The 92,871-nt window shown below is 42.3% G+C and carries 103 protein-coding genes, 2 pseudogenes and 1 other annotated feature (1 of these 106 only partly in view); of the genes and pseudogenes, 91 read left to right on the forward strand and 14 right to left on the reverse strand.

Annotated elements, in window-relative coordinates:
- The 17 genes from cymR to mtnN all read left to right on the forward strand — a co-directional run.
- Nucleotides 1–241, forward strand: the 3' portion of a protein-coding gene (gene cymR, locus AWH49_RS03235) for a cysteine metabolism transcriptional regulator CymR (protein WP_018394019.1). Its footprint begins 179 nt before the window's first position; the window shows 241 of its 420 coding nt (coding positions 180–420); its start codon lies beyond the left edge, outside the window; the stop codon is at nt 239–241.
- Nucleotides 242–253: 12 nt separating this feature from the next.
- Nucleotides 254–1,387: a cysteine desulfurase family protein gene (locus AWH49_RS03240; protein WP_034286187.1), complete on the forward strand. Its 1,134-nt coding sequence runs from the start codon at nt 254–256 to the stop codon at nt 1,385–1,387.
- A gap of 15 nt (nt 1,388–1,402) precedes the next feature.
- On the forward strand, nt 1,403–2,515 hold the full coding sequence (gene mnmA / locus AWH49_RS03245) for a tRNA 2-thiouridine(34) synthase MnmA (RefSeq protein WP_063964618.1): 1,113 nt from the start codon (nt 1,403–1,405) through the stop codon (nt 2,513–2,515).
- A gap of 141 nt (nt 2,516–2,656) precedes the next feature.
- Entirely contained in the window at nt 2,657–3,313 is a 657-nt protein-coding gene (locus AWH49_RS03250; protein ID WP_063964619.1) for a tetratricopeptide repeat protein, read from the forward strand.
- Between the two features lie 8 nt (nt 3,314–3,321).
- A complete protein-coding gene (recD2, locus tag AWH49_RS03255; RefSeq protein WP_063964620.1) occupies nt 3,322–5,709 on the forward strand; it encodes an SF1B family DNA helicase RecD2 in 2,388 nt (795 codons plus the stop codon).
- Between the two features lie 50 nt (nt 5,710–5,759).
- Nucleotides 5,760–5,924, forward strand: coding sequence for a hypothetical protein (locus AWH49_RS19850; protein WP_018394014.1), 165 nt, complete (start codon nt 5,760–5,762; stop codon nt 5,922–5,924).
- 341 nt (nt 5,925–6,265) lie between these two features.
- Nucleotides 6,266–8,896: an alanine--tRNA ligase gene (alaS, locus tag AWH49_RS03260; RefSeq protein WP_063964621.1), complete on the forward strand. Its 2,631-nt coding sequence runs from the start codon at nt 6,266–6,268 to the stop codon at nt 8,894–8,896.
- 82 nt (nt 8,897–8,978) lie between these two features.
- Nucleotides 8,979–9,254 (forward strand): IreB family regulatory phosphoprotein, encoded by a 276-nt coding sequence (locus AWH49_RS03265; protein ID WP_063964622.1) that lies wholly within the window; start codon nt 8,979–8,981, stop codon nt 9,252–9,254.
- Entirely contained in the window at nt 9,251–9,667 is a 417-nt protein-coding gene (gene ruvX, locus AWH49_RS03270) for a Holliday junction resolvase RuvX (RefSeq protein WP_018394011.1), read from the forward strand. The genes AWH49_RS03265 and ruvX overlap by 4 nt, the downstream gene beginning before the upstream one ends.
- 14 nt (nt 9,668–9,681) lie before the next feature.
- Complete coding sequence (locus AWH49_RS03275) at nt 9,682–9,969, forward strand: DUF1292 domain-containing protein (RefSeq protein WP_018394010.1); 288 nt, start codon at nt 9,682–9,684, stop codon at nt 9,967–9,969.
- A 102-nt stretch (nt 9,970–10,071) separates the two neighbouring features.
- The gene (mltG, locus tag AWH49_RS03280; RefSeq protein ID WP_063964623.1) at nt 10,072–11,175 is read left to right on the forward strand and encodes an endolytic transglycosylase MltG; all 1,104 of its coding nucleotides are present in this window, start codon (nt 10,072–10,074) and stop codon (nt 11,173–11,175) included.
- Nucleotides 11,176–11,285: 110 nt separating this feature from the next.
- The gene (locus AWH49_RS03285; RefSeq protein WP_063964624.1) at nt 11,286–11,933 is read left to right on the forward strand and encodes an O-methyltransferase; all 648 of its coding nucleotides are present in this window, start codon (nt 11,286–11,288) and stop codon (nt 11,931–11,933) included.
- On the forward strand, nt 11,930–12,859 hold the full coding sequence (locus AWH49_RS03290) for a peptidase U32 family protein (RefSeq protein WP_063964625.1): 930 nt from the start codon (nt 11,930–11,932) through the stop codon (nt 12,857–12,859). Before AWH49_RS03285 ends, AWH49_RS03290 begins: the two co-directional genes overlap by 4 nt.
- A 17-nt stretch (nt 12,860–12,876) precedes the next feature.
- Nucleotides 12,877–14,148: a peptidase U32 family protein gene (locus AWH49_RS03295; protein ID WP_063964626.1), complete on the forward strand. Its 1,272-nt coding sequence runs from the start codon at nt 12,877–12,879 to the stop codon at nt 14,146–14,148.
- Between the two features lie 220 nt (nt 14,149–14,368).
- Nucleotides 14,369–14,845 (forward strand): transcription elongation factor GreA, encoded by a 477-nt coding sequence (greA, locus tag AWH49_RS03300; RefSeq protein WP_018394005.1) that lies wholly within the window; start codon nt 14,369–14,371, stop codon nt 14,843–14,845.
- A gap of 107 nt (nt 14,846–14,952) precedes the next feature.
- Nucleotides 14,953–15,585, forward strand: a complete 633-nt coding sequence (locus AWH49_RS03305; protein ID WP_063964627.1) for a DUF1510 family protein — start codon at nt 14,953–14,955, stop codon at nt 15,583–15,585.
- Between the two features lie 63 nt (nt 15,586–15,648).
- Complete coding sequence (mtnN, locus tag AWH49_RS03310; RefSeq protein WP_018394003.1) at nt 15,649–16,350, forward strand: 5'-methylthioadenosine/S-adenosylhomocysteine nucleosidase; 702 nt, start codon at nt 15,649–15,651, stop codon at nt 16,348–16,350.
- 139 nt (nt 16,351–16,489) lie between these two features.
- On the opposite strand, the gene sigK is transcribed toward mtnN, so the two are convergent.
- Together sigK and AWH49_RS03320 are read right to left on the reverse strand one after the other, a co-directional pair.
- Nucleotides 16,490–17,254: an RNA polymerase sporulation sigma factor SigK gene (gene sigK / locus AWH49_RS03315; RefSeq protein WP_034286175.1), complete on the reverse strand. Its 765-nt coding sequence runs from the start codon at nt 17,252–17,254 to the stop codon at nt 16,490–16,492.
- A 47-nt stretch (nt 17,255–17,301) separates the two neighbouring features.
- Entirely contained in the window at nt 17,302–17,445 is a 144-nt protein-coding gene (locus AWH49_RS03320; RefSeq protein WP_018394001.1) for a sporulation histidine kinase inhibitor Sda, read from the reverse strand.
- Nucleotides 17,446–17,732: 287 nt separating this feature from the next.
- On the opposite strand from AWH49_RS03320, the gene AWH49_RS03325 reads away from it, so the two are divergent.
- From AWH49_RS03325 to AWH49_RS03360, 8 genes are read left to right on the forward strand one after another with little or no spacing between them, the layout of a single operon-like run.
- Nucleotides 17,733–18,254 carry a YqeG family HAD IIIA-type phosphatase gene (locus AWH49_RS03325; protein ID WP_063964628.1) on the forward strand — a complete coding sequence of 174 codons (522 nt, stop codon included), beginning with the start codon at nt 17,733–17,735 and terminating at the stop codon, nt 18,252–18,254.
- Nucleotides 18,251–19,351 carry a ribosome biogenesis GTPase YqeH gene (gene yqeH / locus AWH49_RS03330; protein ID WP_063964629.1) on the forward strand — a complete coding sequence of 367 codons (1,101 nt, stop codon included), beginning with the start codon at nt 18,251–18,253 and terminating at the stop codon, nt 19,349–19,351. The genes AWH49_RS03325 and yqeH overlap by 4 nt, the downstream gene beginning before the upstream one ends.
- Before the next feature lie 16 nt (nt 19,352–19,367).
- Nucleotides 19,368–20,201, forward strand: coding sequence for a shikimate dehydrogenase (gene aroE / locus AWH49_RS03335; protein WP_063964630.1), 834 nt, complete (start codon nt 19,368–19,370; stop codon nt 20,199–20,201).
- 2 nt (nt 20,202–20,203) lie between these two features.
- Nucleotides 20,204–20,497 carry a ribosome assembly RNA-binding protein YhbY gene (gene yhbY / locus AWH49_RS03340; protein ID WP_018393997.1) on the forward strand — a complete coding sequence of 98 codons (294 nt, stop codon included), beginning with the start codon at nt 20,204–20,206 and terminating at the stop codon, nt 20,495–20,497.
- Nucleotides 20,498–20,511: 14 nt separating this feature from the next.
- A complete protein-coding gene (locus AWH49_RS03345; protein ID WP_280512811.1) occupies nt 20,512–21,066 on the forward strand; it encodes a nicotinate-nucleotide adenylyltransferase in 555 nt (184 codons plus the stop codon).
- A complete protein-coding gene (gene yqeK, locus AWH49_RS03350) occupies nt 21,053–21,622 on the forward strand; it encodes a bis(5'-nucleosyl)-tetraphosphatase (symmetrical) YqeK (RefSeq protein ID WP_034286171.1) in 570 nt (189 codons plus the stop codon). Before AWH49_RS03345 ends, yqeK begins: the two co-directional genes overlap by 14 nt.
- 15 nt (nt 21,623–21,637) lie before the next feature.
- Nucleotides 21,638–21,973: a ribosome silencing factor gene (gene rsfS, locus AWH49_RS03355; RefSeq protein ID WP_034286792.1), complete on the forward strand. Its 336-nt coding sequence runs from the start codon at nt 21,638–21,640 to the stop codon at nt 21,971–21,973.
- A complete protein-coding gene (locus tag AWH49_RS03360) occupies nt 21,970–22,701 on the forward strand; it encodes a class I SAM-dependent DNA methyltransferase (protein ID WP_063964633.1) in 732 nt (243 codons plus the stop codon). Before rsfS ends, AWH49_RS03360 begins: the two co-directional genes overlap by 4 nt.
- A 53-nt stretch (nt 22,702–22,754) precedes the next feature.
- On the opposite strand, the gene AWH49_RS03365 is transcribed toward AWH49_RS03360, so the two are convergent.
- Complete coding sequence (locus tag AWH49_RS03365) at nt 22,755–23,597, reverse strand: pyrroline-5-carboxylate reductase dimerization domain-containing protein (protein WP_034286169.1); 843 nt, start codon at nt 23,595–23,597, stop codon at nt 22,755–22,757.
- 87 nt (nt 23,598–23,684) lie between these two features.
- On the opposite strand from AWH49_RS03365, the gene AWH49_RS03370 reads away from it, so the two are divergent.
- From AWH49_RS03370 to AWH49_RS03380, 3 genes are all read left to right on the forward strand, one after another.
- Nucleotides 23,685–24,323: a helix-hairpin-helix domain-containing protein gene (locus AWH49_RS03370; RefSeq protein WP_063964634.1), complete on the forward strand. Its 639-nt coding sequence runs from the start codon at nt 23,685–23,687 to the stop codon at nt 24,321–24,323.
- Nucleotides 24,324–24,414: 91 nt separating this feature from the next.
- The gene (locus AWH49_RS03375) at nt 24,415–24,834 is read left to right on the forward strand and encodes a deoxycytidylate deaminase (protein WP_034286166.1); all 420 of its coding nucleotides are present in this window, start codon (nt 24,415–24,417) and stop codon (nt 24,832–24,834) included.
- A gap of 13 nt (nt 24,835–24,847) precedes the next feature.
- Nucleotides 24,848–27,139 (forward strand): DNA internalization-related competence protein ComEC/Rec2, encoded by a 2,292-nt coding sequence (locus AWH49_RS03380; RefSeq protein WP_063964635.1) that lies wholly within the window; start codon nt 24,848–24,850, stop codon nt 27,137–27,139.
- Nucleotides 27,140–27,178: 39 nt separating this feature from the next.
- Here AWH49_RS03380 and AWH49_RS18920 read toward each other — a convergent pair whose 3' ends face one another.
- Nucleotides 27,179–27,310, reverse strand: a complete 132-nt coding sequence (locus AWH49_RS18920) for a YqzM family protein (RefSeq protein ID WP_018393988.1) — start codon at nt 27,308–27,310, stop codon at nt 27,179–27,181.
- Between the two features lie 215 nt (nt 27,311–27,525).
- Between AWH49_RS18920 and holA the strand changes: the two genes are divergently transcribed.
- Nucleotides 27,526–28,545, forward strand: a complete 1,020-nt coding sequence (holA, locus tag AWH49_RS03385; protein ID WP_018393987.1) for a DNA polymerase III subunit delta — start codon at nt 27,526–27,528, stop codon at nt 28,543–28,545.
- Between the two features lie 30 nt (nt 28,546–28,575).
- On the opposite strand, the gene rpsT is transcribed toward holA, so the two are convergent.
- Entirely contained in the window at nt 28,576–28,830 is a 255-nt protein-coding gene (gene rpsT, locus AWH49_RS03390; protein WP_018393986.1) for a 30S ribosomal protein S20, read from the reverse strand.
- A 181-nt stretch (nt 28,831–29,011) separates the two neighbouring features.
- On the opposite strand from rpsT, the gene gpr reads away from it, so the two are divergent.
- The 36 genes and pseudogenes from gpr to AWH49_RS03565 all read left to right on the forward strand — a co-directional run bounded on the left by gpr (nt 29,012) and on the right by AWH49_RS03565 (nt 62,414).
- On the forward strand, nt 29,012–30,013 hold the full coding sequence (gene gpr / locus AWH49_RS03395) for a GPR endopeptidase (RefSeq protein ID WP_018393985.1): 1,002 nt from the start codon (nt 29,012–29,014) through the stop codon (nt 30,011–30,013).
- Complete coding sequence (gene spoIIP, locus AWH49_RS03400) at nt 29,970–31,157, forward strand: stage II sporulation protein P (RefSeq protein WP_082862651.1); 1,188 nt, start codon at nt 29,970–29,972, stop codon at nt 31,155–31,157. Before gpr ends, spoIIP begins: the two co-directional genes overlap by 44 nt.
- A gap of 91 nt (nt 31,158–31,248) precedes the next feature.
- The gene (gene lepA / locus AWH49_RS03405) at nt 31,249–33,078 is read left to right on the forward strand and encodes a translation elongation factor 4 (RefSeq protein WP_018393983.1); all 1,830 of its coding nucleotides are present in this window, start codon (nt 31,249–31,251) and stop codon (nt 33,076–33,078) included.
- 59 nt (nt 33,079–33,137) lie between these two features.
- Complete coding sequence (gene hemW, locus AWH49_RS03410; RefSeq protein ID WP_063964636.1) at nt 33,138–34,274, forward strand: radical SAM family heme chaperone HemW; 1,137 nt, start codon at nt 33,138–33,140, stop codon at nt 34,272–34,274.
- 90 nt (nt 34,275–34,364) lie between these two features.
- A complete protein-coding gene (gene hrcA / locus AWH49_RS03415; protein WP_018393981.1) occupies nt 34,365–35,399 on the forward strand; it encodes a heat-inducible transcriptional repressor HrcA in 1,035 nt (344 codons plus the stop codon).
- A gap of 31 nt (nt 35,400–35,430) precedes the next feature.
- Entirely contained in the window at nt 35,431–35,997 is a 567-nt protein-coding gene (grpE, locus tag AWH49_RS03420; protein WP_063964637.1) for a nucleotide exchange factor GrpE, read from the forward strand.
- Between the two features lie 38 nt (nt 35,998–36,035).
- Nucleotides 36,036–37,868, forward strand: a complete 1,833-nt coding sequence (gene dnaK / locus AWH49_RS03425) for a molecular chaperone DnaK (protein ID WP_063964638.1) — start codon at nt 36,036–36,038, stop codon at nt 37,866–37,868.
- 130 nt (nt 37,869–37,998) lie between these two features.
- Nucleotides 37,999–39,123, forward strand: coding sequence for a molecular chaperone DnaJ (gene dnaJ, locus AWH49_RS03430; protein WP_063964639.1), 1,125 nt, complete (start codon nt 37,999–38,001; stop codon nt 39,121–39,123).
- Nucleotides 39,124–39,146: 23 nt separating this feature from the next.
- Nucleotides 39,147–40,091: a 50S ribosomal protein L11 methyltransferase gene (gene prmA / locus AWH49_RS03435; protein WP_034286157.1), complete on the forward strand. Its 945-nt coding sequence runs from the start codon at nt 39,147–39,149 to the stop codon at nt 40,089–40,091.
- Between the two features lie 18 nt (nt 40,092–40,109).
- Nucleotides 40,110–40,859, forward strand: a complete 750-nt coding sequence (locus AWH49_RS03440; protein WP_063964640.1) for a 16S rRNA (uracil(1498)-N(3))-methyltransferase — start codon at nt 40,110–40,112, stop codon at nt 40,857–40,859.
- A gap of 4 nt (nt 40,860–40,863) precedes the next feature.
- Entirely contained in the window at nt 40,864–42,195 is a 1,332-nt protein-coding gene (gene mtaB, locus AWH49_RS03445) for a tRNA (N(6)-L-threonylcarbamoyladenosine(37)-C(2))-methylthiotransferase MtaB (RefSeq protein ID WP_063964641.1), read from the forward strand.
- A gap of 104 nt (nt 42,196–42,299) precedes the next feature.
- Complete coding sequence (gene deoC, locus AWH49_RS03450; protein WP_425305692.1) at nt 42,300–42,983, forward strand: deoxyribose-phosphate aldolase; 684 nt, start codon at nt 42,300–42,302, stop codon at nt 42,981–42,983.
- A 109-nt stretch (nt 42,984–43,092) separates the two neighbouring features.
- Nucleotides 43,093–43,266: a 30S ribosomal protein S21 gene (gene rpsU / locus AWH49_RS03455; protein ID WP_018393973.1), complete on the forward strand. Its 174-nt coding sequence runs from the start codon at nt 43,093–43,095 to the stop codon at nt 43,264–43,266.
- A 14-nt stretch (nt 43,267–43,280) separates the two neighbouring features.
- Nucleotides 43,281–43,730, forward strand: coding sequence for a GatB/YqeY domain-containing protein (locus AWH49_RS03460; protein WP_034286152.1), 450 nt, complete (start codon nt 43,281–43,283; stop codon nt 43,728–43,730).
- A gap of 113 nt (nt 43,731–43,843) precedes the next feature.
- A pseudogene (locus AWH49_RS21430) lies at nt 43,844–44,281 on the forward strand (hypothetical protein); the annotation flags it as partial.
- 36 nt (nt 44,282–44,317) lie between these two features.
- Nucleotides 44,318–44,560: pseudogene (locus AWH49_RS21435) on the forward strand (NfeD family protein); the annotation flags it as partial.
- A gap of 16 nt (nt 44,561–44,576) precedes the next feature.
- Nucleotides 44,577–45,572, forward strand: a complete 996-nt coding sequence (gene floA, locus AWH49_RS03470) for a flotillin-like protein FloA (RefSeq protein WP_018393970.1) — start codon at nt 44,577–44,579, stop codon at nt 45,570–45,572.
- A 14-nt stretch (nt 45,573–45,586) separates the two neighbouring features.
- Nucleotides 45,587–45,934 (forward strand): hypothetical protein, encoded by a 348-nt coding sequence (locus AWH49_RS03475; protein ID WP_063964642.1) that lies wholly within the window; start codon nt 45,587–45,589, stop codon nt 45,932–45,934.
- Between the two features lie 54 nt (nt 45,935–45,988).
- Nucleotides 45,989–46,282: a YabP/YqfC family sporulation protein gene (locus tag AWH49_RS03480; protein WP_063964643.1), complete on the forward strand. Its 294-nt coding sequence runs from the start codon at nt 45,989–45,991 to the stop codon at nt 46,280–46,282.
- Entirely contained in the window at nt 46,275–47,402 is a 1,128-nt protein-coding gene (locus tag AWH49_RS03485) for a sporulation protein YqfD (protein WP_063964644.1), read from the forward strand. Before AWH49_RS03480 ends, AWH49_RS03485 begins: the two co-directional genes overlap by 8 nt.
- A 24-nt stretch (nt 47,403–47,426) precedes the next feature.
- Nucleotides 47,427–48,416: a PhoH family protein gene (locus AWH49_RS03490; protein ID WP_018393966.1), complete on the forward strand. Its 990-nt coding sequence runs from the start codon at nt 47,427–47,429 to the stop codon at nt 48,414–48,416.
- Nucleotides 48,400–48,870 (forward strand): rRNA maturation RNase YbeY, encoded by a 471-nt coding sequence (gene ybeY, locus AWH49_RS03495; protein WP_063964645.1) that lies wholly within the window; start codon nt 48,400–48,402, stop codon nt 48,868–48,870. Before AWH49_RS03490 ends, ybeY begins: the two co-directional genes overlap by 17 nt.
- Nucleotides 48,848–49,225: a diacylglycerol kinase family protein gene (locus tag AWH49_RS03500; protein WP_063964646.1), complete on the forward strand. Its 378-nt coding sequence runs from the start codon at nt 48,848–48,850 to the stop codon at nt 49,223–49,225. The genes ybeY and AWH49_RS03500 overlap by 23 nt, the downstream gene beginning before the upstream one ends.
- Nucleotides 49,226–49,239: 14 nt before the next feature.
- Complete coding sequence (locus AWH49_RS03505) at nt 49,240–49,638, forward strand: cytidine deaminase (protein WP_063964647.1); 399 nt, start codon at nt 49,240–49,242, stop codon at nt 49,636–49,638.
- On the forward strand, nt 49,631–50,539 hold the full coding sequence (gene era / locus AWH49_RS03510) for a GTPase Era (RefSeq protein WP_018393962.1): 909 nt from the start codon (nt 49,631–49,633) through the stop codon (nt 50,537–50,539). The genes AWH49_RS03505 and era overlap by 8 nt, the downstream gene beginning before the upstream one ends.
- Before the next feature lie 27 nt (nt 50,540–50,566).
- Nucleotides 50,567–51,346, forward strand: coding sequence for a DNA repair protein RecO (recO, locus tag AWH49_RS03515; protein WP_034286141.1), 780 nt, complete (start codon nt 50,567–50,569; stop codon nt 51,344–51,346).
- A 45-nt stretch (nt 51,347–51,391) separates the two neighbouring features.
- Nucleotides 51,392–51,570, forward strand: a binding site (T-box leader).
- A gap of 61 nt (nt 51,571–51,631) precedes the next feature.
- Entirely contained in the window at nt 51,632–52,522 is an 891-nt protein-coding gene (glyQ, locus tag AWH49_RS03520; protein WP_034286140.1) for a glycine--tRNA ligase subunit alpha, read from the forward strand.
- The gene (gene glyS, locus AWH49_RS03525; RefSeq protein ID WP_034286139.1) at nt 52,515–54,587 is read left to right on the forward strand and encodes a glycine--tRNA ligase subunit beta; all 2,073 of its coding nucleotides are present in this window, start codon (nt 52,515–52,517) and stop codon (nt 54,585–54,587) included. The genes glyQ and glyS overlap by 8 nt, the downstream gene beginning before the upstream one ends.
- 92 nt (nt 54,588–54,679) lie before the next feature.
- Nucleotides 54,680–55,318 (forward strand): transcriptional regulator CcpN, encoded by a 639-nt coding sequence (ccpN, locus tag AWH49_RS03530; protein ID WP_063964648.1) that lies wholly within the window; start codon nt 54,680–54,682, stop codon nt 55,316–55,318.
- 21 nt (nt 55,319–55,339) lie between these two features.
- Nucleotides 55,340–56,149: a pyruvate, water dikinase regulatory protein gene (locus tag AWH49_RS03535; protein ID WP_034286137.1), complete on the forward strand. Its 810-nt coding sequence runs from the start codon at nt 55,340–55,342 to the stop codon at nt 56,147–56,149.
- Nucleotides 56,150–56,393: 244 nt separating this feature from the next.
- Nucleotides 56,394–58,211, forward strand: a complete 1,818-nt coding sequence (gene dnaG / locus AWH49_RS03540) for a DNA primase (protein ID WP_034286136.1) — start codon at nt 56,394–56,396, stop codon at nt 58,209–58,211.
- 35 nt (nt 58,212–58,246) lie between these two features.
- A complete protein-coding gene (gene rpoD, locus AWH49_RS03545; protein WP_018393955.1) occupies nt 58,247–59,368 on the forward strand; it encodes an RNA polymerase sigma factor RpoD in 1,122 nt (373 codons plus the stop codon).
- Nucleotides 59,369–59,476: 108 nt separating this feature from the next.
- The gene (locus tag AWH49_RS03550; protein WP_018393954.1) at nt 59,477–60,001 is read left to right on the forward strand and encodes a hypothetical protein; all 525 of its coding nucleotides are present in this window, start codon (nt 59,477–59,479) and stop codon (nt 59,999–60,001) included.
- Nucleotides 60,002–60,130: 129 nt separating this feature from the next.
- Complete coding sequence (gene cccA, locus AWH49_RS03555; protein WP_063964649.1) at nt 60,131–60,502, forward strand: cytochrome c550; 372 nt, start codon at nt 60,131–60,133, stop codon at nt 60,500–60,502.
- Nucleotides 60,503–60,601: 99 nt separating this feature from the next.
- The gene (locus AWH49_RS03560) at nt 60,602–61,318 is read left to right on the forward strand and encodes a tRNA (adenine(22)-N(1))-methyltransferase (RefSeq protein WP_063964650.1); all 717 of its coding nucleotides are present in this window, start codon (nt 60,602–60,604) and stop codon (nt 61,316–61,318) included.
- Nucleotides 61,296–62,414 (forward strand): Nif3-like dinuclear metal center hexameric protein, encoded by a 1,119-nt coding sequence (locus AWH49_RS03565; RefSeq protein ID WP_063964651.1) that lies wholly within the window; start codon nt 61,296–61,298, stop codon nt 62,412–62,414. The genes AWH49_RS03560 and AWH49_RS03565 overlap by 23 nt, the downstream gene beginning before the upstream one ends.
- 35 nt (nt 62,415–62,449) lie before the next feature.
- Here the strand turns inward: AWH49_RS03565 and AWH49_RS03570 are convergent, their stop codons facing one another.
- Both AWH49_RS03570 and vrrA read right to left on the reverse strand, forming a co-directional pair.
- Nucleotides 62,450–63,406: a 4-hydroxy-3-methylbut-2-enyl diphosphate reductase gene (locus AWH49_RS03570; protein ID WP_018393950.1), complete on the reverse strand. Its 957-nt coding sequence runs from the start codon at nt 63,404–63,406 to the stop codon at nt 62,450–62,452.
- Nucleotides 63,407–63,470: 64 nt separating this feature from the next.
- Nucleotides 63,471–63,833 carry a VrrA/YqfQ family protein gene (gene vrrA / locus AWH49_RS03575; RefSeq protein ID WP_063964652.1) on the reverse strand — a complete coding sequence of 121 codons (363 nt, stop codon included), beginning with the start codon at nt 63,831–63,833 and terminating at the stop codon, nt 63,471–63,473.
- Nucleotides 63,834–63,973: 140 nt separating this feature from the next.
- Here vrrA and AWH49_RS03580 point away from each other — a divergent pair, with 140 nt between their 5' ends.
- Complete coding sequence (locus AWH49_RS03580) at nt 63,974–65,284, forward strand: DEAD/DEAH box helicase (RefSeq protein WP_082862653.1); 1,311 nt, start codon at nt 63,974–63,976, stop codon at nt 65,282–65,284.
- A 15-nt stretch (nt 65,285–65,299) separates the two neighbouring features.
- Nucleotides 65,300–66,199, forward strand: coding sequence for a deoxyribonuclease IV (locus AWH49_RS03585; RefSeq protein WP_082862654.1), 900 nt, complete (start codon nt 65,300–65,302; stop codon nt 66,197–66,199).
- Here AWH49_RS03585 and AWH49_RS03590 read toward each other — a convergent pair.
- Complete coding sequence (locus AWH49_RS03590) at nt 66,189–66,455, reverse strand: DUF2624 family protein (protein ID WP_018393946.1); 267 nt, start codon at nt 66,453–66,455, stop codon at nt 66,189–66,191. The genes AWH49_RS03585 and AWH49_RS03590 overlap by 11 nt on opposite strands.
- Nucleotides 66,456–66,565: 110 nt before the next feature.
- On the opposite strand from AWH49_RS03590, the gene AWH49_RS03595 reads away from it, so the two are divergent.
- From AWH49_RS03595 to AWH49_RS03605, 3 genes are read left to right on the forward strand one after another with little or no spacing between them, the layout of a single operon-like run.
- Entirely contained in the window at nt 66,566–67,330 is a 765-nt protein-coding gene (locus AWH49_RS03595) for a metal ABC transporter ATP-binding protein (protein WP_063964654.1), read from the forward strand.
- A 13-nt stretch (nt 67,331–67,343) separates the two neighbouring features.
- Nucleotides 67,344–68,174 (forward strand): metal ABC transporter permease, encoded by an 831-nt coding sequence (locus AWH49_RS03600; protein ID WP_018393944.1) that lies wholly within the window; start codon nt 67,344–67,346, stop codon nt 68,172–68,174.
- A 20-nt stretch (nt 68,175–68,194) separates the two neighbouring features.
- Entirely contained in the window at nt 68,195–68,611 is a 417-nt protein-coding gene (locus AWH49_RS03605) for a Fur family transcriptional regulator (RefSeq protein WP_034286124.1), read from the forward strand.
- Nucleotides 68,612–68,637: 26 nt separating this feature from the next.
- Here AWH49_RS03605 and AWH49_RS03610 read toward each other — a convergent pair whose 3' ends face one another.
- From AWH49_RS03610 to AWH49_RS03620, 3 genes are all read right to left on the reverse strand, one after another.
- Nucleotides 68,638–69,243 carry a hypothetical protein gene (locus AWH49_RS03610; protein WP_018393942.1) on the reverse strand — a complete coding sequence of 202 codons (606 nt, stop codon included), beginning with the start codon at nt 69,241–69,243 and terminating at the stop codon, nt 68,638–68,640.
- The gene (gene ispG / locus AWH49_RS03615) at nt 69,240–70,334 is read right to left on the reverse strand and encodes a flavodoxin-dependent (E)-4-hydroxy-3-methylbut-2-enyl-diphosphate synthase (RefSeq protein WP_211268374.1); all 1,095 of its coding nucleotides are present in this window, start codon (nt 70,332–70,334) and stop codon (nt 69,240–69,242) included. The genes AWH49_RS03610 and ispG overlap by 4 nt, the downstream gene beginning before the upstream one ends.
- Nucleotides 70,335–70,430: 96 nt before the next feature.
- Nucleotides 70,431–70,967: a DUF1189 family protein gene (locus tag AWH49_RS03620; protein WP_018393940.1), complete on the reverse strand. Its 537-nt coding sequence runs from the start codon at nt 70,965–70,967 to the stop codon at nt 70,431–70,433.
- Nucleotides 70,968–71,223: 256 nt separating this feature from the next.
- Between AWH49_RS03620 and AWH49_RS03625 the strand changes: the two genes are divergently transcribed.
- From AWH49_RS03625 to pstB, 6 genes are all read left to right on the forward strand, one after another.
- Nucleotides 71,224–71,832 (forward strand): superoxide dismutase, encoded by a 609-nt coding sequence (locus tag AWH49_RS03625; RefSeq protein WP_063964656.1) that lies wholly within the window; start codon nt 71,224–71,226, stop codon nt 71,830–71,832.
- A 164-nt stretch (nt 71,833–71,996) separates the two neighbouring features.
- Nucleotides 71,997–74,090, forward strand: a complete 2,094-nt coding sequence (locus tag AWH49_RS03630; RefSeq protein WP_082862659.1) for a peptidoglycan D,D-transpeptidase FtsI family protein — start codon at nt 71,997–71,999, stop codon at nt 74,088–74,090.
- Nucleotides 74,091–74,364: 274 nt separating this feature from the next.
- Nucleotides 74,365–75,345 carry a PstS family phosphate ABC transporter substrate-binding protein gene (locus AWH49_RS03635; protein WP_063964658.1) on the forward strand — a complete coding sequence of 327 codons (981 nt, stop codon included), beginning with the start codon at nt 74,365–74,367 and terminating at the stop codon, nt 75,343–75,345.
- A gap of 101 nt (nt 75,346–75,446) precedes the next feature.
- Complete coding sequence (gene pstC / locus AWH49_RS03640; RefSeq protein WP_094777134.1) at nt 75,447–76,391, forward strand: phosphate ABC transporter permease subunit PstC; 945 nt, start codon at nt 75,447–75,449, stop codon at nt 76,389–76,391.
- Complete coding sequence (gene pstA, locus AWH49_RS03645) at nt 76,391–77,275, forward strand: phosphate ABC transporter permease PstA (RefSeq protein ID WP_034286117.1); 885 nt, start codon at nt 76,391–76,393, stop codon at nt 77,273–77,275. Before pstC ends, pstA begins: the two co-directional genes overlap by 1 nt.
- Nucleotides 77,276–77,319: 44 nt before the next feature.
- On the forward strand, nt 77,320–78,129 hold the full coding sequence (gene pstB / locus AWH49_RS03650) for a phosphate ABC transporter ATP-binding protein PstB (RefSeq protein ID WP_063964659.1): 810 nt from the start codon (nt 77,320–77,322) through the stop codon (nt 78,127–78,129).
- An 82-nt stretch (nt 78,130–78,211) separates the two neighbouring features.
- Here the strand turns inward: pstB and AWH49_RS03655 are convergent, their stop codons facing one another.
- Nucleotides 78,212–78,676: an endolytic transglycosylase MltG gene (locus tag AWH49_RS03655; protein ID WP_063964660.1), complete on the reverse strand. Its 465-nt coding sequence runs from the start codon at nt 78,674–78,676 to the stop codon at nt 78,212–78,214.
- A complete protein-coding gene (locus AWH49_RS03660) occupies nt 78,673–79,041 on the reverse strand; it encodes a helix-turn-helix domain-containing protein (RefSeq protein ID WP_063964661.1) in 369 nt (122 codons plus the stop codon). Before AWH49_RS03660 ends, AWH49_RS03655 begins: the two co-directional genes overlap by 4 nt.
- A 152-nt stretch (nt 79,042–79,193) precedes the next feature.
- On the opposite strand from AWH49_RS03660, the gene AWH49_RS03665 reads away from it, so the two are divergent.
- From AWH49_RS03665 to AWH49_RS03705, 9 genes are all read left to right on the forward strand, one after another.
- Nucleotides 79,194–79,760 (forward strand): DUF4912 domain-containing protein, encoded by a 567-nt coding sequence (locus AWH49_RS03665; RefSeq protein WP_063964662.1) that lies wholly within the window; start codon nt 79,194–79,196, stop codon nt 79,758–79,760.
- A gap of 34 nt (nt 79,761–79,794) precedes the next feature.
- A complete protein-coding gene (locus tag AWH49_RS18925) occupies nt 79,795–82,068 on the forward strand; it encodes a glycosyltransferase family 4 protein (RefSeq protein WP_169815965.1) in 2,274 nt (757 codons plus the stop codon).
- Entirely contained in the window at nt 82,065–82,925 is an 861-nt protein-coding gene (locus AWH49_RS03675) for a nucleotidyltransferase family protein (protein ID WP_018393929.1), read from the forward strand. The genes AWH49_RS18925 and AWH49_RS03675 overlap by 4 nt, the downstream gene beginning before the upstream one ends.
- 51 nt (nt 82,926–82,976) lie before the next feature.
- Nucleotides 82,977–83,126, forward strand: coding sequence for a 50S ribosomal protein L33 (gene rpmG, locus AWH49_RS03680; RefSeq protein WP_018393928.1), 150 nt, complete (start codon nt 82,977–82,979; stop codon nt 83,124–83,126).
- Nucleotides 83,127–83,168: 42 nt separating this feature from the next.
- A complete protein-coding gene (locus AWH49_RS03685) occupies nt 83,169–83,735 on the forward strand; it encodes a 5-formyltetrahydrofolate cyclo-ligase (RefSeq protein WP_063964663.1) in 567 nt (188 codons plus the stop codon).
- 51 nt (nt 83,736–83,786) lie between these two features.
- Nucleotides 83,787–85,349, forward strand: coding sequence for a rhomboid family intramembrane serine protease (locus AWH49_RS03690; protein ID WP_082862656.1), 1,563 nt, complete (start codon nt 83,787–83,789; stop codon nt 85,347–85,349).
- A 2-nt stretch (nt 85,350–85,351) separates the two neighbouring features.
- A complete protein-coding gene (locus AWH49_RS03695; RefSeq protein WP_063964664.1) occupies nt 85,352–85,561 on the forward strand; it encodes a YqgQ family protein in 210 nt (69 codons plus the stop codon).
- Between the two features lie 2 nt (nt 85,562–85,563).
- On the forward strand, nt 85,564–86,493 hold the full coding sequence (locus AWH49_RS03700; protein ID WP_063964665.1) for an ROK family glucokinase: 930 nt from the start codon (nt 85,564–85,566) through the stop codon (nt 86,491–86,493).
- Nucleotides 86,494–86,854: 361 nt separating this feature from the next.
- Nucleotides 86,855–88,726, forward strand: coding sequence for an LTA synthase family protein (locus tag AWH49_RS03705; protein WP_063964666.1), 1,872 nt, complete (start codon nt 86,855–86,857; stop codon nt 88,724–88,726).
- A gap of 69 nt (nt 88,727–88,795) precedes the next feature.
- Here the strand turns inward: AWH49_RS03705 and AWH49_RS18785 are convergent, their stop codons facing one another.
- Nucleotides 88,796–88,972: a DUF2759 domain-containing protein gene (locus AWH49_RS18785; protein WP_018393922.1), complete on the reverse strand. Its 177-nt coding sequence runs from the start codon at nt 88,970–88,972 to the stop codon at nt 88,796–88,798.
- Between the two features lie 176 nt (nt 88,973–89,148).
- On the opposite strand from AWH49_RS18785, the gene AWH49_RS03710 reads away from it, so the two are divergent.
- From AWH49_RS03710 to comGB, 6 genes are all read left to right on the forward strand, one after another.
- Nucleotides 89,149–89,778, forward strand: coding sequence for an MBL fold metallo-hydrolase (locus tag AWH49_RS03710; protein WP_034286110.1), 630 nt, complete (start codon nt 89,149–89,151; stop codon nt 89,776–89,778).
- Nucleotides 89,768–89,905 carry a hypothetical protein gene (locus AWH49_RS20270; protein WP_169815966.1) on the forward strand — a complete coding sequence of 46 codons (138 nt, stop codon included), beginning with the start codon at nt 89,768–89,770 and terminating at the stop codon, nt 89,903–89,905. The genes AWH49_RS03710 and AWH49_RS20270 overlap by 11 nt, the downstream gene beginning before the upstream one ends.
- The gene (locus tag AWH49_RS19855; RefSeq protein ID WP_157723659.1) at nt 89,877–90,044 is read left to right on the forward strand and encodes a hypothetical protein; all 168 of its coding nucleotides are present in this window, start codon (nt 89,877–89,879) and stop codon (nt 90,042–90,044) included. The genes AWH49_RS20270 and AWH49_RS19855 overlap by 29 nt, the downstream gene beginning before the upstream one ends.
- Nucleotides 90,045–90,318: 274 nt before the next feature.
- Nucleotides 90,319–90,543 carry a DUF2626 domain-containing protein gene (locus tag AWH49_RS03720; protein WP_018393919.1) on the forward strand — a complete coding sequence of 75 codons (225 nt, stop codon included), beginning with the start codon at nt 90,319–90,321 and terminating at the stop codon, nt 90,541–90,543.
- A gap of 153 nt (nt 90,544–90,696) precedes the next feature.
- Complete coding sequence (gene comGA, locus AWH49_RS03725; protein WP_063964668.1) at nt 90,697–91,776, forward strand: competence type IV pilus ATPase ComGA; 1,080 nt, start codon at nt 90,697–90,699, stop codon at nt 91,774–91,776.
- Nucleotides 91,703–92,770, forward strand: a complete 1,068-nt coding sequence (gene comGB, locus AWH49_RS03730; RefSeq protein WP_169815967.1) for a competence type IV pilus assembly protein ComGB — start codon at nt 91,703–91,705, stop codon at nt 92,768–92,770. Before comGA ends, comGB begins: the two co-directional genes overlap by 74 nt.
- Nucleotides 92,771–92,871: the final 101 nt, after the last annotated feature.

Below are 92,871 nucleotides of genomic sequence, written 5' to 3' on the forward strand. Positions count from 1 at the left end.
TGCGTACGGCGGTTACGTGCTCGGTCATGAACCGGAAACGATTACAGCGGGCGACATTATTCGTGTGCTCGAAGGACCGATTACGCTCGTTGAAGGAATTGAAGAAGAAGAGCCGGCGAAACGAGAGCTTTGGATTCGGATTAGTGACGCCATTAAAAATGTGCTTGAAAATACAACGCTTGATGACCTGGCGAACCATACGACAACCGGCGAATCCGATGCGTACATGTTTTATATTTAACGGGGTGTAAAAATGGACCGAATTTATTTAGATCACGCTGCCACGTCTCCCATTCACCCGGATGTTGCAAAAGCGATGCTCGATGTGTTATCCGGCACGCATGGCAATCCATCAAGCATTCATTCTTTCGGACGCGACGCCCGCCGTATTGTGGACGAAGCGCGGACGATGATTGCAAGCACAATACATGCAGGACATAATGATATTATATTCACCGGAAGCGGCACAGAAGCAGACAACTTAGCTATTTTTGGCACAGCCCGTTTGAAAAAAGCAGGTCATATCATTACAACAGCGATAGAACATCATGCTGTCCTGCACGCGTGCGAAGCACTTGAAAAAGAAGGATTTGACATGACGTATTTGCCAGTAGATGAATCAGGTGTTGTCAGCGTTCAGGACGTAGAAAAAGCACTCCGAGAGGATACAATTCTTGTTTCAATTATGTATGGAAACAATGAAACAGGTGCCATTCAGCCTGTGAAAGAAATTGGAGAACTACTCCGTGACCATTCGGCAGTATTCCACGTGGATGCCGTTCAAGCGTATGGTGTTTTACCCATTAACGTTCAGGAATTAAATGTTGATTTTCTAGCCATCTCGGGCCATAAAATTAACGGGCCAAAAGGAATCGGTGTCTTGTATGCAAAGGCAGGCTTGCCGCTATCACCTCTTTTATACGGCGGTGAGCAAGAGCGGAAACGTCGGGCCGGAACAGAAAATGTCGCGTCCATTGCTGGAATGGCTGCGGCAGCATCCATTGCGATCCAATCGATGGAAAAACGAACGGACCAATACAAAGAGTTAAAATCGATTTTCATTGAAACATTAGAGAAACAGGACATCGACTTTTCTGTAAACAGTAAAGTTGAACAGTCACTTGTACATGTGCTAAACTTATTTTTTCCAAGGGTGGATGTCGAAGCTTTTCTTGTTAATCTTGACATGGAAGGAATTGCGGCATCAAGCGGTTCGGCTTGTACAGCAGGATCCATCGAGCCATCTCACGTATTAACGGCGATGTTCGGTACAGATTCTGATAAATTACGCTCATCGATCCGGTTCAGCTTTGGATTAAACAATACAAAAGAACAAATTGAGCGAGCTGCGGTAAAAACGGCTGAAATCGTCAAGCGGCTATCATAGAAAGAGAGTGAAGAAATGAAAGCACCGAAAGATACACGAGTTGTAGTCGGCATGTCCGGTGGTGTCGATTCTTCGGTTGCGGCTCTGCTACTCAAAGAGCAGGGGTACGACGTCATCGGCATCTTCATGAAAAACTGGGATGATACAGATGAATTTGGCGTCTGCACGGCGACGGAAGATTATGATGATGTCATCCGCGTCTGCAATCAAATTGACATTCCATATTATGCAGTCAATTTTGAAAAGCAGTACTGGGACAAAGTATTTACGTACTTTTTAGATGAATATAAAGCAGGACGTACGCCGAATCCGGACGTCATGTGTAATAAAGAAATTAAGTTTAAAGCCTTTTTAGACCACGCTATGAAGCTAGGTGCTGATTATCTTGCAACAGGTCATTATGCAAGAATTGACCGCAGCGGCGGCGAAGTCAAAATGCTGCGCGGTATTGATAGCAATAAAGACCAAACGTATTTTTTAAATCAATTATCGCAAAGTCAGCTTGATAAAGTCATGTTCCCGATTGGTGAGCTTGAGAAAAAACGCGTCCGTGAAATCGCGGCTGAAGCAGGACTTGCGACTGCTGCGAAAAAAGATTCAACGGGCATTTGTTTTATCGGTGAACGCAATTTTAAAGAATTTTTAGGTCAGTATTTGCCGGCGCAACCGGGTAATATGGTGACCTTTGCTGGTGCCAAAATGGGCCATCACGACGGGTTAATGTACTACACAATCGGTCAGCGCCACGGTCTTGGCATCGGCGGCTCCGGTGATCCTTGGTTTGTCGGCGGAAAAGATCTTGAGAAAAATGAATTGTACGTTGTGCAAGGATTTGATCATGAAAAGTTATACTCCGATTCATTGAATGCTGTAAATGTCGGCTTCACAACAGAGAGGGATATGCCGGATACATTTCGATGCACGGCAAAATTTCGCTACCGCCAGGCAGATACAGGCGTGACGGTTAAGTTGATCGGCAACGGCCAGGCGAGTGTTGCATTTGACGAACCGGTACGCGCCATCACACCGGGCCAGGCTGTCGTCTTTTACGACGGAGATATCTGTCTTGGCGGCGGTACGATTGATGAAGTATTTAAAGAAGGAAAACAGCTTGATTATGTAGGATAAAGTAATCCCGCCACTTATGTTGGCGGGATTTATCGATTTCATGGCGAGATAACGAATCTGTCATCCTAAAGTATTTTTGGGACATTTACTTGTCTTTGTTATAATGAAAGAAACAACTAACAACTTTTTTCGGAGGATACGATGGACAAAAACCAGCAAGGTATTGAATTTTTACAAGAAGGAAAATGGGAAGAAGCACTAAAATTATTTACAGAACAAATTGAAGAAGAACCGAATGATCCGGCCGCGTACATTAATTTCGGTCATGTATTAGCTGAAATGGGTGACTACGCGCGCGCAGTGAAATTTTATGAAAAAGCAGTAGAAGTGGATCCGGCTGCTGGAGCTGCTCATTATGCACTTGGTTCTTTTTATTTCAGTCAGGAGCAGTTTGAAGAAGCGGCAAAATCATTTGAAAAAGCAACCCGAAATGGCATGGACGAAGCCGATGCATTTTTTATGCTAGGGCTGTCGTTTGTACAGCTTGAACAGACCGTTATGGCGCTTCCCTTTTTAATGCGGGCGGTTGAATTGAATGAAGAAGATACAGAAGCACGTTTTCAATTTGCGCTGTCACTTGCCAAAACGGAGCAATATGCAGAAGCGAAAAGTCAGCTTGAAACCGTTATCGAACAGGATCCAGATCATGCGGATGCGTATTATAATCTTGGCGTCCTATTTGCGGGACACTATGAAAATGCAGAAAGAGCATATGAATGTTTCGACCATGCACTGGAGATTCAGCCGGATCATATGCTCGCTGGATATGGAAAAAAACTGCTTGAAAAAGCAGAATAACGGAGTGGATGTACGTGGCGCAGGATAAAAGGGATTTATTCACAGAAGATGAACAGTTTCTTAAAGGCCGGCATATTGTGACGGTTTTCCGAAATGCTGAAAATTTTTACACTGTTCTTCGTGTCCGCGTCACGGAAACGGACGGGAATTACGAAGAAAAAGAAGCGGTCGTGACCGGCTATTTTCCCGCTGTTCATGAGCACGAAATGTATATGTTTCACGGTCAATTTAAAGATCATCCGCGGTTCGGCCGCCAGTTTATTGCCCGGACGGCACAAAAAGAAATGCCACAGACGAAACAGGGTGTGATTACGTATTTATCCGGCGATCTGTTTAAAGGAATCGGCAAAAAAACAGCGGAAACGATTGTCGAAACACTCGGTGAACAAGCCATTTCGAAAATTATCGCAGATCGGACCTGTTTAAAGGAAGTACCGCGGCTTCCCGCAGAAAAAGCCGACATGTTATACGACACGTTAATGAAACACCAGGGACTAGAGCAAATTATGATGACGCTGAATGATTTTGGCTTCGGCCCGCAACTATCGATGAAAATTTATCAAATGTATTTCGATGAATCGTTAAACATCATACGTGAAAATCCGTATCGTCTCGTGGAAGATATCGAAGGGATCGGCTTTATAAGAGCGGATGAAATTGGTGCGAAAATTGGCATTAGCGGAGAGCACCCCGATCGGTTGAAAGCTGCCATTTTATACATGCTTGAACAGCAATGTCTTCAGGAAGGACATTGTTACGTTGAAGCAGAAGCCCTTTTACATACAGTAAAAGAACTGCTTGATAGAAGTGCAAATGGGACAGGAGAGTTTGATGCAATTGCAAAGCGTCTGATCGAACTTGAAGAAGAAGGAAAAGTATCAGGCGAAGACAAACGGGTATATATGCCGTCTCTTTATTTTTCTGAAAAAGGACTCGTCACAAACGTGCAGCGTGTACTCGATCAGGACCTGAATTCCTTTCCAGAATCCGAATTTTTACTAGCGCTCGGTGAACTTGAAGATCGTACCGGCATGTCATACGCTCCTTCGCAAAAGCGTGCGATTCAAACGGCACTGGCGTCTCCGTTAATGATTTTAACAGGAGGGCCAGGTACCGGAAAAACAACCGTTATTAAAGGAATCGTCGAATTATACGGCGAATTGCACGGATTGTCACTTGATCCGAAGCGCTATGATAAGGAAGAGCCATTTCCCATTAAATTGTGCGCGCCGACTGGACGTGCGGCCAAACGGATGATGGAATCGACCGGTCTGCCTGCGGTCACCATTCATCGGCTGCTCGGCTTTAATGGACAGGAAGAGCCAGAAGAAGAAGGAAAAGAAATTGCAGGAAGGCTGCTTATTGTCGATGAAATGTCAATGGTTGATATTTGGCTTGCGCATCAATTGTTTAAAGCAGTGCCGGACGATATGCAAATTGTACTCGTCGGTGATGAAGATCAGCTGCCGTCGGTCGGTCCTGGACAAGTGTTAAAAGATATGCTGGCATCACAGGTGATTCCGTCTGTCCGCTTAACGGATGTTTATCGTCAGGAAGAAGGCTCGTCTATTATTAGCCTGGCACATAGCATAAAAGATGGGCGTGTGCCGGATACGCTTACGCAGCCACAAAAAGACCGGTCATTCCTTCGCTGTCGGACCGAGCAAATTCCGGAAGTCATTGAAAAAGTAGTCAAAAATGCAGCTGGAAAAGGATACGAACCGCGCGATATTCAAGTGCTCGCGCCGATGTATAAAGGACCTGCGGGCATTGATAAATTAAATGAAGTGCTGCAAAATGTACTGAATCCAAATGTAGATGGCCGTCGGAAAGAACTGCCATTTGGTTCCATCAAATACCGGATAGGCGATAAAGTACTACAGCTCGTCAACCAGCCGGAACAAAATGTCTTTAACGGTGATATTGGCGAAATTATTTCAATCTTTTTCGCAAAAGAAAATACGGAAAAAGAAGACATGGTCATTGTCTCATATGAAGGTAATGAAGTAACGTATACGCGTAATGACTTAAATCAAATAACGCACGCATTTTGCTGCTCGATTCATAAATCGCAGGGAAGTGAGTTTCCAATCGTCATTTTACCGGTTGTTAAAAGCTATTACCGGATGCTGCGGCGCAATTTGCTTTACACAGCGATTACGCGAAGCAAACAATTTCTTATTTTATGTGGGGAAGAAGAGGCCTTTAACATAGGTATCGCAAGAAACGACGACCTCATTCGAAAAACGGCGCTGGCAGAGCGGCTTACAGAAGAGGAACCTTCCTCTGTGCTGCCTGCTGCCGGGAAGTTAACGGAAGAGACATGGATGAATGTCGACCCGATGATCGGCATGGATCATGTCACACCATACGATTTTTTGCAGCTTGAAGCATAAAAACGCGTCGTTCGGACATACTGCATTTAAAAGAAGTAGGAGTGAACAGTATGATATCTTGTCCGAACTGCGGCAGCCGGGAAGTTGGGAGAATTGGGGCTGGCCAGTTTTATTGCCACGACTGTTGTGTAGAAATGTCTGAACTAGAAGGTGGTCTCGTTATTCATCAAGTGGAAGAAGACGGTTCGCTTAGTCCAATTGACGAATGGTCGTGAGTTTCATTGACAAATGGCGCAATCCTTTTTATAATTCGATTATCAATCTATTTTGACAAATCGGAGAAGGACAAAAGTACATCATAGCCCATTCGACTAGAGAAGAGTTCCCTAGGCTGAAAGGAATTCTGAATGAAGAATGATGGAAAGCTAGGTCTCGAGTGCAGGAATTACTGTCGTATGCCGCGTTAAGGCGTTTGAGAGGCGAGTCGTAAAGTTGATTCGCAATCAGGGTGGTACCGCGAAGAAGCCTTCGTCCCTGTTAGGGGATGGGGCTTTTTTTGCTGTCTTTTCGTTCTTTTCCGGGAATTATGTATACATATTTTGAGGAGGAATTTTTAATGAAAACATTAACTGGCGCAGATATTCGCCGCCTGTATTTAGAATTTTTCCAGGAGAAAGGTCATCGCGTGGAACCAAGCGCACCGCTCGTTCCAATTGACGATGCGAGCCTGCTCTGGATCAATAGTGGAGTGGCGACATTAAAGAAATATTTTGACGGACGAATTATTCCTGATAATCCACGCATCACCAATGCTCAAAAATCGATTCGTACGAACGATATTGAAAACGTCGGAAAAACAGCCCGACACCATACATTTTTTGAAATGCTAGGTAACTTTTCAATCGGAGAATATTTCAAAAAAGAAGCCATTTACTGGGCTTGGGAGTTCCTTACAGATGAAAAGTGGATTGGCTTTGAAGCAGATAAGTTATCTGTGACGATTCATCCGGAAGATGAAGAAGCATATTTAATCTGGAAAAATGAAGTTGGTGTGCCGGATGAACGCATCATTCGCCTTGAAGGAAACTTCTGGGATATCGGAGAAGGTCCAAGTGGCCCAAATACGGAAATCTTCTACGATCGAGGCGAAGAATATGGTGCGGATGAAAATGATCCCGAATTGTATCCTGGAGGCGAAAATGATCGTTATTTAGAAGTATGGAATCTCGTGTTTTCTGAGTTTAACCATAATCCAGACGGTACATACACACCGCTTCCGAAGAAGAATATTGATACAGGGATGGGTCTTGAGCGAATGGCATCGGTCGTTCAAAACGTGCCAACAAACTTTGATACGGATTTATTTATACCGATCATCCGTGCGACAGAACGTATTTCCGGCGAAAAATATCACGTAGATGCAGAAAAAGACACAGCGTTTAAAGTGATTGCCGACCATATTCGTACGGTTGCTTTTGCCATCGGCGACGGTGCGCTTCCATCGAATGAAGGGCGCGGCTATGTCCTTCGCCGCTTACTTCGCCGTGCGGTGCGTTATGCAAAACAAATTGGCATTAACCGTCCGTTCATGTATGAACTTGTGCCGGTTGTTGGCGACATAATGAACGATTATTATCCCGAGGTCACGGAAAAATCGGCGTTCATTCAAAAAGTGATTAAAAATGAAGAAGTAAGATTCCACGAAACGCTGAATGAAGGGCTTGCAATTTTGTCGTCTGTCATTGAAAAAGCGAAAGCATCCGGATCTGATACTATTGCCGGTGCAGATATATTCCGTTTATATGATACGTATGGTTTCCCGGTTGAGTTGACAGAAGAATATGCGGAAGAAGAAGGCATGAAAGCCGATCACGCGGGATTTGAACAAGAAATGAAGCAGCAGCGTGACCGCGCCCGTGCAGCTCGTCAAGATACTGATTCGATGCAAGTTCAAGGCGGAATTTTATCAACAATTACGACGGAAAGCACGTTCACATATGATCGTCTTACTGTTGACACGACAGTCGCTGTCATCATGAAAGACGGTGTGATGATTGATGAAGCACATGAAGGCGATGAAATTCAATTTATTTTGAAGGAAACACCGTTTTATGCTGAAAGCGGCGGACAAATTGCTGATAAAGGTGTGCTTGAATCTGATGAAGTACGCGTTGCGGTGAAAGATGTGCAAAAAGCACCAAATGGTCAAAATGTGCATAATGCAGTTGTAGAAAGCGGCATATTAACAGCAGACAGCCGTGTTACAGCGAAAGTCGACGTATTGTCACGCGGGAAAATTGTTAAAAACCATACAGCGACACATTTAATGCATCAAGCGTTAAAAGATGTACTTGGCACACATGTGAATCAGGCAGGATCACTCGTTGATCCAGACCGTCTCCGTTTTGACTTCTCGCATTTCGGACAAGTAACAGCGGAGGAACTCGCGCAGGTCGAAACAATCGTCAACGAAAAAATTTGGCAAGGAATTGCAGTGGAAATAGCCTTTAAACCAATTGCAGAAGCGAAAGCAATGGGCGCGATGGCATTGTTCGGTGAAAAATACGGAGATATTGTCCGTGTTGTATCTATAGGCGATTACAGCTTAGAGTTGTGCGGCGGCTGCCATGTCGTCAATACAGCAGAAATTGGTCTATTTAAAGTGTTATCTGAAAGTGGTATTGGCGCAGGTACACGCCGTATTGAAGCGGTGACAGGTGAAGGGGCGTTCCTTTATTTGAACAACCAGGCACAAGTGTTGAAAGAAGCAGCAATGAAACTAAAATCAAACACGAAAGATATTTTAGTAAAAGTGGAGAGCATTCAGACAGAGTTAAAAGAATTGCAACGTGAAAATGAATCACTTTCAAAAAAGTTGTCAAACATAGAAGCAGGAAGTTTAACAGATCAAATTCAAACGATTAACGGTGTCCAACTGCTTGCGGTAAGTGTACAGTCCCCGGATATGAATACATTGCGTACAATGGCGGATGAACTGAAGCAAAAAGTGACTCCTGGTATCATCGTGCTTGTTGCTGAAGCAGATGGCAAAGTGAATGTCGTGACCGCTGTTACTGGCGATTTAACAGAAAAAGGATACCATGCCGGTAAACTTGTGAAAGAAGTAGCAGGACGTCTTGGCGGTGGAGGAGGAGGGCGTGCAGATATGGCGCAGGCCGGTGGAAAAGATCCGTCAAAAATGGACGAAGCATTAAAATGTGCTGAGGAATGGGTTAAATCCATTTGAATATATCGTCATTTGTTGTACAATGAACATAACGTACAGGAAGCGGGCTAAATTCACCCCCGCATGAAGTGAGGTGCTGACAGTGAGTTCTTTTGACAAGACAATGCGGTTTAACTTTCCTGAAGAACCGTATGAAGAAAATGTAAAAGAAGTATTATTTAAAGTGCATAGTGCGCTTGAAGAAAAAGGCTACAATCCGATCAACCAAATTGTCGGATATTTGCTTTCCGGTGACCCGGCCTACATTCCGCGCCATAATGATGCGCGTAACTTAATCCGGCGTCTGGAACGGGATGAAATCATTGAAGAACTTGTCAAAACGTACTTGAAAGAACAGCAGGAGGATCCGACATCATGAGAACGATGGGCCTTGATTCCGGCACGAAAACAGTAGGCATCGCGATTAGTGATGCCTTTGGCTGGACAGCGCAGGGCATTGAAACAATAAAGATCAACGAAGAAGCCGGTGAATTTGGCATTGAGCGGATCGGCGAACTTGTATGCGCGCATGACGTGAGCAAATTTGTCGTCGGCTTTCCAAAAAACATGAATAATACAGTTGGTCCCCGTGGAGAAGCAGCGCAGCGCTTTGCGGCTCTGCTTGAAGAAACATTCGGGTTTCCTGTCATTCTTTGGGATGAACGATTAACTACAATGGCAGCGGAACGTGTATTATTAGAAGCGGATGTCAGCCGGAAAAAACGTAAAAAAGTGATCGATAAAATGGCAGCGATGATGATTCTGCAAGGATATCTCGACAGCCAAAAATAATGAGGTGACCATTAATGGAACATGGCGAAAAACACATTACAGTAATTGATGAAAACGGTAACGAGCAGCTTTGCGAAGTGCTTTTCACTTTTAATTCAGATGAATTTGAAAAATCGTACGTTCTTTATTTCCCTGTAGGCGCAGAGGAAGATGATAATGAAGAAATCGAAATACATGCATCATCGTTCCTTCCAAAAGAAGACGGAGAAGACGGAGAACTTGAACCGATCGAATCGGATGAAGAGTGGGAAATGATTGAAGAGATGCTCAACACATTCCTTGATGATGAAGAGCAGGAATAATTTTTAGAGGAACAGGCAGCTATTAAGCACCTGTTCTTTTTCTTTTGATCACATTCTTGTATAATAAGAAAAAATGCAAGATGTTGTCGAAAGGGGATTTTTATGTCGAATAAGCTATATCCGCCAGCCGGTCGAAAAAAAAAGCGGCTGAAACGGGCTGTATTATTTGTGCTTGTTTTTTTCCTTCTGATCATGGTAGGAGGAGCAGCGGGTGCGTATTATGTATGGCAAAGTGCCGCTAAACCGGCCGATGAAATAAGCGAGGAAGAAGTAGCAGTATCCATTCCGCTAGGATCAAGTTTATCATCAATATCACAGAAACTTGAAGAAAGCGGAGTCGTTAAAAATGCGACTCTCTTTAAATATTATGTGAAGTATATAGGAGAAGGCGATTTTCAGGCAGGTGAATATATACTGTCTCCTTCGATGACGCCTGAAGAAATTATCGCAGCGTTAAAAGAGGGCAAAGTGACGGGTTTAGCAGATGGAAAGATCTCGATTCCAGAAGGTTATCAATTGACACAAATAGCTGAGATCATAGCTTCTGCAACCGACCATGATCCGGAAGATGTGATGAAGTCACTTAATGATGATGCATTCGTCAAAAAAATGATGGCAACTTATCCAGCTGTCGTCACAGAAGCAGTACTCAATGAAAATATTCGCTATCCGCTTGAAGGCTATCTATACCCGGCAACATATGAAGTGACGCCCGGGGCGCAATCTGTCGAAGAACTTGCGGAAGAAATGATCGCGAAGACGGATGAAGTTGTCAAAAGCTATACAGATCAAATTAAAGTATCCGGCATGAAGATTCATGAATTTTTAACAATTGCTTCGCTCGTTGAGGAAGAAGCAACTGGCAAAACAGACCGTAAAAAAATCGCCAGCGTCTTTTTCAACCGAATGAAAAGAGATATGCCATTGCAAACAGACCCTACCATTTTATACGCAAAAGGTGCACATCAGGATCGCGTTTTATATAAAGATCTTGAAGTTAATTCACCCTATAACACGTATCAGGTAAAAGGGCTAACACCGGGACCGATCGGTAACAGCGGAAGGGACTCAATGGAAGCAGTTCTAGAACCGGCACAGACGGATTATTTATATTTCCTCGCTTCACCTGCAGGGGATGTATATTATTCAAAAACATTGGATGAACATAATGCATTGAAACAAAAATACATTACAAATAATCAATAAGAAACGTGCATGGATTTTCTTTCTTTTCTATGATAGAATAATCCGGGCACAGAAGACTCGGGAAAGCTAATACAGCTTTCTCTTTTTCTTAGAAAAGAGGTCATATTTTCATGAAAGACGAGATACACCGCTACATTGAATCGCTGCTGCCGGCACGCGTGAAATTGTTTGCGGAAATGGAACAGTACGCACTAAAACACCGCGTACCTATCATGGAACCTGTTGGTATGGAGACATTAATTGCAATGTTAAAGCTTCAAAAACCTGAACGTATGCTCGAAATCGGAACAGCGATTGGTTACTCAGCGCTCAGGATGGCAGATGCTGTACCTAACCTTCATATTACGACAATGGAGAGGGACAGTGAACGGCATGAGCAGGCACTCCAAAACATCGGCCGCTCAAATGATGAGGAACGCATACACGTATTGTTTGGCGATGCGCTTGAACTGGCAGAAGAAGCGGAAAAGTATGGACCGTTTGATGCGATTTTTATTGATGCAGCAAAAGGACAATACCGACGCTTTTTTGATTTATATGCACCGATGCTTGCACCGAACGGCGTCATTTATTCCGATAATGTATTATTTAAAGGATATGCTGCAGGAATAGAAACACCGTCGAAACGAATAGAGAAAATGGTACAAAAAATTATGGATTATAATGAATGGCTGATGACACATCCCGATTTCCAGACAATGATTTTGCCGTCTGGTGATGGGATTGCTGTCAGCATAAAACGGAGTGAAGAAAAGTGACAAAGCCAGAATTACTAGTGACACCGGGCAGTGTCAGCGAGATGAACCGACAAATTGAAGCGGGTGCTGATGCTTTTGTCCTAGGTGAGCAGCGGTATGGTCTTCGCCTTGCTGGGGAATTTGGCCGTATGCAAATACAAGAAGCCGTTACATTGGCACATGCATACGGGAAAAAAGTATACGTCGCAGTGAATGCGATTTTTCATAATAAAATTGCTGATGAACTGGATGAATACGTACAATTCGTCAAAGAATCAGGAGCTGACGCCATCGTGTTTGGCGATCCGGCGGTCTTAATGGCAGTTCGCGCATCTGCACCAGACTTTCCCCTTCACTGGAGTCCTGAGACTATTGCGACAAACTGGTATACAGCGAACTACTGGGGGAAACGTGGTTCTGTCCGTGCGGTGCTTGCACGCGAACTCAGCATGGATGCGATCATTGAAACGAAAGAAAATGCTGAAGTCGCGATTGAAGTGCAAGTGCATGGCATGACATGCATGTTCCAATCAAAACGGCCGCTTCTTGGTCATTATTTTGAATATATGGGCAAAAAGATGGAAATCAAAAAGCGGCAAGGTGCGCAAAATATGCTTTTGCATGACGAAGAACGAAGCAATAAGTACCCTATTTATGAAGATGAAAATGGTACGCATATTATGAGTCCAAATGATATGTGCATTATTGATGAGCTGCAGGAGATGATTGAAGCAGGCATCGATTCATTTAAAATTGACGGCGTTCTTCAAACAGAAGACTATCGTGTTTCGGTGACAAAATTGTATCGAAAAGCAATCGATTTATGTGTTGAAAACCCGGATCAATATGAAGATGAAAAAGAAGAATTGCTTGAAGAAGCTGAAGCACTCCAGCAAGATCATCGGCCGTTGGACACGGGCTTTTTCTTTAAAGAAACGGTTTATTAAAGAAGGAGGATACAATGATGGCAGCACTCAAAAACGGCAGCATTTCAACGATTGTCGATGGTAAACGAGTCATTGTGAAAAAGCCGGAACTGCTCGCACCGGCCGGAACACTTGAAAAATTGAAAATTGCTGTCCGCTATGGAGCAGATGCGGTGTATATCGGTGGTCAGGAATACAGTCTCCGTTCCAATGCAGGTAACTTTACATTTGACGATATGAAAGAAGGCGTCGCATTTGCACGACGTTACGGAGCAAAAGTATATGTGACAACGAATATTTTTGCACACAATGAAAATATTGACGGTCTTGAAGAATATTTGCGTGGTCTTGGAGAAGTAGGTATAGCAGGCATTATCGTTGCGGATCCACTTATTATCGAAACGTGTCGCCGCGTTGCACCAAATGTGGAAGTACATTTAAGCACACAGCAGTCGCTGTCTAACTGGCGAGCGGTTCAATATTGGAAAGAAGAAGGGCTGGACCGTGTTGTTTTAGCGCGTGAGACGACAGGGGAAGAAATGCGTCTCATGAAAGAAAAAGTCGATATTGAAATCGAAACGTTTGTTCATGGTGCTATGTGTATCGCGTATTCAGGGCGTTGTGTGCTAAGCAATCACATGACAGCGCGCGATTCAAATCGCGGGGGCTGCTGTCAGTCATGTCGTTGGGATTACAATCTTGTTGAGATGGAAGATGGCGAAGAAATGGCCTTGACAACAGAAGGTGATTCACCATTTGCGATGAGCCCGAAAGATTTACGATTGCTTCAGTCGATCCCCGGGCTTGTTGAACTAGGCATTGACAGCTTAAAAATTGAAGGACGAATGAAATCGATTCATTACATTGCAACAGTTGTCAGTGTATACAGGAAAGTTATTGATGCTTATTGCGCGGACCCGGAAAACTTCACCATTCAGCCTGAATGGTTAGAAGAACTTGAGAAGTGTGCAAATCGTCCAGCAGCACCAGCGTTCTTTGAAGGTACACCGGGTGCAGATGAGCAGTTGTTTGGTGTTCATGGTAAAAAAGCGTCTCATGACTTTACCGGTCTTGTCGTAGATTATGATAAAGACACACAAATCGTCACGTTGCAGCAACGTAACTTTTTTCGTCCGGGCGATACAGTAGAATTTTTTGGTCCGGACATGGACGCCTTTACTCAAGTTGTTGGAACCGTCGTCGATGAAGATGGCAATGAGCTCGACGCTGCCCGTCATCCACTTCAAATCGTTCAATTTAAAGTGGATCATCCTGTATCAAAAGATGATATGATGCGGAAAGGGCTGTGACATTCATTTGTGCACCATAATGAATAGTAAGTTGTTCGTAAATACGGATGCTGATCTCTAGTTTATTACGTGCAAAAATACAAACAAATCTTGAACAAAAAGATATTTTATAGTATGTTTTTATGAAACAGGCATATAATTTGGAAAACGCGCGCCCTCTTTAAGAGGGTGCGCGCTCATATTTCAATGCCTTTTTTGAACATTAAAGGAGTGGAAAAAGTTGTCGAACGAAAAAGTATACATGATGACACTGGAAGGTAAAGAAAAATTAGAACAAGAACTGGAACACTTAAAATCAGTAAAGCGTAAAGAAGTAGTCGAGCGTATTAAAATTGCCCGCAGCTTCGGCGACCTGTCTGAAAACTCCGAATATGATTCGGCAAAAGAAGAGCAGGCGTTTGTAGAGGGACGGATTGGTACGATTGAAACAATGATCCGTAACGCGAAAATTATTGAAGAAAATTCGGTGAATTCCGACGAGGTTTCACTTGGCAAGACTGTTACATTCATTGAGTTGCCGGACGGTGAAGAGGAAAGTTATACAATTGTTGGCAGTGCAGAGGCGGATCCATTTGAAGGGAAAATTTCAAATGATTCACCGATTGCGAAAAGCTTGATTGGCAGACGTGTCGGCGATAAAGTGATCGTTCAAACGCCAGCTGGCGAAATGAATGTGAAAATTGTTTCGATCGGTTAAATGAAAAAGCGCTTAAGGCTTGAGCCTTTTGCGTTTTTTTTATGTAAATTCATTTATCCTGTAAAGAAGACGTGTTAAAATGGAGGCGTAACGAGGAGGAGAAAAAAATGGAACAAACGTCGCGTGCAGAACGCAAAACAAAGCGGAGAAAAACAAACCGTATTTTAAATACAGCTATTGCGGTTGTCGCGCTGCTTATCATTATTGTCGGATTTACGATTTTTGCGGGTGGAAATAATGAAGAACCGGCCGCTCTGGAAGAAACAAAAACGACACAAGAGCAGACAGCTGCTGTAACAGATGAGGATGAAAAGAAAGAAGAGGAACCAGAATCAGTTGGAACAAAAGAACCTGTTAAAGAAGAGCCTGTTAAAGAAGAAGAACAGACTGAGAAAGTTATTGTAACAGAAGGCTCGGAGTCAAATGTAGAACAGGATATAGTTGATCCGAATTGGGAAGGTGTTGGCACATCTCAAGCAGGCACTCATACATCTTCATTTGAAATGGACTCAACAGACTGGCAGGAAAAAGTGAAGGCACTCTCCTATGCAACAGGTATCGCTTCTGATGACATGACAGTATGGTACATAAGTGGAAATGGACCTAAAGGAGCGATCGGTACCGTTTCGCCTAAAGCAGATCAAAATGATGCGTACCGAGTTTACATTGAATGGATAGAGGGACAGGGATGGAAACCGGTCAAAGTGCAGAAGCTAGAGCAAAACGATAAAGGACGTTAATAAAGGGCCCCGCTTTGACGGCGGGTTTTTTTGCGGGAGAAAGAGAAGAGGGGGCGGTTTATAATGAAAATAGCCATTATTGGTGCTATGGAAGAAGAAGTATTGATTTTACGTGAAGCGATGGAAAATAAAGAAGTAAAGACAATTGCAGGCAGCGAGTTTACAACAGGTACGTTACGTGGTGTTGATGTCATCTTGCTTCGTTCGGGAATTGGAAAAGTAAACGCGGCGATGACAACATCTGTACTTATTCACGAATTCCAACCGAATGTTATCATTAATACGGGATCTGCAGGTGGACTCTCTCCAGAATTACAGGTTGGGGATATTGTTATTTCTTCTGAAGTGCGTCATCATGATGTTGATGTGACAGCATTTGGATATGAATACGGCCAGGTGCCACAGCTGCCGGCGGCGTTTATAGCAGACGCGCGTCTCGTTCAAATCGCTGCTGCTTGTGCAGAAGTCGATCAAAAAGTGAAAACAGTGAAAGGATTAATTGCGACAGGAGATTCATTTATGAATGATCCGGTGCGTGTACAGGCTATTGCTGAAAAATTTACGAATTTGCAGGCGGTTGAAATGGAAGCAGCAGCGATCGCACAAGTGGCCCATCAATTTAATGTTCCATTTGTCATCATTCGTGCGCTTTCTGATATTGCGGGAAAAGAGTCGGATATTTCATTTGAACAGTTCTTGCCAAAAGCAGGTCTTCATTCGGCGAATCTCGTCATGAAAATGACAGAAGAACTCGGAAAAGAGTAAGAAAACGATAACAAAACAGTCATTTTATGATAAAGTAATAGAAATGATAGAAGTGGATTTGAAAAGGAGTGTTGCAAGAATGGTTATGATGATTTTAGGATTGTTGCTGGCGACTGTAACAGGTGTTATGATTTCTGCATCAATCGACTGATGGCAGACGAGTGGAAGGGTGCTCCGAAAGAGTTTCTTTGGGGCCTCTTTTTTGTTTTGTCGAAAGTTTCTTGAACTCCTGCATCATTTTGGCAAGTGCCCGCTTTTCGATTCGTGACACATAGCTGCGCGAAATATTCATCTCGGCGGCAATTTCACGCTGTGTTTTATCATTGCCGCTGCCAATCCCGTAACGTGCAGCGATGACTGCTGTTTCCCGCGCATCTAAAACAGAAAGACAGGTTTTCATCTGTTCGATATCCATCTCAAGCGACAGACGTGCAGCGATGTCTTCATCTTCTGTTTTTAATAGATCGAGTAAGCTGATTTCATTTCCTTCTTTATCACGTCCAACTGGGTCGTATAAAGAGATGTCCTTTTTCGTTTTCTTTAATGTGCGAAAATACATGAGAATTTCATTTTCAATACATCGTGCTGCGTAGGTCGCCAGTTTCGTTCCTTTTTTGCCAGAGTAGCTTTCAATGCCTTTAATTAGCCCGATTGTGCCGATAGAAATCAAATCTTCTGTGTCTTCATTTGTCTTTTCGAATTTTTTGACAATGTGAGCTACGAGTCGCAAGTTATGCTCAATCAGCTTTGTCCGGGCATGGCGGTCTCCCTGCTCATGTAGCGCCAGATATTTCTTTTCGTCTTCGGCAGAAAGTGGATGTGGAAAAGCATTATGTTTCACGTACGAAACGAAAAAAACCGCTTCTTTCAATAAAAAAGAGAGAGCGGCGGCCAGTTCAATCATGAAGATCCCCCCTTTATCGATTATCGTATGCGGGAGATCAGGTTATATTACTTTTTAGGTTGTTTTTCTTGTTGATGAACAACGCGGCGTTTCATTTCTTGTTCCATTAAAGCAATGAATTCGTCATTCAATTTAAGCTCTGTTGCTTTTTTGTAGGAAAAAAGAAGTAAATGATCGGACAGTGTACGCATAGATACTCATCTCCAAAAAAGTAATAGTGAAGCTTTGTTCTAGTGTACCAAAAAAACAATTATAGAACAATCGTTCTTTTTTCCACAGGTAGGCGTGGATAAGTAATGGCAAGCTGTATAATAAGTGGAAAAAGCCTATATATATAAGCTGTTGATTTGTGCATAACGTTATCCACAGAACGGGAATAAGAAAATTGTCGAAACATTTTTGGACTTATTATTGTTTTGTCACATATGAAAAAATCAGCTATGATAGGATGGTAAGACTGAGATTAGAGGTGTAAATTGTGCTAAAATTATTTTTGCCAAATGAGCAAGTGAATAGTATTCTGGAAATAAAATCGGAACATCTGGTGCAACAAGGGATTAAAGCGATTATTACGGATCTAGATAACACGCTTGTAGCATGGGATCGTCCAGATGCAACACCGGAATTATTAGACTGGTTTAATAAAATGCGCGATGCAGGCATTAAAGTGCTCATCGTTTCCAATAATAATCGAAACCGGGTCAGCTCGTTTTCAACGCCGCTCGAGTTGCCCTATATTTTTGAAGCGCGAAAACCGCTGGGGCGTGCATTCAGAAAAGCAATCAAGTTGTTGAATGTACAAAAAAGTGAAACGGTTATGATCGGTGACCAGCTGCTAACCGATGTATTCGGTGGCAATCGGAGCGGGATTCACACAATTTTGGTTATTCCTATTGCGGCAACGGACGGTTTCTGGACACGAATTAACCGGAAAATTGAACGTCAGTTAATGAACTTTTTTCGGCGTAAAGGAATGATTCAATGGGAGGAAAGACAGTGAGCAATGAACAAATAACGTGTGATGGATGTGGCGTTACCATTCAAACGACAAATCCGGATGATCTTGGTTATGCACCTGCATCAGCACTTGAAAAAGAAATTGTCGTCTGCAAACGTTGCTTTAGACTGAAACATTACAATGAAGTGCAAGATGTCGCTCTTACAGACGATGACTTTTTAAAGATTTTAAATACGGTTGGCGATACAGAATCACTAATCGTGAAAATTGTTGATATTTTTGACTTTAACGGAAGCTGGCTGCCAGGTCTGCATCGTTTCGCTGGGAAAAATCCGGTGCTTTTAATCGGGAATAAATCTGATTTACTGCCGAAATCTGTGAAACGGGAAAAACTGATTCATTGGATGCGCTATGAAGCGAGTCAACTCGGTTTAAAACCAGTAGATGTACTTCTAATTAGTGCGTCGCAAGGAAAAGCAGTTCGCGATGCAGCGGATGCCATTGAGCATTACCGGAACGGAAAAGATGCATACGTTGTCGGTTGTACAAATGTTGGGAAATCAACGTTTATTAACCGTATTATTAAAGAGATTACTGGCGAAGGCGATATTATTACAACGTCTCATTTTCCGGGTACGACGCTTGATATGATTGAAATTCCGCTTTCGGATGGCCATGTACTTGTTGATACACCAGGTATCATTAACCATCATCAAATGGCACATTTCGTTGACAAAGAAGAGTTGAAAGTGCTTTTGCCGAAAAAAGAAATTAAGCCGAAAGTCTTTCAATTAAATGAAGGACAGACGCTGTTTTTCGGCGGTCTTGCCCGGTTTGACTATATAAGCGGCGGAAGACGTTCATTTATCTGCCATTTGTCTAATGACATTGACATACACCGGACGAAAATAGATAAAGCTGATGAGTTGTATGAGAACCATGCAGGTGAGCTGTTAAAACCGGCTGGAAAAGGTGGAAAAGCACTTGAATTTGTGCGGCAGGAATGGACAATTAAAGAAGCAAAAACCGATATTGTATTCTCAGGTCTCGGTTGGATTACAGTGAATGAATCAGGATCAAAAGTGGCTGCGTACGTGCCAAAAGGAGCGGCGGTTACACTTCGCAAGTCCTTAATTTAAAGGTGGAGAAAGTCAGATGGAAAAATTGTATGGAATAATCGGGGATCCAATTGGGCATTCAATGTCGCCGGTGATGCAAAATGATGCCTTTACATCACTTGGAATGGATGCACATTATCAGCCATTTCACATTATGAGAGAAAATTTGCCAACAGCCATCAAAGGCATGAAGGTGCTCGGTGTTGCGGGATTTAACGTAACCGTGCCGCACAAAACAGCAATTATACCCCTTCTGGACGAAGTAGATCCGCTGGCCGCTGCGATTGGCGCCGTCAATACAGTCGTGAATATAGAAGGACGCTTTATTGGCTATAATACAGACGGTGAAGGGTTTATTCGTGGTTTGCATGAAGAGTATGGCCAGTCTGTTTTGGATAAACGCATTTTAATTATTGGTGCAGGCGGCGCAGCGCGAGCTATTTATTACACACTCGGACAGCAGGGTGCTAAACAAGTTGATATTGCGAATCGTACGCTTGATAATGCGCTTCAGCTAAAAGAGCGCTGTCCATACTTGGTTGAAACAGCTGCTTTTACAATAGAAGAAGCAGAAAAGAACTTAGCTAATTACGATATAATTATTCAAACAACGTCTATTGGCATGTCTCCGAAAGTAAACGCGTCACCGATTCAATTAACGAACATTCGCTCGGCTGCTTTTTTATCAGACATTATTTATAATCCTGCGGAAACATTGATTATGAAAGAGGCTAGAGAGCATGGTGCGCGTGTACAAAATGGTATGAAAATGTTTGCATACCAAGGAGCGCTTGCGTTTGAAAAATGGACAGGCACATTTGCAGATCCGAAACGGATGATGAAAATAGTGCAAGAAAGACTTGGAGGATAAACATGTTAACAGGAAAACAAAAACGATTTTTGCGTGCAGAAGCGCATCATATTACACCTATTTTTCAAGTAGGCAAAGGCGGCGTGAATGATAACATGACGGCGCAAATTGCGGAAGCACTTGAAGTACGCGAACTAATTAAAATTAGCATTTTACAAAACAATGAAGACGATAAACATGACGTTGCAAAAGCACTTGCAAAGGGCGCAAAAGCAGAGCTCGTTCAATTAATTGGCCATACGGTCGTCCTGTATAAAGAATCAAAAGAAAACAAAAAAATCGTCTTGCCGCGATGAGAAAAGTCGGGATAATGGGCGGAACATTTAATCCGCCTCATATCGGACATTTAGTGATAGCAAACGAAGTGCTGCATGCGTTAGATCTTGATGAAGTGCGGTTTATGCCGAACTCGGTACCGCCGCATAAAAAGTTAGACGGTCATGTAAGCGATGAAGAAAGGCTCCGGATGACAGAACTGGCGATAAAAGGAAATGAGCTTTTTCGGTTGGAAACAGTTGAAATAAACCGTGCCGGTGTTTCGTATACAATTGATACGATGAGGGAATTAATGATGAAAGAACCGGATGCGTCATTTTATTTTATTATTGGCGCAGACATGATCGAATATTTGCCGAATTGGCAAGAGATTGATGAATTAGTCCAAATGATCAATTTTGTCGGTGTGAAGCGTCCAGGCTATTCGACAGAGACCCCATACAGGGTTACTCTTATTGAGACGCCAGAAATTCATCTGTCATCCACTATTCTGCGTAAAAGAGCAGCAAATGGAGACTCGCTTTTGTATTTACTACCAGATGGTGTCATTCGCTATATAGAGGAGAATGGTCTTTATGGAGCAGAGTAAAGCGCTTGAACTTGTCAAAGCACAGTTGACAGATAAAAGGTATGAACACACACTCGGTGTAATGGAAACAGCGGTCCAGCTTGCTCAAACATATGGAGCAGACATGAAAAAAGCGGAACTAGCGGCTATTTTTCATGATTACGCGAAATTCCGTCCGAAAGAAGAAATGAAGCAGTTATTAATCGAGGAAAAGATGGATGAACGATTGCTGCGCTTTCATCATGAATTGTGGCATGCACCGGTGGGAGCATTTCTTGTTCAAAAAGAAGTGGGTATCATGGACGAAGAGGTATTATCAGCAATTCGCTGGCATACGACTGGACGCCCAGGTATGACGCAATTAGAGAAAATCGTTTATCTTGCTGATTACATTGAGCCGGGCCGCCGCTTTCCGGGAGTAGATGATGTTCGTGCTTTGGCTGCTCTTCATTTAGATAAGGCAGTCCTTGCCGCTGTGAAAAATTCAATCTTTTTTTTAATAAGCAAACAACAACCGGTATTCCCGGTGACAATGGATACGTACAATGAACTTATTCAGAATGGAGACGATGTTTAATTGACAGAACAACAAATGATTTTACATGCAGTGATAAAAGCAGCAGATGATAAGCGGGCGGAAAACATTACCGCACTGGATATGGAGGGAATCTCGCCAGTTGCTGATTACTTCGTTATTTGCCATGGTAATTCCGACAAGCAAGTGCAGGCCATTGCCCGTGAAGTAAAAGAAAAAGCAGAAGAATTTGGCGTAGGCATTAAACGTATGGAAGGGTTTGACGAAGCACGCTGGGTATTAATTGATATTGGCGATGTCGTCGTTCATGTTTTTCACCGTGATGAGCGCGTGTATTACAATTTGGAACGTCTATGGGGCGATGCACCGCACATTGATGTTTTAACGTCATGAGTTACAATCGGTTTGCGTCTGTCTATGATTCGCTTATGCAGGACGCACCGTACGATGAGTGGACAGCAATGCTATGTTCAGAAGCACAGGCAGGACGCCTGCTCGATATTGGCTGCGGGACAGGGGAACTGTCTATCCGTTTTGTGCAAGCAGGATTTGATGTGACAGGTATTGATTTATCTGACGATATGTTAGCGATCGCCCGTGAAAAAGCAGATGAACAAAAGCTGTCTATTCCACTATATCAACAAGATATGAGAGAACTTCACGGTATCGGCCTATTTCAAACGGCGGTTATTTTTTGCGATTCGCTTAATTATTTAGAGACAGAAGATGATGTGAAAAAAACATTTCAATCCGTGCATAATCATCTTGAAAAGGGCGGATTGTTTTTATTTGATGTGCATTCTACACATAAAATCAATCACGTATTTCAATCACAGACATTTGCGGATGCGGCGGAAGATATTTCGTTTATATGGAATGCTTTTCCCGGAGAAGCATCAAATAGTGTTGAACATGAATTAACATTTTTCGTACAAACAGAAAACGGCTTATATGAGCGATTTGATGAGCTTCATCAGCAGCGTACATTCCCGCCTGACTTGTATAAAAAGTGGCTGAATGAAGCGGGTTTTACGATCGAAGCAGTCACCGCTGATTTTACAAATGATGCACCAACAAATAAATCAGAAAGAATTTTTTTCAAAGCGAAAAAGAGCAGCTAAACAGCCGCTCTTTTTTTGCTTTGTAAAGAATTTGTAAAGAAGAAGGACATGAGTTAATCTTGTCGAATTGATGTATCAATGCCAAAAGTGGCAGATGCCTCTTTTCTGTCTTCAGCGGCTTTTTGCTGCGTCATTTTGCATAGCGATGAAAACAGGTCGCCCGCAAACTCTTCGATGACCAGAATTCCGCGCCCTGTCACACCGCCTTTAGCGGCAGTCCGCTCTGTCAGCATCTCCAATGACCAATTTTTCTTTTTTAACAACTCTCCAAGACCAATCATCATATGCACCGACATTTTTTCTGCCTCTTCATCTGTGAGCCCATATTTCATTGCCTCTTTTGCGTACATGTTTGCCATTTTAGAAAAGAAAGCAGGCCCGCAACCCGTTAAATCAGATGCCGCTCGGATCATCTCATCGTTCGTTTCAAATGAAGCACCAGCCAAATTATTTAATAAACGGATGATTTTTTTCTGCCAGTCTATTCCACACGAGTCGCCAAATGAATAAAGGATGCCACCGGCTGAAACGGTGTTCGTGACCGCAGGAATGACACGTGCACACGAGCAAGGAAGAACGGATTCCATCTGTGCTGTTGAGACCGCACTTGCAGTAGAGATGAGGCAGTGATCTGCTGTGACGTATGGAGCAATAGATTCAAGAAGAGGCTTTAAATCCGGCTGGCGAACTGAAATGAATAACAGCTGTGTCTGTTCAGCTACTTGTTTTACGTTTTGGCAAACGTGAATACCTGGAAAAGATTTTTGTAGTCGGTATGCTTTTTCAATTGAACGATTGTACACGTAAAGAGATTCAGGTGGAATGGTATGGGATGTAATGAATGATTCAGTCAGTACTGTACCGATACTTCCTGTTCCGATAATGCCAATGTTCATGACGTAATCTCCTTCCTAGTTCATCTTTTAACTATACGTACGAAAAAAATGATTTATTCCAGTTGAAAAGGAGGGTCAAACAAGGTAATGAAGCAGCTTATTCACAAGTACAAAATCCCAGCAGCAGGGGGTCTAGCTGTTCTTATGTTTTGGCTGTACGGTTTAATGGAAGAAGAAACGGTACCTCCTGAGCCTGCGCTAGTTGAAGAAGCACCTGTAGAAGTGGTACCAGAAGAAATATCAACTGAAGAAGCGGTACCGGTTGAAGTAGCGATTGATGTAAAAGGAGCAGTCACAATGCCTGGCATTTATATGATGACGAGTGATCAAAGGGTGAATGACGCGATTAATAAAGCAGGTGGGTTGATGGAAACAGCGGATGCTGCAGCGGTAAATTTAGCACAAAAAGTGCAGGACGAGATGGTCATTTATGTACCGACAAAAGGGGAAGGTGTGCCGCCAGTCATCGCTTCATCTACCCCGGGAGGAAACGGTGCAGCATCCGCAAAAAGTAGTGAGTCAGCAGAAGGTACTCTCATTAATATTAATGAGGCAGATTCATCCGGTTTACAAAAACTTCCGGGTGTAGGGGAAGCGAAAGCACAAGCGATAATCGATTACAGGGAAACGGAAGGTCCGTTTGCGGCCGCGGAAGAATTGAAAAACGTGTCGGGAATTGGAGACAAAACATTTGAAAAGCTAGAGCCGCTCATTACGGTGCAATAAGCAAACATGAATTTGACGGAACTCAGGATTTGTCGCTAAACTAAAAGCAGAAACCGGTCAAGATCGGAAAAGACAGAAAAGAGGGTTTTTTATGGAAAGAAAAAGCTGGGATGAATATTTTTTAACGATTGCAGAGGCCGTTGCCACACGTTCTACATGCAACCGGTTAAATGTCGGATGCGTCATTGTCAAAGATAAACATATCGTATCGACTGGATATAACGGCTCGATTCACGGGCATGAACACTGCGATGAAGCAGGATGCTTATTGTCTGAGCAAGGACGGTGTATCCGCTGCCTGCACGCCGAATTAAATGCGGTGCTGCATGCGGAGCGTGACAAGTTAAAAGGGGCTTCAGCTTATGTTACTCATGAACCTTGTGAGAATTGCGCGAAAACACTTGCGCAGGCTGGTATTGAGCGAATTGTGTACCGGAATGCGTATCCAAACAAATGGAACAGTCATTTTTTAAAAGATATTGACGTTTTACACGTACCTTCGATGAATTGAAAGGATGATGTGAATGACGTTTCTTCGGATCGGCGTGGCAGCGCTTTGTTCGGTTTTATACGCGCTTCATGCACCGGGCTTCATTATCTTTTTTTTCTTTATATTATCCGTTACACTTTGGATCGGGGCGGGTCGCCGCGATCGTCTTTTGATGACGGCCGGGCTCCTTCTTTTGTATGGAACCTCTCTGCTTCATGAAGCGCGTCACATATCACAATTTACGGGTAAAGAAGCGGAATGGACTGTTGTTTTTACGGATGCTGTACGGATTGACGGCGACCGGTTAAATGCTGGCGTGAAAGATGTACAGACCGGTGAGCCATTCCGTCTTTCCTATCGAATTGAATCGGAAGAAGATAAACAGCATATTGCGGCTGTCCTATCTCCCGGTTTGACATGCCGTATGAAGGCAGAAGCTAAAAAGCCAAATGAAGCACGGAATGCCGGTGAGTTTAATTACCGGGCCTATTTATCCACTAACCATACCTATTTTATTTTAACTCCGGATTCGATCTCCACGGATCAATGTATCATGAATGATTCCATACGTTATGCGCCGGCTAGATGGCGCACTGCCGCACTTGAACGAATTCATAATCAGTTTCCAGAACCACTTAACGCGACCGCTGCAGCGCTTTTATTCGGCGACCGCTTGTCGAGTAGCGAAGATGCCAATGAAGATTACGAACGGCTTGGCATCGTTCATATTTTATCGATTTCGGGCTTGCATGTTACGTTACTGTCAGGAATGCTATTTTACGGGCTTATTCGCATGGGTATTACACGTGAGCGGGCGAGGATGATCATTTTAATGGCATTGCCGCTTTATGCGCTTTTAACCGGAGCCTCGCCGCCTGTCGTTCGCGCCTGCTTTATGACGGGAGCGATTTTAGCTGCGACATCTTCACATGTACGTCTGAAGCCGGCATCAGCGCTTGGAGGGGTGTTTATCGCTATGATAGTGCTGGATCCTTATCAAGTGTTTCAAGCGGGGTTTCAACTATCCTATACGGTTACATGGGCACTCGTTTTATGCACAGGTGCCATTTTAAAACGGTGCCGGAATGCAGTTGAATTGTCAGTGGCCGTCTCGATTTTGTCACAAATGGCTGCCCTTCCTTTTTTAATTTACCACTTTTCTGAGCTTTCGATTATTGCACCAGCGGCCAACTTATTATTTGTACCGTTTTATTCGTTTGTGATGTTGCCGGCACTTTTTGTTGCATTTGCTCTTTCTTTTCTAATGCCTATGCGGACGATAACGGATCCTTTAAATGTGTTGCTGAAAATGATGGATAGCTTGGCCGCGGAAATGGCGGATCTTCCGTTTGCGGTTCTCGTCACTGGACAGCCGGATGTACAATGGACCATGTATACTGCTATTGTGGTTATTGCATCATTTTTATTGTGGGAAAAGATGAATACGGTCCGGTACAGCTTGTTGATTTGTGGCTTGCTCCTTAGTATCGTGATCGGAATGAGCCGGTTTTCTTCTGAAGGAGAAGTGACCTTTATTGATGTCGGACAGGGGGACAGTATCTTTATTAAGCTGCCGTATGGAAAAGGCACCTATTTAATTGATACGGGCGGGCGTTTGCCTTTTGAAAAAGAACAGTGGACAGAGCGAACACATGGGTTTTCTGTTGGAAAAGATACCGTTGTGCCTTTTTTAAAACGAAAAGGGGTAACCCGACTGGACAAACTTATTTTAACGCATGCAGATTTCGATCATGCGGGTGCAGCAGCTGAAGTGCTATCAGCGATACCTGCAGATGAGATCATTATTTCACCTGGTTCAGGCAGCGTAGATGTCATGGAATCGATATTGGTGACGATTTCGAATGGAAAGATGAATGTGCGTGAAGGGCTGGAAGGAGAAAGGTGGACGAAAGGAGATGCGGTCTTTCAGTTTTTATCACCTGATGACCGAGAATATGAAGGGAATAACGATTCACTTGTATTATATGCGGAAATCGGCGGAAAAAAGTGGCTGTTCACGGGTGATTATGAAGAAGCAGGTGAAAAAGAATTTCTGAAAAAATATGATGTCGATGTCGATTGGTTGAAAGTCGGCCATCACGGAAGCCGCTCGTCGACATCCGCTCGTTTTGTGGAAGCAATCCGGCCCAAATATGCTGTTATTTCTGCTGGAGTAGATAATCGATATGGACATCCGCATAAAGAAGTACTTGAAAATTTGTCGAATGCTGGTGTGAAGGTGTTTAGAACGGATCTGCATGGCGGCATTTCGTATATATTTAAAGGGGACAGAGGAACGATTTCAAGTGCACTTGCGCCAGAATAAAAAATCCGCCTGAATGTAGGCGGATTTTCCGTGCGATAATCAGCTAATAAGCTGAATAACAGCGGCAAGGACAAACATTGCAGAGAAGAAGACGAATGAGACAGCAAAGCCTACTCCGGAGTCAACTGCGTCGTTGCGTGTAGATTGTACATTTTTTTCGAATTCGTTCACAATTACCCCTCCTATTTCAATATAAGTATAGACAAATAACTAAGAAAAATCCAGACTCTGTTATGTATTTCAGCAAGTGTAGACAAAAAATGTACACATTTGTCCTGCACCTTGCGAAATAGGTTTTGTTTTTCTAAAATAAAGAAAGATAAAGTGAAAGAAGACTTAGTGGGGATTTGCCCGTTAATGCGGGATAAATGAATGGAGACGAGTGAATGGATGTATTAAAGGAATTGAAAAGCAGCCGGTTTCGTTCATTGTATTTATGGTATGGACCGGAGCAATATTTTATTGAAGAAGCAAGAAAGCTATTAATTAAAAATGCGTTGGACAGCGATGATGCAGATTTGAATGCCATCTCATTTGATATGACAGAAGTTCCTATTGATCTGGCCATTGAAGAAGCGGAAACGCTGCCATTTTTAGGAGAACGAAAAGTTGTATTTGTTCAAAATCCGATTTTTTTCACTGCTGAAAAATCAAAAATTGAACATGATTTAAAAAAACTGGAGCACTATTTAAATGATCCGTCTCCGTTTACGATTCTCGTCTTTCAGGCTCGTTTTGAAAAACTGGATGAGCGAAAAAAAATAACGAAATTAATAAAAAAACAGGCAGGTGTGTTAGAAGCAAAGCGGCCGGCAGAACGGGAATTGTCAGGCTGGATTAAAAGCAAAGCCGCTGAAGAAGGAGCCATCATAAATGAGGCGGCGATCAATCAGCTATTAAACATTGCAGGATTTCATTTGTCCGTATTGGCAACGGAGATTTCGAAACTAGCGCTGTATGCAGGTGATGAAGGAGAAATTACAGAAGAAGCGGTCACGAAGTTAACAGCACGAACACTTGAAAGTGATATTTTTCGCCTCGTGGATCAGATTGTATCGGGCAAACTGCAGGAGGCATTTCGTATTTATTATGATTTGATTCGTTTAAATGAAGAGCCGTTGAAAATTTTAGCAGTAATTGCTGGTCAGTTCCGGCTCATTTACCAGGTAAAAGAATTATCAAAAAGAGGGTATGGACAGCAGCAAATTGCTGGTCATTTGAAAGTACATCCATTTCGAGTGAAAATTGCATCTGGGCAAAGCCATTCTTTTTCTGAAACGCAGCTTGCATCCATTATACAGTTACTCGCTGAAAGTGATTATGATATGAAAAGCAGTGGAATGGAGAAGAAAATGATTATTGAAATGTTTTTCTTCCGGCTGCAGACAATGATGAAAGCAAAATAAAAAAAGTGTCCATGACGGACACCTTTTTTATTAGTTAGCCAATTTCTTCATAAGACGGCTTTTTTGGCGGTTCGCAGCATTTTTGTGGATAAGACCTTTTGCAGCTGCTTTATCAACTTTGCTGACTGCTTCTACAAGCAGTTCTTTTACGTTATCATCGTTATTAGCAACGGCTGTTTCGAACTTTTTCACTGCACTGCGCATTGTAGATTTAGCATGTGCGTTGCGAGCTGTACGAGTTTGAGCCGTTTTTGTGCGTTTGATGGCAGATTTAATATTTGGCATTCCTGTCACCTCCTAAAGTGGATCGAAGTTTTATTCGTACCCGATTATCATTCATTTATTGAAGTAAACAACAAGAGATATTTTAACAAAGGAATGAGAGAATTGCAATAGGAATCATGTGTAAAGGAATAAACTATTACACTCAGGGCCATACTGATTTAAAAAAAGAGAGGTGCGCAGTATGGAAGAATGGTCAATAAGAACGGATCTGGCGTTGGAATCAGCACTTATAGCTGAGGAAAAGCATGGCAGCAAATTAGATGGAATTATGTCAAAAGAAGAACAGCGGGAAAATACGCTTGTGACAACCGTAACGATCAATGAAGAAGGAGAGAGAATCACAGGGAAACGGCCGGGGCTTTATATAACCGTCGAATCGGAGGACTTACGCGGTTCTGATTCATCACGTCATGCCGCTATTAGCCGTGTATTGGCTGAGGAAATCAAAGTGTTTATTGAATCTGCGGGGCTGAGCCGGGATGCATCGTGTTTAATTGCAGGTCTTGGAAATGATCACGTCACACCGGATTCACTAGGGCCACGCGTCACCGATCGGCTTATTGTGACAAATCACTTATTTAAACTGCACCCGGAACATGTGCAGGAAGGATACCGCCCGGTCAGTACGATTTCCCCTGGTGTAATGGGCATGACCGGCATCGAAACAGGTGATATTTTGCTTGGACTAATAGAGCGTGAAAAACCTGACTTTTTAATTGTCGTCGATGCGCTGGCGTCCCGTTCGATTGAACGCTTAAATGCGACAATACAAATGACAGATTCGGGTATTCAGCCAGGTGCTGGCATTGGCAATAGGCGAAAAGAAATTAGTCGCCAAACAGCAGGTATTCCTGTTATTGCGATTGGGATTCCAACTGTTATTGACGCTGCGACAGTCACACGTGACGCAGTTGAACTTGTTATGAAGCATCTTGAAGAGAAAAGTGGACATGATGATGAAAACTGGAAGCAGGCTTTTTTGGGGAATATTGGATTGCTTGATGAAGATGAAAAGCGACAGCTAATCAGTGATGTTCTCACACCAGCAGGGTTAAACATGATCGTCACACCAAAAGAAGCCGATCTATTTATTCATGGAGCGGCGGCTGTTATTGCAAGCGCATTGAACGAAGCGCTCCATGACAGGCCACCAGAAGAAACGCGTTCTTTTTTTGCAGGCTGAAATTCGGTCTGCTTTTTTCTTTTCTGCATATGTATATAGGACAAGACGTGAAAAGGGGTTGGCACGTATCCTTCTGCAAAAAAAATCAAACGCAGCGATCTGGATCGCCCCAGCATGTGCGGCGCTTATTGTGATGCCTTTTTGGACAGCGGGTTTGTTTACTGTGATGCCTTTTTCGTATCATATTTCTTCCGAATCGATGAGCAGGGCGGCGGCAGAACTTCCGGTCTCTTCTTTTTACCGGCTGCTTACATTTGAAAACAAATCATTTAAAACATCAAAGATGGAGCAGGTGGACACGATTCAATGGGTGGATGCGGCTTTTCATGCGGCATCGAGCATTAGCCTGCGTGATCCACGGACGTTTCTCGGAAAAGAACTGCCGGGATTTTCGATTTATGATGGGCATATTTTAATTGCCGGTGAAGGGACAAACTACACGAATATGCCGATAGAATCGGCGGAGCCAGATCCGAAATCAATTTCGCAGCCACCGGTGAAAGAAGGTCCGGGACAGGCGCCAGCTGCATATGAGAAAAAAATACTTCTTTATTTTACGCATACGTCTGAAGACTTTAGGCCTGCAAATGGACAAGCTCCCATGCATATTGTTGAAGTGGGGGAAATGATTGCGAAAAAAATAGAAGAGAGAAAAATCGGTGTTTCGGTCAATGAAACGGATATCGGCGCGCTTTTAAATAAAAAAGGAAAGAAATACAGCGCCTCATATGAAGAATCGAGAACGGTTGTCGCTTCTGCACAAAAACAGCTGCCGTCACTTGACTATTTGATTGATATTCACCGTGACTCGCAGCTGAAAGACGTGACAACGGCTACAATTAACGGACAGGCAATGGCGAAAACGGTGTTTATCGTCGGCGGTGAACACCCGGGATATGAAGAGAATGCCCGTTTCGCATCAGCGCTTCATGAATTATTTGAAAAATATTATCCTGGACTGTCGCGCGGTGTCATTGTGAAATCGGGAAGCCAAACGAATGGGAAATTTAATCAAGATTTATCCAAAAGAGCGATGTTGATTGAAATGGGTGGCGTGGAAAATACGAGGGAAGAATTGGAACGAAGTGCGGCGGCATTTGCGGATATTTTATCCCGATTTGTAAAATCGGAACAAAATGAATAAATGTCACGTTCAATGTTCGTTGTCAATTGTATAGTGCGCTGATATAATCACATTAGTATACATGTGCCGATAACAGGAGTGAACTATAACAATGAATGATAACGGAAGATTAGAACGGCAGGAGCGAATCCGAAATTTCTCGATTATTGCCCATATTGATCATGGAAAGTCGACGCTCGCAGACCGTATTTTAGAAAAAACAAATGCGCTCACTGCGCGTGAAATGAAAAGCCAGCTCCTTGATTCAATGGATCTTGAACGGGAACGAGGCATTACAATTAAATTAAATGCTGTCGAGCTTACTTATACAGCAAAAGACGGAATTGAATACATTTTCCATCTTATTGATACGCCAGGACACGTCGACTTCACATACGAAGTATCACGCAGTCTGGCAGCATGTGAAGGAGCGATTCTCGTCGTTGATGCTGCACAGGGCATTGAAGCGCAAACACTTGCGAATGTGTATCTTGCTCTTGACAATAACTTGGAAATTATGACGGTCATTAATAAAATTGATTTGCCAGCAGCAGAGCCCGAGCGCGTGCGCCAGGAAGTGGAAGATGTGATTGGACTAGATGCATCGGATGCAGTGCTCGCATCTGCGAAAGCGGGTATAGGTATTGAAGAAATTTTAGAGCAGGTTGTTGAAAAAGTACCGGCACCAACAGGCGATCCGAGAGCGCCGCTTACAGCGCTTATTTTCGACTCGCTGTACGATCCATACCGCGGTGTTATTGCTTATATTCGCGTGGTCAATGGAACAATTAAAGTCGGTGATAAAATTAAAATGATGGCGACAGGCAAGGAGTTTGACGTCACAGAAATCGGCGTATTCACACCGAAAACGACGCCTCGTGATGAACTGACAGTCGGAGATGTTGGGTATTTAGCTGCCGCGATTAAAAATGTCGGTGATACGCAGGTTGGTGATACGATCACATCGGCAAAAAATGGGGCAACCGAAGCACTGGCAGGCTACCGGAAATTAAATCCAATGGTATACTGTGGTCTTTATCCGATTGATGCTTCTAAATACAATGATTTACGTGACGCACTTGAAAAGCTTGAATTAAACGATTCAGCCCTTCAGTATGAACCGGAAACATCACAGGCGCTTGGCTTTGGCTTCCGCTGTGGATTTCTCGGTTTACTTCATATGGAAATTATTCAAGAGCGGATTGAACGTGAATTTAAAATTGATTTGATCACAACAGCACCGAGCGTTATTTATCAGGTGACGATGACAGATGGAGAAGAACTTCGCATTGATAACCCATCTGACATGCCGGATCCGCAAAAAATCGCTCACGTGGAAGAACCATATGTTAAATCATCTATCATAGTCCCTAATGATTTTGTTGGTACCGTGATGGAACTGGCGCAAGGTAAACGTGGTATTTTTATCGATATGCAGTACCTTGATACGAACCGTGTTAGCGTTGTTTATGAAATGCCGCTGTCTGAAATTGTTTATGATTTCTTTGATCAGCTGAAATCAGGCACGAAAGGCTATGCATCATTTGATTATGAGTTAATCGGCTATAAAGAGTCGAAACTTGTAAAAATGGATATTTTACTGAATACGGAAACAGTCGATGCACTCAGTTTTATCGTGCACCGTGATTTTGCATATGAACGAGGAAAAATCATCGTTGAAAAATTAAAAGAACTCATTCCGCGTCAGCAATTTGAAGTGCCTATTCAAGCAGCCATTGGAAATAAAATTGTCGCTCGTTCGACGATTAAAGCTATGCGTAAAAACGTCCTTGCCAAATGTTATGGCGGTGACATTTCCCGGAAACGGAAGCTTCTCGAAAAGCAAAAAGAAGGGAAAAAGCGTATGAAGCAAGTGGGATCGGTTGAAGTGCCTCAAGAAGCATTTATGGCCGTTCTCAAAATGGACGATCAATCGAAATAAAAAGACAAGGTGTCCGTATTTCGGGCACCTTCCTTTATGTACAGAAAGGCGTGAACAGCATGATAAACGCAGCCTATATCCACATTCCATTTTGCCATCACATCTGTCATTACTGTGATTTTAATAAAGTGTTTATGAAAAACCAGCCAGTAGAAAAATATTTGCAGAACCTCGATAAAGAAATGAGTATGGGGGAAAATAAGTCTGGGTATAAGTCGATTTTCGTCGGAGGGGGGACGCCAACATCGCTTGATGAAACACAGCTTCAATATTTTGTGGAATCGATCGCACAACAACTGCCGCTCGCGTCTGGCGGAGAATACACATTTGAAGCGAATCCGGGTGATTTAACACCAGCAAAAATGAGCATTTTAAAGATGGGCGGTGTAAACCGGCTCAGCATTGGTGTACAGTCATTCAATGATGCTCATTTAAAACGAATCGGGCGGACGCATACAAAAAAAGATGTGTTGCAGACGGTGCGTAATGCAGAAAAAGCAGGCTTCGATAATTTGAGCATTGATTTAATATATGGCTTACCGGAGCAGACAGTGGAAGATGCGATTGACACGACGCGTCAAGCACTTGCGCTCGGACTTCCGCATTATTCCGCTTATTCATTGATCATTGAACCAAAAACGGTCTTTTATAATTTAATGAGTAAAGGAAATTTGCCGCTGCCAAAAGAAGAAGCAGAAGCAGACATGTATGAAGCTGTTATGCAGCTAATGTCAGCATCCGGGCTTCATCAATATGAAATTAGCAACTTTGCCCGTCCGGGATTTGAAAGCATTCACAATTTAACGTATTGGAACAATGAAGAATATTACGGGTTCGGTGCCGGAGCACACGGGTATGTAAAAGGCGTTCGATATGCAAACTATGGTCCATTGAAGAAATATATAGAGCCGCTTGAACGAGGAGAATTGCCGCGTATGAGCAGCCAGCAAACGACAAAACGGGAACAGATGGAAGAAGAAATGTTTCTTGGTCTCCGTAAATTGGCGGGCGTCTCGATTGCTGCTTTTCAGAGGAAATATAATCAAAATCCATTGTCGCTTTTTAAAGGAGCAATCAGCAACATGACAGAACGAAATTTGCTGGAAGTAACAGATGAATCAATTCGTCTGACACATGCGGGGAAATTTCTTGGCAATGAAGTATTTCAATCTTTTTTAATTGAACAGGAAATGTGAGCGTACTCATTGACAGACTATCCGAATTTTGATAATTTAAATGTAGATTTAGCACTCGCATAGAAAGAGTGCTAACAGAGGTGATGAAGCATGTTGACAGATCGCCAACTTTTCATCTTACAAATTATTATTGATGATTTTATTCGTTCCGCCCAGCCGGTCGGATCAAACAACCTTGCAAAAAAAGAGGACGTATCGTACAGTCCGGCTACGATTCGGAATGAGATGGCAAATCTTGAAGAAATGGGGTTTTTAGAAAAAACTCATACGTCATCAGGGCGTATCCCATCAGAAAAAGGGTATCGTTATTACGTCGATCATTTGCTCGCACCGGGATCTCTTGCGCGCAGTGAACAAACCGTTATTCATTCTATTTTCACGGATCGGCAAAATGGACTTGAAAAAGCGGTGCAAAATGTCGCAACGATTTTATCGGAGTTGACAAGCTACACATCGATTGTACTCGGTCCAAAATTTAATGATCATAAAGTGAAAAAGTTGCAAATCATTCCAATTGATCGAGAAACAGCTGTCGCTATCATCGTGACCGACACAGGCCACGTTGAAAACCGGCTTTTTTCGCTGCCTGAAAGAATTGAAGCAGCCGATATTGAAAAAATGGTTAATATTTTAAATGACCGCCTAGCAGGTGTGCCACTATTAGAACTTCACGGCAAGCTATACAAAGAAACAGCTGAATTGATGAAGCGGCACCTTCAAAATTATGAAACGGTGCTAAAAATGTTTGCCGAGGCAGCGATCGGCCCAACCACCGGAAAACTGTTTATTGGCGGCAAGACAAATATCTTAAACCAGCCGGAATTCCGGGATGTTGAAAAGGTGCGGCTCGTCATGAATATGATGGAAAAAGAAAGCGACATATACGAACTTGTCCGGCCGACAAAAGCAGGCGTCCGTGTGAAAATTGGCACGGAAAACGCGGAACAAGCGATGGAAGACTGTAGTTTAATTACTGCATCATATTCCGTCGGTGATGAGCCAGTTGGAACGATTGCGATTCTCGGTCCGAAACGGATGGAGTATTCACGTGTGATCACACTCGTTGATTTTTTAAGCCATGACATGACGAACGTGTTAACACGTCTGTATAATACGAGCTCGTAGCACGATGAATTTTAGCCTGGAGGTGGAACCAATGGCAGAAGAACAAAAGCCATTGACAGTGGAAGATCCGGTTCAACAAACGGAATCTTCTGTTGAAGAAGTAGAAGTAGAAGAAACAGTAGGGGAAGAAATAATAGAAGAAGTAACAGAAAGCAAAGAAGAAGTGCTTCAAAAGCAACTTGATGAAGCAGAAGAACGCTATTTGCGCCTTCGTGCTGATTTTGAAAATTTCAGACGCCGTGCTAATCTTGACCGCGAAGCGCAGGAAAAATATCGCGCACAGCGTCTTGTGACGGATCTTTTACCGGTGCTCGATAACTTCGAGCGCGCGTTGCAAGTGACACCGGAGCAAGAAGAAACGAAATCTGTTTTACAAGGTGTTGAAATGGTGTATAAAACACTTGTAGCTGCTCTTGAAAGTGAAGGCGTGGAGCCGATTGAAGCAGTCGGTCATCCGTTTGATCCGACTATTCATCAAGCGGTTATGACGGAAAGCGATGAAAATGCGGAGCCAAATTCCATTTTGGCCGAGCTTCAAAAAGGATATAAATTGAAAGACCGGGTTCTTCGGCCTTCAATGGTAAAAGTAAATCAATAATTATATATAAGCAAATGATTTCAGGAGGGAACTAGAAAATGAGTAAAATTATCGGAATTGACCTTGGTACAACAAACTCTTGTGTAGCTGTACTCGAAGGCGGAGAAGCAAAAGTTATTCCAAATCCAGAAGGAAATCGCACAACACCATCGGTTGTTTCATTTAAAAATAATGAGCGTCAAGTTGGAGAAGTAGCGAAGCGCCAAGCCATTACAAACCCGAATACAATTATGTCGATTAAACGTCATATGGGTACAAGCCATAAAGAAACAATTGAAGGAAAAGACTACTCACCACAAGAAATTTCAGCGATGATTTTACAACATTTGAAAGCATATGCAGAAGATTATCTCGGTGAAACAGTCAGTAAAGCAGTCATTACAGTTCCTGCTTACTTCAATGATGCAGAGCGTCAAGCGACAAAAGACGCTGGTAAAATCGCGGGTCTTGAAGTTGAACGTATTATCAATGAACCGACGGCAGCAGCCCTTGCATACGGCATGGATAAAACAGAAGAAGATCAAACGATTCTTGTCTATGACCTTGGCGGCGGTACATTTGATGTTTCGATACTAGAGCTTGGCGATGGAGTATTTGAAGTACTTTCAACTGCGGGTGACAATCGTCTAGGCGGCGATGATTTTGATGAAGTCGTCATCAATTACCTCGTGCAGGAATTCAAAAAGGAAAATGGCATTGATTTGTCAAAAGATAAAATGGCGATGCAACGTTTGAAAGATGCAGCGGAAAAAGCGAAAAAAGATTTGTCTGGTGTCACATCAACACAAATCTCACTTCCATTTATTACAGCGGGTGAAGCTGGACCGCTTCATTTAGAAACAACATTGTCACGTGCGAAATTTGATGAACTTTCATCAAATCTAGTTGAGCGTACAATGGGCCCTGTCCGGCAAGCTCTTCAAGACGCAGGTAAATCAGCATCCGAACTTGATAAAGTCATTCTCGTTGGTGGTTCAACTCGTATTCCATCTGTACAGGAAGCAATTCGTAAACAAACAGGCAAAGAGCCGCATAAAGGGGTTAACCCAGATGAAGTTGTTGCAATGGGTGCAGCCATTCAAGGCGGTGTATTATCAGGTGATGTAAAAGACGTTGTTCTTCTTGATGTAACACCACTATCACTTGGTATTGAAACGATGGGCGGTGTGTTCACGAAATTGATCGACCGCAATACAACAATTCCTACATCGAAATCGCAAGTGTTCTCAACTGCTGCAGACAACCAGCCAGCTGTTGATATTCATGTACTTCAAGGTGAGCGCCCGATGTCTACAGATAATAAAACACTCGGCCGTTTCCAGTTAACAGACATACCACCGGCACCACGCGGCATTCCGCAAATTGAAGTCACCTTCGATATTGATAAAAATGGTATTGTAAATGTAAAAGCGAAAGATCTAGGTACGCAAAAAGAACAAAACATTACGATCCAGTCTTCTTCAGGTCTTTCTGATGATGAAATCGAACGTATGGTAAAAGAAGCAGAAGAAAATGCTGATGCAGATAAAAAGCTAAAAGAAGAAGCCGAATTGAAAAACGAAGCTGATCAGCTTATTTTCACAACAGAAAATATGGTGAAAGAGCTTGGAGATAAAATAGGTGAGGAAGAACTTCAAAAAGCAACTGAAGCGAAGGAAGCATTGAAAGAAGCTCTTGAGAAAAATGATGTTGAAGATGTACGTACAAAACGCGATGCTTTGAATGAAATCGTACAGCAATTTTCTATGAAACTTTATGAAGAAGCAGCGAAGCAAGCTGAAGCACAGCAAGGCGCTGAAGAGACATCGAAAGATGATGGTGTTGTAGACGCTGAATTTGAAGAAGTTGACGATTCAAAAGATAAAAACTAAGTATGTGATACAAGAAAAAGTCAAAGTCAGCGGTTTTCCGACTTTGGCTTTTTTTGTGAAACAATCTGCCATATTTTCATCGATCTATGTTAAAATAGCGGTTATGTGAATGAAACGGGAGTGAGAAACGATGAGCAAGAGGGATTATTATGATGTGCTCGGAATTGAAAAGAGTGCATCAAAAGACGAAATTAAAAAAGCGTACCGAAAACTATCAAAAAAATTCCATCCAGATATTAATAAAGAACCGGGTGCAGATGAAAAATTTAAAGAAATTACCGAAGCGTATGAAGTGCTAAGTGATGAATCGAAAAAAGCGCAGTATGATCAATTCGGACATGCTGGACCAAACCAAGGCGGTTTTAACGGTGGTGGTGGATTCGGCGGATTCGGCGGCGGATTTGATGATATTTTTAGCACATTCTTTGGCGGCGGCGGTGGACGTCGGCGTGACCCGAATGCACCAAGGCAAGGTGATGATCTTCAATACACGATGACGGTAACGTTTGAAGAAGCGGTTTTTGGGGTGGAAAAAGATATTACCATTCCAAGAGAAGAAGAATGTACAACGTGTGATGGAAGCGGTGCAAAACCGGGTACATCAAGGGAAACGTGTTCACACTGTGCCGGCGCTGGACAGGTGAATGTGGAACAAAGTACTCCATTTGGCCGTGTTGTGAACCGCCGTACATGTCCTCATTGCAGTGGTACAGGTAAAATTATTAAAGAAAAATGTACAAAATGTGCAGGGAATGGCCGCATAACGAAAAATAAAAAGATAAACGTAAAAGTGCCGGCAGGTATTGATGAAGGGCAGCAAATTCGTCTGACTGGACAAGGAGAAGCCGGCGTTAACGGCGGACCTGCAGGTGATTTATATATCGTTTTCCGAGTCATGCAGCATGAACTGTTTGAACGGGATGGCGATGACATTTATTGCGAAATGCCAGTGACATTCGTTCAAGCCTCGCTGGGTGATGAAATTGAAGTACCAACCATTCAAGGCAAGGTGAAATTGAAAATACCGGCTGGTACACAAAGCGGCACGACATTCCGTTTGCGTGGCAAAGGTGTAGCAAATGTGCGTGGATATGGTACAGGTGATCAGCACGTTCACGTGAAAGTCATTACACCGATTAAATTAAGTGAAAAACAAAAACACCTTCTTCGTGAGTTTGCAGAAGTAAGCGGCGAACAGCTGAGCGAAGAAGATGGTTTTTTCGATAAAGTGAAGCGCGCATTAAAGCGTGACTAATTGCATGATAGGAGCTGGCACGAATGAAGTGGTCAGAAATTTGCATTGAAACAGTCAATGATGCAGTGGAGCCGATTTCGAATATTTTACACGAAGCAGGAGCGAGCGGTGTTGTGATTGAAGACCGCGCAGAGCTGGACAAAAAACGGGAAGGCGGTTTATTTGGTGAATTGTACGAGTTGAATCCGGATGACTACCCTGATGAAGGCGTCGCCGTTAAAGCTTATTTACCGGTAAACAGCTTTTTGCAGGAAACGGTGGAGGATATTACAGAAGCGGTGAAAAATCTTACTGTATATCAAATTGACACAGGCAATTTACGTGTGTCGGTCAGTGAAGTGCATGAAGAAGACTGGGCTACGGCGTGGAAGCAGTATTACAATCCTGTCAAAATATCAGAAAAATTTACGATTGTGCCGACATGGGAAGATTACGAGCCATTTTCAACAGATGAATTAATTATTGAGCTCGATCCCGGCATGGCGTTCGGAACAGGGACACATCCGACGACTGTTATGTGTTTGCAGGCGCTGGAACGGTTTGTGAAGCCTGAAGATCATGTTGTCGATGTCGGCACCGGTTCAGGTGTCCTTGCCATTGGTGCAGCAATGCTCGGTGCAAAACGTGTTACAGCACTCGATCTAGACGAAGTGGCCGTATCGGCTGCACGTCAAAACGTGGCGCTGAATAAAGCAGAAAACGTTATTTCTGTGTCGAAAAATAATTTAATTGATGGTTTGGATGACCAAGCAGACGTTGTCGTAGCGAATATTTTAGCAGAAGTGATTATTTCATTTGTGAAAGATGTGGAATCAATTATGCGTCCGGGTGGTATTTTTATCGCATCCGGTATTATCGGACAGAAAAAAGAAGACGTGAAACAGGCGATGAACGATGCAGGATTGATTATTGAAGAAACAGTCGTTATGGAAGACTGGGTGTGCATCGCAGCGAAAAAAGCAGAATAAAAAAATGAGGTGCAGTCGATGCAGCGATATTTTTTAGACGAAATGCCTAAGGATAATAAAATCACCATTACGGGTGAGGATTTTCACCATATTAGCCGGGTCATGCGGATGGAAGCAGGCAGCTGTATTTATACAGTGCATCCCGACGGACGTACGTCTATTTCTACGATTACAGAGATCAAGGAATCAGAAGCAGTCGCAGAAGTGACAGAATGGGTGAAAAGATCAGTCGAATTGCCTGCGGACATCGTTGTTTCTACCGGTCTTGTGAAAGGCGATAAATTCGATTATATTATACAGAAAGGAACAGAACTCGGCGCTGCCGGGTTTGTTCCGTTTGAAGCAAGTCGTTCTGTCGTCAAGTGGGACCGGAAAAAAGGGGCAAAAAAAACAGAGCGGTGGCAAAAAATTGCTAAAGAAGCAGCGGAACAGTCGCACAGGAGTCGCATTCCATTCGTGTCTGAACCAGTTTCACTTACACAGGTTATTGAAAGTGGAAAAGACTTTGATATGTTGCTATTTGCATTTGAAGAAACGGCCAAAGCAGGCGATATGTCTGTTTTTTATGAGGCAGTCAGCGGGTTATCAGAAGGCAAACGATTGCTGATCGTGACCGGACCTGAAGGCGGATTTTCCGAGAAAGAGGCAGAACAATTAACAAAAGGCGGGTTTACTGCGTGCGCACTCGGACCGAGAATTTTGCGTGCTGAAACAGCGCCATTATATGTATTGTCTGCTGTTTCATTTTATTTAGAATTGAAGAGGTGATTACATGCCAACAGTGGCATTTCATACGTTAGGCTGTAAAGTAAACCATTATGAGACAGAAGCGATCTGGCAGCTGTTTGAACAAAATGGTTATGAGCGGACTGATTTTGAAAAAACATCAGATGTATATGTGATTAACACGTGTACGGTGACAAATACAGGGGATAAAAAAAGCCGGCAGGTGATTCGCCGTGCGGTGCGTAAAAATCCAGATGCGGTTATTTGTGTAACCGGCTGTTACGCACAGACATCACCGGCTGAAATTATGGCCATTCCAGGTGTTGACGTCGTCGTAGGCACACAGGATCGGATAAAGATGCTCGATTATATCGAGCAATTTAAACAAGAACGACAGCCGATTAATGCAGTCGGCAATATCATGAAAAACCGTGTATATGAAGAGCTTGATGTACCGGCATTTACAGACCGAACACGCGCTTCGCTCAAAATCCAGGAAGGATGCAATAACTTCTGTACGTTTTGCATCATTCCATGGGCACGCGGCTTAATGCGGTCACGTGATCCAGAAGAAGTCATCCGTCAGGCAAATCAGCTCGTTCAGTCTGGCTATCAAGAGATTGTATTAACGGGTATTCACACGGGCGGTTACGGATCTGATTTTAAAGATTATAATCTAGCTATGCTTTTACGTGATCTTGAAGCGAAAGTGACGGGATTAAAACGAATCCGAATTTCATCTATTGAGGCTAGTCAATTAACAGATGAAGTGATCGATGTCATTGATCAATCAAACATCGTTGTTCGTCATTTACACATTCCAATTCAATCTGGTTCAGACACGGTATTAAAGAGAATGCGCCGCAAATATACGATGGACTTTTTCGCAGATCGTTTAAATCGGTTGAAAAAAGCACTACCGGGTCTTGCTGTTACATCAGACGTTATCGTTGGTTTTCCAGGTGAGACGGAAGAAGAATTTATGGAAACATACAATTTCATTAAAGAACATCGTTTCTCAGAGTTGCATGTATTTCCATATTCAAAACGGACAGGTACACCGGCAGCGCGTATGGATGATCAAGTCGATGAAGAGATCAAAAGCGAGCGTGTGCATAAATTAATCGCATTATCTGATCAACTGGCGAAAGAATATGCAGCGGAATTTGAAAATGAAGTGCTTGAAGTGATTCCGGAAGAACCATTTACAGAAGGTGGAGAAGGACTTTACAGCGGCTATACTGATAACTATATGAAAGTTGTTTTTCCGGCGACAGAAGAAATGGTCGGCAAAATTGTCAAAGTGAAAATAACGAAAGCAGGCTATCCGTATAACGAAGGACAGTTCGTTCGGGTACTTGATACGGTACACGCGTAAAAGCTGGCAGATTGCCGGCTTTTTTTCGTCAAAATTCTCGCAAGCCTAAGCGCATCGGTGTTATGATATGGAAGTACGGACAACCAGTGAAAGGAGGGTTTACTATGATGACAGATACATTCGGAGACATAGCAAAAACCATTGATCATACGTTATTGAAAGCAGATGCCAAAAAAGAAGATATTGAGAAACTTTGCGAAGAAGCAAACCGTCATGGATTTGCTTCTGTATGCATTAATCCAGCGCTTGTCAAGCAGGCATCGGAACTTTTACGCGGTTCGGAAGTAAAAGTATGTACAGTCATTGGATTTCCACTCGGTGCGACGGTGACAGAAGTAAAAGCATTCGAAACAAAAATAGCGATTGATCACGGTGCGACAGAAGTCGATATGGTCATTAATATCGGCGCTTTAAAAGACGGCGATTTTGACGCAGTGGAAAAAGATATTCGTGCGGTTGTTGCATCTGCACAAGGAAAAGCGCTTGTTAAAGTTATTATTGAAACGAGCCTTCTTACTGATAAAGAAAAGAAGAAAGCATGTGAACTTGCTGTATCAGCAGGTGCTGATTATGTGAAAACATCGACAGGTTTTTCTGCCGGCGGTGCGACAGAAGCTGATGTTACATTAATGCGCCAAACAGTCGGACCTAAAATAGGTGTAAAAGCATCAGGAGGCGTTCGTTCGCAGCAAGATGCGATGACGATGATTAAAGCGGGTGCAACACGGATTGGTGCAAGCTCAAGTATCAGTATTGTAACCGGTGTAGAAGGCGACAGCACCTATTAATTGTGCAACTTTTGTAAAGAAAGTTTCTTGACCGTGTCAAAACGTTGTATTATAATAGTTCAGTACATGGAATTTCCATCGTAATGTGTTCGGAGGGAGGGAAAAAGAAATGTCAAAAACTGTTGTTCGCAAAAACGAATCGCTTGAGGATGCTCTGCGCCGTTTCAAAAAAACTGTTTCCAAGACAGGCACCCTGCAGGAATACAGAAAACGCGAATTTTATGAAAAACCAAGTGTGAAACGCAAAAAGAAATCAGAAGCAGCTCGTAAACGTAAGTTCTAAGAGGAGGTTTTAGTATGAGTCTTCTCGGACGTCTTAATGACGAGATGAAGCAAGCGATGAAGAGCAAAGAGAAAGAAAAACTGACAGTCATCCGTATGCTTAAAGCAGCATTGCAAAATGAAGGCATTAAGGCGGGCGGCCGCGACCTGACGGAAGAGGAAGAACTGACAGTCCTTTCTCGCGAAGTGAAACAGCGCAAAGACTCCCTCCACGAGTTTGAAAAAGCCGGCCGCGAGGATCTTGTGGCCAAAATTCAGACTGAACTGACTTACGTGAACGAATATATGCCTGAACAGCTTTCGGAAGAAGAAGTTTCAGCCATTGTCGACGCGGCAATCGCTGAAACGGGTGCTTCCGCAAAAGTAGATATGGGGAAAGTAATGGCCGCTCTTATGCCGAAAGTAAAAGGCAAAGCAGATGGGTCATTAGTGAACCGTCTCGTACAGCAAAAGCTGTCGAAATGAAAAGAACTGCCGTCCATTAGGACTGTAGTTCTTTTTTTATTCATTATTTCCTTTTTTCTGAAACTTTTTACATACTGAATCCGTATAAATGAAAAAGACCCGGCAGAAAGGCGGTGAGATACATTCGATATGTACAATGGAGTGCCGTACTTGTAGCAGTTTCATTGCTTACGGCGTATGATGGCGGCGGATCATTCGTTCGATTTGCAACTAATCCTGTTGTTGTCGTAGTCCTGTTATCGATTATGCTGACTGGGTTTATACTGGAATTATTTACACCCGGATTCGGGATTCCCGGCGCAGCGGGCACACTGGCATTGCTGATATTTACAGCAGGTCACGTTATGTCAGGAGAGGCCGGTATTTTGACAGTGCTGCTTATTGTTTTTGGTGTTCTGTTTATTCTGGCAGAAGTTATTTTGCCAGGCGGAGTCGTGGGCTTGATTGGTTTTAGCCTATTTTCTGCAGGCGTTCTATTTGCCGGAGCAAGCTTGCTTTGGATGGCGATTTCGTTAATAATCGCGTTTTCTATTGCGACAGCAGCATTGATATTAATGATAAAGGTGTTGGGAAAAGAAATGAAATTTTTCAAAAAATTCATTTTAAGCGACTCAACCGATACAGAGCACGGCTATGTATCGAATGAAAATCGCACAGATTTAATTGGGAAAATTGGCACAACAAAAACACCGTTGCGTCCGTCTGGTACAGTCGTCATTGACGGCGAGCGGATTGACGCCGTAGCAGAAGGCGTTTTCATTATGGCTGGTAAAGAAGTAGCCATTGTGAAAACAGAAGGCGCACGAATTGTTGTAAGAGAAATCGAATAAAAGGAGGAACTTTATTATGGTAATCAGCAGTACAATTATACTTCTCATTGCGATTGCGGCAGCAATTATATTACTTAGTGTTTTGCTTACATTTGTCCCAGTCATGCTCTGGGTATCGGCACTTGCTGCCGGCGTAAAAATTAGTATTTTTACGCTTGTCGGAATGCGCTTGCGCCGGGTTATCCCGAGCCGTGTCGTGAATCCGCTCATTAAAGCATCAAAAGCAGGACTAAATGTATCAATCAATCAGCTTGAAAGTCATTATTTAGCAGGTGGTAATGTCGACCGTGTCGTCAATGCCCTCATTGCTGCGCATCGTGCGAATATTGATTTAACGTTTGAACGGGCAGCCGCGATTGACCTTGCGGGTCGTGACGTACTTGAAGCTGTTCAAATGAGTGTTAACCCTAAAGTAATTGAAACACCCTTTATTGCTGGTGTTGCGATGAACGGAATCGAAGTAAAAGCGAAAGCGCGTATTACGGTACGTGCGAACATCGACCGTCTCGTCGGTGGTGCTGGTGAAGAAACGATTGTTGCCCGTGTTGGCGAAGGAATTATCTCTACAATTGGTTCAAGTGATCACCATAAAAAAGTACTAGAAAATCCGGATATGATTTCTCAGACTGTCTTGAACAAAGGATTGGACTCAGGTACAGCATTTGAAATTCTTTCGATCGATATTGCCGATGTTGATATCGGTAAAAATATTGGCGCTGAACTTCAGACCGAACAGGCAGAAGCGGATAAAAATATTGCACAGGCGAAAGCGGAAGAACGCCGAGCGATGGCTGTTGCGAACGAACAGGAAATGATTGCACGCGTGCAGGAAATGCGTGCGAAAGTCGTTGAGGCGGAAGCTGATGTTCCGCGTGCAATGGGAGAAGCGCTTCGTTCGGGCAATATCGGCGTTATGGATTACTTGAATATCCAAAATCTCACTGCAGATACCGACATGCGAGGTGCGATTGGTGATATGACAGGAAAGAAAAAAGAAAATGACGGCAAATAAAGGAGGTCATCCGAGTGGAAGGACTCATCTTTGTCATCATTGCCGGCTTGATCTCGATGTTTTTCAATAAGGGTAAAAACAAAGACGAACAAAAAACAGCCCGTAAAAAAGTAGAACAACAAGCAAAAAGCGTAGCGAAACAGGCGGATCAAAAAGCGATGGAAGCTTCTGTGCAAAATTCTATATCAACACCTGCCCCTGTTCAAAAGCCCGTTCAAAAACGAGAAACAAGACAGTCAAGGCCAATCAAACCGGTGTCACAGCCTGTGAAGGGTGTCGAAAAATGGTCAGAACAGGACTTTTTAAAAGGCATTATTTTGTCCGAAGTACTCGGTCCGCCAAAATCAAAACGTAAAAAGTGATGAATGCCTCTTTCTTTTCATAAACATATGAAAAAGAAAGGGGCGTTTGTTTTTATGAAAAAAAGAGAAGGGGCGGCATTTATCAGTAAATTGGCAGGACTGCCTGCTGATGCAGCCGGAGGAGTACCGCGTATCACGATCATTGGAAGCACTCAAATTGCGATTCAATATCCAGAACGGCTTGAACAATTTACAGAACAGGATGTCCGCATACAGTTGCCTGGATCAACTCTTCACATAAAAGGGAAATCACTTGAAGTAAAAGAATTAATGCCGGAAGAAATCCTCGTCGAAGGAACGATGACAAATATACAACTAGAAATGAAACAGGGTCATCGCTTTGGCTAATCTTTTTTTATCCGGTGGAGTGACTGTTATCGTCTCCGGCCCGGATGCTTCATTATTACCCGGCAGGCTGCATGAGCGCGGCGCTATACTTGTGCACATTAAATATGAAAAAAAGAATGTCATTCGTTTTCAAATGCGGGTTCGAGAACTTGGACTGCTACGAAAAGAAGCGCGTCAATTCAATGGAACCATTCGTTTGGAAAAAGGAACGGGCTTGCCTTTTTTAATGCAGCGTGCAATTCAAAATTATCCTTTCATTTTAACGAGCATCTGTTTCTTTTTCATTATCATTTTGCTTTCAGCGATGATCATCCGTATTGATGTCACAGGAGCGGATACGCAGACGGAAAAGTTGATTCGGACATTTTTAAAACAGGAGGGCATTCGTGAAGGAGCTATCCGATTTGATCAGATCAATGAACAAGAACTCAAACAACGCGCCCTGCTACAAGTGCCAGGTGTCACGAGATTTTCGCTGAAAAAGAGCGGTGTTGTGTACAAAGTAGATGTGTCAGCCAGCAGCCAGGAAAAAGAAACAGTTTCTAGCCGCCACCATTTAAGAGCGTCAAAAGCTGGTGTCATTCATGATTTGTTTGTGGAGCACGGCTTGTCGAAAGTACGTCGAAGTGAATTTGTTGAAAAAGGAGACCGGCTTGTGACCGGCACGAAAAAAAATCCAGCACGTGGCACTGTTATAGCAGAAACATGGTATAAAGCAACTGTGACGATGGTGAATGATTCAATGCAGACGAGAAGCAGCAAAAAAAGAATAACTGTATATGCATCGTTACAAGATAAAGAATATGCCCTCTGGACACCAGCGTCGTTGCGCGAACCATTTCAGTCGGAAGAATACGTGTATCAATTTCATTTTTTCTCGTATACGCTGCCATTTTCTTTCCGCACAGTGACCGACTATGAATTGAAAAAAGTAAACACGATTGAGACAGCGGACGAAATGGAAAAGAGAGCAATTCAAACAGCAAGGACACAGTTAATGGCCAGGCTTCCTGAAAAGGCGCACATTCAAGGCGAAAACGTTTTACAGAAGCGGGTTGGGAATGGTAAAGTAAAGATGATTATACACTTCCAAGTACTTGAAAATATTGCAACTAACTAACCTGTCAACGAAGGAGACTGAGGAATGCAGGAAGAATTGAAGTCAGCATCCGTCGCTCTAGGCGACCAAAACGAAGCAGTATTATTATTTGGGGTATCCGACCGTAATTTAACGATTATGGAAGAAGAGTTTCATGTCTCCATCGTCACACGTGGTGAAGCGGTTCATTTAACAGGACCGGCAAATAACGTGGAAAAAGCCCGTATTGTGGTTGAACAGCTGCTTGCTGTCATTCGCAAGCAAATTAACATTAGTGAACGCGATGTCATCAACGCTGTGCAAATGGCCAAAAATGGCACGATTGAATATCTGAATGAATTGTATGAAGAAGAAATTACTAAAAATGCAAAAGGCAAATCGATTCGTATTAAAACGCTTGGACAGCGCGATTATATTGAAGCGATCCGCAGTACAGATCTCGTATTCGGCATCGGGCCTGCAGGTACTGGAAAAACGTACTTGGCGGTCGTTATGGCTGTCCGTGCGCTCAAAAACAGTCGTGTCAAGCGAATCATTTTAACACGTCCAGCTGTTGAAGCAGGTGAAAGCCTTGGTTTTTTACCAGGTGATTTAAAAGAAAAAGTTGATCCATATTTACGACCTCTCTACGATGCACTGCATGACGTTCTTGGCGCGGAACATACGGATCGGATGATTGAACGCGGTACCATTGAAATTGCGCCTCTTGCCTATATGCGCGGCCGGACGCTTGATGATGCATTCGTCATTTTGGACGAAGCACAAAACACGACGAATGCTCAGATGAAAATGTTTTTGACGCGTCTTGGATTCGGTTCGAAAATGGTCATTAATGGCGATCAAACGCAAATTGATTTGCCGAAAGGCGCGGTATCCGGACTCGTTGCAGCAGAACGTATTTTAGAAAATACGAGCGGCATCTCATTTATTTATCTTAATCAAAGCGATGTTGTCCGTCACCCACTCGTCGCAAAAGTCATTAATGCGTATGAAAAAGCGGAAAAAGGGGATGGAAAAAATGCTGCTCGACGTTGATTTTTTGGATGAAACGAATAGTCTCGATGAAGAAACGAGCAAGCTGTCAGAAAAATTACTCCAGTTTTCCGCCAAACAAGAAAACATTCCGAACGGCAGTGAAGTGTCGGTGACATTTGTGACGAATAACCGCATTCAAGAAATCAACCGAGAGTATCGCGATAAAGACGTGCCGACTGATGTTCTGTCCTTCGCACTCGAAGAAATGGGTGAAGATGAAGTTGCGATCACCGGTGGGGACATGCCGCGTGTCCTCGGTGACATTATCATTTCGGTTGAACGGGCAAAAGAGCAAGCAGAAGACTACGGTCATTCGTTTGAGCGAGAGCTTGGCTTTTTAACGGTTCACGGATTTCTCCATCTGCTCGGGTACGATCATATGACAGAAGAAGATGAAAAAGAAATGTTTGGCCGGCAAAAAGAGATTCTTGATGCGTTTGGACTTGAAAGATAGACGAACCTTCAGCGCTGGCCGGCTCATGTCTTCATTCCGGTTTGCCGGCAACGGACTGAAACTGGCTTTTCTGGAGCCGAATATGCGTATTCATTTTGCTGCCGGTACTATTGTATCGGCAGCCGGTTTTATTTTTTCGCTCACACGTTTGGAATGGTGTATCATTATTGGCATGATTGCAGGAATGATGGCGCTTGAAATCGTCAATACAGCGATTGAAAAAGCAGTCGACCTCGTTACGAAAGAGTATAAGCCGCTAGCCGGCATGGCAAAGGATCTTGCTGCCGGCGCTGTGCTGTTGTATGCTTGTGCAGCGGTTATCATCGGACTGATCATTTTTATCCCAAAATTATAAAAGAGGTGAATAATATGGATCAGTATGTATTGATTGAAGAAGCGAAAAAAGCGCGCGAACTCGCATATGCTCCATATTCGAAATTTAAAGTAGGCGCAGCACTGCTTTCCAAAGACGGCCGTATTTTTGGAGGCTGTAACATTGAAAATGCAGCATATAGTGTTGTCAACTGTGCGGAGCGTACGGCGATTTTTAAAGCATGGTCAGAAGGTGTTACAAACTACACAGCGATTGCGGTTATAGCCGATACGAAACGGCCGGTACCGCCATGTGGTGCATGTCGACAAGTAATCGCGGAGCTTTGTCCACCTGATATGAAAGTCATTTTAACTAATTTAGAAGGCGACGTGCAGACGCTTACCGTAACGGAACTTCTGCCGGGTGCCTTTTCACCGGAGGATTTAAATGGGTAATACAACGTATAAATCAGGGTTTATTTCTATTATTGGCCGGCCTAATGTCGGTAAGTCAACATTTTTAAACCGCGTCATCGGTCAAAAAATTGCTATTATGAGTGATAAACCACAAACAACGCGCAACAAAATACAGGGTGTTTACACAACAGATGATTCACAAATGATCTTTATCGACACACCGGGCATTCATAAACCGAAGCATAAGCTCGGCGATTTTATGATGAAAACAGCAACAAACACGTTAAAAGAAGTCGACCTCATCTTATTTATGATTAATGCAGAAGAAGGCTTTGGACGCGGTGATGAATTTATTATTGAGAAATTAAAAGAGATAAAAACACCAATCTTTCTAGTCATCAATAAAATTGACCGTATTCATCCAGATCAGCTCATGCTCTTAATTGATCAATATAAGGATTTATTGGAATTTACAGAAGTGGTACCAATTTCAGCGCTGGAAGGGAATAATGTTGACCGGCTGCTTGAGCAAATTGAAAAGCTTCTTCCAGAAGGACCACAATATTATCCGGCCGATCAGGTCACAGATCACCCAGAACGGTTTATTGTGTCAGAACTGATCCGTGAAAAAGTGCTTCATTTAACACGTGAAGAAGTGCCACACTCGATTGCGGTTGCCATTGATAAAATTGCGAAGCGTGACGGCAAAGATATGATTGATGTGATGGCGACAATTATTGTTGAGCGGGATTCGCAAAAAGGCATTGTCATCGGACGCGGAGGCGCTTTGTTGAAAGAAGTGGGCAAACGATCACGTCATGATATTGAAAATTTGCTAGGATCAAAAGTATTTCTTGAACTGTGGGTAAAAGTGCAGAAAGACTGGCGAAATAAAGCGTCTAATTTGCGTGAGTTAGGCTTTAAAGAAGACGAGTATTAAGTTACTCTGCATAAGGAGTTTGGGGCTGTGCTTGAGAAATTAGAGGGCATTGTGCTAAGAACGAATGATTACGGTGAAACGAATAAAATTGTCACAATGTTTACGCGTGAAAAAGGAAAGAAAGCAGCAGTGGCAAGAGGCGCTAAAAAGACAAATAGCCGATTATCTGGTGTGACGCAGCCATTTACACATGGTATTTTTCTCGTACAAGGAAGCCGCGGACTCGGAACGATGCAGCAAGGAGAAGCTCTGTCGTCCATGCGTTACATACGTGAAGATTTAATGAAAACGGCGTACGCTGCATATATCGTTGAAATGACAGATCGAACAACAGAAGACGGTGAAATAAATCTGCCTTTGTTCAATTTGTTGCAAAAAAGCCTTGAATATATAAATGAAGGTGCTGATGCGGCGATTGTGACAAACATTTTCGAAATGAAAATGCTCTCGCAAGTTGGACTGCGACCCGAACTATCTTCGTGCGTTGTCTGTGGAGAAACGGAAGGCAAGTTCGGCTTTTCAATCCGTGAAAACGGTCTGATTTGCCACCGGTGCAAAGAACAGGATCTGCACTTTTTACCGCTGTCTCCAGCGTCCATCCGCCTGCTGCGTTTATTTTACTTTTTCGATCTTGAACGTCTTGGCAATATTGATGTAAAAGAGTCGACGAAAAAAGAATTACGAGCCGTGATTTCGATGTATTACGATGAATACGCTGGTCTGTATTTGAAATCACGCCGTTTTCTGGAGCAGATGGAGCGGTTTGATTACAATTTTCAAGCAAAAGAAGAAACGAATGATGATTGACAAAACATCCATTATGCATTACGTTTTAAATAGACAAAAGAAATAATAACTGCGACGATGGAAAAAAGTATGCGATGCACTCTTTTAAAAGCGAGCCCAGGGTAGTGTGAGCCGGGTAAAAGAACAGCGCGGAAAGGCACTCCGGAGCGGATTAACTTTAAAAAAAGCGGCCAAATTAAAGGCAAGTAGGGTGGAACCGCGGGTATATATAGCCCGTCCCTATGTACAAGAGACTGTTGTACATAGGGACGGGCTTTTTGATGCAGAAAAAAGGAGGAAGTAGACATGAATATTCAAGATATGATTTTAACGCTGCAAAAGCATTGGTCTGACCAAGGCTGTATTTTAATGCAAGCGTATGATGTAGAAAAAGGAGCAGGAACGATGAGTCCGTATACATTTTTACGGGCAATTGGACCGGAGCCTTGGAATGTAGCCTATGTTGAACCAAGCCGTCGTCCGGCAGATGGGCGTTATGGGGAAAACCCAAACCGCCTTTATCAGCATCACCAGTTCCAGGTGATCATGAAGCCGTCGCCAGATAATATTCAAGAATTGTATCTTGATTCGTTAAAAGCGCTCGGAATCGATCCGCTTGAGCATGATATCCGATTCGTTGAAGATAACTGGGAAAATCCATCACTAGGATGCGCGGGACTAGGCTGGGAAGTATGGCTGGATGGAATGGAAATTACACAGTTTACGTATTTTCAGCAAGTAGGCGGTCTCGAGTGCAAACCGGTATCCGTTGAAATTACATATGGTATCGAACGTCTCGCTTCGTACATTCAAGAAAAAGAAAATGTATTTGAATTGGAATGGACAAATGGATTTACTATTCATGATATTTTTTATCAGCCAGAATTTGAGCATTCTAAATATACATTTGAAACGTCTAATGTAGATATGTTATTTAACTTATTTGGCGTATACGAAAAAGAAGCAAAGCGTCAGATGGATGAAGGACTCGTTCATCCAGCATACGACTACGTGCTGAAATGTTCGCACGTCTTTAACTTACTCGATGCGCGCGGTGCTATTTCTGTCACAGAGCGTACTGCTTACATCGGGCGGATGCGTAATCTTGCTCGTCAAGTTGCCAAAACATTTTATGATGAGCGAGAAAAATTAGGCTTCCCGATTTTGAAACAGAAAGGAATGGCTGATCATGAATAAACAGGATATCTTGCTCGAAATTGGATTGGAAGAAATGCCGGCTCGTTTCGTGACACAGTCAATGAATCAGCTTGGTGAAAAAGTAAGTAAATTTTTAAATGAACAAAATATTGAACATGGTGACGTACTGCTTTACTCCACGCCGCGCCGCCTTGCTGTCATCGTAAAAGATACGGTCGATGCGCAAGCCGATACGAATGAAGAGGCGAAAGGTCCTGCGAAAAAAATTGCCCAATCAGAAAACGGTGAATGGTCAAAAGCCGCTGCTGGTTTTGCGAAAGGCCAGGGGATGTCGGTAGACGATATTTACTTTAAAGAAGTAAATGGCGTTGAATATGCATATGTGAATAAATTTGTGAAAGGACGTTTGACAGCTGAGCTGCTTCCGTCGTTAAAAGACATTGCATTGAGCTTAACATTCGGTAAAAATATGCGCTGGGGCAACAGTGATATTCGCTACGTGCGTCCAATTAAATGGATTGTGGCACTGTTTGGCACGAAAGTCATTCCATTTGAGATGGCCGGTGTGCAAAGTGGAAACGAAACGATAGGTCACCGTTTTCTCGGAACGACTGCAACCATTGTGGACGCTTCTTCGTATGAAGAGACATTGAAGCAGCAGTTCGTTATTGTCGATCCAATCAAGCGTCGACACATGATAGTCGAAGGTTTAAAAGAACTTGAAAAACAAAATAACTGGGTTATTCCAATCGATGACGCTCTTTTGGAAGAAGTGAATAATCTCGTTGAATATCCGACGGCTTTATCCGGTTCATTTAGCAAAGAATTTCTTGATTTACCTGAAGAAGTGCTCATTACATCGATGAAGGAACACCAGCGTTACTTCCCAGTGAAAAAGGCGAACGGCACATTGCTTTCTCATTTTGTTACAGTGCGTAACGGAAATGATCATGCTATTGATAAAGTGGCCCGTGGAAATGAAAAAGTATTACGCGCTCGTTTAGCTGATGCAGATTTCTTTTATAAAGAAGATCAAAAAGCCAATATTGATGATCTTGTGAAAAAGCTTGAAAAAATCGTGTATCACGAAAAAATCGGTACTCTGTCTGAAAAAGTCGCCCGCATTCGCCGTATTTCATCCGCACTTGCCAATTTAACAGACGCATCAGAAGAAGTGAAAACATCAACAGACCGTGCTGCGCAAATCTGTAAATTTGACCTTGTGACGCAAATGGTCTATGAGTTCCCGGAACTGCAAGGGATAATGGGGGAAAAATATGCCCATCAAAAAGGGGAAAAAGAGGATGTAGCCGTTGCTGTGAACGAACATTACAAGCCTCGCTTTGCAGAAGACACGGTTCCATCTACCAAAACAGGTGCGCTTGTCAGTCTAGCAGACAAACTAGACACGATTACGGCATGTTTTGCTGTTGGTATTATTCCAACTGGCTCACAGGATCCATATGCGCTTCGCCGCCAGGCAACTGGAATCGTGCAGACGATGATGGACCATGAATGGCATGTGCCGCTTGCAGACGTGATCGCGGCTGGAGTAAAAGAAGTACTGCATGATAGTATCGGTGAGAAAGATGCTTCTACATTGAAAGAAGAAATCATTGCGTTCTTCATGCTTCGTGTGAAACACATTTTACAGGAAAAAGGAATTCGATATGACATCATTGATGCGGTTCTAGCAAAGCGCAGCGGTACGCTAAAGGAAATGGAAGAAGCTGCGTCTGTGTTGATGAGCCATAAGGAAGATGAGGAATTTAAAGAAACGATGGAAGCGCTCAGCCGTGTTGTGAACATTGCGAAAAAAGCGGAAGATGACCAGGGTGTCGATCCGTCTTTCTTTGAAAATGAAGAAGAGAAACAACTGTACAGTGCGTATTCAGATCTGGAAACAGCATGGACAAGAGCTGAATCTATGAGTGCACGATATGAATTACTTGCTGGACTAAAACGATTGATTGAACAATATTTTGACAATACGATGGTGATGGCAGAAGATGCGCAAGTAAAGCAAAACCGTCTTGCATTGATGCGTCGTCTTGCTATGTTCATTCTTGAATTTGCTGATGTTCCGGCTATCATGACGAAATAACACGGCTATCCAGTACTGCCCGATGTATATTTTGCTCAAATAGTATATAATGATAAATAAATCGTATAACACATTAAGGTTTATTTTGATGGGTGGTGGGGAAAATCGAGTTAAATAAGCGGCAGCAAAAAATATTGGAAATTGTCAAAGGTAATGGTCCAATTACCGGTGAACATATTGCAGAACAACTGAGTTTAACACGTGCAACCCTTCGTCCAGACCTGGCTATTTTAACAATGTCAGGGTTTCTGGATGCTCGTCCGCGCGTTGGCTATTTTTATACAGGAAAGTCCAGTACGCAGCTGTTAACAGAAAAATTAAAGAAACTGACCGTACGTGATTTTCAGGCAGTGCCGGTCGTTGTAAAAGAGCAATCTACGGTGTACGACGCGATCGTGACGATTTTTCTTGAAGATGTTGGCACGCTGTTTGTTGTTGACGATTCAGGCTGTTTGTCTGGTGTTTTGTCGCGCAAAGATTTGCTACGTGCAAGCATTGGCCAGCAGGATCTAAACTCACTTCCAGTAAATATTATTATGACGCGAATGCCGAATATTACGGTATGTAAAAAAGACGATCTGATCCTGGATGTGGCAAAAAACTTGCTTGAAAAGCAGATCGATAGCGTACCAGTTGTTAAAAAAATAGAAAAAGGTTATGAAGTGACCGGACGTATCACGAAAACAATGATCACACGGGCATTTGTCTCATTAACAAATGATGATCATTAACAGGAAGGCGGCAAAAATGACGTGAACGATCCTATTATTTATATTGTGTCTGATTCGGTGGGAGAAACAGCCGAACTTGTAACTAAAGCAGCACTGAGTCAGTTTAGCGGTCCTGCGGTCATTAAACGATTTCCATATGTAGAAGATCTGTCTCACATTGATGAAGTTGTCAGCTTGGCAACAGAAGATCAAGGCATTATTGTGTACACGCTGGTCAAACCGGAAATTCGTCAGTATATGGTGGAGACAGCGGAAGCAGAAAACATTAAAATATTTGATTTGATTGGTCCACTTATGGATCAGCTGGAATCGATGTGTTCAATGGAACCGTTGTTTGAACCAGGCCTTGTACGTCGCCTGGATGAAGAATATTTCAAAAAAGTGGATGCAATTGAATTTGCTGTTAAATATGATGATGGACGTGACCCGCGTGGTTTATTGAAAGCTGACATTATTTTAATCGGTGTCTCACGTACGTCAAAAACACCATTGTCACAATTTCTTGCACATAAGCGGGTGAAAGTGGCTAATGTGCCAATTGTGCCGGAAGTCGATCCACCGGAAGAGTTGTTCTCTATTCCAAAAGAGAAATGCATCGGTTTAAAGATCAGCCCGGAAAAATTAAATCAAATTCGCAAGGAGCGTCTCATTTCACTAGGTCTTGATGACAATGCGAGCTATGCTGATGTTGAGCGCATTAAAAAAGAACTGTCTTATTTTGAAAATATAGCAGCTCGAATAGGCTGTAACGTTATTGATGTAACGAACAAAGCGGTGGAGGAAACGGCCAATATTATTATGAGCATGTACCGTAGCCGAAAAAGTACATAATCACTCGATTATGTACTTTTCATTTTGACAAAAATGATCTATAATAAAAAATTGTGATAAAAATGTGATTGAAACAGGTTTAGACACCCCTTCAAAAGAATAAACTAACGATGTAAACTCCATTTCGATATGCATGATTTATGCACGGAATGTGTTTTTTAAAACGAACTTTCGTTTGAAAGAAGGATTCTAAACAAGCGTGTAGAATAAATACAAAATACGATTTTACAACTGGTGATAACACATGGCAGGAAGAATTTCTGAAGAAGCGATTCAAGAGATTAAACAGGGAGTTGACATTGCCGATATAATTGGCGATTATGTACAGCTAAAAAAACAGGGCCGCAATTTTTTTGGACTTTGTCCGTTTCATGGAGAAAATTCGCCTTCTTTTTCTGTCTCACCTGAAAAACAGATTTATCATTGCTTTGGGTGTGGTGCAGGGGGGAACGTATTTACTTTTTTAATGGAAATGGATCAAATTCCTTTTCAGGAAGCAGCGGCTAGACTTGCGGACCGTGTGGGTGTGGTGCTTGACATTTCTGCTTCAGAAAAAAACGATGAATCGTTTAAGTCAAATGAGTATGAAGACTTTCTTGAAGCGCATGCCCTTATGGCAAAATTTTATCGACATCTTTTGTTGAATACAAACGAAGGTGGCGAGGCGCTTCATTATTTGCATGAACGCGGGTTTACAGATGAAGATATTGACCGCTTTCAAATTGGATGGTCGCTGCCTCAGCATGAGTTTAGCCTGAACGTGTTGCAAAAACGTGGCTTTGATCCAGCTCGTATGGAACAGGCCGGGCTTTTGCTGAAAAATGAAGAAACCGGTCGTTATTATGATCGATTTCGCGGACGGATCATGTTTCCGCTCCAGGATGAAAAAGGAAATGTAGTCGGCTTTTCCGGCCGCAGTTTAGGTGACGCGCAGCCAAAGTATTTAAATTCGCCGGAAACAGCGATTTTTCATAAAAGCCGTCTTCTGTATCACTTTCATGCGGCAAAAACAGCGATTAAACGGCAAAAACAGTTTATCCTATTTGAAGGATTTGCGGATGTAATTGCCGCAGTGCGTGCCGGATTTAATCAATCTGTTGCTGTCATGGGTACATCACTTACAGAAGAGCATATCCAAATGTTAAAACGAACATCAGATGAAGCCATTATTTGCTATGACGGCGATAATGCCGGAGTGAATGCGGCTTTTAAAGCAGCACAAATGCTGGATAAGAATGGTGTAACTGTTAATGTAACGCTACTTCCGGACGGTCTTGATCCGGATGAGTTCATTAAGCGAAACGGACCAGAATCATTTACAGCTTATGTAAAAGATGCATCGCTTACATTAATGGCGTTTAAAATGGAATACTTGAAACGTGGGAAAAATTTGCGGGATGAATCACAGAAGTTTCGTTACATTGAAGATGTGCTTGCTGAAATCGCCAGTTTGAAAAAAGCAGTAGAGCGCGATCATTATTTACGCCGGCTAGCCGGTGAGTTTTCACTTTCACTTCAAGCACTGCAGGAGCAGGAGAAAGCATTTTTTCTGAAAAAAAGAGCGGAACGGCCAATACGTCAAGAAGACGGGAAAACAAATATGCTCGTTCAGAAAGCAAGGCCAATGAAGCAATACCCGCGTTATGAAACAGCGGAACGCCGGCTGCTGGCCCATATGCTGAAAAGTCCAGACATTGCTGATCGCGTTCGGACGATGCTTCAAGGAGAGCCGTTTACAATGGATGAGCACCAGGCACTTTTTACGTACCTTTTAGGGTATTATGAACAAGCAAACGCGCCGGACACAGCTTCTTTTTTGACGGTGCTGCCAGATGATCAATTACGCCGGCTAGCCGTTGACATCAGCTTGATGACAGTGAGTGGTGAGCCTAGTGAAGAAGAACTAATGGATTACGTTAAAGAAATCAATAAACAGCGTCGCCGCTTTAAGATTGAAGAGAAGAAAAGAGAGCGGGATGAAGCTGAAAAACGGCATGATTATGTAGGTGCTGCGCATATTTTGAGTGAAATTATCGCACTCGAAAAATTGCTTTCCCGTTAAATGTGACGGCCAGGATGTTGGAAGGAGGGGGACTCATGACTGAAAAGTCAACACGTTCCAAAGAAGCTGAATTAACACTTGATAAAGCAAAAGAACTTATTATTGAAACTGGTAAAAAACGCGGTGAATTAACATATAATTATGTGGCGGATAAACTTGCTTCGTTTGAAGTAGACTCCGGCCAGATTGATGAATTTTACGAGTCGCTTACAGAACAAGGAATCGAACTTGTTGAGGAAGACAGCAACGAAAGCGATCCGAATGTTCAAGAGCTTGAAAAAGAAAGTGAAGAGTTCGATTTAAATGATTTAAGTGTCCCGCCAGGTGTAAAAATTAATGATCCGGTCCGCATGTACTTGAAAGAAATTGGCCGCGTCGATTTGTTATCTGCTCAGGAAGAAATTGAGCTTGCTCATCGTATTGAAGAAGGCGATGAGGAAGCGAAGCGCCGTCTTGCAGAAGCAAATCTACGTCTCGTTGTCAGTATTGCTAAACGCTATGTCGGCCGCGGCATGCTGTTCCTGGACTTGATCCAAGAAGGCAACATGGGGTTAATTAAAGCTGTTGAAAAATTCGACTATCGTAAAGGATTTAAATTCAGTACGTATGCAACATGGTGGATTCGTCAAGCCATCACACGTGCGATTGCTGATCAGGCACGGACGATTCGTATTCCCGTTCATATGGTAGAAACGATTAATAAATTGATCCGTGTTCAGCGCCAGCTATTACAAGATCTCGGCCGTGAACCAGTACCGGAAGAAATTGCGGAAGAAATGGACCTAACTCCAGAAAAAGTCCGGGAAATTTTAAAAATTGCTCAGGAACCGGTATCACTTGAAACGCCAATCGGTGAAGAAGACGATTCGCATCTTGGCGACTTTATTGAAGATCAGGAAGCAACGTCACCTTCTGAGCATGCAGCATACGAATTGTTAAAAGAACAGCTTGAAGATGTCCTAGACACATTAACAGACCGTGAAGAAAATGTCCTTCGTCTTCGTTTTGGTCTTGATGATGGACGTACACGTACACTTGAAGAAGTAGGCAAAGTATTCGGTGTTACGCGCGAGCGGATTCGTCAGATTGAAGCAAAAGCACTTCGTAAACTACGCCACCCAAGCCGCAGTAAACGGCTAAAAGATTTTCTTGAATAAGTGAGCAGCCGGGGTCCCACACCCGGCTTATTTTATATATATTTAGAAAAAAAGAAGGACATTCCTCTTCTGTCACGAATGTTACTTAAGATTGAGGTGTGTCGCAAAATGAAAAAAGAAATTATTATTAACGAGATATTAATTTGGAAAGAAAACAATATGCTACCACCGCATTATTGCGATTATTTGCTGGCCTTGTACACACAAGGTGAAGATTTTACAGAATCAGGCCGGCGAGCAAAAAGACAGCGTATTCATTTGACGTCTGCAGTGCTGGCGATTATGCTTCTGCCAATTTCTATATTTGTCCTTTATTTTACGGAATTTTCATTCATTTTGCAAACAGTAGTTTTGACAAGTTTTGTCGGATTTCTGTTACTACTGGCAATTTACTTTTCACGTAAAAAAATATTGGTTCCAGTATTTTTTTTAGGAGCGGCTGTTATGCTTTTGCTTCTGTCCCTGGAACTGAACACATATTTCTTTAATGGAAATCCGTTTACACTATATGGCATCTTATTTTTGAATTGTCTTCTCTGGCTGTATACAGGAATGAAGCTGAGGCTTATTTATTTTACGGTTTCTGCTCTGCTTGGTTTTGTTGTTATTCTTTATTTCGTATTTAAGGGATGAAATGTGTCTAATTTGCAACGGTCAGAAAAAATCTTTAGCATAAGCCTTTTCGCCAATCAATTTTTCAAGTAAAATAGAATGTGTTTGTACTTTTTAAATTTGATGTATACATAAAGGGAGGGGAAACAAATGAAACGTAATCCGATTATTCCATTTTGGCTGATTATGGTATTCGGCATTGGCTTGATGTTCTTCTTGTCACTCGAAGGGATTGACAATGCGAAAGAAATGGCCGAAGAAGAGAACCCATCAGCAGAGACAGGTGAGGTAGCTGAAGGTGGAAAATTTGATCCGGAAGGTCATTATAAGTCTTCATGTATCGGCTGTCATGGCAGCAGCTATGAAGGCGGTGTAGGTCCTTCTCTTGTAGGAGTTGGCGAAAGACTTTCTCAGGAAGAAATTCAGGACATCGTTGTAAACGGTAAAGGTGCAATGCCACCAGGACTTGTTCCAGCTGAAAATGCGGAAGCAATGGCTGCATGGTTAGCTGAAATTAAATAATAATGAAAAAGAGGTCTTTGCATCCTGCGAAGACCTTTTTTTTATCATGAATATGGTAAAATGAACGAGATTGAATAAAAAAAAGCGGTGAACATACTGATGAACAGCAATCAATTATCAAAAAGGTTAGAAACAGTGGCATCATTTATCCGTCCGGCTAAAACATTTGCCGATATCGGATCGGATCATGCGTATTTGCCGTGCTATGCCGTAAAGAAAGGCATCGTCACGCGTGCGGTAGCTGGTGAAGTAGTAGAAGGTCCTTTTCAATCTGCGAAGCGTCAGGTAGCCTCTGTTGGTCTTTCAGCGCATATTGACGTACGAAAAGGCAGTGGACTTGCTGTATTAAAAGCTGGTGAGGTGGAATGTATTACAATCGCCGGAATGGGCGGTCCGCTCATTGCCTCTATTTTAAAAGAGGGTGCTGACAAACTCTCCGGTGTCAAAAAGCTCGTGCTTCAGCCGAATATTGCCGCTCACTCGGTTCGAACTTGGCTTAATTCGAACGGCTGGATTATTGAAGACGAAGCCATTTTAGAAGAAGATGGCCAGCTGTATGAGGTGATTAGCAGCGTTTTAGGAGCGGGGAAAAAGCTGACAGAAAAAGAACTGTACTTTGGTCCGTATTTAATGAATAGCCAGAACGAAGCGTTTCGGCTGAAGTGGCAGCGTGAGCTTACTCAAATTGACCAAGTACTGACGCAGTTATCTAGTGCAAAAGATAGCGAAGGCGCTGCTCGTAAGAAACAGGAAATAATCAAAAAAAGACAATGGATAAAGGATGTGATGAACGATGAAAATACCGAACGGTCATGAGATTATTCAGCTGTTTGAACAATTTTCACCGAAATCATATGCCATGGAAGGCGACAAAATCGGCTTGCAGGTTGGCCGTCTTAATAAACCATGCAAACGAGTGATGATTGCGCTTGACGTTCTCGAAAGTGTCGTTGATGAAGCGATTAAAGAGCAGGTTGATTTAATTATTGCGCATCACCCGATCATTTACCGGCCGCTTGGAGCAATAGTGACGGATCAGCCGGCAGGGCGGTTAATTGAAAAGCTCATTAAAAATGATATTGCTGTCTATGCTGCACACACGAATCTTGATGTCGCAGCGGGTGGGGTGAACGATATGCTGGCGAATGCGCTCGGTTTAGAAAAAACAGATATCCTAGTGCCGACGTATAAGGAAGAACTACGCAAGCTCGTTGTTTTTGTGCCAGCCGATCATGCCGAATCAATACGTGAGGCGCTCGGTGCATCCGGCGCTGGATTTATCGGTAACTATAGTCATTGCTCTTTTTCACAAAGCGGCACGGGTCGTTTTCAGGCTGAAGAAGAGGCGACACCGTTTATTGGTGAATCAGGTGGATTAGAACTGGTCTCAGAGGAACGGATTGAAACGATTTATCCAGTCCGTGTCGAGAAAAAAGTGTTGACAGCCATGTTTAAGGCACATCCGTATGAAGAGGTGGCCTATGATCTATACCCGCTTTATAATAAAGGTGAATCGCTTGGCCTTGGCCGCATTGGCTATTTGCCGGAAGCGATGACGCTTGAACAATTTGCCCGTCACACGAAAGAAAAATTGGAATCTGGCGGTGTACGTGTTGTCGGTGATTTGACTCGTTCTGTTAAAAAAGTGGCAGTCCTTGGCGGCGATGGGAATAAATACTGGCAGGATGCAAAAAGGCATGGGGCGGATGTGTATGTAACCGGGGACTTCTATTATCATACAGCGCATGATGCCGATGCAGAGGGATTAGCCGTTGTAGACCCCGGGCACAATGTAGAAAAAATTATGAAAAATGGGACGGCTGCTGTATTAAAAGAAAAAGCGACACAGCAAAAGTATGATGTAACGTTTATTTCGTCAACGACACCGACAGACCCGTTTCAATTTGTATAAAGAAAAAGCAGATCCGGTCGTGCGGATCTGCTTTTTTAACGTGAGGTTAAAGTAGACTTTTTTACTTTCGGTAAAATTTTATTTAGCGGTACTTTTTGTTCGCGTACCCATGTTGATTCGTCTTCTGGATCAAATGCTTCTAAAAATTGAATCACTTCTTTAACGATTGGTGTCGGTGTAGATGCACCGGCTGTCACTGCAACGGTTTTAGCTTCTTTCAGCCAGTCAATTTCGATTTCAGATACATCGGATACGCGATAGGCGGTTGTGCCGGCAATTTCAATCGACACTTGTGCGAGACGGTTTGAGTTGTTGCTTTTCGGGTCGCCGACGACGATAAGTACATCTGCTTCACCAGCTTGCTCGGCTACCGCTTCCTGTCTTACTTGTGTTGCCAAGCAAATTTCTTTATGCATGTCAGCGTGCGGATATTTCGTTTGGATTGCTTCCATAATATCCATCACATCCCATTGACTCATCGTCGTCTGATTCGTGACGATGATTTTATCACAGTCAATCGCAAGCGCATCGACATCTGCTTTATTTTCTACAAGATGAACAATTTCTGGTGCAACACCGACAGCGCCTTCGGGTTCAGGATGCCCTTTTTTGCCGATGTAAATAACGTGATAGCCTTCCCTTTTTTTTGTGCGGATTAAATCATGTGTAACTGTGACATCCGGGCATGTCGCATCAATCGTCGTTAAGTTTTTTTGACGGGCGATTTCGCGCACTTCCGGTGATACGCCATGTGCGGTATAAATAATGGTTCCTTCTGTGACCTGTTCAATAATTTCTTTTCGGTTTTTCCCATCCAATGTAATAATGTCTTCTGCTTCAAATGCATCAGTGACATGCTTGTTATGAACGATCATACCAAGAATATAAATGGGTCGTGGAAGTGTTTTATCGAGAGCGGCGTTGCGGGCAATGACCATCGCATCAACGACACCGTAACAATAACCGCGTGGTGAAATTTTAATAATTTTCATATAATAGGCCCTCCTCATTCTTCTCTTCTCTATTATAAAGGAGGGAGACCTGAAAACAAAGTAATCAACTAATTCGTCCCGGAAACCATGGTGTTGACTCGGATGTTTTGAGAGGTTCTTTTTTGACCGGTATTGAAAATTCTGAAGGCTCTGGGCTGCGTTCATCACGATCCGGTGTCGAATTCACGGCACGGTAAAGTTTCCACATGGATGGCAAATTTTTCATGAGCGGGCCGTATTGTTCAATAAGCGGCCTCATTTGTTCAGCCGCTGCCATCACCTGGCGAGCTTGTTCCATCCAGTTGCCAGACTTTAGAGCTGATGCAGCTGATGCAATGGATGCCGCACGTACAGGTGGGGCAGGTGGGGCAGGCGGATATGGGTAATAAAAACGACGGCCTATGTTTGGAGCATGTCGGTACAGCAAAACTGTCACCCTTTCCTTTTTCTCTATCGTATTCAATAAATGGACGGGTGGTGAGTAAAGCTTCCTTTGCTTTATAGACTCATTTAGTATATCATCATAACGTGCATAAATTATCGATCATGAAAGGGTGGAGAAGCCCATTGGCAAACCAAACATTTGAGCACTACGGATTAAAACCGTTTATTTATAAAGGAATTGAGGCACTTCGTTTTACAGAACCGACCCCGATTCAACGCAATATAATTCCGCTTATTTTAAAAGGGGAAAGTGCAATCGGACAATCGCAGACTGGAACGGGGAAAACTCATTCATACGTAATCCCTATTTTAAACCGGATTGATGTGAATAAAAAAGAAGTACAAGCTGTGATCACAGCACCGACACGTGAACTTGCAACACAAATTTATCAAGCATTTCAAAAAATCGCGAAAGAGTCAGATGAAGACATCATGGTGCGCCATTTTGTCGGCGGTACGGATAAAAAACGCGACGTTGAGCGCTTAAAAATGCCTCCGCACATAATGGTCGGAACGCCGAGCCGTATTGCAGATTTAATTGGAGAAAATGCAATTTCTGTTCATAAAGCGGACATGTTTGTTGTGGATGAAGCAGATTTGATGCTTGATATGGGCTTCATTAATGACGTCGATCGGATTGCATCAAGTATGCCAGAAAAACTTGGCATGTTTGTTTTCTCAGCGACAATTCCAGAAAAATTAAAACCATTTTTAAAAAAATATATGGAAAACCCCGAATATGTACACATTGAACCAAGGCGTCTTTCTGCTGCTAATCTCGATCATTTATTAATTCCGGTTAAAAGCCGTGACAAAGTGGACGTCGTTCATGATTTGTTAGTAGCATTTAATCCGTATCTAGCGGTTGTGTTTACAAACACGAAACAAAAAGCGGACGAAGTAGCAAATAAGCTTTTAGAAAAAGGGTTGAAGACCGGCCGTATACACGGCGATCTGCCACCGCGTGAACGCAAAAAAATGATGAAGCAAATACACGATTTAGAATATCAATACATTGTCGCGACAGATCTTGCTGCACGCGGTATTGATATTGAAGGCGTCAGCCACGTCATCAACTACGAGCTGCCGTCGGATCTCGACTTTTATATTCATCGTGCTGGCCGGACAGCGCGTGCTGGAGCATCCGGTATTTGCGCGACGGTGTATGCACCATCTGATGAAGATTCAATAGCTAGACTTGAACAAAGAGATATCACTTTCCGCCATGGTGATGTGCGAAATAAGGAGATTATTGAAACGGCTGACCGCAACCGTCGCAAAAAGCGTGAGAAAAAAGATGACACGATTGATCCGAAAGTGCGGGCGATTACGAGTCGTCCTCAAAAAGTAAAACCGGGTTATAAGAAAAAACGGAAATTTGAAGTGGCGAAACAACAAAAACGCCAGCGTCGTATTGATGCGAGAAAAAAGTAACAGGGAGTTTTGAAAGTGAAAATCGGATCACATGTTTCAATGAGCGGTAAGAAAATGCTGCTCGGTGCAAGTGAAGAAGCCGTTTTATACGGCGCAAATACATTTATGATATACACAGGCGCACCACAAAACACGCGCCGAAAAAGTATTGAAGACTTAAATATTGAAGCAGGCCGTCTCCACATGGAGCAAAGTGGCATCGATGAAATCGTTGTTCATGCACCATACATTATTAACCTCGGCAATACAATTAAGCCGGAAACGTTCCAGCTAGGTGTCGACTTTCTACGGATGGAAATTGAACGTTCGACCGCGATAGGTGCTAGTCAAATTGTCCTTCATCCCGGTGCACACGTCGGAGCAGGGACAGAAGCAGGCTTAAAAAAAATCGCTGAAGGTTTGAACGAAGTGCTAACAAGTGATCAAACCATTCAGATTGCACTTGAAACGATGGCTGGCAAAGGAACAGAATGTGGCCGCAGTTTTGAAGAAATTGCCATGATTATGGATATGGTACCGCAAAACGATAAATTGTCTGTTTGTTTTGACACGTGCCATACACATGATGCAGGGTATGATATAAAAGAAGACTTTGATGGTGTACTCGAACAATTTGATCGAATTGTCGGCATTGATCGGTTAAAAGTGCTTCACATTAATGACAGTAAAAATGAGCGAGGTGCAGGGAAAGACCGTCACGAAAATATCGGCTTCGGTCATATCGGTTTTGATGCGCTGAATTATATTGTACATCATTCACAACTTGGAGACGTGCCGAAAATATTGGAAACGCCGTATGTTGGTGAAGATAAAAACACGAAAAAACCGCCATACCTCCATGAAATCGCCATGTTGAAAGCGAAAACATTTGATGAAGGCGTGCGGGAAAAAGTACAGGCAGGCATTACAGTTTAAGAAAGTGTTTATAAGGACGGAGCATCTCTTCTAATGCGCCCGCTTCTCGCTTGCCGAGAATGCGTTCAGCTGTCTGAAAAAGCTCTGTCCGTTTTTGTTCCGAAAACAAATCGACTTTATGAGTTGACAGCCAGTGAATAAAGTCACGAGCTTGCTCATCTGTCACAGACACATTGAATTTTGCCGCTTGTTCGAGTAATTCGTTTTTGGTAATATGTTGCACTCGTTTGTTCACTAGATCGTGAAGAGGCTGCATCATCATTCCCCTTTCTTGAAACGGCTTCGTTTACTTAACAGCATTCATGCTGTATACTAAATCACATCTAAATCGTAATCATTCTTACTGATAAAGGAGTCATCATCGATATGGAACAGAAGACCGTCATTGATATTCGCGATGTGAATTTCAGGTATGACCGCGAAAGTGTTCTCAAGCACATTAATTTATCTGTGCCACAGGGAGCATTTGTCGGTCTCGTTGGTCCAAATGGGTCAGGCAAGTCTACGTTACTCAAAATTATTCTTGGACTGTTAAAACCAAAAGAAGGGGACGTCGTCTTATTTGGCACTCCGCAGCAAAAATTTAAAGATTGGGACCGAATCGGTTTCGTTTCACAAAAAGCAAACTCATTTAATACGGGATTTCCGGCGACGGTTCATGAAGTGGTCATGGGCGGACTCGCAAAAAAAATGGGCTTGTTTCATCGTCCAGGACAAAAGGAAAAAGAAGCGGTTGAAAAAGCGGTCAAAGCGGTCGGCATGGAGTCATTTTTAAAACGCAATATTGGTGATTTATCAGGAGGACAACAGCAGCGTGTCTTTATTGCTCGGGCCATCGTCTCCAATCCGTCTATTTTAATTTTAGATGAGCCGACTGTCGGTGTAGACAGACAAAATGTCGAGTCGTTTTATCATATGCTCACGCATTTAAATAAAGAACTTGGCATGACGTTATTGCTTGTAACACACGATATTGGCACGATTAAGGATAAAGTGACGCATGTTGCCTGCTTGAATAAATATTTGCATTTTCATGGCAGTATGAAACAATTTATTCAATTAGATGAGCAGGAACTGTCTCATTTATACGGACATGGAATCCGGCTGCTAGATCATCATCACGACCATTGAAGGGAATATCATTATGATTGAAGCGATACTAAAATATGAATTTTTACAAAACGCATTTTTATCAGGTGCAGTTATCGGTATTATTGCACCGCTTCTCGGCGCGTTTATCGTCGTCCGACGACTGTCGCTCATTGCGGATGCATTAAGCCATGTGACACTTTCTGGCATCGCAGCAGGATTGTATCTTGGACAGACCGTTCCAACATTGGCAACCGTTAATCCGCTTTACTTTGGTATGCTGTTTTCAGTCGGCGGTTCACTTTTAATTGAGCGGCTGCGCAGCGTTTATAAACACTATCAGGAACTAGCAATTCCGATTATGATGTCGGGAGGTATTGGCATCGGTGTTATTTTTATTTCACTTGCAGACGGATTTAATACCGATTTGTTCAGTTATTTGTTCGGCAGCGTTAGTGCAGTTAGCCGTGGAGACTTTTATGCAGTTATCGCGATTGGTATTATTGTTCTTGTTACGGTGTTTCTATTGTATAAAGAGCTGTTTGTCTTATCATTTGACGAAGAATATGCAAAGGCATCAGGGATTCCAGCAAAAGCCGTCCATCTTGCGTTTATTATTTTAACGGCGCTCGTCATTTCAGTCTCGATGCGTATTGTCGGTGTACTGCTTGTTTCTGCGCTTATGACGCTTCCAGTCGCAGCAGCGATGCGTGTCGCGAAAGGATTTAAGCAGACGATCTGGTTATCTATTTTATTTGGTGAAACGGCTGTATTAACTGGTCTTGTCAGTGCGTTTTATCTTAATCTCGCACCGGGCGGGACGATCGTTGTGACATCGATTGTGCTCTTATTTGCCGCCATTCTATGGAAAAAAGACCGGAATTAAAATGGAAGGGGCTTCGCATCATGAATTTAACAAAAGCGATGGGGCTGTTAAAAGAACAAGGCTATAAACAAACGGGGAAACGGGAAGAAATGCTTGCTCTTTTTGCCCGTCATGATAAATATTTAACGGCAAAAGATGTGCTTGAAGAAATGAAAGAAGATTATCCAGGGCTAAGTTTTGATACGATTTACCGAAATCTAGCACTGTTTGCCGAAATGGATATTTTAGAAGAAACGGAATTATCGGGCGAACGTCATTTTCGTTTTGCTTGCTCACATAATCACCATCATCATCACTTTATTTGCCTCGCGTGCGGGAAAACGAAAGAAATTCATATGTGTCCGATGAATAACATTGAAGAGTTGTCTGGCTGTGAAATTACCGGTCATAAATTTGAAGTGTACGGGCAATGTAAAGAATGCATAAAAAAAGCGTGATCAAGACTTTCCTGATCACGCTTTTTTTATGTGCGGGCAAGCGGGCCAATTTCGTTTGTTTTGATCCACTGATGAACCCATGCGTCCGCTTCATACCAGTTATCGACCCGAATGACGTTATCAGGAATAGAGTCCTGGTTGTACGGTGTGTTAAACAGCACGACAGGAATGTGCAGCTCTTCTGCAATCATCACAGCGTTGTCATGTTTATCTTCAAAAAAGATATCGACTTCATTTCGTTTTGCAGCTTCGACTTTATCATGAGAACCAATAAGTTCAAGGTGATCATAAAGGATCTTTTGTTCTTTGAACCACGTTTCAGTAATTTCGATTAAATGCTTGCGGCGGGCACTGATAAACAATAAATGAAATTGTTGCTGCCATTTCGATAAAATGTGTTCGGCACCATCTGCGGGCGGGGAAGATGCATAAATTACCGGTTCAGTCTCATCAAACCAGGCACGCATTTGATCTAGCGGAATGTTGAGTGCTTCTGACAGATCATACTTTTTAATGTCCTGTAATGTTATGTTTAAGGAAAAAGCATCATTGATAAAAGGAACGAGGCTGGTCGGGCACGTTACTGTGCCGTCAATATCAATGCCAAAGCGCTTTTCTTTTACTTGCTTCATTGTTCGACAGCAAGTGCCTGCTTGCGATAATGTTCTTCCGCAATCAAGTCAATTTCTTTTTTTAACTCTTCGACCATTTTTTCTTCAGGTACTTTTCGGACCGTTTTTCCATGGCGGAACAAAAGACCTTCGCCGCGAGCGCCGGCAATGCCAATATCCGCTTCACGAGCTTCACCAGGACCGTTTACGGCACATCCGAGCACAGCGACTTTAATCGGTGCTTTAATCGTTGAAATGTACTCTTCCACTTCATTCGCAATCGCAATTAAATCGATTTCAATGCGGCCGCATGTTGGACAAGAAATAAGTGTTGCAGCATTTGCGGCAAGACCAAATGATTTCAATAATTCGCGAGCTACTTTTACTTCTTCCACCGGATCGGCACTTAGTGAAATACGGAGTGTGTTGCCAATACCTTTGCTTAAAATAGCGCCAAGTCCAGCGGCACTTTTTACCGTTCCAGCAAACAATGTACCAGATTCGGTAATGCCGAGATGAAGCGGGTAGTCGAATGCTTTTGCCGCTTTATCATATGCTTCAATTGCTAAGTTGACGTCAGATGCTTTCATCGAGACGATAATATCATAGAAATCAAGATCTTCTAAGATTTTAATATGATGAAGTGCACTTTCAACCATGCCATCCGCTGTTGGATAACCGTATTTTTCAATAATTTTACGCTCTAAACTCCCAGCATTAACGCCAATACGAATCGGTACACCTTTCGCTTTTGCCGCATTAACAACGGCCTCTACTTTTTCGCGGCGGCCAATGTTCCCAGGATTAATGCGGATTTTATCAACACCTGCTTCAATTGCTTTTAACGCGAGTTTATAGTCAAAATGAATATCAGCAACGAGAGGGATGTTAATCCGGCTTTTAATTTCAGCCAGAGCATCTGCTGCGCGCTCATCAGGGCATGCAACGCGGACAATCTGACAGCCGGCTTCTTCAAGTCGGTTAATTTCCGCGACAGTTGCTTCTACATCGTGTGTTTTTGTAGTGGTCATACTTTGAATGATGACTTCATCGCTGCCACCAATTGTTAAATTGCCAACTTTGACAGCACGGGTTTTCGTACGGTGGGTGATTTCACTCAATGGTGATTCGCTCCTTTAAAAGTTAATCTAAATATCGTTTCTTTTCTCATTCTATCAGAGGGGAGCATGTTCAGACAACAATTGCGTTCACTTCGGTGCACCGGGTAAACAACGGATAGCCATAATAAGCATCGTACTTGTTATGATCCAGTCAAATAGATAACCAGAAGGCATCGTAAGACCTATCAGTTCTGTAATCGTAATGAGTAATGTGGGCAGTGTAACGGCATATGCAGACATTCGAAATGTGTGACGGTACTCAGCACGTTTCTTCAATATATGGGCTAGCCATAACCCGACGCCGCCAAAAATAGACACTTTAACAAATAATATAAAGGAAACAAACAAATAGTACATAATGAGCACGGCCGGAAGCAAAATAAATGAATTCGCTTCTAATAAATCGTTTTCCATTGTTAAGATCGGCAATTTTGCTTCGATCACTGCTCTTGCCGATTCATTGCCTCCTATTGCATACAGGACCATGTAGACAATCATCGGGATACACATGATAAGCGCAAGAAAAAAAAGGTAATTAATCGTTTTACCGATCCCTTGCATACGAAATGCGGCAATATATTTTGATGAGTGAAGACTTTTTATAAATTGCTTAAAAATAGACATATATTCTTGTTCCTTTCTTTAAAATAAACCTCTTTACAATTGTAGACACACGATCTGTTCAATTCAAGAAGAATACATGATTTTGAGTTCGGTACGCTTTTTTCCGGAATTGAAATCATGAATGGTCGGGATGATGAAGCCTTTCGGGAAATGGATTCATTTTTTTGGAGACATATTTATTGCGTCATGTTCACAATTTTGCTAATCTTATATACGAGTCAGATAAATCAACTTTATTTTTGGGAGGAATTTCATAATGGCATTTGAACTACCACAATTACCTTACGCGTATGACGCACTTGAGCCCCACATCGACAAAGAAACAATGAACATCCATCACACAAAACATCACAACACGTATGTAACAAACTTGAATAATGCACTTGAAGGCAACGAAGAACTTCTTTCTAAATCAGTAGAAGAAGTTATTGCAAACCTTGATGCAGTTCCTGAATCTGCACGTACAGCTGTCCGTAACAATGGCGGCGGACATGCAAACCATTCTCTTTTCTGGCAGCTTCTTTCTCCAAATGGCGGCGGTGCACCATCTGGAAAATTAGGTGATGCAATCGATACAAAATTTGGCAGCTTTGATGCATTTAAAGAAGAGTTTGCAAAAGCGGGCGCTACTCGTTTCGGTTCTGGCTGGGCATGGCTTTCTGTTGCAAATGGTGAGCTTGAACTTTCTAGCACGCCAAATCAGGATTCACCGATTATGGAAGGCAAAACGCCAATCCTTGGTCTTGACGTTTGGGAGCATGCATACTATTTGAACTACCAAAACCGTCGTCCTGATTACATTTCTGCATTCTGGAATGTTGTAAACTGGGATGAAGTATCAAAACGTTACGAATCAGCTCTTTAATCTATAGAAGCTTCTTTTAAACCGGTCCCGTATGTGGACCGGTTTTTTTGTGGAAAAAAACATGTCGGTTCGTTACAATAGGATATAAGTAAAAAAGAAATTTAGAAAGGAATAGACGGTTGAAAAAAGCAAATAAAAAGAAGAGAACGCATGTTCCATTTCGGATGAATATGTTGTTTTTTATCGTCTTCCTCCTATTCTCTGCACTTATTTTCCGGCTAGGCATCGTGCAGATTGTACAGGGAGAAGACTATCAGCGCAAAATTGAACGGACAGAAGACGTCACTGTAAATACAAGCGTACCCCGCGGGAAAATTTTTGACCGCGATGGACAGATTGTGGTCGATAATGTGCCGCAAAATGCGATTACATATACACGACCGAAAAATCCAGATGCAGACGAAATGATGAAGACAGCGGAAAAGCTAGCGCAGCTGATTGAAAAAGAAATCGATCAAGTGACGGAGCGTGACAAAAAAGACTTCTGGATTGGTAAAAATGAAGAAAAAGTAAAAGCAAAAGTGACAGATCAAGAGTGGGCGGCCTATGAAAACGATGAAATAACGGAAGATGAAATTTATGACTTGCAATTGGAGCGTATTACAGAAGAGGATTTAAAGGAGTTAACGGCTGATGAGCTTGAAGTGCTGGCTATATATCGTGAATTTACATCTGGCTATGCATTAACACCGCAAATTGTGAAGAACGTCAATGTGACAGATGTTGAATATGCTGTTGTCAGTGAAAATTTATCGTCGCTTCCAGGTGTGAATACAACAACTGACTGGGAACGTGCCTATTCATATGACAGTACATTAAAAACGGTACTTGGTAATATTTCTTCATCTAAAGAAGGTCTTCCGAAAGAAATGGTTGATTATTATTTATCACGTAGCTACAGCCGAAACGACCGGGTTGGGAAAAGTTACCTTGAATATCAATACGAGGGAGTACTACGCGGGCAGAAAACAAAAATGAAAAATATTACCGACAAGTCCGGTAATGTGCTAGATTCAGAAATCATTACAGAAGGACAGCGCGGTAAAGACCTTATCTTAACAATCGATATGGATTTACAAATGGCAATCGAAAAAATTATTGAAGATGAGCTTGGTGCAGCGAAACGATCTGGGGGACATCCGCTTTTGGACCGTACATTTGTAACGATGATGGATCCTAATACAGGTGAAATTTTAGCGATGGCCGGCAAAAAATATGAAGTGAACGACGGGAAAGCAGAAATACTTGATTTTGCATCAGGCAACATGACGACTTCTTATGCAATGGGATCAGCGGTTAAAGGGGCAACCGTTTTGACGGGATATATGACAGGCGTTAATGAACCAGGTGAATACATTGTCGATGAACCGCTTAAATTTGCGGGAACGAACCCGAAAAGTTCTTGGTTTAACCGGGGCGGTGCAATAGGAATCAGTGATACGTACGCGTTAATGCGCTCTTCCAACGTATATATGTTTAAAACCGCAATGAAAATTGGTGGTGCGAGCTATATTCCGAATGGCAGTTTGAAATTAGATCCGGATGCATTCGGCACGATGCGTAACTATTTTAATCAATTTGGTCTTGGTGTCAAAACGGGAATCGATTTACCGAATGAACAGGATGGCTATGAAGGATACGTCGATCAGCCGGGGAAATTGCTCGATTTTTCAATTGGACAATTCGATACATATACGCCGCTTCAGATGGCTCAGTACGTATCAACGATCGCGAATGGAGGATACCGGATGGAGCCGCACATTGTAAAAGAAATTCGTCAGCCAATTTCGGATTCGAATAAACTTGGACCGGTGGCAGAAGAGATTCAGCCGAAAGTATTAAATACACTCGACCTTGAACCAGGGTGGATTGAACGCGTTCAGGAAGGCTTTCGTCTTGTTGCGCAGGCATCTGAAGGAACAGCGTCTAAATATTTCGCTAATGCACCATATGACATGGCGGCTAAAACAGGGACAGCTGAAGGTGTATATGATGGTCAATGGGACACAAGCAAAGGCAGCCGCCCGATGACTTGGAACGTCACGCTCGTTGGCTACGCACCATCTGACAATCCGGAAGTCGCCATCTCTGTTGTCGTGCCATGGGCGTATGAAAGCAGTGCAAACGCTATTTCAATTAACAATGTGATCGGTCGCCAGGCAATGGACACGTATTTTGAGCTGAAAAAACAAAAAGCCAAGACAAAACCGGCAGAAGCCGTTATTGATCAGGATATTATCACAAAAACAACCGAGTGACTAAAAAGAGCTGCTGTGTAATCTGACCAGAATACACAGCAGCTCTTTGTTTTTGAAGAAACAGCACATGTTCTAGTTGGTTGAAGCTACAGCTGCTAAAATAAGTATGTATAGGTTCTTTCTTTATGTATCAAAGTAAAGGCAGTAGCTTCTTTTTATGTGCTTCCTTTACAAAACATTAACATTTCGTTAAAACCTCATTAATACTACTCCGTTATTGTATTGAGTGTAGGAAATAATAAAAAAAAACAAACTTGCAGGGGGAAATGAAGAAATGAAACCAGTAAAAGTTCTTACTTTATCAGCATTGCTCGGATCAGCACTTGTACTTGGTGCTTGTGGCAACGACGCAGCAGACACAGGAACAGAAGAGGGAGAAAAGACAGAACAAACTGACGCAGGTGATGCGCAACTTCAAGGTGAAATTTCTATCGATGGTTCATCAACTGTCTATCCGATTATGGAAGCTGTTGCCGAAGAATTTATGCTTGAACAACCTGATGTAAAAGTAACAGTTGGATTATCAGGAACAGGCGGCGGCTTTGAAAAATTCATCGCTGGTGAAACAGCAATGAGTAACGCATCTCGTCCAATTAAAGAAGAAGAAGCTGCTGCACTTAAAGAAGCAGGCATTGAATATACAGAATTTGAACTTGCTAAAGATGGTTTATCAGTTGTAGTAAACAAAGACAATGACTGGGTTGATCAGTTAACTGTAGATGAATTGAAAAAATTATGGCTTGATAATGGTACGGCAAAAAAATGGTCTGATATACGTGAGGGATGGCCTGAAGAAGAAATTAAATTCTATTCACCTGGGACTGACTCAGGTACATTTGATTACTTTGATGAAGTCATTTTAGATGGCGGGCAAATTGACAAAGCAGCTACCCTTTCTGAAGATGACAACGTACTTGTTCAAGGTGTAACAGGTGACAAGAATGCAATTGGTTACTTTGGTTATGCATACTACATTGAAAACAAAGACAGCTTAAAAGTAGTTCCAATTGTGAACGAAGAAGGAACTGCAGTTGAACCTAACGCTGAAACAATCGAAAGCGGAGAATATGCACCACTTTCACGCCCGCTATTCACATACGTAAGCAATGCAGCGATTAAAGATGACGCGGCAACAGCAGCATATGTACAGTTTACACTTGAAAATGCAGCAGCTCTTGCTGAAGATGTAGGTTATGTATCATTGCCACAAGAAAAGTACGATGAACAATTGTCTACACTTGAAGGATTGAAATAAATAAGTAACTGGATAAACTAAAAAGCGGATAAAGAACATAACGTACACCAATGAAAGTAATGCCCTTCATTGGTGTACTAGGGTTGAAAGGAGCAATCGGGTTGAAAACAAAAGAAAAAGAACTCAGTCCGGTTCAAGAGCTGCTTGAAAAAAAATATAATGGCGGCTTTTTGAACAGAAGAGAAAAAATAATACCGATCATACTTTTTTTTATGGCGGCAGTATCGGTTTTAACAACACTAGGTATTGTCTTAACATTAATTTTTGAAACAATTACATTTTTTGGAGATGTGTCTGTTGTAGAGTTTTTTACAGCGACAGAATGGTATCCATTTTCTGAAACAGAAGCCGTTTATGGTATATGGCCACTCGTTCTCGGTACATTAAAAATTACATTAATTGCTTCGCTGTTTGCCGTGCCAATTGGACTTGCGGTCGCTCTTTATTTAAGTGAATACGCAGGCGTTCGTACGCGCAAAATTATGAAGCCGATTCTTGAAGTGCTTGCGGGTGTACCGACGATCGTATACGGATTTTTTGCCCTTACATTTGTTACACCGGTATTGCGTGACCTGTTTCCATCGATTGAATTATTTAATGCGATCAGTCCGGGGATTGTTGTTGGGATCATGATTATTCCAACGATTGTTTCTTTATCAGAAGATGCGTTATCTTCAGTGCCAGAGCCGGTGCGTCATGGTGCTCTTGCGATCGGCTCTACAAAATGGGAAACAGCGTCCAAAGTTATTTTTCCGGCCGCATTATCAGGAATTCTTGCATCAATCGTTCTCGGTATATCCCGTGCTATCGGTGAAACGATGATCGTGTCTATTGCAGCCGGTTCTACACCGTCTGCAGCACTTGACTTGACATCATCACTTCAAACGATGACATCTTACATCGTACAGGTAACGACAGGTGATGCTGGTTTCGGTACAACGATTTATTACAGCATTTATGCAGTTGGCTTCACGTTATTTGTCTTTACACTGGCGATGAATGCGCTGGCCCAGTTCATCTCGAAGCGCTTCAGGGAGGAATACTGATGGAGAACGTAGATCGAATCAAATCCGAAGAAATGATCAATCGTATTGATGGCAGGCTTACTAAAAACAAGATTGTTAAAGGGCTTTTCTTTATAGCAACACTTTTTACGTTGATTATGCTTGTTGTATTGCTTTATCGCATCATTGCACAAGGAGCTCCGTATTTATCATGGGATTTTCTTCAAAACTTTGCATCACGCCGTCCAGAACAAGCTGGAATTAAAGCAGCAGTCATTGGTACGATTTGGATGATGGCTGTCGTTGTACCAACAGCTGCTATTTTTGGTGTAGGATCAGCAATTTATCTGGAAGAATACGCAAAGAAAAATACTCTTACACGCTGGATTCAAATGAACATATCGAATCTTGCTGGTGTTCCTTCTGTCGTATTTGGTTTACTCGGTTTAACGATTTTTGTCCGGTTATTTGGCTTTGGAAACAGTATTCTCGCTGCCGGTTTTACAATGTCACTTCTTGTATTGCCTGTAATTATTGTTGCATCACAAGAAGCGGTTCGTGCAGTTCCAAACGAGTTAAAAGAAGCTTCTTACGGACTTGGTGCAACGAAATGGCAGACAATCTCCCGCGTTGTTATTCCGTATGCAATTCCTGGGATCGCGACAGGCAGCATTCTTGCTTTCTCACGTGCAATTGGTGAAACAGCACCTCTGATCGTTGTGGGAATTCCGACATTCGTTGCGTTTTTACCGTCAGGTGTATTCGACTCATTTACTGCTTTACCAATGCAAATATACAACTGGACAAGTCGACCGCAGGAAGAATTTCATAATTTGGCAGCGGCAGGAATCATTGTGCTTCTCGTCGTGCTCATTATGATGAACTCGGTTGCGGTGTGGATTCGTAATCGTTACCAGAGCAGATAATTCGTTTTGAGGAAAAATGATTTTATATTTGGAGGGAACTTTACATGGTGTTAACAGCAGTCAACTCAAAAGAAAATAATCAAAAGGTACAAACAGAAAATGTGCTCGTTTATAATACAAAAGGCTTAAACTTATGGTATGGCGATCATCATGCGTTGAAAAATATTAACCTTAAAATTAATGAAAAAGAAGTAACGGCCATTATTGGTCCATCCGGCTGCGGGAAATCGACTTATATTAAAACGTTGAACCGCATGATTGATCTTGTACCAGGTGTTAAAACAAATGGCAGCATTGAATATCGTGAACGTGACATTTTCAATAAAGATTTTTTTGTTGAAGAATTGCGTACGCGTGTCGGAATGGTCTTCCAGAAGCCGAATCCATTTCCAAAATCAATTTATGAAAACATTGCATTTGGTTTGAAAATTCATGGAATCAAAAACAAGCAAATCATTAATGAAACAGTTGAAAAAAGTTTACGCGGTGCTGCTCTCTGGGAGGAAGTAAAAGATCGAATTCACGAACCAGCATATGGACTTTCAGGAGGACAGCAGCAGCGTCTTTGTATCGCTCGCTGCTTGGCACTTGAGCCGGACGTCATTTTGATGGATGAGCCTACATCTGCTCTTGATCCTGTATCGACACTTAAAATTGAAGAGTTGATTCAGGAATTAAAACAACAGTACTCGATCATAATTGTGACACATAACATGCAACAGGCAGCACGTATTTCGGATAGAACAGCGTTCTTCTTAAATGGAGAAGTTGTGGAGTACGATGTGACGGATACGATCTTTAATAGCCCTGCAGATAGTCGCACAGACGATTATATTTCAGGTCGATTCGGGTAATGAGAAAGCCGGCGCTGCCATTGCGCCGGCTTTTTATTTTATTACAGATTAACAGGCAGTAAATCCCCCACTGAATGAAATTTCATTTTATTAACGTAGAAGCGATTTCTTCGTTTGACATATCCGTAGAAAATGTGAACGTGCCAATCTGAAGCTTTGAAGAATATTCATTTTCTTTTAAATATGTATTAAATGATTCTTCATCATCAATAACCCTCGCCTTTTTTAAGGCGTCGATGATATCGTCTGAAGACATGCCTGCTTTAATGGTGACTGTGATCTCTTTACTTTCAGAAACGGCAGACTCATTCCCCATGATTTGTTCCTTTTCAGCTTCAGCAGGTGAGATTGTTTCTATAGATGCGGTTTTTGCCAGTTGTTCATTCAATTCGTTGGTAGTCAGTACGGTGTAATTGTTTTCTTCCAACAACTGAATCATTTCTTCATTGGATAACAATTGGTCCCTTAACGTGTAATCGAAAAGAAAAAAGGCAGCTGCTGCAGCAAGTAGACCAAATCCGAATGAACGTACAGATTGCTTCGTCATATGCCAGTGTCCTTTCGATGAAGCTGAGGATTGGCCAGTATTATTTTGACCTGTTCAACGGATAAAGAGGATTGTCCGGCAATTTGAGGAATGTCAATGCCCTGGTTATAAAGCGCTATTACTTGATTTTGAATAATTTGATTGATTGGCACGGGTTTTTTTACAGAAGGAGAAGGATCATCACTGATTAATAATTCTTCTTCAATAAGTCTTATTTTTTTGTTTATTTGATAATGTTCTTGCAACATTTGCAACGATAATTCTTCCAGATCTTTTTCGAGCTGCCGTTGTCTGTCTTTCAGAAAAAAAGACAATACAATAAAGGCAGTGCCTGCTGCAGCGAGCCCAATGAGCAGTCCGTTCATAAATTATGCCCTCCTTGATGCTAGTCAGTCTATTATACCACATATTAGCAGGAAAAAGATGAGAATGATGCAGATTGCCGCACCGTTTGGAACGTGGTACGATAGCGTTATAAACAATTTAAGGAAAAACTGCCAGACCGGGGTGATACATATTGAATGAAGATATTGTCTGTTTAAAAAACCAACATTTTACTTGGAAGCAAATCTCGGATAAGCTTGATTTATCTGTTGAAAAAGTAAAATACAAATGGCGAAAAAGTGTGATGAAGCGGGACGGGATGTACTGGCAAAGTGATTTAAATGTGGTTTTTTTATCAGCAGACCGTTTGTATTGTAGATGGCGTGTTCACCCATCTATTTTAGAAGCCGCTACACGCTGTAGCAAACCACTTAATCCGGCGATAATGGATTTACGAATTTTCGATATTACCGATATTTATTTTAATGGTATGAATGCGCACTCTGTTACATGTATAAAAGTAAGTATAAGCGATCAGTTTTGGACGATAAAAGGATTAAGAAGAAATCGCTCATATATTTGTGAACTCGGTTTTTTAACGGAGTCGTATTTATTCTTTCCAATCTTACGATCTCATCCTGTTCATACACCGTATCAAAGCAGCGGAGATTACGTTTACAAGATGTATGATGCAGAGCAGTTTCATCAGAACCCATTCCGTGTTCCTGCCTGGATTGAGCATCCTGACTGCTCGACATGATTCATGAACAAAAATGAATGGAGGTATACGTAAAATGGAATATCCATTTTCTATTATGGCACTGGCAGATAGTCCGTTTCGGCCTCTCGTTCTCGCCGGTTCAAGTATGAGTAGTAAAGAAATAATGAAAATTATGGATGTGTATGGCTATATTCTTGCAGCTGCTGAAAAATCAACAGGTGATCGACCGATCGCTGCTACTATCAATTTATTTACGTTAGGCTGGCTGAACGGGGTAAGAGGGAAGATGGCCGTTCAAGCATTTATACAGCAACAGCCAAACCACGAAGCCGCAGCTGTATTACGCGAGCATGACAGTTCATTTATCGAAGCTTGCCGGGCGCTAGTTAAGGAAAATAAATTACTGCTCATACCAATGGCACTTAGCCAATTTCCACTCACGTCCTATCCAGTGAAGGAAGCGGCCGGTGAAGATATTAAACGGACAGCGAAAATTTGGCAGGAGCTTTTTGACGAAGGACCCCCATCCATTTGGCTTCCACGCGGTGCCTATATGCCGGGAATCGATGAACTCATCCACCGTGAAGGCTGTCAATTTGTAATGATTCATGGGGAAGCATTCCCAGCGCATGAACGAGATGCATTTCATTGGATTTCGCCGCATGGTTTATCGATTTTGCCGTATGAGTATGGACAAATGAATGCGGATCATAAGCTATTGATTCCACCAGTCATTCGATTGACAGATGATAATGCCCGCACTTTTTTTGAAGAGATTGATTCATTAGCTGTTCAAGAATCTGCCAGACAATTTCATGAACGGATCATTCATATTCCACTCGTATATGAACGTATGAATGAAGGGAAGCCGTTAATGACAGCAGACGAGTTGAATCGCTGTGAAGCTGTATTCCAACTGAAAAATGAGTGGGATGAAAAGGCAGCCTCTCAAATGTGTGAGGCGGGTGGTGTCCTCGATTTAGAATGGGCTTTTTGTTTATACGCTTGTTTGCAGAATCTTGATACTGAACTGGAAAGTGCAAAAGATTCTCTTCGCTATTTACTAGATGGGGCGGGTAAAGATTTTCCAGACTTTGATTATGCTCATCAAAGAATGAGGCTTCATTACGGTGTTGAACTTATTCCAACAATCTTAAGTGAAGAGATGGATGAAATGGACGGCGCTATTTTGATGCTCACATGGGAATATCCGCCAAATATTATTGGTGGAATGGCAAGGCATGTTCACGGGCTTGCCGAAGCACTCGTTGAATCAGGCCGCGAAGTCATCGTCCTTACGTCTTCTTATCAAGGTTCTCCAGAATATGAATGTGTAAATGGTGTTCATATATACCGTACCGGTCCTCTCCATGAAGGAGAGCCCGACTTCATGCGCCGTGTGGCGGATTTGAATATGTGCTTGTTCCAAAAAGGAGAAGCGCTCATTCGTGATCATGATATTTCAGTGATTCATACGCATGATTGGTTAACTGGTGACGCAGCTATTCTTCTCGCAGATAATCATTGGCTTCCAATTGTGTCAACTATTCATGCAACAGAACATGGCCGTAATAATGGAATTCACAATGAATTGCAGTCTGCTATTGCCTGGAAAGAAAAAGAACTTATTTCGATATCGAACACGGTAATTGTATGTAGCCAGCCTATGAAAGAGGAACTGCGCGTACATTATGAAGCGAAAAGAAAAGACATTCATGTGATTCCAAATGGTGTTGAATTTGAAGAGAAAACAACGGTAGAAGGGCGATTCAACAAAATGGGCCCATTCATCTTTTCACTTGGCCGTATGGTATTTGAAAAAGGATTTCAAACATTTTTTGATTTGGACTTAAAAAACTTGAAAAAAAAGAATATTCAGTTTATTATTGCGGGTAAGGGTCCGCTTTTAGACGAGTGGCGAATGGAAGTGAGGAAGCGCGGTTTCGAAGGCATCATTCATTTTGTCGGTTATGTGAGCGACGATGAGAGAAAAGCATTATTTCAAACGTGTAAAGCGGCTGTTTTTCCAAGTCTTTATGAACCGTTCGGCATAGTGGCGCTTGAAGCAATGGCCTTTCAAAAGCCGGTTATTGCATCAGCGACAGGCGGGCTTAAGTCATTTGTTTTACATGAGCAAACAGGTCTTTTATTTGAGCCGGGAAATGCAGGTGATTTATCCAAAAAAATCACAACAGTTTTGGAACGCCCGGATCTCGCGAAAGAACTTGGTGCGAATGGGCATGAAATGGCAAAAGCATTGTATAGCTGGAAACACATCAGTGAGCAGACAGAAAAGGTGTACGATCAAACCGTTTTTATCAAGAAAATGGAAGGTGTTCGCACATGATAGGAGTATTGCTTGCAGGAGGAAGAGGAAAACGTCTCCGGCCGATTACAGATTATATTCCGAAGCCGATGGTGCCGTTATTAAACAGGCCGCTCTTAGATTACAATTTGAACGTATTTAAGATGAATGAAATTCGCCGTGTATTTATGACTGTCTGTTATAAAAAAGAGATCATCAAACAGTATGCGGGGAATGGAGAAGAAATTGGAATGGACATTCAGTACATTGATGAAATAACACCGCTTGGAACGGCGGGGAGTCTTTTTGCATCGAGTGATTTATTTGAAGAAACTGTGGCTGTGCTGAGCGGGGATGCATTGACAAATGTACCGCTTCTCGATGCATATGCTTTTCACAAAGATCATAAAGCGCGTGTCACCATAGTCATAACCCCATCAGAGCGGCCGGAACAATTTGGTGTGTGCCTAGCGGACCAAGAAGGCCGTCTCATCTCTATTCTGGAGAAACCAGACGAACCACGCCTCTTGACGAATCAGGTAAGCACAGGCATTTACTTAATTGAACCTTCTCTTTTTTCCGATTATGCATTCAGTGGAGAAGTTGATTTTGCGAAAGACGTATTCCCGGCACTAATTGCCAATGAAGAGCCTATTTATGTATATGAAACGAATGCATATTGGCAGGACATTGGTACACTTCGTCAATATGGACTGGCCGAAAAAAGGCTCAAAAGGGGCATTTCAGGAATTAGCATGCCACAGCAATTTTATCCATGGTCTAACAGCATCTCTACACCATATCCACTTGAAAAAACGCAGGTTGCTGCACTTAGTGATTCACATTCATCAATCTTGAAAAAACAGGCTGGTGTTTCTGATGAAAAAGTGCTACTATAATAAAGTCGCAATGAACATAATAAGCGAGACAAGTTTGGAGGGAAATAAACTATGCGTGTAAATATTACATTGGCTTGCACTGAGAGCGGTGATCGAAACTACATCACAACAAAAAACAAACGTAACAACCCGGATCGTCTCGAGTTGAAAAAATACAGCCCGCGATTGAAAAAAATGACAGTGCATCGTGAAACGAAGTAAGCAGCAGGAAATTTTCCTGCTGTTTTTCTTTTGGAGGAAATCATGGAAAAAAAACAAATGAGATTATATATAAAAAAGAAGTTGTCAACACTTGAAAAAACAGAATATGAGCAGCGATGTCATCGTATCACGCAGCTATTGTATGCGCTTCCTGAGTGGCGGCAATCTAACGTAGTTGCATTAACGGTATCTGCACCGTTCGAAGTCGATACGTGGTCGATTATTCGTCATGCATGGATGAATGGAAAAAAAGTGTGTGTGCCAAAATGTGTACCGTTAACAAAAGAGATGCAGTTTTATCTTCTTTCTGATTTTCAAGAACTTGAGAAAGTATATGCGGGTATATATGAACCGATCATTGATAAAACAAGCGCTATATCTTGTGAATGTATTGATTTTATGATCGTTCCAGGACTATTATTTAATAAAAATGGATATAGAATCGGATTTGGCGGTGGATATTATGATCGTTTTTTACCTGACTTTACAGGCTATACCGTATCACTGGCATTTTCATTTCAGTTGAGTGATGATATCCCAGTAGAAGTGCACGATTTACCTGTTCAGAAAATTGTGACAGACGAATTTGTCATAAAATGTTTGACGTAACTCTTCTTACTTTACCAGCTGTATGTGTTCCGCTATAGTGGGAACAATAAGATGTACGAAAGTAGTGATGAAATGAATATACAAACAGATGTGATTTTCTGGCGGCTGGCGTTTTTTTTCGTTGTTGAACAAGAATACACGATTGCTCGTTTAAGCCAGGACAAACGGGAAATATGGCTGGAGAACCGCTCAAATAAAGAAGCAATGCTTATCCGGTTAAAGAATCAGGATCTTGGATGGGCGGCAGAACTCGGCCGAGATGTAAAACGGATTGTCTGGAATGGTGAGCAAATCCGTAAAAAAATGGGTATGAGAAAACTGTCTTTATTGAATATTGTGGTTTCTCAACACCCGCCAGTTGATGAATATGAAAGCTATTTAAAACCTGTACTGTCATCAAAAGGCGGCAAAACGAAAGCAGACACATTGCTCTTTACAGGAAATGGTCTCAGTCAGTCGCTCCGGCAGTTGGAGTTAGTTTTATCACCTGTTCCAGAACGGCGTGATTTTGATGGAGCGGAAGATGAAGCAGCTGCGTATGAGAGATCCGTATTATCACATGAAGTAAAGCGAAAAGAAGAAGAAGAGCGCTTTTTTCATTATGGAAAACCATTTTTTACGTATATCTTTACTGCCATTAACATTATTCTTTTTATTATGATGACATTTGCTGGCGGGAGTACAAATACAGCTGTGTTACTTGAATTTGGCGCGAAATTCAATCCACTTATTTTAGAAGGAGAATGGTGGCGATTTATTACACCGATGTTTCTGCATATCGGTCTGCTTCACCTTGTCATGAACTCGCTCGCTCTTTATTATTTAGGCATAGCCGTTGAACAAATTTATGGCCGTCTTCGTTTTATATGGATTTATTTATTCTCTGGATTTACCGGCAGTCTGCTCAGCTTTTTATTAACGCCTAACTTAGCAGCCGGTGCAAGCGGCGCGATTTTTGGTTTGTTCGGGGCACTGCTTTATTTTGGCGTCACAAAGCCGAAGCTTTTTTTTCGAACAATGGGTATGAATGTACTTTTTGTGATCGGGATTAACCTTGTCTTTGGATTCACGGTTCCAGGAATTGATAATGCGGGACATATTGGTGGATTAATTGGTGGCTTTCTCGCGACGGGTATTGTTCATTTTCCAAAAAAACGACGTGTTTTACAGCAGCTTGCTTTTACCATTGCAACGGTTGCAGCCGTTGCAATGGGGCTTATGCTCGGTTTTCAAAGCGGCCATGCAGCACTCAATGCAGATTCCGTTAATTTGCGCGTTCAGGAAGAAATCAACGCTGGAAATGATGCAGAAGCAGAGCAAATGCTGAAGGCTTTTTTAGAAGACGGCGGCGAGCCTTCTGCAGAAACGTATTTTTATCTTGCATTCATTGAGATGGGAGATGGTCGTCTTATAGAAGCGGAGCAGCATTTGAGACAGGCTATCCGTGAACGGGCCAATTTTCATGAAGCACATTTTAATCTGTCACTTATTTATATGGAGAATGGGCAGTTGGAAAAAGCGAAGCAATCCGTTGAAGAAGCACTTGCGTATGCTCCAGATGAGGCGAAATATCAGGAGTTGGCAAAAAACTTAAGTAATGGACCAGGTGAATGAAAATGAGAACAATTTATGATGTACAGCAGTTATTAAAACGATACGGTGTGTTTGTATATATAGGTAACCGTGTGGCGGATTTGCAGTTAATGGAAGTTGAATTGAGAGAATTGTATCAATCACAGCTCGTCGAAGCACAGGAATACAAGATGGCGTTGTTGCTTTTGCGCAAGAACATTGCGATTGAAAAAGAAAAAGAGCAGGAGGATTGATGATGGAAGAAAAACGGCTTGCTGCAATCGACATTGGTGGAACAACCATTAAAATGGCTTTTTTAACAGTGGGAGGTGATATTATTCGCAAATGGGCGATTCCGACAGATCGAACAGATGGCGGTACAAATATTGTATCTCACATCGCCCGTTCTTTTTCCGCCGAACTTAAACAGGATGGATTGACAACCATTGATGTGACCGCAGTTGGTGTTGGTGCACCAGGTCCTGCTGATCCGATAGAAGGAACGATTTCTGGTGCCGTGAACCTTGGCTGGGTAAATAACTATCCATTAAAGAAATTACTCGAAGAAGCACTTGAACTGCCAGTTTTTATCGAAAATGATGCGAACTGTGCAGCACTTGGTGAAATGTGGAGGGGTGCCGGAAGTGGAACAGGAGATCTTGTCTGTATAACACTTGGAACAGGTGTTGGCGGCGGAGTCGTATCAAAAGGAACGATTATTACCGGCGTATGTGGATCAGCCGGTGAAATCGGCCATATTACGGTTGTACCAGAAAATGGAATTTTGTGTAACTGTGGGAGGTATGGCTGTTTAGAAACGGTGGCATCGGCAACAGGCATTGTTAATCTTTACAAAGAAGAAGGAAAAGAAGCAACTGATGCTCGAACAGTATTTGTTCAAGCCTCAAAAGGTGACGAAGCGGCGAAACGGGTCATTGACCGGTGCGCGTTTTATCTTGGACTTGCTATAGGGAATATTGCCAATACGATGAATCCGGCAAAAATCGTTGTGGGCGGTGGTGTATCAGAAGCAGGCGATGCGCTTCTTTTGCCGCTTGAACAATATGTACGCCAGTTTACATTTCCACGGGCAATGGAAGTGCTCTCCATTGAAAAAGCAATGCTTGGCAACGATGCAGGCGTGATCGGTGCAGCGTATCTTGCTAAAGTAAAGACTGTTTCATAATAAAGTCATTCCGCGATTGGAGAGCCCTGAAAAACGATTACTATTATTTCTAGGACACAGTATCATAGAGGTGAAATAAAAGGATGAGGTGCTACATATAGTAGTTTCTCATCTTTTTTTTGTCCTTTTATGCACTTTTGCAGCGGTCTCCGATTAGACAGGTTTTTTAAGAAACTTTTTAACCATTGATGCGTATGAATAAGAGATAGAATCGTCATGGAACTATTATAAAGATCTTTTGTATTGTTCTGTTTGATTTTTTGTAAAAAAAGTATTAAGATTGTGGAAGGTAATTTACAAAGGTTGAAAGTCTATTTCAACCCCAGAACGATGTTACAGATGTAACGAGGAGGCTGGAAAGATGAAAAGAACAATTCGCAGCAACATATCGCTCATTGCTGTAGCCGTTTTGTTCTTATGGATGAAGACATATATCGTCTATAAAACAAGCTTTAATATTGATATTGAAAATGCATTGCAAGAGTTTATTTTACTGATTAATCCGATCAGCTTTATTATGCTGGCAATGGGGATCGGTTTTTTATTTAAAAGTGATAAAGCGCGAAATCGTTATTTACTCATAATGAGCTTTTTATTAAGCTTTTTGCTTTATGCAAATGTTGTGTTTTACCGCTTTTTTAATGATTTTATTACAATGCCGCTGTTATTCCAAACGAGCAACTTTGCCGATCTTGGCAACAGTGTAACAGAAGAATTTGGTCTCGCTGACATCTTATATTTTGCAGATGTCATTATTTTATTCCTTCTGTTGAAATTTAAGCCATCGTTTGTGAAATTCCGCCCGATGTCAAAAATGAATCGCCGTGCGTACTTTTTATCAGCTGTTGCGATTATGTTTTTAAATCTCGGTCTTGCTGAAATTGAACGTCCACAATTATTGACAAGAACATTTGATCGTGAAATGCTCGTCAAAAACATTGGTACATTTAACTACCATATTTATGACGTCTTTTTACAGTCAAAATCATCTGCGCAGCGTGCACTTGCTAACGGCAGTGAATTGACGGAAGTCGACAACTTTGCAGACGCTAAATACGCGGCACCGAATGATAAATTGTTCGGCGTAGCAAAAGGTAAAAACTTAATTATGGTATCAGTAGAATCAACACAGGCATTTGTATTGAATAATAAAGTAAACGGTCAGGAAATTACACCATTTTTAAATGATTTTGCGAAAGAAAGCTTAAACTATACAAACTTTTATCATCAGACCGGACAGGGAAAAACGTCCGATGCTGAATTTGTAACAGAGAACTCTCTTTATCCGCTCAGCCGGGGGGCTGTGTTCTTTACTCATTCAGGCAACGAATTCAATTCAATGGCTGAAAAACTAGCAGAGAACGGCTATTATACGAATGCGATGCACGCGAATAATAAAAGTTTCTGGAACCGTGACATTATGTACGATTCAATCGGGTATGAACGTTTCTATGATGAGGAAGACTATGAAATAACAGAAGATAATAGCGTCAACTGGGGAATGAAAGACATTCCGTTCTTTGAACAATCTGTCGGTTTAATGAAAGAGATGCCAAAGCCGTTTTATTCGAAAATGATTACATTAACGAACCATCACCCATTCCATTATGATGAAGAAGATAAAATGATTGATGAATACAATTCAAACAGCGGTACATTGAATCGTTATTTTGTAACGGTCCGCTATACAGATGAGGCATTAAAACGTTTTGTTGAAGAATTGAAAGCATCTGGACTGTATGAGAATTCTGTCATTGTGCTGTACGGAGATCATTATGGTATTTCCGAGAATCATAATGAAGCAATGTCGCAATACCTTGGCAAAGAAGTAACGCCGTTTGTATCAGCGCAGCTTCAAAAAGTACCATTTATGATTCATATTCCGGGTGTCGAGGGACAGGAAATTTCAACGATCGGTGGACAAGTTGATGTTCGTCCGACATTGATGCACTTATTTGGAATTGATACAAAAGGAGATATTCAATTCGGTCAGGACTTGAATTCACAAGATCATGAAAGCTTTGCTGCTTTCCGTGATGGCCGTTTTGTGACAGAAGATTATGTTTATGCAGACAGCAAGTGCTGGGATAAAGCAACCGAACAACCGACGGAGAGTAGTTACTGTGAGCCTTATATCGAAAAAGCGGCAACAGAACTGAACTATTCCGACCGTATTATTTATGGGGATCTGCTTCGTTTCTATGATCCAGATTCTGCGAAAAAAGAACAATAAAAAAACTGCCTTCCGGGGCAGTTTTTTTGTATGAAAAAAAGCACCCGTTTTAAAACGGGTGCCTGTTTTTTAGTGAGCTGCTGGATATCCGTGATGAATAATTGTCATGATTGTAAACCAGCCGATGACACCGGCAGTGCCAAGCCCAAAGAAAATACCAAGCGGGTTTTTGTTTTTCAAGGCGCTGATTGTGCCGAATACAGCAAGAATCGCCACTAAAGCGAAAATAATCGTTAAACCGTTCATTTCATCAAACCCCTTTCTTATTGAATCAAAAAAAGAAAAACTATGTAATAGCAGTATACACAACAATATTGTATAGTCTTTTACTCCTTTTGTCGAGAGTGAAAACGCATTGTTCTTTTATCAGACAAGATTTCCTGTTACGATACAATAGTATGAAAAGGAGAGGTGGAGATTATATGGATTGGACACAATTACCGCTTGGTCCGCTTGCAACGAATTGCTACGTGCTTTCTCATAAAAAAGAATGCGTTATTTTTGATCCAGGTTCCGAGGGAGAATCGTTGACAGAGTGGCTGAATGAAAGGAGTTTAAAGCCGCTTGCTGTACTGCTGACACATGCTCATTTTGATCATATCGGGGCCATTGAACATATTAGACAGACGTTTAACAGCCCGGTTTACATTCATAAAGCAGAAGAACAGTGGCTCGAAAACCCAGAATTAAATGGTTCAAGCCGGTTTGGGATGGGAGCGATTACAGCATCACCAGCAGACTTTATTTTAGAAAAGGAAGAAGAACTTATAATCGGTCCATTTCAATTTAAGCTGTTTCATACACCGGGTCATTCACCAGGCAGCATTTCTTATTATTTTGAAGAAGGTGGCTCCTTATTTGCCGGAGACACATTATTTATGGGCAGCATCGGACGGACGGATCTTCCCGGGGGCAATCACCAGGATCTGCTCGACAGTATTCATAACAAGCTGTTGTCATTGCCAGAAGAAACGATTGTACTCCCGGGACATGGACCTGCTACGTCCATTGTCAGTGAAATGGATAGCAACCCATTTTTAAATGGTTTTTAAGCAAAATAAAAAAGATTATCGAATTATGCAGCTTTCATTTCCACTTCGTGATTATCAGCTTCTTGCCGATACTTTAGTGGAAACGGTGCAAATGCTTGATGAAAATGGCCGAGGCAGCAGCCGTTAAAGCAGGCCATCGTGCAATGGAGTCTAGGACTAGGAACTATGCTTCTTCTTTAACAGAAGATGAGAAATTTTCAATGCTGCAGTCACTAGCTGCCTGGATTGGTTATGTGTCGGAAGCGGAGCGTAGAGAAGATGGATGACATGTTCAATTTATTATATACAACTGTTCGTATAAAGAAACGCTTTATGATGAAGCCTATATTACGTGCAAAATACATACCGTTTTTTAAACGGAACGTTAGAAGCACTTTTGATGATGTGCAATTGCACCAAAAAACAACGATGTTAGAAGGCTGTCATGACTGTACGTATCACGCAATCGTCACAAACTGACTGAAAGAAACATTTACAAATCTGTCACTGTTCCTTTATAATATGATATTGATGGAGTGTATGACAAAGGAGGGATACTTAATGGATCGCATGTTTCGCATGATGGCATTCTGGACCGGAATCTTCTCATTGATGTTTTATCTCGGACACATGGATAAAACTGCATTGCTTTTCCTCGGTCAAACCGGCTTTTTCTTGTTATTAGGTTATTTACGGCTTACTGAACGCATGTACATTTACGTTTTTTTCGCATATTTGACCGTTTCTTTTGCAGGCTTTACATACTGGTCAACGTTCATGATGTAATCCAAGAAAGCGGTAGAATTGAATCTCGCTAAAGCGCCTTTAAAGCATTTTGCTTTAAAGGCTTTTTTTGTTAAGGTTTTGTAAACTTCAAAATAAACGATGAAATTGTCTGAAAATTGTAGTATGGTGTAAAAAAAGAAAGAAGGTGATGGTTTGCACGTCGAACAAAAAATTAAACATGTCTTAATGACTGCAGTTCAGATGCAGGCAACTGATATTCATTTAATGCCAAAAGTAAACGGCTATGTAATGAAAATTCGAGCAGGCGGTACACTGACTGGTACCGATTCATTCTCCATCCATGAAGGTGAACGAATGATATCGTATTTAAAGTTCACGGCGTCGATGGATATCGGCGAAAAGCGAAAACCGCAGAGTGGAGCATTTAAACAGATCATTAATGGCATTTCGACTTCTCTGCGCATCTCAACACTACCAGCCATTCCTCAAAAAGAAAGCCTTGTTATCCGGCTCTTACCTCAAGAACACGTACCATCTCTTTCTGATTTAACTCTTTTTCCTGATACAGCAAAAAAATTAACATCACTACTAAACCATTCAACAGGCCTCGTTTTGCTCAGTGGTCCAACGGGAAGCGGTAAATCGACCACGCTTTACTCCATGATTCAGCACTGTGCTGCAACGTTAAATAAACATGTTATTACTCTCGAAGATCCTGTTGAAAAACAACACGATTCCTTGTTGCAAATCCAAGTAAATGAAAAAGCGGGGATTACGTATGCTACTGGGTTAAAAGCGATTTTACGACATGACCCTGATGTGATTATGGTTGGAGAAATACGCGATGAAGAAACGGCTCGAGTTGCTGTTAGAAGCGCTCTTACCGGTCATTTAGTCATGTCAACTATTCATGCACGTGATGCAGCAGGTGTCATTGGCCGTCTCCTTGAATTTGGTGTCACGCATCATGAGATCAGCCAAACAATCGTGGGGATTACTGCACAAAGACTCGTGCGTATCCGCTGCCCTAAATGTGGCGCTCAATGTGCACCGCACTGTGTTCATTTTACACGTCAAGCTATCGTATGTGAGCTTTTATCTGGACGCATGCTTACATCTGTTTTAAAGGAGGTGAGGGCTGGAGGGCGTCATATGATATATAAGCGGCTGAAGGATGAAATTGGAAAGGGGATTGCTTATGGATATCTCACCCAAGAAGAGTGGGCTCGCTGGGTTTTTGAAGAAGCGGATGACAGCGAAAAATGGCGCTGAGTTTATTTTCAGGCTTGGTGAAATGCTTGCAAAAGGGTTTACGATCAGAGAGTCAATTGATTTTTTAATGTTAAACATACAGGGAATCAGCGGGAAACAAACGAAACACATCCGGCAAATGCTACAAGCCGGAACACCTCTGCACGAAATTCTACCTATTCTTCATGTGCCATCGCTTATTTGTCTTCAAGTGTATTTCGCCGAAAAACATGGAAATGTACAAGACGCGCTTATTCATGCGGGAGCGCAATGGAAAAAATCCGAACAGTCAAAAGCAAAGTTAATAAAATTGCTTCAGTACCCTATATTTCTATTACTTTTATTAGTAATGCTTCTGGCAGTACTGAACACATTTGTCCTGCCACAATTTCATGATTTGCATGCATCGATGGGGTACGAGCCTGAAGGTATTATTTTATTACTGCTCTTTTTACTAGAATGGGTGCCTCCGATCATGCTCATTTTACTTCCATGTGCGATTGGCTTATCGATCTTTCTATATGCTCGTTACCGCCTGTTATCGCCTAAAAAGAAAGCAGACATGCTCATCCGTATTCCGTACGTCCGTACGTTTTTTCAACTATATTTCACACGTCTGTTTGCTCGCGAATCCGCCCAATTGTTAAACAGCGGATTTGCTGTGAATGAAATGCTTCATATATTTGAGCGTCAGACGATATATCCGATGCTTACAGCGGTTTCAGAGATAATTGATAAACGCTTAATGAACGGCGAATCACTCCAAGAAGCGATCAAAAAGATGGCATGGTTTGATAAAAAGTTATCGGCTTTGACTGGTCATGGCGGGGCAAATGGACGTCTTGGCGAAGAGTTGCTTATGTATGCAGAGTTTTGTGACGAATTGGTTGAAGAAAAAATAAAAAAATTGACCGGTTTTATCCAACCAGCTGTCTTTTTGTTTATTGGAGTAGTTGTCATGACCGTCTACTTATCTGTCATGCTGCCAATGTTTGAAATGATGGGCTCGGTATAAAAGGAGGAACAAAAGATGAAAAAGTGGCTGAAAAACGAAAAGGGATTTACTTTAATCGAAATAAATAGGGGCGAACACCCCTACTTATGTTATTTACGTTT

Source organism: Domibacillus aminovorans, from assembly GCF_001643235.1.
Lineage (GTDB): Bacteria > Bacillota > Bacilli > Bacillales > Domibacillaceae > Domibacillus > Domibacillus aminovorans.

Bases quoted from the DNA above. Each gene is read 5' to 3' on its own strand.
- yhbY (WP_018393997.1), top strand. From the start codon at position 20,204: ATGTTAACAGGAAAACAAAAACGATTTTTGCGTGCAGAAGCGCATCAT.
- glyQ (WP_034286140.1), top strand. From the start codon at position 51,632: ATGAATATTCAAGATATGATTTTAACGCTGCAAAAGCATTGGTCTGAC.
- pstA (WP_034286117.1), top strand. From the start codon at position 76,391: ATGGAGAACGTAGATCGAATCAAATCCGAAGAAATGATCAATCGTATT.
- AWH49_RS03500 (WP_063964646.1), top strand. From the start codon at position 48,848: ATGCGTTTGGACTTGAAAGATAGACGAACCTTCAGCGCTGGCCGGCTC.
- AWH49_RS03705 (WP_063964666.1), top strand. From the start codon at position 86,855: ATGAAAAGAACAATTCGCAGCAACATATCGCTCATTGCTGTAGCCGTT.
- grpE (WP_063964637.1), top strand. From the start codon at position 35,431: ATGGCAGAAGAACAAAAGCCATTGACAGTGGAAGATCCGGTTCAACAA.
- glyS (WP_034286139.1), top strand. From the start codon at position 52,515: ATGAATAAACAGGATATCTTGCTCGAAATTGGATTGGAAGAAATGCCG.
- rpmG (WP_018393928.1), top strand. From the start codon at position 82,977: ATGCGTGTAAATATTACATTGGCTTGCACTGAGAGCGGTGATCGAAAC.
- AWH49_RS03655 (WP_063964660.1), bottom strand. From the start codon at position 78,676: ATGACGAAGCAATCTGTACGTTCATTCGGATTTGGTCTACTTGCTGCA.
- mltG (WP_063964623.1), top strand. From the start codon at position 10,072: ATGTCGAATAAGCTATATCCGCCAGCCGGTCGAAAAAAAAAGCGGCTG.
- spoIIP (WP_082862651.1), top strand. From the start codon at position 29,970: ATGACAGGCCACCAGAAGAAACGCGTTCTTTTTTTGCAGGCTGAAATT.
- ybeY (WP_063964645.1), top strand. From the start codon at position 48,400: ATGCTGCTCGACGTTGATTTTTTGGATGAAACGAATAGTCTCGATGAA.
- holA (WP_018393987.1), top strand. From the start codon at position 27,526: ATGGATGTATTAAAGGAATTGAAAAGCAGCCGGTTTCGTTCATTGTAT.
- AWH49_RS03560 (WP_063964650.1), top strand. From the start codon at position 60,602: ATGAACAGCAATCAATTATCAAAAAGGTTAGAAACAGTGGCATCATTT.
- AWH49_RS03610 (WP_018393942.1), bottom strand. From the start codon at position 69,243: ATGAAGCAAGTAAAAGAAAAGCGCTTTGGCATTGATATTGACGGCACA.
- AWH49_RS03370 (WP_063964634.1), top strand. From the start codon at position 23,685: ATGAAGCAGCTTATTCACAAGTACAAAATCCCAGCAGCAGGGGGTCTA.
- AWH49_RS03565 (WP_063964651.1), top strand. From the start codon at position 61,296: ATGAAAATACCGAACGGTCATGAGATTATTCAGCTGTTTGAACAATTT.
- AWH49_RS03550 (WP_018393954.1), top strand. From the start codon at position 59,477: ATGAAAAAAGAAATTATTATTAACGAGATATTAATTTGGAAAGAAAAC.
- rsfS (WP_034286792.1), top strand. From the start codon at position 21,638: ATGATTTTACATGCAGTGATAAAAGCAGCAGATGATAAGCGGGCGGAA.
- AWH49_RS03695 (WP_063964664.1), top strand. From the start codon at position 85,352: ATGAGAACAATTTATGATGTACAGCAGTTATTAAAACGATACGGTGTG.
- AWH49_RS03460 (WP_034286152.1), top strand. From the start codon at position 43,281: ATGAGTCTTCTCGGACGTCTTAATGACGAGATGAAGCAAGCGATGAAG.
- AWH49_RS03440 (WP_063964640.1), top strand. From the start codon at position 40,110: ATGCAGCGATATTTTTTAGACGAAATGCCTAAGGATAATAAAATCACC.
- lepA (WP_018393983.1), top strand. From the start codon at position 31,249: ATGAATGATAACGGAAGATTAGAACGGCAGGAGCGAATCCGAAATTTC.
- era (WP_018393962.1), top strand. From the start codon at position 49,631: ATGGGTAATACAACGTATAAATCAGGGTTTATTTCTATTATTGGCCGG.
- deoC (WP_425305692.1), top strand. From the start codon at position 42,300: ATGATGACAGATACATTCGGAGACATAGCAAAAACCATTGATCATACG.
- dnaJ (WP_063964639.1), top strand. From the start codon at position 37,999: ATGAGCAAGAGGGATTATTATGATGTGCTCGGAATTGAAAAGAGTGCA.
- prmA (WP_034286157.1), top strand. From the start codon at position 39,147: ATGAAGTGGTCAGAAATTTGCATTGAAACAGTCAATGATGCAGTGGAG.
- aroE (WP_063964630.1), top strand. From the start codon at position 19,368: ATGGAAAAATTGTATGGAATAATCGGGGATCCAATTGGGCATTCAATG.
- hemW (WP_063964636.1), top strand. From the start codon at position 33,138: ATGATAAACGCAGCCTATATCCACATTCCATTTTGCCATCACATCTGT.
- pstB (WP_063964659.1), top strand. From the start codon at position 77,320: ATGGTGTTAACAGCAGTCAACTCAAAAGAAAATAATCAAAAGGTACAA.
- dnaG (WP_034286136.1), top strand. From the start codon at position 56,394: ATGGCAGGAAGAATTTCTGAAGAAGCGATTCAAGAGATTAAACAGGGA.
- mtaB (WP_063964641.1), top strand. From the start codon at position 40,864: ATGCCAACAGTGGCATTTCATACGTTAGGCTGTAAAGTAAACCATTAT.
- AWH49_RS03685 (WP_063964663.1), top strand. From the start codon at position 83,169: ATGGAAAAAAAACAAATGAGATTATATATAAAAAAGAAGTTGTCAACA.
- rpoD (WP_018393955.1), top strand. From the start codon at position 58,247: ATGACTGAAAAGTCAACACGTTCCAAAGAAGCTGAATTAACACTTGAT.
- AWH49_RS03600 (WP_018393944.1), top strand. From the start codon at position 67,344: ATGATTGAAGCGATACTAAAATATGAATTTTTACAAAACGCATTTTTA.
- AWH49_RS03480 (WP_063964643.1), top strand. From the start codon at position 45,989: ATGAAAAAAAGAGAAGGGGCGGCATTTATCAGTAAATTGGCAGGACTG.
- alaS (WP_063964621.1), top strand. From the start codon at position 6,266: ATGAAAACATTAACTGGCGCAGATATTCGCCGCCTGTATTTAGAATTT.
- AWH49_RS18925 (WP_169815965.1), top strand. From the start codon at position 79,795: ATGGAATATCCATTTTCTATTATGGCACTGGCAGATAGTCCGTTTCGG.
- AWH49_RS03365 (WP_034286169.1), bottom strand. From the start codon at position 23,597: ATGAACATTGGCATTATCGGAACAGGAAGTATCGGTACAGTACTGACT.
- AWH49_RS03240 (WP_034286187.1), top strand. From the start codon at position 254: ATGGACCGAATTTATTTAGATCACGCTGCCACGTCTCCCATTCACCCG.
- gpr (WP_018393985.1), top strand. From the start codon at position 29,012: ATGGAAGAATGGTCAATAAGAACGGATCTGGCGTTGGAATCAGCACTT.
- AWH49_RS03490 (WP_018393966.1), top strand. From the start codon at position 47,427: ATGCAGGAAGAATTGAAGTCAGCATCCGTCGCTCTAGGCGACCAAAAC.
- sigK (WP_034286175.1), bottom strand. From the start codon at position 17,254: ATGATTGAACTGGCCGCCGCTCTCTCTTTTTTATTGAAAGAAGCGGTT.
- comGB (WP_169815967.1), top strand. From the start codon at position 91,703: ATGGATATCTCACCCAAGAAGAGTGGGCTCGCTGGGTTTTTGAAGAAG.
- rpsU (WP_018393973.1), top strand. From the start codon at position 43,093: ATGTCAAAAACTGTTGTTCGCAAAAACGAATCGCTTGAGGATGCTCTG.
- AWH49_RS03320 (WP_018394001.1), bottom strand. From the start codon at position 17,445: ATGCGTACACTGTCCGATCATTTACTTCTTTTTTCCTACAAAAAAGCA.
- AWH49_RS03720 (WP_018393919.1), top strand. From the start codon at position 90,319: ATGGATCGCATGTTTCGCATGATGGCATTCTGGACCGGAATCTTCTCA.
- AWH49_RS03305 (WP_063964627.1), top strand. From the start codon at position 14,953: ATGGAACAAACGTCGCGTGCAGAACGCAAAACAAAGCGGAGAAAAACA.
- AWH49_RS19850 (WP_018394014.1), top strand. From the start codon at position 5,760: ATGATATCTTGTCCGAACTGCGGCAGCCGGGAAGTTGGGAGAATTGGG.
- cccA (WP_063964649.1), top strand. From the start codon at position 60,131: ATGAAACGTAATCCGATTATTCCATTTTGGCTGATTATGGTATTCGGC.
- AWH49_RS03635 (WP_063964658.1), top strand. From the start codon at position 74,365: ATGAAACCAGTAAAAGTTCTTACTTTATCAGCATTGCTCGGATCAGCA.
- AWH49_RS03675 (WP_018393929.1), top strand. From the start codon at position 82,065: ATGATAGGAGTATTGCTTGCAGGAGGAAGAGGAAAACGTCTCCGGCCG.
- AWH49_RS03660 (WP_063964661.1), bottom strand. From the start codon at position 79,041: ATGAACGGACTGCTCATTGGGCTCGCTGCAGCAGGCACTGCCTTTATT.
- mtnN (WP_018394003.1), top strand. From the start codon at position 15,649: ATGAAAATAGCCATTATTGGTGCTATGGAAGAAGAAGTATTGATTTTA.
- AWH49_RS03590 (WP_018393946.1), bottom strand. From the start codon at position 66,455: ATGCAGCCTCTTCACGATCTAGTGAACAAACGAGTGCAACATATTACC.
- dnaK (WP_063964638.1), top strand. From the start codon at position 36,036: ATGAGTAAAATTATCGGAATTGACCTTGGTACAACAAACTCTTGTGTA.
- AWH49_RS03375 (WP_034286166.1), top strand. From the start codon at position 24,415: ATGGAAAGAAAAAGCTGGGATGAATATTTTTTAACGATTGCAGAGGCC.
- ruvX (WP_018394011.1), top strand. From the start codon at position 9,251: ATGAGAACGATGGGCCTTGATTCCGGCACGAAAACAGTAGGCATCGCG.
- recD2 (WP_063964620.1), top strand. From the start codon at position 3,322: ATGTACGTGGCGCAGGATAAAAGGGATTTATTCACAGAAGATGAACAG.
- AWH49_RS03605 (WP_034286124.1), top strand. From the start codon at position 68,195: ATGAATTTAACAAAAGCGATGGGGCTGTTAAAAGAACAAGGCTATAAA.
- AWH49_RS03285 (WP_063964624.1), top strand. From the start codon at position 11,286: ATGAAAGACGAGATACACCGCTACATTGAATCGCTGCTGCCGGCACGC.
- mnmA (WP_063964618.1), top strand. From the start codon at position 1,403: ATGAAAGCACCGAAAGATACACGAGTTGTAGTCGGCATGTCCGGTGGT.
- AWH49_RS03345 (WP_280512811.1), top strand. From the start codon at position 20,512: ATGGGCGGAACATTTAATCCGCCTCATATCGGACATTTAGTGATAGCA.
- AWH49_RS19855 (WP_157723659.1), top strand. From the start codon at position 89,877: ATGAAAATGGCCGAGGCAGCAGCCGTTAAAGCAGGCCATCGTGCAATG.
- AWH49_RS03295 (WP_063964626.1), top strand. From the start codon at position 12,877: ATGGCAGCACTCAAAAACGGCAGCATTTCAACGATTGTCGATGGTAAA.
- AWH49_RS03380 (WP_063964635.1), top strand. From the start codon at position 24,848: ATGACGTTTCTTCGGATCGGCGTGGCAGCGCTTTGTTCGGTTTTATAC.
- yqeK (WP_034286171.1), top strand. From the start codon at position 21,053: ATGGAGCAGAGTAAAGCGCTTGAACTTGTCAAAGCACAGTTGACAGAT.
- AWH49_RS03275 (WP_018394010.1), top strand. From the start codon at position 9,682: ATGGAACATGGCGAAAAACACATTACAGTAATTGATGAAAACGGTAAC.
- hrcA (WP_018393981.1), top strand. From the start codon at position 34,365: ATGTTGACAGATCGCCAACTTTTCATCTTACAAATTATTATTGATGAT.
- AWH49_RS03570 (WP_018393950.1), bottom strand. From the start codon at position 63,406: ATGAAAATTATTAAAATTTCACCACGCGGTTATTGTTACGGTGTCGTT.
- AWH49_RS03625 (WP_063964656.1), top strand. From the start codon at position 71,224: ATGGCATTTGAACTACCACAATTACCTTACGCGTATGACGCACTTGAG.
- AWH49_RS03690 (WP_082862656.1), top strand. From the start codon at position 83,787: ATGTACGAAAGTAGTGATGAAATGAATATACAAACAGATGTGATTTTC.
- AWH49_RS03710 (WP_034286110.1), top strand. From the start codon at position 89,149: ATGGATTGGACACAATTACCGCTTGGTCCGCTTGCAACGAATTGCTAC.
- AWH49_RS03595 (WP_063964654.1), top strand. From the start codon at position 66,566: ATGGAACAGAAGACCGTCATTGATATTCGCGATGTGAATTTCAGGTAT.
- AWH49_RS03620 (WP_018393940.1), bottom strand. From the start codon at position 70,967: ATGTCTATTTTTAAGCAATTTATAAAAAGTCTTCACTCATCAAAATAT.
- AWH49_RS03700 (WP_063964665.1), top strand. From the start codon at position 85,564: ATGGAAGAAAAACGGCTTGCTGCAATCGACATTGGTGGAACAACCATT.
- AWH49_RS18785 (WP_018393922.1), bottom strand. From the start codon at position 88,972: ATGAACGGTTTAACGATTATTTTCGCTTTAGTGGCGATTCTTGCTGTA.
- AWH49_RS03360 (WP_063964633.1), top strand. From the start codon at position 21,970: ATGAGTTACAATCGGTTTGCGTCTGTCTATGATTCGCTTATGCAGGAC.
- AWH49_RS03250 (WP_063964619.1), top strand. From the start codon at position 2,657: ATGGACAAAAACCAGCAAGGTATTGAATTTTTACAAGAAGGAAAATGG.
- AWH49_RS03630 (WP_082862659.1), top strand. From the start codon at position 71,997: ATGAATATGTTGTTTTTTATCGTCTTCCTCCTATTCTCTGCACTTATT.
- floA (WP_018393970.1), top strand. From the start codon at position 44,577: ATGGTAATCAGCAGTACAATTATACTTCTCATTGCGATTGCGGCAGCA.
- AWH49_RS03505 (WP_063964647.1), top strand. From the start codon at position 49,240: ATGGATCAGTATGTATTGATTGAAGAAGCGAAAAAAGCGCGCGAACTC.
- rpsT (WP_018393986.1), bottom strand. From the start codon at position 28,830: ATGCCAAATATTAAATCTGCCATCAAACGCACAAAAACGGCTCAAACT.
- AWH49_RS20270 (WP_169815966.1), top strand. From the start codon at position 89,768: ATGGTTTTTAAGCAAAATAAAAAAGATTATCGAATTATGCAGCTTTCA.